General features: G+C 37.0%; 104 protein-coding genes, 8 tRNA genes, 1 rRNA gene and 1 riboswitch (1 of these 114 running past the window's edge). Of the genes, 92 read left to right on the top strand and 21 right to left on the bottom strand.

What is annotated here, in order from left to right; all coding sequences use genetic code 11:
* The 4 genes from ACFVT8_RS17735 to ACFVT8_RS17720 form a co-directional block, all read left to right on the top strand.
* Positions 1-167, top strand: partial view of a C40 family peptidase gene (locus ACFVT8_RS17735; RefSeq protein WP_483869506.1) — the end only. Its footprint begins 1,021 nt before the window's first position; only the last 167 of its 1,188 coding nucleotides appear in the window; its start codon lies off the left edge, out of view; its stop codon occupies positions 165-167.
* 602 nt (positions 168-769) lie between these two features.
* Positions 770-1,318, top strand: a complete 549-nt coding sequence (locus ACFVT8_RS17730) for a hypothetical protein (RefSeq protein WP_387084370.1) — start codon at positions 770-772, stop codon at positions 1,316-1,318.
* A gap of 217 nt (positions 1,319-1,535) precedes the next feature.
* A riboswitch (cobalamin riboswitch) is annotated at positions 1,536-1,736 on the top strand.
* Between the two features lie 260 nt (positions 1,737-1,996).
* A complete protein-coding gene (locus ACFVT8_RS17725; protein WP_387084368.1) occupies positions 1,997-2,539 on the top strand; it encodes a hypothetical protein in 543 nt (180 codons plus the stop codon).
* A gap of 1 nt (position 2,540) precedes the next feature.
* Positions 2,541-3,503 carry an ABC transporter substrate-binding protein gene (locus tag ACFVT8_RS17720; protein ID WP_387084366.1) on the top strand — a complete coding sequence of 321 codons (963 nt, stop codon included), beginning with the start codon at positions 2,541-2,543 and terminating at the stop codon, positions 3,501-3,503.
* On the opposite strand, the gene ACFVT8_RS17715 is transcribed toward ACFVT8_RS17720, so the two are convergent.
* Positions 3,492-4,076, bottom strand: a complete 585-nt coding sequence (locus tag ACFVT8_RS17715) for a hypothetical protein (protein ID WP_387084364.1) — start codon at positions 4,074-4,076, stop codon at positions 3,492-3,494. The genes ACFVT8_RS17720 and ACFVT8_RS17715 overlap by 12 nt on opposite strands.
* 146 nt (positions 4,077-4,222) lie before the next feature.
* Here ACFVT8_RS17715 and ACFVT8_RS17710 point away from each other — a divergent pair, with 146 nt between their 5' ends.
* The 15 genes from ACFVT8_RS17710 to ACFVT8_RS17640 all read left to right on the top strand — a co-directional run bounded on the left by ACFVT8_RS17710 (position 4,223) and on the right by ACFVT8_RS17640 (position 19,744).
* Positions 4,223-4,990 (top strand): tyrosine-protein phosphatase, encoded by a 768-nt coding sequence (locus ACFVT8_RS17710; protein WP_387084362.1) that lies wholly within the window; start codon positions 4,223-4,225, stop codon positions 4,988-4,990.
* A 227-nt stretch (positions 4,991-5,217) separates the two neighbouring features.
* Positions 5,218-6,603 carry an MATE family efflux transporter gene (locus ACFVT8_RS17705; RefSeq protein ID WP_387084360.1) on the top strand — a complete coding sequence of 462 codons (1,386 nt, stop codon included), beginning with the start codon at positions 5,218-5,220 and terminating at the stop codon, positions 6,601-6,603.
* Complete coding sequence (locus ACFVT8_RS17700; protein WP_387084358.1) at positions 6,603-7,439, top strand: putative RNA methyltransferase; 837 nt, start codon at positions 6,603-6,605, stop codon at positions 7,437-7,439. Before ACFVT8_RS17705 ends, ACFVT8_RS17700 begins: the two co-directional genes overlap by 1 nt.
* 82 nt (positions 7,440-7,521) lie before the next feature.
* Positions 7,522-8,130: a lysophospholipid acyltransferase family protein gene (locus tag ACFVT8_RS17695; protein ID WP_387084356.1), complete on the top strand. Its 609-nt coding sequence runs from the start codon at positions 7,522-7,524 to the stop codon at positions 8,128-8,130.
* 156 nt (positions 8,131-8,286) lie between these two features.
* Positions 8,287-8,751: a low molecular weight protein-tyrosine-phosphatase gene (locus tag ACFVT8_RS17690; protein ID WP_387084354.1), complete on the top strand. Its 465-nt coding sequence runs from the start codon at positions 8,287-8,289 to the stop codon at positions 8,749-8,751.
* Positions 8,752-9,122: 371 nt separating this feature from the next.
* Entirely contained in the window at positions 9,123-9,842 is a 720-nt protein-coding gene (locus ACFVT8_RS17685; protein ID WP_132361468.1) for a YebC/PmpR family DNA-binding transcriptional regulator, read from the top strand.
* A gap of 337 nt (positions 9,843-10,179) precedes the next feature.
* Entirely contained in the window at positions 10,180-11,475 is a 1,296-nt protein-coding gene (locus ACFVT8_RS17680; protein ID WP_387084352.1) for an arsenic transporter, read from the top strand.
* A gap of 299 nt (positions 11,476-11,774) precedes the next feature.
* Positions 11,775-13,517, top strand: coding sequence for a methyl-accepting chemotaxis protein (locus ACFVT8_RS17675; protein WP_387084350.1), 1,743 nt, complete (start codon positions 11,775-11,777; stop codon positions 13,515-13,517).
* An 85-nt stretch (positions 13,518-13,602) separates the two neighbouring features.
* Entirely contained in the window at positions 13,603-14,178 is a 576-nt protein-coding gene (locus ACFVT8_RS17670; protein WP_387084348.1) for a YdcF family protein, read from the top strand.
* Positions 14,179-14,252: 74 nt separating this feature from the next.
* Positions 14,253-15,950, top strand: a complete 1,698-nt coding sequence (locus ACFVT8_RS17665; protein ID WP_387084346.1) for a M3 family oligoendopeptidase — start codon at positions 14,253-14,255, stop codon at positions 15,948-15,950.
* Between the two features lie 232 nt (positions 15,951-16,182).
* Entirely contained in the window at positions 16,183-17,262 is a 1,080-nt protein-coding gene (locus ACFVT8_RS17660) for an AI-2E family transporter (RefSeq protein WP_387084344.1), read from the top strand.
* A 12-nt stretch (positions 17,263-17,274) separates the two neighbouring features.
* Positions 17,275-17,898, top strand: a complete 624-nt coding sequence (locus ACFVT8_RS17655; RefSeq protein WP_387084342.1) for an NUDIX hydrolase — start codon at positions 17,275-17,277, stop codon at positions 17,896-17,898.
* Positions 17,899-18,435: 537 nt separating this feature from the next.
* Positions 18,436-18,900: a hypothetical protein gene (locus ACFVT8_RS17650; RefSeq protein WP_387084340.1), complete on the top strand. Its 465-nt coding sequence runs from the start codon at positions 18,436-18,438 to the stop codon at positions 18,898-18,900.
* Between the two features lie 22 nt (positions 18,901-18,922).
* Entirely contained in the window at positions 18,923-19,114 is a 192-nt protein-coding gene (locus ACFVT8_RS17645; RefSeq protein ID WP_387084338.1) for a hypothetical protein, read from the top strand.
* Between the two features lie 18 nt (positions 19,115-19,132).
* A complete protein-coding gene (locus ACFVT8_RS17640) occupies positions 19,133-19,744 on the top strand; it encodes an alpha/beta hydrolase (protein ID WP_387084336.1) in 612 nt (203 codons plus the stop codon).
* Positions 19,745-19,795: 51 nt separating this feature from the next.
* Here ACFVT8_RS17640 and ACFVT8_RS17635 read toward each other — a convergent pair whose 3' ends face one another.
* The 3 genes from ACFVT8_RS17635 to ACFVT8_RS17625 all read right to left on the bottom strand — a co-directional run bounded on the left by ACFVT8_RS17635 (position 19,796) and on the right by ACFVT8_RS17625 (position 23,737).
* Entirely contained in the window at positions 19,796-21,907 is a 2,112-nt protein-coding gene (locus ACFVT8_RS17635; protein ID WP_387084334.1) for an MMPL family transporter, read from the bottom strand.
* 172 nt (positions 21,908-22,079) lie between these two features.
* Complete coding sequence (locus ACFVT8_RS17630; protein WP_387084332.1) at positions 22,080-23,096, bottom strand: inorganic phosphate transporter; 1,017 nt, start codon at positions 23,094-23,096, stop codon at positions 22,080-22,082.
* 20 nt (positions 23,097-23,116) lie between these two features.
* Positions 23,117-23,737 (bottom strand): DUF47 domain-containing protein, encoded by a 621-nt coding sequence (locus tag ACFVT8_RS17625; protein WP_079562474.1) that lies wholly within the window; start codon positions 23,735-23,737, stop codon positions 23,117-23,119.
* Between the two features lie 499 nt (positions 23,738-24,236).
* Between ACFVT8_RS17625 and ACFVT8_RS17620 the strand changes: the two genes are divergently transcribed.
* The gene (locus tag ACFVT8_RS17620; protein ID WP_387084330.1) at positions 24,237-24,923 is read left to right on the top strand and encodes an ABC transporter ATP-binding protein; all 687 of its coding nucleotides are present in this window, start codon (positions 24,237-24,239) and stop codon (positions 24,921-24,923) included.
* A 1-nt stretch (position 24,924) separates the two neighbouring features.
* Positions 24,925-26,244 (top strand): ABC transporter permease, encoded by a 1,320-nt coding sequence (locus ACFVT8_RS17615; RefSeq protein ID WP_387084328.1) that lies wholly within the window; start codon positions 24,925-24,927, stop codon positions 26,242-26,244.
* A gap of 117 nt (positions 26,245-26,361) precedes the next feature.
* On the opposite strand, the gene ACFVT8_RS17610 is transcribed toward ACFVT8_RS17615, so the two are convergent.
* Positions 26,362-27,522 (bottom strand): class I SAM-dependent methyltransferase, encoded by a 1,161-nt coding sequence (locus tag ACFVT8_RS17610; protein WP_387084326.1) that lies wholly within the window; start codon positions 27,520-27,522, stop codon positions 26,362-26,364.
* A gap of 230 nt (positions 27,523-27,752) precedes the next feature.
* On the opposite strand from ACFVT8_RS17610, the gene putP reads away from it, so the two are divergent.
* The 13 genes from putP to ACFVT8_RS17545 all read left to right on the top strand — a co-directional run bounded on the left by putP (position 27,753) and on the right by ACFVT8_RS17545 (position 42,570).
* Entirely contained in the window at positions 27,753-29,240 is a 1,488-nt protein-coding gene (gene putP / locus ACFVT8_RS17605; RefSeq protein ID WP_387084324.1) for a sodium/proline symporter PutP, read from the top strand.
* 164 nt (positions 29,241-29,404) lie between these two features.
* Positions 29,405-30,691 (top strand): GTPase HflX, encoded by a 1,287-nt coding sequence (gene hflX, locus ACFVT8_RS17600; RefSeq protein ID WP_387084322.1) that lies wholly within the window; start codon positions 29,405-29,407, stop codon positions 30,689-30,691.
* A 408-nt stretch (positions 30,692-31,099) separates the two neighbouring features.
* Positions 31,100-32,587, top strand: a complete 1,488-nt coding sequence (locus ACFVT8_RS17595) for a peptide MFS transporter (RefSeq protein ID WP_387084320.1) — start codon at positions 31,100-31,102, stop codon at positions 32,585-32,587.
* Positions 32,588-32,950: 363 nt separating this feature from the next.
* Positions 32,951-33,292 (top strand): hypothetical protein, encoded by a 342-nt coding sequence (locus ACFVT8_RS17590; protein WP_387084318.1) that lies wholly within the window; start codon positions 32,951-32,953, stop codon positions 33,290-33,292.
* Positions 33,293-33,453: 161 nt separating this feature from the next.
* Entirely contained in the window at positions 33,454-34,599 is a 1,146-nt protein-coding gene (locus ACFVT8_RS17585; RefSeq protein WP_387084316.1) for a M20 peptidase aminoacylase family protein, read from the top strand.
* Positions 34,599-35,423: a GNAT family N-acetyltransferase gene (locus tag ACFVT8_RS17580; RefSeq protein WP_387084314.1), complete on the top strand. Its 825-nt coding sequence runs from the start codon at positions 34,599-34,601 to the stop codon at positions 35,421-35,423. The genes ACFVT8_RS17585 and ACFVT8_RS17580 overlap by 1 nt, the downstream gene beginning before the upstream one ends.
* A gap of 22 nt (positions 35,424-35,445) precedes the next feature.
* Complete coding sequence (gene menC, locus ACFVT8_RS17575; protein WP_387084312.1) at positions 35,446-36,552, top strand: o-succinylbenzoate synthase; 1,107 nt, start codon at positions 35,446-35,448, stop codon at positions 36,550-36,552.
* 394 nt (positions 36,553-36,946) lie between these two features.
* A complete protein-coding gene (locus tag ACFVT8_RS17570; protein WP_387084310.1) occupies positions 36,947-37,999 on the top strand; it encodes a YkvI family membrane protein in 1,053 nt (350 codons plus the stop codon).
* Positions 38,000-38,526: 527 nt separating this feature from the next.
* A complete protein-coding gene (locus ACFVT8_RS17565) occupies positions 38,527-39,477 on the top strand; it encodes an ABC transporter permease (RefSeq protein ID WP_387084308.1) in 951 nt (316 codons plus the stop codon).
* Positions 39,470-40,423 carry an iron chelate uptake ABC transporter family permease subunit gene (locus ACFVT8_RS17560; protein ID WP_387084306.1) on the top strand — a complete coding sequence of 318 codons (954 nt, stop codon included), beginning with the start codon at positions 39,470-39,472 and terminating at the stop codon, positions 40,421-40,423. Before ACFVT8_RS17565 ends, ACFVT8_RS17560 begins: the two co-directional genes overlap by 8 nt.
* Entirely contained in the window at positions 40,420-41,181 is a 762-nt protein-coding gene (locus ACFVT8_RS17555; RefSeq protein WP_387084305.1) for an iron ABC transporter ATP-binding protein, read from the top strand. Before ACFVT8_RS17560 ends, ACFVT8_RS17555 begins: the two co-directional genes overlap by 4 nt.
* Positions 41,182-41,243: 62 nt before the next feature.
* Positions 41,244-42,254 (top strand): siderophore ABC transporter substrate-binding protein, encoded by a 1,011-nt coding sequence (locus tag ACFVT8_RS17550; protein ID WP_387084304.1) that lies wholly within the window; start codon positions 41,244-41,246, stop codon positions 42,252-42,254.
* A gap of 1 nt (position 42,255) precedes the next feature.
* On the top strand, positions 42,256-42,570 hold the full coding sequence (locus ACFVT8_RS17545; protein ID WP_387084302.1) for an antibiotic biosynthesis monooxygenase family protein: 315 nt from the start codon (positions 42,256-42,258) through the stop codon (positions 42,568-42,570).
* 267 nt (positions 42,571-42,837) lie between these two features.
* On the opposite strand, the gene ACFVT8_RS17540 is transcribed toward ACFVT8_RS17545, so the two are convergent.
* Positions 42,838-43,494, bottom strand: a complete 657-nt coding sequence (locus ACFVT8_RS17540) for a hypothetical protein (RefSeq protein ID WP_387084300.1) — start codon at positions 43,492-43,494, stop codon at positions 42,838-42,840.
* 495 nt (positions 43,495-43,989) lie between these two features.
* On the opposite strand from ACFVT8_RS17540, the gene ACFVT8_RS17535 reads away from it, so the two are divergent.
* From ACFVT8_RS17535 to ACFVT8_RS17510, 6 genes are all read left to right on the top strand, one after another.
* On the top strand, positions 43,990-44,892 hold the full coding sequence (locus tag ACFVT8_RS17535) for a polyprenyl synthetase family protein (protein ID WP_387084298.1): 903 nt from the start codon (positions 43,990-43,992) through the stop codon (positions 44,890-44,892).
* Positions 44,893-44,904: 12 nt separating this feature from the next.
* A complete protein-coding gene (comX, locus tag ACFVT8_RS17530) occupies positions 44,905-45,063 on the top strand; it encodes a competence pheromone ComX (RefSeq protein WP_387084296.1) in 159 nt (52 codons plus the stop codon).
* A 35-nt stretch (positions 45,064-45,098) separates the two neighbouring features.
* Entirely contained in the window at positions 45,099-47,357 is a 2,259-nt protein-coding gene (locus ACFVT8_RS17525; RefSeq protein WP_387084722.1) for a sensor histidine kinase, read from the top strand.
* Positions 47,341-47,955: a response regulator gene (locus tag ACFVT8_RS17520; RefSeq protein ID WP_232733125.1), complete on the top strand. Its 615-nt coding sequence runs from the start codon at positions 47,341-47,343 to the stop codon at positions 47,953-47,955. The genes ACFVT8_RS17525 and ACFVT8_RS17520 overlap by 17 nt, the downstream gene beginning before the upstream one ends.
* A gap of 433 nt (positions 47,956-48,388) precedes the next feature.
* Positions 48,389-49,288, top strand: a complete 900-nt coding sequence (locus ACFVT8_RS17515) for a hypothetical protein (RefSeq protein ID WP_387084294.1) — start codon at positions 48,389-48,391, stop codon at positions 49,286-49,288.
* A gap of 313 nt (positions 49,289-49,601) precedes the next feature.
* Entirely contained in the window at positions 49,602-50,213 is a 612-nt protein-coding gene (locus tag ACFVT8_RS17510) for a phosphatase PAP2 family protein (protein WP_387084292.1), read from the top strand.
* Between the two features lie 102 nt (positions 50,214-50,315).
* Here ACFVT8_RS17510 and ACFVT8_RS17505 read toward each other — a convergent pair whose 3' ends face one another.
* Genes ACFVT8_RS17505 through thrC form a run of 3 tightly spaced genes read right to left on the bottom strand, consistent with a single transcriptional unit; the run spans position 50,316 to position 52,987 of the window.
* Entirely contained in the window at positions 50,316-50,999 is a 684-nt protein-coding gene (locus tag ACFVT8_RS17505; RefSeq protein ID WP_387084290.1) for an MtnX-like HAD-IB family phosphatase, read from the bottom strand.
* Between the two features lie 27 nt (positions 51,000-51,026).
* On the bottom strand, positions 51,027-51,938 hold the full coding sequence (thrB, locus tag ACFVT8_RS17500; RefSeq protein ID WP_387084288.1) for a homoserine kinase: 912 nt from the start codon (positions 51,936-51,938) through the stop codon (positions 51,027-51,029).
* A complete protein-coding gene (gene thrC / locus ACFVT8_RS17495; RefSeq protein WP_387084286.1) occupies positions 51,935-52,987 on the bottom strand; it encodes a threonine synthase in 1,053 nt (350 codons plus the stop codon). Before thrC ends, thrB begins: the two co-directional genes overlap by 4 nt.
* Positions 52,988-53,193: 206 nt before the next feature.
* Between thrC and ACFVT8_RS17490 the strand changes: the two genes are divergently transcribed.
* Together ACFVT8_RS17490 and ACFVT8_RS17485 are read left to right on the top strand one after the other, a co-directional pair.
* Positions 53,194-54,423, top strand: a complete 1,230-nt coding sequence (locus ACFVT8_RS17490; RefSeq protein ID WP_387084284.1) for an MFS transporter — start codon at positions 53,194-53,196, stop codon at positions 54,421-54,423.
* Between the two features lie 898 nt (positions 54,424-55,321).
* Complete coding sequence (locus ACFVT8_RS17485) at positions 55,322-56,188, top strand: MurR/RpiR family transcriptional regulator (RefSeq protein ID WP_387084282.1); 867 nt, start codon at positions 55,322-55,324, stop codon at positions 56,186-56,188.
* A gap of 66 nt (positions 56,189-56,254) precedes the next feature.
* On the opposite strand, the gene ACFVT8_RS17480 is transcribed toward ACFVT8_RS17485, so the two are convergent.
* Positions 56,255-57,055 (bottom strand): GNAT family N-acetyltransferase, encoded by an 801-nt coding sequence (locus ACFVT8_RS17480; RefSeq protein ID WP_387084280.1) that lies wholly within the window; start codon positions 57,053-57,055, stop codon positions 56,255-56,257.
* An 803-nt stretch (positions 57,056-57,858) separates the two neighbouring features.
* Between ACFVT8_RS17480 and ACFVT8_RS17475 the strand changes: the two genes are divergently transcribed.
* On the top strand, positions 57,859-58,785 hold the full coding sequence (locus ACFVT8_RS17475; protein ID WP_387084278.1) for a manganese-dependent inorganic pyrophosphatase: 927 nt from the start codon (positions 57,859-57,861) through the stop codon (positions 58,783-58,785).
* Positions 58,786-58,824: 39 nt separating this feature from the next.
* On the opposite strand, the gene ACFVT8_RS17470 is transcribed toward ACFVT8_RS17475, so the two are convergent.
* Positions 58,825-60,204 carry an FAD-dependent oxidoreductase gene (locus tag ACFVT8_RS17470; RefSeq protein ID WP_387084276.1) on the bottom strand — a complete coding sequence of 460 codons (1,380 nt, stop codon included), beginning with the start codon at positions 60,202-60,204 and terminating at the stop codon, positions 58,825-58,827.
* 126 nt (positions 60,205-60,330) lie between these two features.
* Between ACFVT8_RS17470 and ACFVT8_RS17465 the strand changes: the two genes are divergently transcribed.
* The 3 genes from ACFVT8_RS17465 (at position 60,331) to ACFVT8_RS17455 (ending at position 64,652) form a co-directional block, all read left to right on the top strand.
* Positions 60,331-61,038: a DsbA family oxidoreductase gene (locus ACFVT8_RS17465; protein ID WP_387084274.1), complete on the top strand. Its 708-nt coding sequence runs from the start codon at positions 60,331-60,333 to the stop codon at positions 61,036-61,038.
* Positions 61,039-61,360: 322 nt separating this feature from the next.
* The gene (locus ACFVT8_RS17460; protein ID WP_387084272.1) at positions 61,361-61,984 is read left to right on the top strand and encodes an FMN-dependent NADH-azoreductase; all 624 of its coding nucleotides are present in this window, start codon (positions 61,361-61,363) and stop codon (positions 61,982-61,984) included.
* A 307-nt stretch (positions 61,985-62,291) separates the two neighbouring features.
* Entirely contained in the window at positions 62,292-64,652 is a 2,361-nt protein-coding gene (locus ACFVT8_RS17455; RefSeq protein WP_387084270.1) for a bifunctional 2',3'-cyclic-nucleotide 2'-phosphodiesterase/3'-nucleotidase, read from the top strand.
* A gap of 29 nt (positions 64,653-64,681) precedes the next feature.
* Here the strand turns inward: ACFVT8_RS17455 and ACFVT8_RS17450 are convergent, their stop codons facing one another.
* Positions 64,682-65,050, bottom strand: a complete 369-nt coding sequence (locus tag ACFVT8_RS17450; protein WP_387084268.1) for a DUF2500 domain-containing protein — start codon at positions 65,048-65,050, stop codon at positions 64,682-64,684.
* A 134-nt stretch (positions 65,051-65,184) separates the two neighbouring features.
* Positions 65,185-65,385, bottom strand: coding sequence for a YceI family protein (locus ACFVT8_RS17445; RefSeq protein WP_387084719.1), 201 nt, complete (start codon positions 65,383-65,385; stop codon positions 65,185-65,187).
* A gap of 737 nt (positions 65,386-66,122) precedes the next feature.
* On the opposite strand from ACFVT8_RS17445, the gene ACFVT8_RS17440 reads away from it, so the two are divergent.
* The 12 genes from ACFVT8_RS17440 (at position 66,123) to ACFVT8_RS17385 (ending at position 79,116) form a co-directional block, all read left to right on the top strand.
* The gene (locus tag ACFVT8_RS17440; protein ID WP_387084266.1) at positions 66,123-66,428 is read left to right on the top strand and encodes a winged helix-turn-helix transcriptional regulator; all 306 of its coding nucleotides are present in this window, start codon (positions 66,123-66,125) and stop codon (positions 66,426-66,428) included.
* A 146-nt stretch (positions 66,429-66,574) separates the two neighbouring features.
* Positions 66,575-67,489 (top strand): UDP-N-acetylmuramate dehydrogenase, encoded by a 915-nt coding sequence (gene murB, locus ACFVT8_RS17435; protein ID WP_387084264.1) that lies wholly within the window; start codon positions 66,575-66,577, stop codon positions 67,487-67,489.
* Between the two features lie 56 nt (positions 67,490-67,545).
* Positions 67,546-68,301: an exodeoxyribonuclease III gene (locus tag ACFVT8_RS17430; protein WP_387084262.1), complete on the top strand. Its 756-nt coding sequence runs from the start codon at positions 67,546-67,548 to the stop codon at positions 68,299-68,301.
* A 215-nt stretch (positions 68,302-68,516) separates the two neighbouring features.
* The gene (locus ACFVT8_RS17425; protein WP_387084260.1) at positions 68,517-70,880 is read left to right on the top strand and encodes a penicillin acylase family protein; all 2,364 of its coding nucleotides are present in this window, start codon (positions 68,517-68,519) and stop codon (positions 70,878-70,880) included.
* 494 nt (positions 70,881-71,374) lie between these two features.
* On the top strand, positions 71,375-71,746 hold the full coding sequence (locus tag ACFVT8_RS17420) for an ArsR/SmtB family transcription factor (protein WP_387084258.1): 372 nt from the start codon (positions 71,375-71,377) through the stop codon (positions 71,744-71,746).
* Positions 71,727-73,850: a heavy metal translocating P-type ATPase gene (locus ACFVT8_RS17415; RefSeq protein WP_387084256.1), complete on the top strand. Its 2,124-nt coding sequence runs from the start codon at positions 71,727-71,729 to the stop codon at positions 73,848-73,850. The genes ACFVT8_RS17420 and ACFVT8_RS17415 overlap by 20 nt, the downstream gene beginning before the upstream one ends.
* A gap of 168 nt (positions 73,851-74,018) precedes the next feature.
* Positions 74,019-74,318 (top strand): late competence development ComFB family protein, encoded by a 300-nt coding sequence (locus ACFVT8_RS17410; RefSeq protein ID WP_387084717.1) that lies wholly within the window; start codon positions 74,019-74,021, stop codon positions 74,316-74,318.
* A gap of 917 nt (positions 74,319-75,235) precedes the next feature.
* A complete protein-coding gene (gene mntR, locus ACFVT8_RS17405) occupies positions 75,236-75,655 on the top strand; it encodes a transcriptional regulator MntR (protein WP_053481939.1) in 420 nt (139 codons plus the stop codon).
* 40 nt (positions 75,656-75,695) lie between these two features.
* A complete protein-coding gene (locus ACFVT8_RS17400; RefSeq protein WP_387084254.1) occupies positions 75,696-76,553 on the top strand; it encodes a CvfB family protein in 858 nt (285 codons plus the stop codon).
* Between the two features lie 146 nt (positions 76,554-76,699).
* Positions 76,700-77,614, top strand: a complete 915-nt coding sequence (locus ACFVT8_RS17395) for a DUF1002 domain-containing protein (RefSeq protein ID WP_387084252.1) — start codon at positions 76,700-76,702, stop codon at positions 77,612-77,614.
* A 138-nt stretch (positions 77,615-77,752) separates the two neighbouring features.
* Complete coding sequence (locus tag ACFVT8_RS17390) at positions 77,753-78,034, top strand: GNAT family N-acetyltransferase (RefSeq protein WP_387084250.1); 282 nt, start codon at positions 77,753-77,755, stop codon at positions 78,032-78,034.
* Positions 78,035-78,807: 773 nt separating this feature from the next.
* A complete protein-coding gene (locus ACFVT8_RS17385; protein ID WP_387084248.1) occupies positions 78,808-79,116 on the top strand; it encodes a hypothetical protein in 309 nt (102 codons plus the stop codon).
* Between the two features lie 13 nt (positions 79,117-79,129).
* Here ACFVT8_RS17385 and ACFVT8_RS17380 read toward each other — a convergent pair whose 3' ends face one another.
* The 3 genes from ACFVT8_RS17380 to ACFVT8_RS17370 all read right to left on the bottom strand — a co-directional run bounded on the left by ACFVT8_RS17380 (position 79,130) and on the right by ACFVT8_RS17370 (position 82,970).
* Positions 79,130-80,275 (bottom strand): MFS transporter, encoded by a 1,146-nt coding sequence (locus tag ACFVT8_RS17380; protein ID WP_387084246.1) that lies wholly within the window; start codon positions 80,273-80,275, stop codon positions 79,130-79,132.
* Between the two features lie 120 nt (positions 80,276-80,395).
* Positions 80,396-81,916 (bottom strand): succinyl-CoA:acetate CoA-transferase ScpC, encoded by a 1,521-nt coding sequence (gene scpC / locus ACFVT8_RS17375; protein WP_387084244.1) that lies wholly within the window; start codon positions 81,914-81,916, stop codon positions 80,396-80,398.
* 403 nt (positions 81,917-82,319) lie between these two features.
* Positions 82,320-82,970, bottom strand: coding sequence for a LytTR family DNA-binding domain-containing protein (locus ACFVT8_RS17370; RefSeq protein WP_370043833.1), 651 nt, complete (start codon positions 82,968-82,970; stop codon positions 82,320-82,322).
* Positions 82,971-83,477: 507 nt separating this feature from the next.
* Here ACFVT8_RS17370 and ACFVT8_RS17365 point away from each other — a divergent pair.
* The 4 genes from ACFVT8_RS17365 (at position 83,478) to ACFVT8_RS17350 (ending at position 86,606) form a co-directional block, all read left to right on the top strand.
* Positions 83,478-84,272: a helix-turn-helix transcriptional regulator gene (locus ACFVT8_RS17365; RefSeq protein ID WP_053481947.1), complete on the top strand. Its 795-nt coding sequence runs from the start codon at positions 83,478-83,480 to the stop codon at positions 84,270-84,272.
* A 269-nt stretch (positions 84,273-84,541) separates the two neighbouring features.
* Positions 84,542-85,303 (top strand): membrane protein insertase YidC, encoded by a 762-nt coding sequence (gene yidC, locus ACFVT8_RS17360; protein WP_387084241.1) that lies wholly within the window; start codon positions 84,542-84,544, stop codon positions 85,301-85,303.
* 55 nt (positions 85,304-85,358) lie between these two features.
* Complete coding sequence (locus tag ACFVT8_RS17355; RefSeq protein WP_387084239.1) at positions 85,359-85,607, top strand: hypothetical protein; 249 nt, start codon at positions 85,359-85,361, stop codon at positions 85,605-85,607.
* A 237-nt stretch (positions 85,608-85,844) separates the two neighbouring features.
* A complete protein-coding gene (locus ACFVT8_RS17350; protein WP_387084237.1) occupies positions 85,845-86,606 on the top strand; it encodes a M15 family metallopeptidase in 762 nt (253 codons plus the stop codon).
* Between the two features lie 58 nt (positions 86,607-86,664).
* Here the strand turns inward: ACFVT8_RS17350 and cls are convergent, their stop codons facing one another.
* The 3 genes from cls to ACFVT8_RS17335 all read right to left on the bottom strand — a co-directional run bounded on the left by cls (position 86,665) and on the right by ACFVT8_RS17335 (position 90,389).
* The gene (cls, locus tag ACFVT8_RS17345) at positions 86,665-88,122 is read right to left on the bottom strand and encodes a cardiolipin synthase (RefSeq protein WP_387084235.1); all 1,458 of its coding nucleotides are present in this window, start codon (positions 88,120-88,122) and stop codon (positions 86,665-86,667) included.
* Between the two features lie 216 nt (positions 88,123-88,338).
* Positions 88,339-89,130, bottom strand: a complete 792-nt coding sequence (locus ACFVT8_RS17340; RefSeq protein ID WP_387084233.1) for a YwqG family protein — start codon at positions 89,128-89,130, stop codon at positions 88,339-88,341.
* Positions 89,131-89,228: 98 nt separating this feature from the next.
* Complete coding sequence (locus ACFVT8_RS17335; RefSeq protein WP_387084231.1) at positions 89,229-90,389, bottom strand: MFS transporter; 1,161 nt, start codon at positions 90,387-90,389, stop codon at positions 89,229-89,231.
* A 753-nt stretch (positions 90,390-91,142) separates the two neighbouring features.
* Between ACFVT8_RS17335 and ACFVT8_RS17330 the strand changes: the two genes are divergently transcribed.
* The gene (locus tag ACFVT8_RS17330; RefSeq protein ID WP_166672133.1) at positions 91,143-91,280 is read left to right on the top strand and encodes an Lmo0850 family protein; all 138 of its coding nucleotides are present in this window, start codon (positions 91,143-91,145) and stop codon (positions 91,278-91,280) included.
* A 63-nt stretch (positions 91,281-91,343) separates the two neighbouring features.
* Here the strand turns inward: ACFVT8_RS17330 and ACFVT8_RS17325 are convergent, their stop codons facing one another.
* Positions 91,344-92,531 carry an FtsW/RodA/SpoVE family cell cycle protein gene (locus ACFVT8_RS17325; RefSeq protein WP_387084229.1) on the bottom strand — a complete coding sequence of 396 codons (1,188 nt, stop codon included), beginning with the start codon at positions 92,529-92,531 and terminating at the stop codon, positions 91,344-91,346.
* Positions 92,532-93,161: 630 nt separating this feature from the next.
* On the opposite strand from ACFVT8_RS17325, the gene ACFVT8_RS17320 reads away from it, so the two are divergent.
* The 8 genes from ACFVT8_RS17320 to ACFVT8_RS17285 all read left to right on the top strand — a co-directional run bounded on the left by ACFVT8_RS17320 (position 93,162) and on the right by ACFVT8_RS17285 (position 102,286).
* Positions 93,162-93,914 (top strand): hypothetical protein, encoded by a 753-nt coding sequence (locus tag ACFVT8_RS17320; RefSeq protein ID WP_387084227.1) that lies wholly within the window; start codon positions 93,162-93,164, stop codon positions 93,912-93,914.
* A 291-nt stretch (positions 93,915-94,205) separates the two neighbouring features.
* Positions 94,206-95,285 (top strand): D-alanine--D-alanine ligase, encoded by a 1,080-nt coding sequence (locus ACFVT8_RS17315; RefSeq protein WP_387084225.1) that lies wholly within the window; start codon positions 94,206-94,208, stop codon positions 95,283-95,285.
* A gap of 11 nt (positions 95,286-95,296) precedes the next feature.
* On the top strand, positions 95,297-96,664 hold the full coding sequence (locus tag ACFVT8_RS17310) for a UDP-N-acetylmuramoyl-tripeptide--D-alanyl-D-alanine ligase (RefSeq protein ID WP_387084223.1): 1,368 nt from the start codon (positions 95,297-95,299) through the stop codon (positions 96,662-96,664).
* 85 nt (positions 96,665-96,749) lie between these two features.
* Positions 96,750-97,442 (top strand): alpha/beta hydrolase, encoded by a 693-nt coding sequence (locus ACFVT8_RS17305; protein WP_387084221.1) that lies wholly within the window; start codon positions 96,750-96,752, stop codon positions 97,440-97,442.
* Positions 97,443-97,793: 351 nt separating this feature from the next.
* Positions 97,794-99,320, top strand: a complete 1,527-nt coding sequence (gene cshA / locus ACFVT8_RS17300) for a degradosome RNA helicase CshA (protein WP_387084219.1) — start codon at positions 97,794-97,796, stop codon at positions 99,318-99,320.
* 339 nt (positions 99,321-99,659) lie between these two features.
* The gene (locus tag ACFVT8_RS17295; RefSeq protein WP_387084217.1) at positions 99,660-100,139 is read left to right on the top strand and encodes a PH domain-containing protein; all 480 of its coding nucleotides are present in this window, start codon (positions 99,660-99,662) and stop codon (positions 100,137-100,139) included.
* Positions 100,132-101,604 carry a PH domain-containing protein gene (locus tag ACFVT8_RS17290; protein WP_387084715.1) on the top strand — a complete coding sequence of 491 codons (1,473 nt, stop codon included), beginning with the start codon at positions 100,132-100,134 and terminating at the stop codon, positions 101,602-101,604. The genes ACFVT8_RS17295 and ACFVT8_RS17290 overlap by 8 nt, the downstream gene beginning before the upstream one ends.
* 106 nt (positions 101,605-101,710) lie before the next feature.
* Positions 101,711-102,286, top strand: coding sequence for a GNAT family N-acetyltransferase (locus ACFVT8_RS17285; RefSeq protein WP_387084215.1), 576 nt, complete (start codon positions 101,711-101,713; stop codon positions 102,284-102,286).
* A gap of 97 nt (positions 102,287-102,383) precedes the next feature.
* On the opposite strand, the gene ACFVT8_RS17280 is transcribed toward ACFVT8_RS17285, so the two are convergent.
* Positions 102,384-103,004: a rhomboid family intramembrane serine protease gene (locus tag ACFVT8_RS17280; RefSeq protein WP_387084213.1), complete on the bottom strand. Its 621-nt coding sequence runs from the start codon at positions 103,002-103,004 to the stop codon at positions 102,384-102,386.
* Positions 103,005-103,068: 64 nt separating this feature from the next.
* Here ACFVT8_RS17280 and acpS point away from each other — a divergent pair, with 64 nt between their 5' ends.
* From acpS to ACFVT8_RS17175, 21 genes are all read left to right on the top strand, one after another.
* Positions 103,069-103,422 (top strand): holo-ACP synthase, encoded by a 354-nt coding sequence (gene acpS, locus ACFVT8_RS17275; protein WP_387084211.1) that lies wholly within the window; start codon positions 103,069-103,071, stop codon positions 103,420-103,422.
* A 568-nt stretch (positions 103,423-103,990) separates the two neighbouring features.
* Complete coding sequence (locus ACFVT8_RS17270; protein ID WP_387084209.1) at positions 103,991-105,091, top strand: LolA family protein; 1,101 nt, start codon at positions 103,991-103,993, stop codon at positions 105,089-105,091.
* Positions 105,092-105,310: 219 nt separating this feature from the next.
* Entirely contained in the window at positions 105,311-106,432 is a 1,122-nt protein-coding gene (gene alr, locus ACFVT8_RS17265) for an alanine racemase (RefSeq protein ID WP_387084207.1), read from the top strand.
* Between the two features lie 344 nt (positions 106,433-106,776).
* Positions 106,777-107,040, top strand: coding sequence for a hypothetical protein (locus ACFVT8_RS17260; RefSeq protein WP_387084205.1), 264 nt, complete (start codon positions 106,777-106,779; stop codon positions 107,038-107,040).
* A gap of 4 nt (positions 107,041-107,044) precedes the next feature.
* Complete coding sequence (locus ACFVT8_RS17255; RefSeq protein WP_049663446.1) at positions 107,045-107,395, top strand: type II toxin-antitoxin system PemK/MazF family toxin; 351 nt, start codon at positions 107,045-107,047, stop codon at positions 107,393-107,395.
* Between the two features lie 513 nt (positions 107,396-107,908).
* Positions 107,909-108,310, top strand: a complete 402-nt coding sequence (locus ACFVT8_RS17250) for an anti-sigma regulatory factor (protein ID WP_387084203.1) — start codon at positions 107,909-107,911, stop codon at positions 108,308-108,310.
* Between the two features lie 11 nt (positions 108,311-108,321).
* Positions 108,322-109,320 carry a PP2C family protein-serine/threonine phosphatase gene (locus ACFVT8_RS17245; RefSeq protein WP_387084201.1) on the top strand — a complete coding sequence of 333 codons (999 nt, stop codon included), beginning with the start codon at positions 108,322-108,324 and terminating at the stop codon, positions 109,318-109,320.
* Between the two features lie 72 nt (positions 109,321-109,392).
* On the top strand, positions 109,393-109,737 hold the full coding sequence (locus ACFVT8_RS17240) for an anti-sigma factor antagonist (protein ID WP_387084198.1): 345 nt from the start codon (positions 109,393-109,395) through the stop codon (positions 109,735-109,737).
* Positions 109,724-110,194 carry an anti-sigma B factor RsbW gene (rsbW, locus tag ACFVT8_RS17235; RefSeq protein WP_387084196.1) on the top strand — a complete coding sequence of 157 codons (471 nt, stop codon included), beginning with the start codon at positions 109,724-109,726 and terminating at the stop codon, positions 110,192-110,194. The genes ACFVT8_RS17240 and rsbW overlap by 14 nt, the downstream gene beginning before the upstream one ends.
* Positions 110,172-110,960: an RNA polymerase sigma factor SigB gene (gene sigB / locus ACFVT8_RS17230; RefSeq protein ID WP_387084194.1), complete on the top strand. Its 789-nt coding sequence runs from the start codon at positions 110,172-110,174 to the stop codon at positions 110,958-110,960. Before rsbW ends, sigB begins: the two co-directional genes overlap by 23 nt.
* Positions 110,961-111,189: 229 nt before the next feature.
* Positions 111,190-113,364 carry a Tex family protein gene (locus tag ACFVT8_RS17225; protein ID WP_387084192.1) on the top strand — a complete coding sequence of 725 codons (2,175 nt, stop codon included), beginning with the start codon at positions 111,190-111,192 and terminating at the stop codon, positions 113,362-113,364.
* 114 nt (positions 113,365-113,478) lie between these two features.
* Positions 113,479-113,940: a SprT family protein gene (locus ACFVT8_RS17220; RefSeq protein ID WP_387084190.1), complete on the top strand. Its 462-nt coding sequence runs from the start codon at positions 113,479-113,481 to the stop codon at positions 113,938-113,940.
* Positions 113,941-114,031: 91 nt separating this feature from the next.
* Positions 114,032-114,108: transfer RNA gene (locus tag ACFVT8_RS17215), tRNA-Asn, on the top strand.
* A gap of 1 nt (position 114,109) precedes the next feature.
* Positions 114,110-114,181 (top strand) — tRNA-Glu (locus ACFVT8_RS17210).
* Between the two features lie 36 nt (positions 114,182-114,217).
* Positions 114,218-114,293 (top strand) — tRNA-Asp (locus tag ACFVT8_RS17205).
* Positions 114,294-114,298: 5 nt separating this feature from the next.
* A tRNA-Gln gene (locus tag ACFVT8_RS17200) sits at positions 114,299-114,373 on the top strand.
* 15 nt (positions 114,374-114,388) lie between these two features.
* A tRNA-Lys gene (locus tag ACFVT8_RS17195) sits at positions 114,389-114,461 on the top strand.
* A 67-nt stretch (positions 114,462-114,528) separates the two neighbouring features.
* Positions 114,529-114,614, top strand: a tRNA-Leu gene (locus tag ACFVT8_RS17190).
* A 26-nt stretch (positions 114,615-114,640) separates the two neighbouring features.
* Positions 114,641-114,717, top strand: a tRNA-Arg gene (locus ACFVT8_RS17185).
* A gap of 23 nt (positions 114,718-114,740) precedes the next feature.
* Positions 114,741-114,814, top strand: a tRNA-Gly gene (locus tag ACFVT8_RS17180).
* Positions 114,815-115,026: 212 nt separating this feature from the next.
* Positions 115,027-115,343 (top strand): 16S ribosomal RNA (locus ACFVT8_RS17175); the annotation flags it as partial.

Genomic DNA, 115,343 nt, shown 5'->3' with positions numbered 1-115,343 from the left:
GTGAAGCTCGTGTAGGTGACCTAGTATTCTTCAGCTATGGTTCAGGCATAGCGCATGTAGGTATTTACTTAGGAAATAACACGATGATCGATGCTCAAAATAAAGGTGTTGTAATTGAATCACTTGATTGGTGGAATCAATATTTAGTAGGCTTCGGTCGTATTTAATAAGCCTTAATATTATATAGACGATTTAAATAGCGAAAAGGTCATCTTTGTAAAAGAAATTACAAAGATGGCCTTTTTTATTATTTGATGAGTATTAGAGTATAGCTTATAACTAACTGATTATTACTTAGTCCAATGCTATATTTAAAATCATGAGAGTAACCCAACACGCAACCGATATGGTAATCCATTAATTTAGGGTCGACTACTCGACGAATAATGAGTAAAATAACATCTAGGATGAATAAATTTACATAAGTAGATATATTTACTACTATAGCCCTAGTTACTAAAATGATAATAGGACCAGGAGAAGGAATATTACTAGTTTATCCATATAATGATTGCCATCAAGTATGACACATCTAATAATAAAGCTAACGTGTAAAATGTATTATTATATAACTGAAAGAAACGTTCCCTTGCATGTTGTGACCCATTTCTGATAATTTTGAAGTATACAATACGAGGGTTTGCTTTAAAATTAAAATCATTTGCGACTTTAATTACGTAGTAGTAAAGTAACGAATAATAGAAATCAAGACAACACTTATAAGTACACCATTATTAACGTTCTGAAACAATAAAGGTAGGGATGAATCATGGAAAAAGAGATTTTGCAACTTTTTAGTAATTTAACAGAGCGTGACCCTGATATACAATACAAATCATACGAAGAATTATTGAAAATCATGCAGGAACCAGTTGATTGGACATATTCAGTTTGGGAACAACTTGTTCAGGCTCTTACATACAAAAACGAACATGTGCGTGCAAGTGCTGCACAATTTTTATGCGCATTGGCAGCGAAAAGTGATCCTGAAGAAAGAGTATTAGAGGACTTCTTAAAGATTTGGGCCGTAACGTATGATGAAAAAACAGTGACTGCGAGGCATACTTTACAAGCAATTTGGAGAATAGGTTTAGCAGGGCAGGTACAAAGAGATTTAGTCGTTTCCTATTTGGCGAAAAGGTTTCAAATATGCTTAGACGAAAAACATCCGACATTAATACGCTATGATATTATTGTATCCTTTAAAAAGCTATTCGATGCAACGAATGACCCAAAATTACTAGAGATTGCACAACGTTTAATCGAGGAAGAGAGGGATGTTAAATACAAAAAGAAATATAAGAATGCCATCCGTTAAAAGTTATGAAATGTCTATTTTTTGCGCAAAACTTTCGTTAAGCTTTATAAAGTATGAAAAAGTAAAGTAAAACGACTCCACTATCAGTACCATGGGGCAGTGAAAATATCCGCGTGCAAAAGTTAATATATGCTTGATTGTTATCCATCGTATCTGTTTATTCAAATTCCACAGCTATTTTTTCCTATCAATCTATGTTAAACTGCTTTACAAGTGAATAATTCTTGCAGAATAAGGGTGCTGAACTATAGCATAATCGGGAATTCGGTGAAAAACCGAAGCTGTTTCCGCAACTGTAAGTACAGGAATCATAAAGATATACCACTGTCGAATTATTTGATGGGAAGGTTTTTATGACTCACAACGTGATTGAATAAACTGTACAAGCCAGGAGACCGACCTTTGTTTGAACGTATAGATAACTCTTCGGAAGCTAGGAGAATATGCGGCAAATACATAGGCTATGTCGTATCTATGCGACAATTTTTATGTTATTTTCGTTGTTTCCTTAGGAGTGGAAACAACGTTTTTTTTATGTGCACTTATATTTCACCTGATGAAATCCAAAAAAGTATGTTTATCTTCATTCAAATGAAGATAAAGTCTCCGGACGGCAATTACATCAAGACGAAATTAATAAAGTAAGAATTTTTCACGAAGGAAAGCGGGGACTTAGATTTGAAAAAAGATGCACGTTATTCTTGTTATCCATTTATGCGTGAAAAGGCATCAACGGTAGATTTTGAAATTCGAACGGATTGCCTTACAACACATATTGGCGTCGCTTTAGCGGCGGTAAAAAAGGAAACGGTAGAGGTAGTAGCAGATGATTTGCTAGCTATTTTACCAATGGCTTACCATGTAAATGGCTCAGTCCGAGGTAAATTGGCGGTAACCGAAGACGATTTAACTTGGCTCAGTGATCGCTATGATTTTTATGTAAGTCATGTAAGGGAGGAAATACAGAACTTTGTATTACCTCAAGGAACAGAGGCTGCTACCGTATTACATTTATGCCGTAGTGAGGCGAAAAAATCATATCGCGTTTTGCACAAAGTATCTGAAGAACGGGAAGTACCTACTATTCTCTTTGATTATTTAGGATTACTAGCCAATGTCTTTTTTGTAATGGCTGTCTTTATAAATCAGCAGGCTGGTATTGCTGAAATACCGTTTATTAGTAAGTCATACCCGATGAAAAAGAAAAAGGAGAATCAATGAAATGAAGAAAATGTTTAAGCTTCAATGGCTTTCTGTGCTAATGTTAGCACTCGTATTAGTTGGCTGTGGCACTAAAGAGGATACTAATAAAGGCACTATTTCTAAGGAAGATCAACAAGTTGAGAAAACTAGCTATAAAGTTAAAGATGACCGTGGTGTAGAAGTAGAGTTTGCTACCGCACCTAAAACTATTGTTTCATTGCAACCAAGTAATACAGAAATTTTATTTGCTCTAGGTGTGGGGGATAAAATCGTTGGTGCAACTGAGTATGATACGTATCCAGAAGAAGCGCAAAAAATTGAGCGCGTCTCTACTTCTACAACATTTAATAGTGAGCGTATTTTAGCCCTAAAGCCAGATGTCGTTATTGCCTATACAACTGGGGGCGATGAAGAAAATTTAAATGCCTTAAAAGGTCTCGAAGATGCAGGTATTAAAGTGTTTGCCATTCAATCGGCTAAAACATTTGATGATGTGTACGGGGATATCCAACAAATCGCAACGGTTATGGGAATCAAAGATAAAGGCGACAAGTTAAATGATGATATTAAAGGTAAAATTGCAGAAGTCCAAGCAAAAGTTAAAGATGTGAAAGAACCAAAAAATATCTATTTAGAAATAAGTCCGAAGCCAGACATATATACACCTGGTTCTGGAACATTCCAACAAGAGATTTTAGATGCTGCAAATGTTAAGAACGTTTTTGGTGACCTCAAAAGTTGGGCAAAGGTATCTGAGGAAGATATTATTGCGAAAAATCCAGATGTCATTTTAACAACAGTAAACTATGTGAAAAACCCAACGGCAGAAATTCTTTCTCGTGATGGATGGAGTTCAATCACTGCCATTCAAAATAAAGCGGTTTATTCTATAGATACTGATATTTCAAACCGTCCGGGTCCGCGTATTGGCGAAGCTGTTGAGTTAATAGCAAAAGCAGTATACCCTGAGTTATTTAAATAGTATTTTGGAGCTGTCCTTTATTAAGGGCAGCTTTTTTGAATGGGTAAAAGTGAATGCTTGGGTAAAAACCGGTTTCTTTTCGGTGAAGAAGTGATCGGGTAAGGTTGAAAACTGATCAGCTTTGATGAAGAAGTGATCGGGTAGAGTAGAAAACTGATCCGCTTTGAAGAGAAAGTGATCGGGTAGGGTTGAAAAGTGATCAGCTTTGATGAAGAAGTGATCGGGTAAGGTTGAAAAGTGATCCGCTTGGATGAAGAAGTGATCGGGTAAGGTTGAAAAGTGATCAGCTTTGATGAAAAAGTGATCGGGTAAGGTTGAAAACTGATCTGCTTTGATGAAAAAGTGATCGGGTAGGGTTGAAAAGTGATCCGCTTTGATGAAGAAGTGAACGGGTAAGGTTGAAAAGTGATCAGCTTGGATGAAGAAGTGATCGGGTATTGTAGAAAACTGATCCGCTTTGAAGAGAAAGTGATCGGGTAGGGTTGAAAAGTGATCCGCTTTGATGAAAAAGTGATCGGGTAAGGTTGAAAACAGATCCGCTTGGATAGAAAAGTGATCAGGTAATACGGCCACCCGCTCCGTTCCGATAAATAAGTGCTCAAAATCCCCTCACCGCTCTAAGTAGTGTATAACATTTCCTAGTGCGAAAATTGGTATTATATCGAATTGTTCTATAAAATAGAGATATGAATGCTTGCTAACAGAGAGAGGTGCAGTGAGTGAAACAGTTTGATATGAGGATTATACCGTTTGAGGCAGTCTATAATTTCCGTGATATGGGTGGTTATAAGTCGAGAGATGGGCGTACTGTTAAGAATGGTTTGATTTACCGTTCAGCAGCACTTGGTAAAATGACGAAAGCGGATAAGGAGCTTTTTGAAACACTAGGTGTGAAAACAATTTTTGATTATCGAGACAACCATGAGGCTCATAATAATCCTAATCCGGTATTCCAGTATGCCAAGAATATTCAAATACCCGCAAAGGGAAATCATGCTTTTGAGATGCCTACAAATACTGGTGGAAAAGATTTTTATAAGGTTGTAAGCCCAGAGATGTTCCGAGAATTTTATGCACAAATGCCTTTTAATAATGCCTCGTTCAAGGAGTTAATAGCAACGATTCAACATCCTGAAAACCTAGGGCTTGTCCATCATTGTGCGGTCGGGAAGGATCGAACAGGTATTGGTAGTGCACTTATTTTACTTGCTTTAGACGTACCTGAGGAAACGATCATGGAGGACTATTTAGATACAAATGTACATTTACGTCCCTTAGTAGAACGAATGGCTCAGACCATTCAGCAAGATTATAGCGATCGAGAAATACAGCAATTTTATGCCTTAATGTCTGCTCGTGAGGACTATTTACAAGCAGCATTTGATGCAATGGATATCCGATACGGCTCTAAGACCGCTTTTTTAGAGCATGAGTTCGGCTTAACAACAAAAAAACGTAAGCAATTGCAGGACCATTGCTTACTATGATAAGAAACCCTTTCACATAAAATTGTGAGAGGGATTTTTTTCGTATTATACTAGGTTTATAATTTAAGGTTTCATTATAAAAACTCTTTACACCCTAAAAATCTATGATAAGATACTATATATTTTTATCCCACGTTAACGGGCAGTAATTTATCTTTATTGAAAGCGAAGTGTTTAGGTACTGCCCGTAAAAATCTTTATAAAGCGTATAGGAGAAGTGAAAAGTATTGGCAGATACATTAAAAGAAAGTGATATACAAGAGGCAGATAAGTTAAGTTTGTTCCATTTAACGTGGCCGATATTCTTAGAAGTATTTTTATTTATGTTAATGGGACTAGCTGATACATTTATGCTCAGTGCTTTATCAGACAATGCTGTATCAGGAGTTGGTGCAGCCAATCAATATATTCATATTGCGATTTTAATACTTGAAGTAGTTGGTAATGGTGCTTCCATTGTTGTATCTCAATATTTAGGTTCAAGGCGCATTTTTGAAGCTGCGAAAATTTCTGCTTTAGCAGTAACGATGAATTTGGTCGTTGGACTAATGATGAGTGTCTTATTTTTCATCTTTTCAAGTCATTTAATGACCATGATGAACTTGCGGGGGGAAGTGCTTAAATACGCTCAAAGCTATTTAGTGATTATAGGAAGTTTTATTTTTTTACAGGCAATTATAAATGCATTAGCAGCGATTATTCGTGTACATGGATGGACAAAGCAAACGATGTATGTATCACTAGGTATGAATGTGCTACACGTTGTATTAAACTACGGTTTAATTTTTGGTAACTTAGGATTACCGGAGTTAGGTGTAAAGGGGGCGGCTATTTCCTCCGTTATAAGTCGTGGAATAGCAATTCTCGTGTTTTTCTGGTTGTTTTATCAAGTTATGGAGGTAAGAGTGAAGCTAGAATATTATTTTGAGTATTCAAAAGAATATATTCGAAAAATATTAAATATAGGCTTACCATCAGCATTTGAGCAGGTACTTTATCAGTTCTGTCAAATTGTCTTCCTTTATTATGCAACATATTTAGGATCGGAGACACTAGCAGCAAGACAATATGCTATGAATATTTCGATGTTTACGTATTTATTTGCAATTGCAATAGGGACGGGCACAGCTATAATTATTGGACGAAATGTAGGTGCTGGTAAAAAAGAACAAGCTTATCATCAGCTTTGGACAAGTGTACGAGCAGCTTTTGCTTTTACGATAACTATGGTTGCTGCTGTGACGATATTCCGTAAGCAACTTATGCATGTTTTTACTGATAATCCAGAGGTCATAGCCATCGGGTCATCAGTCCTAGCATTAAGTATTCTGCTTGAGACAGGGCGTACGATGAATATTGTAGTTATTAATTCATTGCGTGCCTCTGGGGATGCAAGATTCCCGGTGAAAATCGGTTTCTTATCAATGGTATGTATGAGCCTACCGCTCGGCTACTTGTTTGTATTCGTTTTAGATTGGGGTTTAGTAGGTATTTGGCTAGCAATTTCCGCAGATGAATGGATGCGAGCCATTATTGTATACTTTAGATGGAGAAGTCGTAAGTGGGAGCGTTTTGCACTGGTTTCACCTACAGAACAGAAGGAGGCAAATTAATGGGAGCACTATCTAAAAGAGCTGCAGGGGCAGCCTTAATGGATAAAAATATGAAGCTTTTTGCTTGTCCGATTTGTCAGGAGTCAATGGATGTTTTTGAGCAAGGTAGGTTAGTATGTTCCTCAAATCATTCTTTTGATATTGCCAAGCAGGGCTACGTCAATATGCTGACACATGGTGCTGTTTCTAAGTACAGTAAAGATCTCTTTGAATCTAGAAAATCGGTTATTGAAAGTGGTATCTATGATTTAGTAGAAGATAAAATCGGAGAGCTAATTGCAAATGCGGAAACCGTGCTGGATACAGGATGTGGTGAGGGTTCACATTTAGCACGTATTATGGAAGATAAAAAAGGTAACTGTATTGGTATTGGTATTGATATAGCAAAAGAAGGCATACTTGCTGCATCCCGACATTATCCAGAGCAAATTTGGTGTGTTGGTGATTTAGCGAAAAGTCCATTTGCAAAATCAAGCTTCGATGCCATATTAAATATTTTATCACCCGCCAATTACGAAGAATTTAAACGTCTATTAACTCACGATGGTTGTGTTGTAAAGGTTGTCCCTCAAAGCGGGTACCTACAAGAGCTTCGAGCACAATTATATGCGGATTCTACTAAAGAGTCCTATTCGAATGAACAAATCGTTGCTCGCTTTAAAGAAAGCTTTGCCGATGTTAGTGTGGAGCGTATTACTTATACGGTACCGCTAGCTACAGAGCTTGTACCAGCACTGCTTGAAATGACACCGATGGGCTGGCATAAAAAAGAGGAAGCCAATATCAAGTTAAATGAAATTACAATTGATGTTGATATATTAGTGGGAAAGGTGTAACTTCTTTTAGACATGCAATTGCAGTATACGGGTCTTTTCGATTACAATGGGGATAACTATTGAATAAGGTAGGAATGAAACGGTGTATAAATTTATAGCAAATCTTGTCAAAGTGATATTAAAATTAACAGGCTCAAAGGCGCGTGTATATGAGGAGCAAAACTTACCGAAGGAAGGTGGGTTTATTATTGCATGTACACATACGGGTTATGTGGATATTTTAAATCTGGGAGTTGCAATGACTCCTCGAGAAATTCACTTTATGGCTAAAAAGCAATTGTTTGATATAAAAGGCCTTGGTTGGCTTATAGAGCGTTTAAATGCCTTTCCGGTTGACCGTGACAATCCAGGACCGAGTGTTATTAAAATCCCTTCGCAGTTATTGAAAGAGGGTAAAATCGTAGGGATTTTCCCATCTGGAACGCGAAATGCTGAGGGGACGGATTTAAAGCAAGGTGCGATTACAATAGCACAGCTGTCAAAAGCGCAAATTGTACCGGCTGCTTATGTTGGTGCGCGTAATGCTGGTGATGTCTTTAAGCGTGGAAAGGGTTATCTAATTTATGGAGAGCCATTTTATGTAACGGGTAAAGGTAAAGAAGGACGCGAGGAATTTACACATCGCCTTGAGCATGAATTAGTGGCGTTAACGGAAGAATTAGAGAAGCGAGTTGCGGCAGAAAAGAAATAAAATGAAATAAATTCAGATGAGGCATCCCTGTGAAGAAAACAAACCTTCACAACCTTTTGAAGGGGAGTAGCTTCCTGCCAGCAGTTATATGCTGGATAACTTAGAAAGCACTCAGAATCATGGATTTTGAGTGCTTTGTTGTAGGAGGATATAAAAATGATTCGAGTACTTTTTGTATGTTTGGGGAATATATGCCGATCACCAATGGCTGAAGCGGTCATGCGCGATTTAGTAGAAAAAGAGCATTTAAGTAATGAAGTCGAAGTAGATTCGGCGGCAACAAGCTCTTGGCATATTGGTGAACCACCTCACAGAGGAACACAAAATAAGCTAAAAGAATATGGCATCTCAACAAAGGGGATGCAAGGCCGACAATTACAAAAGGCTGACTTTGAAAATTTCGATTACATTATTGGCATGGATGAAAGCAATATACACAATATCCGAACGATGCTTAGCAATCCTGATTCTCCAAAGATTTTCCGCTTTTTAGATTTAACCGACCATCGAAAAGACGTGCCTGATCCGTACTACACTGGAGATTTTCAAGAAACTTATGATCTAGCTTTAGAAGGCTGTCATGCGTTATTAGAAAAAATTAAAAGACAACACAAGCTGTAAGAGTTAACAATTGTAATGGAAATCTAAATAATGCATTACTGTTTTTCATCACCGAAGTTAAAGACATTTTGTTAAAACATATGTCATTGTAGTGAAGTTGATTGGAGTGAAGATAGGACGACCTCGGAAGCCCTTTAGGAAAGAGCTCAGTCGGAACGGAAATCAAACCCTCAGTTATGGTGATAATACTATTTTTTACAATTGATCCTTCAGAAAATGATCTTAAACATTGGGATATCTAGCCTTGAATGCATCATCTGTGTTATTATTTGCAGAGTAAAGATACGATAAGTATTTAATTACCATTTACAGATGTGCAACTGCGCATCTATGATTTTTATAAACTTATTATTTGAAAGAGAGTGGAAACTATGGGTCGTAAGTGGAACAATATTAAAGAAAAGAAAGCGTCTAAAGACCAAAGCACAAGCCGTATCAATGCAAAATTCGGACGTGAAATTTATGTGGCAGCTAAATCAGGCGAACCAGATCCTGAGTCAAACCGTGCCCTTAAAGTTGTTCTTGAACGAGCAAAAACATACAGTGTTCCTAAACATATTATTGAAAAAGCAATTGATAAAGCGAAGGGTGGCGGCGATGAAAACTTCGACGAATTACGTTATGAAGGTTTCGGACCAGCTGGTACTATGTTAATCGTTGATGCTTTAACAAATAATGTTAACCGTACTGCTTCTGATGTACGTGCTGCGTTTGGTAAAAATAATGGAAATATGGGTGTCAGTGGATCTGTTGCCTACATGTTTGATTCAACAGCAGTAGTTGGTTTAGAAGGTAAATCAGCAGATGAAGTTCTTGAAATTTTAATGGAAGCAGATATTGATGCTCGTGATATCCTAGAAGAAGATGAGGCTGTTATTATTTATGCAGAGCCTGACCAATTCTTTGCAACACAAGAAGCTTTAAAAGCAGCTGGCGTTCAAGAATTTACAGTAGCAGAGCTTTCAATGCTTCCTCAAACAGAAGTAGCATTAACTGGTGACGACATTGCGAAATTTGAAAAATTAATTGATGCATTAGAAGATTTAGAGGATGTCCAAAACGTTTATCATAATGCAGATTTAGGCGAATAATATAAACAATAAAACCAGTAGCAATTAAAGCTACTGGTTTTTAACTTCTTTCAGCGGGTGTCCAAATATCTGTACCTGTCGCTACACTTTCGGTACAAAAAACATCAGCTGAAATAGAGGAACTCAGTCTAAGAAGCCCTGTCCTGTGGCAACGATTGAGTGACCAACATCGTGTTGCTGCCGCTGCGTTAACACTACGCTTTCGCACAGAAAACATTTGTTGGCCCAAAGCCTCCGGCGGATGTCACGGAATCGAAAGGAGGTCTTTGTGCTTGCACAAAGCAGATTCCGGACGCAATTATGCCGAGGCATAATTGATTTAATAGGGAGGAAAACGGTGCAAGCTCTTTTAGCGATTGCTATATTTTTAGTAACTTTATTTTTTGTAATAGTGCAGCCACGTAAAATATCGATCGGCTGGTCTGCTTGTATTGGTGCTGCAATTGCGTTGATATTCGGAGTTGTTACTTGGCAAGATGTTGTTGAGGTGACAGGGATCGTTTGGAATGCAACGTTATCGTTTATAGGAATTATTTTCATTTCACTTATTTTAGATGAAATAGGATTCTTTGAATGGTCTGCCCTCCATATGGCACGCGTGGCAAAGGGAAGTGGTATACGCTTATTCATTTATCTTTCTTGTCTAGGTGCGATTGTTTCAGCACTATTTGCAAATGATGGTGCAGCCTTAATATTAACACCAATCGTTCTAGCGATGATTCGTAAGTTAAATTTAAGCGATAAAATGGTCTTTCCTTTTATTATTGCAAGTGGATTTATAGCAGACACAACATCATTACCGTTAGTTATTAGTAATTTAACGAATATTGTGTCGGCAGACTATTTTGGCATTGGATTTATGGAATATTTCTTACATATGTTCATACCGAACTTAATTTCCTTACTGGCAAGTATAACAGTACTTTATATGGTCTTTCGTCGTTCGATTCCAAAAGAATATTCACTTGAGGCAGTAGGTAATCCAAAGCTTGCAATTCGGGATTCGCGATTATTTTTATTATCATGGTATGTTATAGCCATTTTATTAGTTGGTTTCTTTATGAGTGAGTTTTTCAAAATTCCTGTATCATTTATTTTATGTAGTGTAGCAGCTATCTTTTTCCTACTTGCACGACGTAGCCATATTGTAGATACAAAGAGAGTTGTGAAAGGGGCACCATGGAATATTGTGTTCTTTTCTATCGGTATGTATGTAGTTGTATATGGTTTGAAAAATGTAGGGATGACAGGATTGTTAGCAAGTCTATTAGAGCACGCTATACAACAAGGGCTGATGGTAGCGACGATAACGATGGGGTTTGTAGCTGCGATTTTGTCAGCTATTATGAATAACCTACCAACTGTAATGATCGATGCATTAGCTATTGCTGAAACTAGTGCAACTGGCATTATTAAAGAAGGTCTTATTTATGCAAATATCATCGGCACAAATTTAGGTCCTAAAATGACACCGATTGGCTCACTCGCAACGTTGTTATGGCTTCATATATTGAAGCAAAAAGGAATAAAAATTGGTTGGGTTCAGTATTTAAAAATAGGTATTGTTCTAACAATCCCAACTCTGCTCGCTACTTTAATAGCTTTAGTAGCCTGGATTATGATCATATCATAGGTAAATACGATAAAATCAAAAAACTATTTTTCTATAAAGCATCTCGCTGTAGAAAGATAGTTTTTTTATTGAAATGTCAAAATAGCATATTTGAGATTCAACACCAGGAGTTTAAGATAACATTTGTTTTATATAAGAAGAAACGTATATCGTCCCACTTTATGGAGGCGTAGCATTTCCGGATAAAAAGGAAAATAATTCATGCTTAAATTACGTTTTACCCATTGTGGAAAAATTAAAATCATAACATAATATAGATTAATAGTCATGGTGGGCGAAGAGAAAAAGGGGGCTAAAGCATGAAGTTTTTACGTTCAATACAGGGGAAACTAATTATCATTTCATTAGCACTATTAATTATTCCTAGTTTAGTAATAGGTCTGGTTAGTTATAACAAAGCGAATAAAGGTATGGAGAATATTGGCGAACAAGTTATCAAGAATAGTGTTGAATCTACTTTGCAATTAATCGAACTTGCAAATGAGAGTGTTAAAAGAGGCGACGTTCCATTGGAAGTTGCACAAGAACGGGTGCGAGAGGCTCTTCTAGGACCAAAGGATAGTGAAGGAAAGAGACCAATTAATTATCCTGGAGACTTAGGGAAGTATGGTTATATATATGTTTTAGATGAGAAAGGGACATTAACAACCCATCCGACTCGAGAAGGGGATAGCCTGTGGAACGATAAAGATAGTAGTGGGAATTACTTTATTCGAGAAGTAATCGAAAAAGCACTCGCTGGTGGAGGATTTACACAATATGAGTTTGCGTTACCTGGTCAAGATGTATTAGCTCCAAAAATAATTTATTCTGTCAAGGAGCCTAATTGGGGATGGATTATTGCATCGGGTACATATATGCAAGACTTTAATAAAGAAGCTAATTCATTATTACTCGTTATTGGTATTACATTATTAGGTGCTATTATTATAGGAACTGTAGTTGTCATAATGGTTTCAAGACATTTAGCTTTACCGGTGCAAAGAATATCTAAACGCGTACGTGAGGTAGCGAAGGGGAATTTAACTGTAGAAATTGAAAATCTACAACGCTCAGATGAAATTGGTCAGTTAAATGAAGGTTTTAATGAAATGGTTGATCAACTGAAAACATTAATTACAGATGTAGAGGAAGCTATTGTAGAAATTCAATCGACATCGTCAAATCTAACATCTGTAGCAGAGGAAACAAACGCTTATGGAGATGAAATAGTAAAAGCGATAAATGAGGTTTCGGATGGAGCAGTAAAACAAGCTTCAGAAGCTGAGGATACGAATAGAACTGCCATCGATTTTGCACAGCAGATAGAAGGATTGCATGACAAAAATGAAGTAATGCTTGATGCATCTCAACATATGAAACGATCAAATCAAGAGGGGCTTATAAATTTAAACGGCTTAAAAGAGAAATCACACGAGTCTTCAGAATTGATTAATAATGTTTATGCTGTATTTAATAGTTTAATTGTGAAAGTAAGGGAAATTGAAGGCATTGTTGGTACCATTACCGAGATTTCTGATCAGACGAATCTACTTGCATTAAATGCATCCATTGAGGCAGCTAGAGCTGGTGAGCATGGCAAGGGCTTTGCGGTTGTTGCTGAGGAGGTGCGTAAGCTAGCGGATCAAACATCTGTAGCAACTGAACTGGTTCGTACAACTTTAAAGGGGATTGAAAGTGAAACGAATTTAGTGAACGATGAGATGAAGAAAACAAATGTTATTGTTCGTCAACAAAATGATTCGGTTGCCATAACAGAGTCATCCTTCAAGGAAATTGAATTGTCCGTAGAGAAAATTATTTCTGTCATTGGGGAAATGACTGCAGGGGTAGAATATTTGAATAGCTCTAAGGATTACATTATGCAATCTATCGAAAGTATTGCGATGATTAGTGAGAAAAATGCTGCTGCATCAGAGGAAGTAACGGCATCCGTTGATGAACAGCAGCGTGCTATTCAGCTTGTTAGTGAATCTTCCAATGATTTAACAGATGAAATAACTGCGTTACAGGAATCTATTAAGCGCTTTATATTAAGATAATTAATCAGGGATGTTTGTACAGTAATTCTAGTACAAGCATCCTTTTTTTTGTCTAAACGTTAATAAAAGGTAAGGGGGGTCAATTGTGAAAAAATGGGTAATAAGATTAGGGGTTATTCTATTTGGTGTTTGTAGCATTGTTTATATTTGGCTCGGTGAGGAGATGAAACAAGGTGTCCAGCCAGCTGCAAACGGAACAACTACATACATGATTGTCCTAGGAGCGAAGGTAAAACCAGGTGGGATTCCATCGCTTTCTTTGAAAAATAGATTAGAGGAGGCTGTAAAGTATTTAAACAAATATCCTCATGTAAAAGTAATTGTTTCAGGTGGGCAAGGGGCAGATGAAGATCGGTCAGAGGCTTCAGTCATGCTTAAATACTTACAGGACAAGGGTATAGAAACTAACAGAATATTAGTAGAGGACCAATCTACTTCAACTTATGAGAACTTACTATATTCTAAAGAACTTTTGCCTAAAGGAACTAAGAAAATCACGATTCTCTCTAATGATTTCCATTTAAAGCGTGCAAAATATTTAGCTAAGTCTTTAGGTTTTGAAGTAGATGTCGTTGCGGCAAAAACGCCAAAATCAGTTGAAGTAAAGTTAAATCTACGTGAAAGGGCAGCATTATTAAAAACATATATAATTGGCTATTAAATTGTTTCTTAATAAGATAGATTTGGCATATAATAGAAATATCACGGGGTATATGACAGAAAGAGGGGATTTCTATGAAAATGTTTAAAGACTATGAATACAGCCGTCCGAATATTGAGGCAATGAAGGAGCAACAACTATCCTTAATTGACCAATTTAAAAATGCTCAAACGATAGACGGGCAAAGTGACATAATTGAGAAATTAAATGGATTGAGTAATGATTATGCTACGATGGCGAACTTAGTGTACATTCGTGCTTCGATTGATACAAATGATGAATTTTATCATGCAGAGCGCGATTATTTTGACGAGGTTGGACCTGAGTTGGAAGAGGTTACAACAGAATATTATAAAGCGTTAATCGTTTCACCATTCCGTGAGCAGTTAGAAGAAAAATGGGGTCAGCAATTATTTGATTTAGCAACCTATCAAATTAAAGGCTTTTCACCAGCAGTCATTGATCTAATGCAAAAGGAGAACAAGCTTGTTTCAGAATACAATAAACTAGTTGCCTCTGCGCAAATTGACTTTAACGGTGAGACATTAACGCTTGCTCAGCTTGGACCATATGCAGAGTCTACTGATCGTGAAGTGCGTAAGGCGGCAACGAATGCACGCTTTGGCTTTTTTGCCGATCATGAAGATGAATTTGATCGACTATATGATGAGCTTGTCAAGGTGCGCCATGAAATCGCTGTTAAGTTAGGCTATAAAAACTATGTCGAACTAGGCTATATTCGAATGAATCGCATTGATTATAATGCAGATATGGTAAAGAATTTCCGTGACCAAGTTCGTGATTTAATCGTACCAATTGCCACAAAATTATATGAACGTCAGGCAAAACGTATTGGTATTTCTGATTTTAAGTTCTATGATGAAGCATTCAATTTTGTATCAGGAAATGCTACACCAAAAGGTGATCCGGAATGGATTGTGGCAAACGGTAAAAAAATGTATGAAGAGTTATCACCCGAGACTGGTGAATTTTTCAACTTTATGATTGATCATGAATTAATGGACTTAGTGGCGAAGAAAGGTAAAGAGAGTGGAGGTTATTGTACATTTATCGAAAACTATCACTCACCATTTATCTTCTCGAACTTTAATGGTACTTCTGGCGATATCGATGTGTTAACACACGAAGCTGGACATGCTTTCCAAGTCTATTCAAGTCGTAACATTGGAATCCCAGAATACTTATGGCCAACATATGAATCTTGTGAAATTCATTCGATGAGTATGGAATTTTTCACATGGCCATGGATGGAGCTATTCTTTAAGGAAGACACAGAGAAATATAAGTTTACACATTTAAGTAGTGGCTTACTATTCCTTCCTTACGGTGTTGCAGTTGATGAGTTCCAGCACGTGATCTATGAGAATCCGAATATGACACCAGCTGAACGTAAAGCTGCGTGGAAAAAAATTGAGGAGACATATTTACCACATCGTGACTATGATCATAATAGCTATCTAGAAGCAGGTGGTATATGGCAACGTCAAGGACATATTTATTCAAGTCCGTTCTATTACATTGATTACACGTTAGCGCAAATCTGTGCATTCCAATTCTGGAAACGTTCACGTGAAGAATTTGAAGCTGCCTGGAAGGACTATATTCATTTATGTGGTTTAGGCGGCTCTATGTCCTTTACGAAGCTTGTGAAAGAAGCGGGCTTAATTTCACCATTTGAGGATGGCTGTGTTGAATCGGTTATTGGTGATATTAAAGATTACTTAAATTCAGTAGAAGATACAAAATTATAAACTGCTCATTATAGAACATTAGTGAAAATTTGCGACACTCCTGTGGAAGGTAAACCATGTGGCCTCCTCAGATGCTTAAGCATTTGAGGGGCTTGTGGGATTGCCTGTTGGAGGGTTGCAAATTTTTTAGTTTTAAAACTTTGTTATTTGGAAATTAAATAGTAGAATACTTGCGAAATGGTTAATATATAAGTAGTATTTTCAGTAACTGTGATAAAAGGAAGTGAAGAAAGTGACGAGGAAAGTTTGGTTTCAAGTAGGTGTAGGGGTTTTACTTGCTCTACTAGTTATAAAATATTTTATAGAGATTCATTGGATTTTTTCACCGCTTGTCATTATCTTAAAGGCTATTTTTATACCTTTATTACTTGGCGGTGTTTTGTATTATGTTACGGAGCCGATTCAAAGATTTTTAGAGAAGCGTAAATTTCCAAGATGGGCAAGTATACTAACGATAGTCATTGGACTTATAGCGCTTGTTGGTGGCTTTGGTTGGATCGTTGGTAATCCGATTGCAGTGCAGGTAAATAATTTAGTGAAAAATGTACCACAAATTAGTGCTAGCATTCAAGATGCAGCCGATTATGTGTTGCGAAACAAAGATAACTTCCCGCCGCAGTTAAAAGATTTTATCGATAATATGGCGAATTCTGTACAGGATATTGCCGTTGTGGCAAGTAAGGGGCTAGTTTCGTTTTTACAATCAGTTGTATCTGCCTCTTTATTAGCTATTTTAATTCCATTCTTCTTTATTTTTATGTTGAAGGATCATGAAAAATTTGCACCATCGATTTATAAATATTTTAGTGGTGAACGCCGTGAATGGGTGAAGAAAACGTTAAGTGAAATTGATAGTGTTTTACGTAGTTATATTCAAGGACAACTGCAAATTAGTTTTTTACTAGCACTCATTATGTATGTCGGGTATTTAGTTATAGGTTTAGATTATTCGTTACTGCTTGTTATATTTGCCTTCTTCATGAATATGATTCCGTTTATTGGACCATGGATCGCCTTTACACCAGCACTGATTGTGGCTGTTGTTCAGGATCCAGTGTTAGTCATATGGGTGTCTGTTGTCACACTCGTGGCGCAACAAATCGATAGTAACTTTATAACTCCTAATGTAATGGGGAAAACACTCGATATCCATCCGTTAACAGTTATTACAGTTATTTTAGCTGCAGGTAATATTGCAGGCTTCATAGGTATTATCATTGCTGTACCATTTTATGCAGTATTAAAAGTGATCGCATCCAATATTTATGATGAACGTAACGTGATTAAGAAAAAGGCTACGAAGTCAGTATAGGAGTCGGAAAAAATGGAACAAGAAATTGTGAAAGTTTTTAATGAACAGCATGAACAGATTGGGACAGCAACGAGAGCTGAGGTACATGAAAAGGGACTATGGCATGAAACATTCCACTGTTGGCTTGTCAATGAGGACTATATCTATTTCCAAATTCGTAGTTCACAAAAAAAGGACTATCCTGGCTTGCTTGATATTACAGCGGCAGGGCATCTATTAGCCGTAGAGACAGTAGAATCGGGAATTCGTGAAGTGAAGGAAGAGCTAGGGCTCGATGTCGACGTACACGAAGTTGTTAAGATGGGCATGACATCTTGTAGTATCGTTTCAGAAAACATGATTGACAATGAATTTTGTCATGTTTATATATATCCATTTAAACATGATTGGGAAACATTTAAACTGCAGTATGAGGAAGTGTCAGGGGTCGTTCGAGCAAAGCTTGATGAGGCAGAGGCATTCTTTTTAGGAGAAACAGCTACTCTGAATATTGAAGGCTATGAATATTTCCCTGATGGTCAACGAGCGAAAATTGTGCGCCCAGTAGGTGCAGCACAATTCGTCCCTTACCGTGAACTATACGTTGCCCATGTTATTCGGTTTGTAAAAGATAAAATGTTTAATAAAAGATTATAATTTGTGAGGGTTGTCTGAAAAAGCCCATCATAAGAATTTTAGTATAATTGTAAAAGGTAAATCCGCTTCTCTTTCTGTGGATAAAAGTATGAGCCGCATCGGTATGCTCTTACTTTATCCGCAGGGAGTTTTAAGCGGATTTTTTTACCTTTATATTAGATAATTATTAGGCTCTGGCTTTCGTGAATATACTACTTTTTTTGTCTCATCATCAAAAGTTAGGGTTATTATTTTTAAAAGCGTATGCTATGTGAATAAGTTGAGTGGAGACTGGGCGACTCCTTGGGGATTAGCAATAGAGGAACGAAGGCTAAAACCATCACCTCCCGGAAGCGAAGCGACAGCAACAAATGTTTTTATCTGTGCGAAAGCGAAGCGACAGCAACAACAAAGCGCCCAGTCGGAACTGAAATCAACCACACGTTATAGAAGAGGAGACATTACTTTTTACTTTTAGAACTACCTAATTTACTTCGATATAACAGAAAAAATAAGTTATACTGTAAGGTAGATTGAATAGAAAAGGAGCATTTTTATATGCTAACATTTGAACAAAAGCAAGCGATCATCGACTCATTTCCTGAACTCACAAAGAAGGAAATTTCATTGAAACGCTTAAATTATCACTTTATGGAAAGCCTTTATGAAAAAACCATTGTTGTGGAAAAGCTACACCCAAATGGCAACGGCTTTGTCTTTGTTGGTGATTTATTGCGTTATGAGGAAGAAGCAAACGATAAAGGCCTAGTAAATATTCGAGACTACGATGAACAACAGCTTCGTGAAATTATTGAAGATGCCATTCAATATTTATCGGAAGAAGAAGAAGAGCAAGAGCCGATTGAAGAGATTTGGCAAAATCGTGAAGGTGCCCAATTAAAGCTAGCCTTTGAGCAACGTTCTTGGAATGTCTATCATGGTGAAAATTTAGAGGAAGCCTTTGGTACACAAGAAGCTGCGAAAGAATATTTACTAGAAGAAGGTTTTCGTAAAAAGAAATAAGTAATTCGGGGGATAAGAACGAATGAATGGGAAAAAACTAGTGGGAGTAGTTATTGTTGTTGTTTTAGCGGTTTGTTTATTTTCGGTATTTACGATTACAAAATTTTATAAAGATCATGAGGAACAACCAAATCGCGAAAATCGTGAAATTAATAAGTCAAAGAGCTTGAATTTAATTTTACCACAGGCTACAATTATCTCGAATTCAAGATAATTGAGAGGTGGACTGAAAATGCAACACGTTTTTTATAAAGGAACAGATGAAACAAAACCAATTTTTTTACTATTACATGGTACAGGTGGAAATGAACAAAGCTTAATTGGCCTTGCAAAGGAAATCGATGATACAGCAAGCATTTTAAGTGTCCGTGGAAATGTACTTGAAAATGGTATGCCACGCTTTTTCCGTCGTTTAGCGGAAGGTGTTTTTGATATAGAGGATTTAATTTTCCGTACGAAGGAATTAAATGACTTTTTATTAGAAGCAGCACAGCAGTATGGCTTTGACCGTAATCGAGTTGTTGCTATCGGTTATTCTAATGGTGCAAATATTGCTGCTAGCCTATTGTTCCATTATGAGGATGCTCTAGCAGGTGCCATACTGCATCATCCAATGGTACCTAGACGTGATATTGAATTGCCTAGACTTTCTTCGATCCCTGTCTTTATCGGTGCTGGAACGAATGATCCTATGTGTACCGCTCAAGAGTCTGAAGACTTAGAGGCGCTTTTAACGTCAGCAGGGGCAGATGTGACAACTGTATGGTTTAATTATGGTCATCAGCTTACGATGCCTGAAGTAGAGGCAGCAAAAGAATGGTACGACCGTATTTATTCAAAATAAGAAAAAATCCGCAACCTTTGTGAGAGAGTTCACGGAAGGTTGCGGATTCTTTTATTTTTGTTTCTTTGAGAAAGGTAGCCACCAATTCCAATCCCCGAAGAGCTTCATAAGACTTGGAACGAGCATGAGACGAATAATCGTTGCATCGAGAGCGACTGCAATAGCTATACCAACTCCAATTTGCTTCACAGGCATCACATCTGTAAAAGCGAATGCTCCTGTTATAACAATCATAATGAGCGCTGCTGACGTAATGATACGGCTTGTAGAGGTTAGACCATCAATCGTGGCACGTGTATTATCCGCCCCTTTTTGATATTCCTCTTGAATACGTGATATTAAAAAGACTTCATAGTCCATACTTAAGCCGAATACAAGACAAAATACGATTACTGGAATAATTAAGACGATTGAACCAGCTTCAATACCTAAATGTCCATATTGGAAAATGTAGACGAGAATACCGAAGGCCGATGAAAGTCCAATGATATTCATAATAATCGCTTTCAGAGGGATTAAAATAGAGCGGAAAGCGAGCATTAAAATAAAGAATGTTGATACGATAATAATGGCTACAGCCAAGAAGATTTTACTAGAGATTTCATCAAAAATTTCTTGATTGAATTTCGCGTGACCTCCGAGTGCAAAATCGACACCTAAATCTTTATCTTTCCATGTTCGAGCAAATTGTTGAGCAGTAGTCGATGAACCGGCTGCATCCAATGTAATTGGGATAAATAGTTGTTTATCTTTAGAAAACGTATTTAGAATGGGTGTTAATTGTTCTGCCGCTTGAGGAATTTTCAAAGAAGATGTCAGTTCCTCAGGAGACTTAATGTTAGCCGTCGTATAAATGGTCGATACTTGCTTCACTAGAGGGTCATCAAGTAACTTTTCTTGAATATTGTAAATAAGCTCTCTTGCCTCACTATCTTGCCAACCTTCCTTACGTTCTGCTAATAAATATAATGTTGAGGTATCACCAAGTCCAAACGTTTTGTCTAATTGATCATAAGCTGAACGTGCCTCATATTTTGTTGGTAATGAATCCACCTGAGGAATTGTAAGTTTAATATCCTTCAATGGAATCATACCAATACCTAGTAATAATAATGCCACAATAACGATGGTCACTGGATGTTTCATGACAAAGCCAGCAAAGCCACGCCAAAGATTTGCCCCATCAGACTTTACACGTAATAAACGCCATTTATTTAGGCGATCTCCTAATAGCACCATCGTAGCAGGTAACAAGGTTAAGCCAGAAAGTATTGCAAGGAATACAACAATTGCGCCTCCTAAAGCGATATTTTGAAAAATTTCAACGTCGATGACAATCATGGCACCTAAGCCGATCATGACACAAACAGCAGAAAAGATAATAGAACGACCAGCTGTCTCTATTGCTGTTTGAATAGCTTGTACAATGGATGTATGGGCACGTTCTTCGCGATACCGGTTAATAAACAACAAGGCAAAATCAATACTCAATGCAAGACCAAGCATTGGTACTATATTTAACACAAAAATCGATAAATTGACATTACCGCTAAACAAAGTCAAAATTCCAAACGCAGTTACAACAGTAACAACCCCGATAATGATAGGTAAGATTGAAGCAACGACAGTACCGAAAGCTAGTAATAGCACTATGATAGCGATTGGTAATCCGATTGCTTCTGCTGATGCTAAATCCTTTTGACTTGCTGTATTGATATCTGCTGAAATAACAGGACCACCTGTAATGCTCACACCGTCATTCTCTATTAATGAGTGAATGTCTTTCACAACATCAGGTAGGTGATCAACATTATTTTTCATATGAACCATGGCATAAGCTATATCATTCTTTTGTAAAGAGGGATCATTAAGTGGTGATTGGATTGAATGAATCTCCTTCACTTTTTCTAATTTTTTTAATGTATCTCGAATATTCTTATCGTCAGCTGGATTGAAGACGACCAAAATTGTATCGGAAGGCAAATCAAATGTTTCCGCTAGTTCATTTGTTACGTAGGTATGATCTCCTTTAACAAAAAAACCATCTCCATGAAGCTTGCTTGGAAGTTGTATGGCAAACATAGCCATGGTAATAAAAATTACGAACCATAAGGCTACGATAGCTTTAGCATGGGCTGTTATAAAAGCTGAAAAAGTTTTCATTGTAGGTACTGTCCCCCTTTTAAAATAGTGTAAAGGATGTGTCGCTATTTGTCGTGTGACAATGTAAAGACTCCTGTTCAACAAGGAACAGGAGTCTTAGTATGCGATCAAATTCAATTGTGCTTTGGCATAAATCCGCATTCATCTTACCATCTATAGAAGTGGGAAGAAGTTAAAAGAATAACGATAATAAAAAGTAAATAATAGCTGCCATAACTGCTGAAATTGGCATTGTAATAACCCAAGTAGTTACAATTTTACGCGCCATTCCCCAGTTTACACCACGTACACGTTGTGCAGAGCCGACACCCATGATAGAGGAAGAAATAACATGTGTTGTAGATACTGGTAGGTGAATTAATGTAGCACCGAAGATTACTGAAGCAGATGCTAAATCTGCTGCAACTCCGTTTACAGGACGGATTTTCATGATTTTACCGCCGACTGTTTTAATAATTTTATAACCGCCGATAGAGGTACCAAGCCCCATTGCAGTTGCCGCTGCAGCTCGTATCCAGAAAGGAATTTCATCTCCTGAATGCAAACCACCAGCGATTAACGCCATCGTCATAATCCCCATTGCCTTTTGTGCATCGTTAGTACCATGTGTAAAAGATTGAATTGCGGCAGTGAAAATTTGCATCGTACGGAAACCTTTATTCGTACGATATAAATTTAAGTTTTTAAACCATAATTTAAACAGTGTCATCATAATAAAGCCGGCGCAAATCGCAAGAATTGGTGATAGCACTAGGGCCATAATGATTTTAGTAAAACCGCCATAGTTTAAAACTCCGAAGCCAGCAGATGCAACAGCTGCACCAGCAATGGACCCAATCAGAGTATGTGAAGAACTTGATGGAATACCGAAATACCATGTTAGTAAGTTCCAAATAATAGCGGAGATTAATGCTGCTAAAATAACGACTGATCCGGTCGTGTCTCCATCAAAAGCATTTAAAGAGAAAGGATCTACAATGTCTTTTGTTAAAGCCTTTGCAACACCGACAAAAGTAATTGCTCCGATAAAGTTCATCGTCGCAGCCATCATGATAGCTACACGAGGTTTCAATGCTCTAGTGGAAACTGAGGTTGCTATAGCATTTGCTGTATCATGGAAGCCATTGATAAAGTCAAATGTTAGGGCAAAGATAACGACCAGAACAGTTAGTATAATGATTGTGTTCATTGTAAGTGCCCATCTCCTAATTACGCGTTACGCATGATAATTGTTTCCATAGTATTTGCAACGTTTTGGCAATGATCAGCGATATCTTCAAGTTGTTCATATATATCTTTATATTTAATAAGTCGAATTGGATCTTTTTCATTTAAAAATAGTTGTTTAATAGAAGAACGTTGTACTTCATCACATTCACGTTCATAGTCCTTAATAAGAATTGCGTGTGGGCGCATGCCAATAAGATTCTTTTTCTTTAACTCTTCTGTTGCTTTAACAATTTCATCAGCACTTTTTGAAATATAGCCTAAGAAAGTACGCATTGATTCATCAACTTCTGTTAGAGAGAACATTTCAAAATGAGCGATACAATGCTCCGTACCATCTAATACGTCATCCATACGAATGGCAAATTCTAGAATGTCTTCGCGCTCGATAGGTGTCATAAATGATTTGTTTAGCATCACGATTAGTTCATGAATGAGCTTATCACCAGCTGTTTCGTAATTTTTCATAGTAATGCTAATCTCTTTTAGGTCAGCTACACTGTTAATACGAAAATCATTTGCGTAATGTACGGCCTCTCTCATATTCTCAGCAATTTTATGCAAAGCTATAAAGAAAGGGTCTTGTTTTTTTGAGTTAAGCATGTAAATCGAATCCTCCTGGATAAAATAAATTGGCCTCTAAACTTTACTATCATAACAAAATCTTTAAATTATCTACATAAAATTCTTCTAATCTACAAAAAACTTTACAATCCTGTAATATACAATTTGTTCACAAAATAATAAAGGTATCACTGTGTCTGTTTTTACTAATACAGAAAAATGCCTTGAAAATAGGTTTTATAAAGAGATTTGTCTCTGTTTAATACAATAAGATACTATTTGGATATATAACTTCGTAAAATTCTCGGATGAATTGTAAAGAGAATGTAAAGGAATTGTTTTGCTAATAGTTTTCCATTTTCTTAAGAATATCTTCATTTTTATCCTTCAATTTTATTAAGAATTATTTACTACAATGGAGAAGGAAAGGCTCATAACCTAAAATTTAGGATGACTTTTGTAGGGAAGCAACCAGTAGGGACGTAAATCAACCCTACGCTATGAGTCAGAAGAAGGTGAAAGGGGAGTTTATTTGAAAATGATTCAAGTCGAGAACTTACAACATACATTTTTAATTGGAAAGAAAGGTAAGGAAAAACAAGTTCCGGTATTAAAAGGTGTCAATTTTGAGGTGAAAAAAGGAGAGATTGTCGCAATTGTTGGGAAAAGTGGCTCCGGGAAATCAACTTTATTGCAAATATTAGCTGGATTTATGAAATCCGAACAAGGATCTATTGTGGTAAACGGAAAGGAAACAGCTCATCTCACTGAAGCAGAAAGTGCAGCTTTTCGCTTGCAACAGTTCGGATTTATCTTTCAAAACTTCCAACTAATGCCGGGATTAACGGCGTTTGAAAACATTGAACTACCTTTGAAGTTGCAGGGTATTAAGAAAGCTGTGCGTACAGAAAAGGTAAAAAAATTAATGGACAAGGTTGGTTTAACGGAAGTGGCAGACCATTACCCAAATGAATTATCGGGTGGTCAGCAACAGCGTGTTAGTATTGCAAGAGCCTTAATTACAAATCCTCCTATTTTGTTTGCAGACGAGCCGACAGGAAGTCTTGATTCGGAAACAGAGCAAGATATATTGCTGCTCATTCAAAGTCTAAACCGTGAGCTGGGTTTAACATTTGTCATCATTACTCACGACGAGGAAGTAGCAACAATAGCACATCGACGTTTCCGCATGTACGATGGGGAACTTGTAAAGGAGGAAGCATAACATGTTATTTAAAGATCAATTAGATTTTGTTAAACAGCATATAAAGAAAAATAAATTACGCGTGTTTATGACCGTACTAGCTGCAACGATGGGCTGTGCATTTTTGATTGTCCTCGCATCAGTTGGGTTTGGGCTTCAGGATTCCATACGTAATGAAATATTATCAAATGAAAAAGTGACGAAAATTCAGGTGTTTGGTAAGGGTCAATTTACAGAGGACCAAATACATGAAATAAAAGGTATAGAACATGTGGAAACAGTACTCGAAACAATTACTGTCAATGCATCTGCACATTCGTTTTTTGAAGACCGTGATACACAATCTGATTTATATGTTGCTAAGATGCATGATTTTGAGCAAGTGAATGGCAAGCTTGAGGAAGGGAAGTATCCAACAAAGCCAAACGAAATCGTTGTAGGTTATCATTTTGCTCAAACATTAGTCAATGATACTGAGCGCAAAATTATAGAAGAAAAGAGTAAAAAGGCTGAAGCGGAAGACACGTATTATAATGGTAGTGAGGAAGGTTATAAGGACTCATTAATTGGTAAAGAGATCGAATTATCACTAATGCCACATACTGATGGGGCAGAAGAGACAGAGAAAATGAAATATACAATTGTCGGTGTTATGAAGAAGCCTTCTTATGATTGGATGATTAATAACTCTATCTATATGGATACAGAGCAAAAGCCAATGATTGCTACGAATCTAGCTGTACCTGGTAATGTTAAAGAGGATGAAATGTTTTATTCGGAATTTAATATTTTTGCGGATAGCATGGAAAATGTAAAGCCGATATTAGACAAACTAAAAGACAAAGGCTATAGCGTTTATTCAGTTACTGAGCAATTGGATAAAATGAATGTATTTTTCCTAGTTTTAAAAATTGGTTTAATATTTGTAGGAACAATCGCTGTCTTGATCGCCTCGATTGGCATTTTCAATACAATGACAATGGCTGTAACAGAGCGTACTCGTGAAATAGGTGTTTTAAAGGCAATCGGAGCAAGTCCCAAACTTATTCAACGATTGTTTTTAATGGAAAGTACATTTATTGGCATTATTGGTACTTTGATAGCGGTAGCTATTTCATATGTTATTAGCTTTGTAGCAAATGCTGCATTACCTTTAATTCTAAAAGCAGCAACAGGGGAAGATGCTTTTAGTAGAAATGAAATTACATTCTCCCTTATTCCTTGGCAGCTTGTTCTTATCGCATCAGCGATTAGTATTGGGGTAGCGATGATTTCAGGCTATCGTCCAGCACGTAAGGCCACAAAAATTGACGTTATTCAAGCATTACGACAAGAACTATAATAGAAAGGGCGGTCCAGGAGTTATTGGACCGCCCTGTTAATTTGAATTGCGCATCTCCAGGAAATACCCATGAAAGGAAAGCGAATACCTGCGCTACGACCATAAATACAGCGAATTTTATAAGTAAGCTTGTAATTCATTTGCTAAAAAAGGCTTGGCATTTAGCAACTTTAAAAACGCATCATAGTTAGCGCGTTGTTCGGAACTCGGCTTTTTACCTGTATGATAGGCTCGTATTAAAATGTTTTTTGGTGTATTTTCCATATCTATAAACTCTAGCAATTGTGCTTCATAGCCAACAAGTGATAAAATTTCTGCTCGGATTGCATCCGTAGCAAGCGCTGCAAAACGTTCACGAACGAGACCGTGCTGAAGCATAATATCAAGTGCTGGTGTGTTAAGCTGGCGATTTAACTCATGCTGGCAACAAGGGACACTTAAAATAACGCTTGCTCCCCATTTTACAGCGCGAGCTAATGCCATATCAGTGGCAACATCACAAGCATGTAGCGTCACCACCATGTCTACTGCAGACTCCTCATTGTAATCATTAATATCTCCTACTAGAAATTCGAGTTGCTCATAGCCTAAATCCTGTGCAATTCGTGAGCATTCTTCAATGACTTCCTTCTTTAAATCCAAACCAGTGACACGAATGTCTAAGCCTTTTTCGATTTTTAAATAGTGGTATAGCGCAAATGTTAAATATGATTTGCCTGAACCAAAATCTAAAATACGAACCTGTCGATCCTTTGGTAAATAAGTTAGTGCATCATCAATAAATTCGATGAAGCGGTTGATCTGTTTAAATTTATCGTATTTTTGTTTTTTAATTTTTCCTTCTTCTGTTTGTACGCCAAGACGAATTAAAAATGGGTATGGCGTATCCTCTGACAATAAATAGTTTTTCTTGCGATTATGCGCTAAATTGATTTGCTTTGGCGTTGAGGATTTATCAGACTTCCATAGTACTTTGTTCTTTTTCGATAACTGTACTTGTATCTTTTCATCCGTAAAATCAATATGTGCTTGACGGTAATCGTTAAAAAATGCTTCTAGCTTCTCATGAAAATCTTCTAATAAAACATTTTCATGTTTTAAAATACGTTCAAATTGATATTCAACTTGAATATGGTAAGCATCCTTTAGTAATAAAGGTTTTAGCTTTATACGTTTAACGTCGTTTGATTTCATACGTGGTTGACTGATCGTAGCAGTAACGAGTTCCTGTTGTAAAATCCGCTCCATAAGGTGAGATTTCATTTCTTCAAATGTCATATATTTCGCCTACTTTATCGTGTTATAGATGGCACTAGTTTAACACATTTTATGAAATGCGATGCTAGTATAAATTTCAGAATGTACTTTTTGAATATTTATAGGATATTTTGTATATTTGTGGTATTTTAATTATACTGACATTTTAGTTTATTTCAGCGATTGTCTTTTGTAACGAAAGCAAAGAGTCAGCAACAACAACACATCAAAGGGGAAACAGGGGGAAAAATATGTCTGAAAACATGTATCAATTACTTGCGATTATTATTTATATGATCGCCATGCTAGGAATCGGTTGGTATGCATTTAGGAAAACATCAAATTTAACGGATTACATGCTTGGTGGGCGTTCGTTAGGCCCTGCTGTTACAGCGCTGAGCGCAGGTGCAGCAGATATGTCTGGCTGGCTGTTAATGGGTTTGCCGGGTGCAATCTATTTAGCTGGACTTTCCAAAGCTTGGATTGCCATTGGGTTAACAATTGGCGCATATTTGAATTGGCTATTGGTAGCACCGAGGCTGCGTGTATATACACAAGTTGCTAATGACTCAATTACTATTCCGAGTTATTTAGATAATCGTTTACGTGACAATACTAAGCTAATAAGAATTGCGTCAGGTATCATTATTTTAATCTTTTTTACATTTTATGTTTCTTCAGGAATGGTTGCAGGGGGTAAGTTTTTTGATAGCTCATTTGGCTATGACTACCATACTGGCCTATTAATTGTATCTGCAGTAGTTGTAGCATACACATTATTTGGAGGTTTTTTAGCGGTTAGTTATACAGACTTTTTACAGGGACTTATTATGTTTTTAGCACTTATAAGTGTACCGTTATTTGGTTTATTTTTGACAGGCGGAATTGGAGACACAATATCATCCATTAAAGCTGTAAATCCTGAACACCTAAGCTTATTATCTTCAAATGCAACTGCTGCAGTAATTATTTCATCACTTGCATGGGGATTAGGTTATTTTGGACAACCACATATTATCGTACGCTTTATGGCAATAAGCTCAGTAAAAGAAACAACGCAGGCTCGTCGTATCGGTATTGGCTGGATGATGTTAAGTTTACTAGGAGCGATTGCAACAGCTTTAGTAGGTGTGGCTTATTATGAGCAAAATGCAGGTGAATTAAAGGACGCTGAGACAGTATTTATTGTACTTGGCCAAATCTTATTCCATCCATTTATTGCAGGTATAATGCTAGCTGCCATTTTAGCCGCAGTTATGAGTACAATATCATCACAATTAATTGTTACTTCGTCTGCGCTTGTAGAAGACATTTACAAAGCTCTATTTAATAAAACGGCAGATGATAAGCATTATGTCTTTGTTGGCCGTGTGGCTGTTTTAGTTGTAGCTATTGTCGCAGGGATTTTAGCATGGAACCCAGATAGTTCTATTTTAGATTTAGTGGGCTTTGCTTGGGCTGGCTTCGGTGCAGCGTTCGGTCCTGTAATATTGCTGTCATTGTATTGGAGGAAATTAACGAATTACGGAGCGCTCAGTGGGATGGTAGCTGGTGCTGCAACGGCCTTTGTTTGGGGAAAAATAAAATTCTTAGCTGATTCATTATATGAGATTGTTCCAGGCTTCATAGTGTGCTTAATCGTTGCAGTTATTGTTAGTATTTTGACATATAGACCGAATAAAGATATTGAAGACGAATTCAATCGCACTGAAGTATTACTAAAAGAAGAACGTAAGTAAATAAAATGAATGAAGTGCGCCTTTTGCTTAGAAGGCGCATTTTTACAATATATATGTTACTAAAGATGGGAGATAATTTGTAAACGACACGAATTAGGGCATTATATGGTAAGATGAAGAAAATTTGTCGTAGTAGCAACAAGGCATTGGTGGGAGGTTTGTGGATGGATAGAATTAAAGAGGTAGATATATTGTTGGAAAAAGCTATTTTAGTTGGCGTAAATTTACGGAATGATGAGCATTTTAATTATTCAATGGAGGAGCTTAAAAATTTAGCTGAAGCTTTAAATGTTGAAGTTGCTGGCATTGTCACACAAAATTTAGAGCGAGTTACGCCATCTCATTATGTTGGAACAGGGAAAATTGAGGAAATAAAAAACTTTTATGATGAAGCACAAGCAAATTTAGTGATTTTTAATGATGAATTATCACCTTCGCAAATCCGTAATTTAGAACGTGATTTAGAGACGAAGGTTATTGATAGAACGATGTTGATTTTAGATATTTTTGGACGTCGTGCTAAAACAAGTGAAGCACAGATGCAAGTCGAGTTAGCACAATTACAATATATGCTACCACGCTTAGTCGGCTTGCATGCATCTCTCAGCCGTCAAGGTGGTGGCACAGGGGGTGGCTTTAAAAACCGTGGTGCTGGTGAGACAAAGCTTGAGCTAGACCGTCGAAAAATAGAGGATCAGATTTCGAAAATAAAGAAGGAGCTAGAGCATGTAAAGGAGCAACGAGAGACGCAGCGTAAACAACGACGCAAAAATGCTGTTCCTGTCGTTTCTATTGTTGGCTATACGAATGCTGGTAAGTCAACGATTATGAATCAGTTACTTACGAAAATAGGGCAGGAAGATCATAAACAAGTGTTTGAGAAGGATATGCTTTTTGCTACACTTGAAACATCCGTCCGTCAAATAGAATTACCTGATAAAAAGACATTCTTATTAACAGATACAGTTGGTTTCGTTAGCAAATTACCGCATCATTTAGTGAAGGCATTCCGCTCAACATTGGAAGAGGCTCGTGATGCCGACTTATTACTCCATGTTGTAGATGTTTCCAATTTTGAGCACGGCTTTATGATGGAAGTAACAAATGAAACGCTCAAAGCAGTTGGTGTTGAAGGGATTCCGACAATTTATGTATATAATAAAGCGGATATAGCAAACGTTCCTTACCCTGTTATTAGCGGTGATAATATTTGGATTTCAGCGAAGCAAGGGATTGGATTAGAGGAATTATTGCAAATGATACGTCAGCATATTTTCTCTAATTATGTAACATGTAAAATGCTTATTCCGTATGAACAGGGAAATATCGTCTCTTATTTAAATGAATATGCCTCTGTCCATGAAACAGCATACGAAGAAAACGGTACGCTACTAGCAATAGAGATAAAAGAAGCGGATTATGCAAAATTCCAACAATATGTAATTAAATAATCAATCACAGCATTGTTTTAAAAGTAGGCTAGAAGCACTTCGTGTTTCTAGCCTGCTTTTTTGTAATCGGAAAAGCGAATTTATACCGCTGTGAATAAAATTATAGATAATGCTAGCTTTTTTGTTTAAAAAGTAAAAAATCGGATTATTAAATATTTTAGAATAATTTCATAACTTTTTATGATATAGTAGATATTAAAGAATCGGGAAACTTAGGAATATCAATAGGTTTGGTACAATTCTACTAAAATCATTCTGAATTTAAAGAAAAGACGTAAGATTTCAACATTTTTTAAAACTCTTGAAAAAGTTTTGGAAACGCTTTAGTATGATGAAATAAAGTTTTTATCCATTGTAAATGGGGAATAATATTTTTATTGAATAATGAAATTGGGAGAGGATATTTTTATGTCTACTAAAGATGAAATTGTAAAATCCGTCCCTCAAAATGGCTTTGTCGGACACCCTAAAGGGCTCTTTACATTATTTTTCACTGAATTTTGGGAACGATTCTCATATTACGGTATGCGAGCAATTCTGATCTTCTTTATGTATTATGAATTGCATGAAGGCGGTCTAGGTTTAGAAGAAGGAACAGCGCACTCCATTATGGCTATCTACGGATCAATGGTATACATGTCCGGGATACTCGGTGGTTGGGTTGCTGACCGAGTACTAGGTACACGTAGAACCATTTTCTATGGTGGCGTGTTCATTATGTTGGGCCATTTACTGCTAGCGTTACCTGGTGGCGTAAGCATGTTATTTACTTCGATGGCATTTATTGTTATTGGGACAGGCTTATTAAAACCGAACATTTCAAGCATTGTCGGAGATATGTATGCTGAGACAGATAGTCGTCGTGATGCGGGTTTTTCAATTTTCTATATGAGTATTAATATGGGATCATTCCTTGCACCATTAATTGTCGGAACAATTGGACAAAAGTATAATTTCCACCTAGGCTTTGGTCTAGCAGGGATCGGAATGTTAGTTGGTTTAATTATTTATAAATTAACAGAGAAAAAATATTTAGGGATAGCAGGATTACAGGTAAACAACCCGTTACTGCCTGAAGAACGTAAAAAAGTCTTTACACGATTTGGAAGTATAGCTCTACTTATTATTATTGCTGGGACAATTGGTATTAAAACTGGCGTACTAACAATGAATGTTTTTAGTTTAATTATTACAACACTAGGTGTATTAATTCCGACGGTGTTCTTTATTTATATGTATCGCAGTGAGAAAACAACGAAGGACGAGAAGTCTCGAGTGCTTGCTTATATTCCTTTGTTTATATCGGCTGTAATGTTTTGGGCAATCCAAGAACAGGGGGCAACTATTTTAGCAACGTTTGCGGATAGACGTACACAATTGGATATTGGTAGTGTGCATATTCCATCTTCTTGGTTCCAATCGTTAAACCCTTTATTCGTCGTTACAATGGCTCCATTATTTGCTATGTTATGGATGAGGTGGGGAGATAAGCAACCATCTACACCGCGTAAATTCGCTTATGCACTATTCTTTGCAGGATTGTCATTCTTAGTGATGATGCTTCCAGCGTATTTATCTGGTGGTACAGATTTAGTAAGCCCATTATGGTTAGTATTATCATTCTTTTTAGTTGTGGTTGGGGAGTTATTATTATCGCCAGTAGGATTGTCAGTTACTACAAAATTGGCTCCAAAGGCTTTTGCTGCACAAACGATGTCACTTTGGTTTTTAACAAGCGCAGCAGCGCAAGCAATCAACGCACAACTTGTAAAAGTCTATGAAGTGGTAAGTGAATTCACATATTTCGGTTTCTTAGGCTCATTAGCAATTGTTCTCGGGATCATAATATTAGTGCTTTCACCAATTATTTCAAAGGCGATGCGAGGTATTAACTAATCAAAAGATGTAAGTGCAGTTATTCAAATAACTGTACTTGCATCTTTTTGTGTATTAAAGAGCATTTGATATTAGTGTTTGAATTAACAAACCGAGGAGGTGGCAACTATTCGTCAGAAAGTTGAAAGTTGTGCCCGTAGAAACAAAAGTGACGGATAGAACGACATAAAGCATTCAAACATACATAATGAATAACTATTTTTATAATGCTATGACTCAATGTTTCTATTGACTCTAGTATTTTTTTTTGGCTCGTCATCAAAAGTTTGGGATAACATTTTTTTAAAACGTATGCTATGTAAAGAAGCTAATCTACGTTCCCGCTAGGCGACTCCTTGGGGATCAGCAACCCCCCAGGAAGCTTTGTTCTGTGCGAAAGCGAAGCGACAGCAACAAATGTTTTATCTGTGTGAAAGCGAAGCGTCAGCAACAAATGTTTTTATCTGTGCGAAAGCGAAGCGACAGCAACAAATGTTTTATCTGTGCGAAAGCGAAGCGACAGCAACAAATGTTTATCTGTGCGAAAGCGAAGCGACAGCAACAAATGTTTATCTGTGCGAAAGCGAAGCGACAGCAACAAATGTTTTTATCTGTGCGAAAGCGAAGCGACAGCAACAAATGTTTTATCTGTGCGAAAGCGAAGCGACAGCAACAAATGTTTTTATCTGTGCGAAAGCGAAGCGACAGCAACAACAAAGCGCCTAGTCGGAACGGAAATCAACCACACGTTATGCGGTGAGCCATTTATCACCGTAAAATGTAGTTAATTTTCTGAATCTGAATGCGGGAATATGTTTTTTGTGTGAAAAGATCTCATTTTCGTTATAATAATCTTAATAGTATGATAATTTAAGGGGTTGGATGGTATGAAGGAAGCTTTAAGTCATTTGAGGCCAAGATTAATGGAGATTTTCACGTATTTGCACGCGAATCCAGAAATAAGCTGGCAGGAGGTAGAAACAACGAATTATATTGTTGATTTACTAGCACGTGAAGGTTTTTCACCAATACGCTTTAAAAACAGTACAGGACTTTATGTTGATATAGGAAGTGGTAGTCCTAAAGTCGGTTTGCGTACGGACATGGATGCGTTATGGCAGGAAGTAGATGGTGAATTTCGTGCGAATCACTCCTGTGGTCATGACGGACATATGACAATGGCAATCGGTGCTCTATTACTTTTGAAAGAGCTTGCTCCATCATTCAACGGTACAATTCGTGTAATTTTTCAACCAGCTGAAGAAAAAGGAACGGGTGCTTTATCAGTTTTAAAAGAAGGAATCATTGATGATTTAGACTTTTTATTTGGTGTCCATGTAAGACCTGTCCATGAGCTTGAAGACGGTACATATTGTGCCGCGTTGTATCATGGAGCCTCTCGATTACTTGAGGGGGAAATCATTGGAGAAGATGCCCATGCGGCAAGACCGCATCTCGGCGTGAACGCCATTGAAGTAGGAGCAACTATTATCGAAGATTTAAGAACACTTCATACAGACCCAATGGTCCCTGTATCAATTAAGATGACCAAATTCCATGCTGGAGGAGAATCCGGTAATATTATTCCTGGAAGTGCATCGTTCACCATTGATATACGAGCTCAACAAAATAATGTGATGGATTCACTTGCACAGGGAGTAAAAAGGGTGATTGATTCTTCCAAGATCTTGCATAAAGTGCAAATTGAATTACGTACAGTAGCAAATATAGTAGCTGCTGAGGTAGATCCAACTGCTCAAAATATTATGGAGCAGGCGATCGTGCAAGCAACAGGGTTGTCTAATTTAAGAAAGCCAGTTCATACACCTGGAGGCGAAGATTTTCATCACTATGCTGTTCAACGCCCACATTTAAAATCTACGATGTTAGGTTTAGGTTGTGGGGTAACACCGGGGCTACATCATCCAAAGATGAAATTTAAGCAGGCGAGGCTTGTAACGGGGGTTGAAATCCTTACAAGAGCGGTATTGTTAGCATTGGAGTCGGGGAATACAAAGGAGGGTTCAGCATAATGTTAGAAAGAGTGCGTATTCAAAAAATAATTACACCTACAGAGATTGCAGAAGTACAAATTTTGAACGAAAGTATTTGGGGGAGTCAGGCTATTCCCTCGCATCAATTGTTAGCAGTTGTACAAAATGGTGGATTAGTCCTTGGAGCGTATTTAGACGAAAAGCTGATTGGCTTTAACTATTGCTTTGTTGGCTATCGACACGGAAAAATGTATTTACACTCACACATGATTGGTGTTGAGAAAACATATCGTGAACAAGGTGTAGGTGAATTATTAAAGCATGCCCAACAGGAATATGCAAAAGAACATGGGTTCCAGCTTGTAATTTGGCTATTTGATCCGCTAGAAGCATGTATGGCTAATTTATCATTTTTGAAGCTCAATGCCTTTAGTTTTCAGTATGAGAATGATTATTATGGTCCGCTCAAGGATGATTTTAACGATGGGCTACCGTCAGATCGAATTGTTGTAGAATGGTGGATTGAACGCGATCGAGTGGAGGATTCCTTGGATGAACTAGAAGAAGGAGCTGAAGAAGTTGTACCGTGGTCTTTAACGGTAGATGGCTTACCAGTGCTCGATATTGATGGTGAATTTCAGCGCGAGCAATTATATTATAAGGACGCCTATTTATTGCCCATTCCTCAATATTTACAAAAGATGAAAGTAGAGAGTCCTAAACTTGCAGAGGACTGGCGTTTTAAAGTTCGTACTATTTTAACGACATTGTTTGAGCAAAATTATGCGATTGTTCGAATGAAAAAGAATAAGGAATATGTTCATAGCTATCTATTAGTCAGACGCTCCTTATTAGCTTTATAATAAGGATAAGGAGTGAAATCTTGTGAAACTAAACCAGATTATAGTTAGACATATAAAAATGCCTATGAAAGCACCGTTTACAACGAGTTTTGGCACAATAGATGAAAAAGAACTCTTACTTATAGAAGCGATAGATCAGTCAGGAACTGTAGGATGGGGAGAAGCTGTGGCCTTTGTAGCGCCTTGGTATACAGAGGAGACATTAAAAACAACATGGCATATGCTTGAAGACTTCTTAATCCCTATCTTGTTACATAAAGAGATTGGGCATCCAGATGAAGTTAGTGCTTTGTTCTCCTCTATTCGTCGTAATTGCATGGCGAAGTCCTCTATTGAAGGGGCTATATGGGATATTTACGCTCAACAAACGAAACAATCACTTGCTCAAGCGTTAGGCGGAGATAAGGAGCAAATAGAGGTAGGCGTTAGCGTAGGAATTCAATCTTCCACAGAAGCATTAATGGATTTATTAAAAGGACATGTAAATAAAGGCTATAAACGAGTAAAAGTGAAAATAAAACCTGGTCACGATGTAGAAGTTATTCGAGCTATTCGAGCTGAAATGCCTGATCTGCCATTGATGGTAGATGCTAATTCTGCGTATACATTGAACGATATGGCTGTATTGCAGCAACTTGATGCATTTAATTTATTAATGATTGAGCAGCCATTAGCTGTAGATGATATTGTCGATCATGCAAAGCTACAGCGAAAGTTAAAAACGCCTATTTGCTTAGATGAAAGCATCACCTCTTATGAAGATGCGCGAAAAGCGATAGAGCTAGGTAGTTGTGGTGTTATTAATATAAAAATAGGACGTGTAGGCGGGTTAACAGAAGCAAGAAGAATTCATGATTTATGTAAGGAAAATAATATTCCCGTTTGGTGCGGCGGTATGTTAGAGGCAGGAATCGGACGAGCACATAATATTGCATTAACGTCGCTCTCTAATTTTGTGCTGCCTGGGGATACTGCAGGCTCTAGTCATTATTGGTATGAGGATATCATTACACCTGAAGTAGTTGTAGAGGATGGGTATATTCGTGTGCCACAAACGGCCGGAATTGGATATACACTTAATATGAAAGTAATTGATAAGCTAACAATCAGTAAGAAAGTCTATCAATAATAGGCTCATCAGCAAATGTTGTGGATGACTTTTGGGAAAACGTCTACTATGTAAATAAGTTGACTGGAGTGGAGGCAGGGCGACTCCTTAGGGATTAGCGATAGAGGAACGAAGGGTAAAACCATCACGCCCTGTGATAACGCCTTCGTGACCAACATCGTGCTGCTGCCGCTACGTTAGCACTACGCTTTCGCGCAAAAAACATCTGTTGGCCCAAGCGGCTCATCGGACGCCCCCAGGAAGCTCTGCTCTGTGCAAAAGCGTAGCGACAGCAACAACAAATGTTTTCTGCGCGAAAGCGAAGCGGCAGCGATAAAAGCGCCCAGCCGGAACGGAAATCAACCATACGTTTTGGTGATGATCCCAATAATAGGATAAACAGGGAGAGAACTGATTGAAAAAAAGTTTGCAAATCGGTGGTGCCTATGTAGGAATTATCGTCGGTGCGGGATTTGCATCAGGGCAGGAAATCGTACTATATTTTACGAGCTATGGCTTTCAAGGAATTTATGGTGCACTTATTGCTACATTTGGTTTTGCTTTAGTAGGAATGTGCATTGCTCAAATTAGCTCAAGACTACGTACGACATCGCACAAGGATTTAATTTATCAAATTTCAGGTGATGCTGTAGGTTTGGTGATGGATTATTTACTGTCGCTCTTCTTATTCGGCGTAGCAGTAATCATGTTTGCAGGAGCGGGTGCTACGTTACATCAAATGTTTGGACTACCAGTTTGGCTGGGGAGCATTTGTATGATTGTACTTACTATAGCGACAGTTATGATGAATGTGAAGAGCATCATAAACGTTATTGCAATTGCTACACCCTACCTGCTAGCAATTGTCTCGATAATAGCAATCTATTCATTAGCTACGATGGATTTAACCTTTGTCGAACAAGCTGTTATTGCACAACAAGCACAGGTAAGTTCTAACAGCTGGTGGGTTACTGCTTTACTGTATTTGTCTTTTAATATCGGTGTATGTTTTTCGCTTTTAACTGTTATGTGTGGGTCTATTCGCAATGAAAAAGTGGCGGGGCTGGGAGGTATTATTGGTGGAATTTTGCTTGGAGCTTTAATTCTACTTATTAACCTGTCTCTTCTTGCAAAAATGAATGTAATCGTTGGCATTGATATACCAATGCTAGCTTTGGCAAATGAAATTCATCCTCTGATTGGTCTATTGATGTCCTTTTCCTTATTAGGGATGATTTATAATACAGCAGTGGGGATGTTCTATTCATTTATGGTGAGATTTTTAAAACCTAATAAAGCTAGTTTTAAGGTAACTGCCGTTTTTATCGGTGGTTTGGCCTTTTTAGCAAGTCTTGCTGGTTTTACGACACTTGTAGCCAAGCTATATGCTGTGATGGGATATGTCGGTTTGGTGTTAATCGTTTTAATTATTTTTGCGTGGTTAAAAGGCGTTCGACGAATGACTTAACTTCTTTCAGCTGGAGTATCTCACTTCTATAGGTAGTGAGATGAATGTGGTTTTAAGTGACTTTTCCGTGGGTGTCCATACATCCGCTAAAATAGAGGAGCTCAGTCTAAGAACGCCACGTCCTGTGGCAATTTATCTGTAGCGAAAGTAAAGCGTCAGCGGCAAATGTTTTCTGCGCGAAAGCGAAGCGTCAGCGGCAAATGTTTTCTGCGCGAAAGCGAAGCGTCAGCGGCAATTATGCCGAGGCATAATTGATTTGATAAGGTAATTGAGAAGAAATCAGTATTTTATTCTCAATTACTTTTTTATTTATGTGAAAAATGTAGAAATTTTTATCTTCATAAATAACACTAAATGTAAATATTCCGTTGAGAATGCTCATTTTTTAATGATTATCAAATAAAACGAGAATAATTCTCAATTGAAGGTTGACTGAGAATGGAAACACGCTTATAATGAGAATCGTGAGTAATGATAATCATTTTCAATGAGTGTTGCGAGCAAAAATGAATCTACCGGGGATTACAATGAAAAAAAGATATCTTTTAACAGCAACTGTTGTGCTGTCTATAGTTTCACTATTTATCGGAGTCGTTGATATAAAACCGAGTGATCTATTAGACTTCGAATCAGAAGAAACTAGACTATTTTTTATTAGTCGTATACCGAGACTTGTAGCAATTTTGTTAGCAGGTGCAGGTATGAGTATTGCTGGTTTAATTATGCAAAGCTTAAGTAGGAATAAGTTCGTGTCACCAACGACAGCAGGTACGTTAGATGCTACAAAGTTGGGGGTACTAATTTCGATGATGTTTTTCACAAATGTCACGTACTTTCAAAAAATTTCCTTCGCTTTCATATTTGCTTTAGCCGGCACATTATTGTTTATGCAAATATTAAATCGAATAAAGTTTAAAGATGCGATCTTTATACCGCTTATTGGCTTAATGTTTGGGAATATCCTTTCATCAATTACAACGTTCTTTGCGTATAAGGCGGATATTATCCAAAACATTTCTGCATGGTTACAGGGAGATTTCTCATTAATGATGAAAGGTCGTTATGAGCTTTTATACATAAGTGTACCCGTGCTGATTTTAGCTTACATTTATGCGAACCGCTTCACAGTGGCAGGAATGGGTGAGGATTTTGCAAAAAATCTTGGTCTTTCCTATAAATTCGTTGTGAATTTAGGTTTAGTGTTAGTAGCACTTATTTCGACGACGGTGGTGCTAACAGTTGGTGTGATACCGTTCCTTGGTTTAATCATTCCAAATATTATTTCGCTGTTCAAAGGGGATAATCTTGCTAAGACATTGCCACATACAGCATTGCTAGGTATGTCGTTCTTGTTATTCTGCGACATTGTAGGGCGTGTACTGATTTTCCCTTATGAAATTCCGATTAGTATGACTGTAGGTGTCATCGGAAGTGCAATCTTCCTAATTATGTTGTTTAGGGGGAAGGCATATGCGTAACCGTACAAAAATGTTGATTTTACTAGGTTTGGCTATAGCATCTATTTTACTATATGTATTTTATGAACTTAATGGTAACTATCATTATGCGTTCCCTCGTCGCCTTATTAAAGTGGTAGCGATGTCGTTAACAGGGATTGCGATTGCTTATTCAACGGTAGTCTTCCAAACGATTACACATAACCGTATTTTAACGCCGAGTGTAATGGGACTTGATGCATTATATATGATGGTTCAAACGTTCATATATTTCTTCTTTGGCTCTATGTCGATATTCGTTATTAATGCCAAATACAATTTCTTACTAGCTGTTTTAGCTATGGTTGTATTTGCGGTGATTTTTTATCGCGTATTGTTCAAGGAAGGAAAACGTCCGATTTATTTCTTGCTGCTTGTCGGTATGATTGTCGGAACATTTTTAGGAAGCGTAACGACGTTCTTCCAAGTGTTAATAGACCCGAATGAATTTTTAAGCTTACAAAGTAAAATGTTTGCAAGCTTCAACAATGTCAATTCGGATTTAGTCTGGCTGGCAGGTGTTGTCATAATCATTACCTTTATTTACGGCTGGCGTCATATGAACCAATTAGATGTCATGTCTCTTGGTCGTGATACAGCAATTAACCTAGGGGTGCCGTATGACAAGCTTGTACAGCGAATGCTCATATTATCTTCAGTATTAATTGCCGTTTCTACAGCTCTAGTTGGGCCTATTACGTTCTTTGGCTTAATCGTGGCAAATTTATCGTATCAATTTTTCAAGACGTACAAGCACTCTGTGATAATCGCAGGTTCTTGTGTAATGAGTATTGTAGCTCTAGTCGGTGGACAGTGGATGGTCGAACGTATTTTTAATTTCGATACAACACTAAGCGTTATTATAAACTTCGTAGGTGGCGTGTACTTCATCTACTTATTATTGAAGGAAAGTAGGTCAGCAGGATGATCCAAGTAAAAGAACTCTCCAAGTATTTTGGGAAAAAACCGGTCATTCAAGATGTCAGTGTCGACGTTGCTCCAGGGAAAATAACGTCTTTTATTGGACCGAATGGTGCAGGTAAATCAACATTGCTTTCAATGGTAAGCCGTTTACTTAATGCAGACACTGGGGAAGTATTACTCGATAAATCAGATGTACGTCGTTGGAAATCAGACGAATTTGCTAAGCGAGTATCCATTTTAAAACAGTCAAACTATATGAATGTACGCCTAACAATTCGTGAGCTTGTTTCATTTGGGCGTTTCCCTTATTCGAAAGGAAATTTAAAGCCTGAGGATGAGCTAAAAATAGATGAAGCAATTCAATATATGAATTTAGATGATATTCAGCATAATTATTTGGATGAATTATCGGGCGGTCAACGTCAACGTGCATTTATCGCTATGGTTATTGCACAGGACACAGACTATATTTTGCTGGATGAGCCGCTAAACAATTTAGACATGAAGCATTCTGTGCAAATCATGAAAATTTTGCGTAAGCTCGTTGATGAGTTAGGGAAAACAGTTGTCATCGTATTACACGATATTAACTTCGCTTCCGTATACTCGGATCATATTGTTGCATTAAAAAATGGCCGTGTAGTTAAAGATGGTCCAACAAATGACATCATCAACTCTGATGCGCTTAAGGAAATCTATGATATGGATATCCCTGTGCAAGAACAGAATGGCTGTCGCATTTGCGTTTATTTTAACTCTTAGTATAGTAAAGATGGAATCGCCATCTATTAACTATAAAATAAATTTAAAGGAGCAATTTTACAATGAAGAATTGGAAATTACTTACTGTATTAATGGCGATGATGCTATTAGTATTAGCTGCTTGCGGTTCTAAGGAAGAAGCAAAAGAAGAAAATAAAGGATCTTCAACTGACAAAAAGCCTGCTGAAGAGCAAAAGGAAGAAGCAACATCTTACCCACTAACAATCCCAGCTATCAAAGATGGTGAAGAGACTTTTAAAGAAGTAACGCTTGATAAAAAGCCTGAAAATGTTGTTGTATTTGACTATGGTTTCCTTGATACTTTAGATGCTTTAGGTGTTAAAGTTGCAGGTGTTCCACAAAAATCAGTTCCAAAATATTTAAGCAAATATTCTGGTAAAGATTATGTAAATGTTGGTGGTTTAAAAGAGCCTGATTTTGAAGCAATCTCTTCTATGAATCCAGACATTATTTTCATTTCTGGTCGTCAAGCATCTGCTTACGATGAATTATCTAAAATCGCGCCAACTGTATTTGTAGGTGTAGATGATCAAAACTTTATGGAATCATTCAAAGAAAAAACTGAATTAGCTGGTAAGATTTTTGGTAAAGAAAAAGAAGCTGCTGATGCATTTGCTGCATACGAAGCAAAAGTAGAAGAAGTTAAAGCTAAAACAGCTTCAGCTAAAGAAAAAGCTTTAATCGTTCTAGGTTCTGAAGGTTCATTATCTGCTTATGGTCCTGGTTCACGCTTCGGTGTTATCCATGATGTATACGGTGTGAAACCTGCTGATGAAAAAATTGAAGTTTCTACACACGGTGCTAACGCATCATTTGAATATGTACGTGATACAAACCCAGATATTTTATTCGTAGTTGACCGTGATGCTGCTGTAAATCCAGAAGGTGAGTCTGGTACAAAAGCTGCAATTGAAAACGAAATCGTTAGTGCTACTAACGCTGCGAAGAACGGTAAAATCGTTTATTTAGATCCACAAGTTTGGTATTTATCTGGTGGCGGTTTAACTTCTGAAACTCAAAAAGTTGAAGATGTTCTAAAGGTGTTTAAATAATATGTTTGTACAAATTAAACGTATTGTCGTAACGGAAGGGAATTCGGATAAAGTCGTTGAGCGTTTTGGTGCCAAAAAAGATGGTCCATCATTGCTTGAACAACAGCCGGGCTTTGTTGATAAACAAGTACTTGTAAAAAAAGTACGACGTGGTGATGAGGAAGTGTTAATTGTGGTTCGATGGGAATCAGAAGAAGCATGGAAAAATTGGGAGAAGAGTCCTGAACATATTGCTGGTCATAGAGCAAGTGCTGGTAAACCGAAGCCTGATCATATCATCGAAAGCGGCCAAGAAGTTTATTATGTAAAAGGTTAATAATTTAGAGGTGTCTCAAAGTTCATTTGAGGCACCTTTTTTATAAGTAAGACTAGAATCATTGCATTGTCCGATAGAAATGCAATGATAGATCGTCAAAGTGGAGGATAGAGGAGCGAAGGTAGCGGATAGAGAGACGGAAAGAACCGCCAGAGCGACGGAAAAAGCCATCGATGCGACCTAATAGAACTATTAAAATGGCAGAACAATATTAAGGAAGAAGGGCTTGGCACATATTTATACCTGTGCCAAACCCAGTGTCTAGTATTAATGTTTAATGGATGCGCTATTCCTTGCATTAGATGCCGTAGTAATATTAAAGGAAATACCACTTTCACTAATGGAAAGCCCAGTAAAATTGGCAGTCGATTGTTCGGAAACGCAATTTGCTTCCTTTACAGTAGTAAATTTTCCTAAAGAGGACATCTCCATCTCCATCTCCAATTGTGAATTATGGAGATAAACAGGTAAGCCGACTGTTTCTCCGATTTTAACAGCATTTCCAATAGAAGAAGTGCTAGGGCAATTGCCTCTTGCATTTATAATACTAAAGTTTGGTGACGTATAGATTATAGGTGCATGTATGTTTAGTCCAGAGGTGAATGGACTTATTAAAGGCAACATAGGCAGACTTTCTTCAGATACTCTTATAATTCCATATTGTTCAATAAAACTGTCTAGCTTTTGCTGAAAAGTATCCTCAAATCCAGGAATATTGCAAATAAAATCTGAAAATGTAGATTTGCTTTTATACTCTGCTAATGTTTTTTGAAAAGCCTGTTGCTCAGCATCTATAATTATTTGCTCAATATATTGCTGCTCTTTCGAAGGTTTTTTAATGGTGATTTCTTCTTCAGATACAAAAATTACGCAAGAGAAATTAGCTGTAAGTATTAAAACTTTTTCATTTACTTCATTTTTCATTTCAATCACTCCCAGTGTTTCGAGAATTTCCTTGTAAATAGATTTAAATGATTCCTATATGAAATGGCTCATCACGATAACGTAGAAGGATTTTCATTCCGAATGGGTGTTTAGTGTGACTTCAATTCCAAGAAGTCGCACGGCAATCTCTTTTTCTAATTTTCAGCGATGAACCTTGTAACTTTGAATTAATCAAAGATTAGTATATAAACAAAATACAAATTTATCTTAGCCTATTTAAGCGTATCACCAGTGTGGACGCCATTTCAATGGTGAGTTTACGCCAAAAAAATGGCGGTCAATAATATATCACCGCCACTTGTTTTACTACTTCTTAATAAAAAATTGGCGTGCCTACGATAAATACCGCCACTTTTTGGCGGTATTTTCGTTTGAGTTTTATTGTAAAATATTTCCTTATTAATTTGCTGTCTAGTATTATTTCCCATTAATCTGTATACTATTTAATAACATACTTAAGGGAGGAGAGGACTATTGCAGGGGCTTGACGAACAAATTAATAAATCATTGGACAATCTAATTGAGAACGAGGCATTGATAGGTCATGAACTACGATCAATGCTAAAAGTTTTTAAGGAAGAAAAGAAGGCGGTTGGCTATTCCTTTGGTAAGCTATGTTATTGGCATTATAAAGCATTTACAGATTGCTTAAACGAGGACATCTATAAAGTTGCCGCAGCTATCGAACTTTTAATTTTATCTTTTGATATTATCGATGATTTGCAGGACAAGGATTCAGATTACAGTTGGACTAAAACGCCTGAACTATCATTAAATGCTGCTTTAGCTATGCTAGTTATGGCTTCTAGAACTATACGTGAGACTTCCTTTGAACACAAAAATACTGCTATTCAAATATTAGAGGATTATGCATTACGAAGTATAAACGGTCAGCAACTAGACTTACTTAATACTTGTAGGGATGAGCAATCATATTTACAAATGATTGAACAAAAGTCGGGTTCTTTAACAGCAATGGGTTGCTTGATTGGTGAAGTACTTGCAAAAGGAGTGACATCTTCCGAAGTTGAGGAGTATGGGAAATACATAGGTATTATCCAACAAATTAAAAACGATATTCAAAGTTTAAAAACTTGGGGACCTAAAAATGACTTGCTAAATAAAAGATACTCTTTGCCTATTATTTATCTTTTAGCACAGAAAAATGATGTTTCAAAGTCTATTGTAAACTATTATAATGATGATATAGCTACAATTTTGGATAATAATGCTACGGAAAATGAGTTGACAAACGGTGGTGCAATACGTTATGCAATTACTATTAAAAATGTATTCAAGTTTAAAGCATTAAATACTCTTGAAAATGTAGCTATAAATGAAGTAGGTAAAGACTACTTAAAAAAACTAATGAAATAAGGAGAGATATGTATGATGAATGTAATTCAATATCTAGAAAAAAATCCAGATCTAGTTGGGCTATTAATAGCACAAAAAGCTTCATTGATTGGAATTTCGCCTATAGAACAAAAGGCAATTTTAGATGCGTTTAGTAGTGAAGTAGAGTTAAAAAGTGAAGCTTGGGAATAAATTTTTTGAGTAAAAAGTTGTTTTGGCCCACTATAATGCTCTATTTAGTGATTGGTATTTATCTGAATTGTATGAATTATAGTGGGCCGTTATTAGACATTGGGGTAGAAAAAGAGAATGGCAAGTGGGTAGTAACGCAACCTTATTATGAAGACTGGACAGGGTGGAAGAACATTTCTTCATCTGATGTTATTTTAAAAGTAGATGATGTGCCAATGGATCATCTAAATCAGGTGAAATATAAATCTAAAATAGTAGCTGCTAATAAAATAACCATAATGAAGCCTAATGGTGAAACAAAAGACATACATATCAAACTATTGGATGTTCCATCTAAATTTTACAATATATTACTATTTCCGGCTTGTTATTTTTTATTAACTCTATTTATTACTATCTATCTACATTTTAATCAAAAGAACACAAAGCTTACTAACTTACTTATTCTTTTTATGTTAACGGTTTCATTAGCTTATGTAAGTAGTGGAGTAGCTAGTAGATTAAATGGAATTGGGATAATAGTAAATCGTAGTAGTATGGTATTATGTTTGGTCATACTTTTACATTTTTTAAGAGATTATTATTCATTTATAAAAACAAATTGGGTGTTTACAAACAATATCAAATTCTTTTATATATTCCCTGTAATCTCTTTTTTACTGGGCTGTATTAGTATTTTCTATCCTGCTTCGTATTATTTTTTTGCTAATGTAGTATTAGTCCTTTTCTTCATTCTCCTTATTACTATACTTGGTATATTATTGCTAAGCTATTTCAAATATAAATCACCTCAGTTGAAAATATTGTTAATCAGTATATTAATACCGTTTCTGCCATTTCTTTTTTTATATTCACTCCCTAAAATCTTTTTTGGTAAGTATATTCTTTCAGGTGAAGTCAGCTCTTTATTTTTATTGCTTATTCCTTTTAGCTTTATCTTTACGCAGTTAGCAGATCGGCTATTTGATATCGAATATCATATTACTAGGTTACGTTATTATGTAATTTTTTCATTGCTATTTACTTTGTGGTTTATGATTGGGCTGTATTGGATTGCAGGAAAATATTTAACGACGACTGTAATATCAGGTGTTTCATTTTTTACCTTTACATCGTTAGTTATTCTTTTTTACATAAAAGAGAAGGTCGATTACCGAAAACGAAAAATCTTATTTTCTACAAAAGGGGACTATATACATCAGTTATATACAGCTGTAGATAAGATTGGTAAAACAATAAGAATAGATAATCTACTAGAGAAATTTGTTCAAGAAGTTTCTTTACATCTTGAGCTCGAACATGTATTTGTCTTAACTTATGACTATGACAAAAAGCAATTTATATCAAAAGTTGAGGGCAGTCTTCCGATTAATCCGATGTTAATGGAAGATTTAAAATTAGGGGAAATTAAAAAATTCGACCAAGTCTATCTAGCATTCCTCCATCAAGATGCTCATTATAAAAGAGCCTTAGTATTGCGACATAATAATTCGATTCATTTAAAAGATGAAGAGCTTCTATGGCTTGAATTGCTCTTATTATATGTAAACAATTTTATTGAAAATACAAAGATGGTAGAAGAACTGTTAGAGGAATTAAAGCATATGAGGCAAGCAGATGATAGTCAAGTGCCTTGGCTAAACAAGTTATTATGGTTAAGGTTTGAAGAGGAAAAATATCAATTAGCTCAAGAATTACATGATACAAATTTGCAAGAGCAACTTCATATTGCCAGGGAGGTTGATGCCCTAGTCAATGCGAAGGATACAGCAGATACTCAGCGAAAACTTGCAAAAATTCATAGACAGATGGTTACATCTTTACATGATTTAAGAGCTTATTGTGAAAACTTGAAGCCCCCATTATTAGATACACTAGGGTTAAATGCTGCATTAGAAAAGCTAATTCGCAAAGTAATAGAAAGATCTAGTTTTGTGTTAATTTATACGATCGATCGTCTTTATTTAGAGGATGAGCGTATGAATTTAATGATTTATCGATTGTTTCAAGAATTACTCAACAATGCTTTAAAACATTCCTATGCAACAACAGTTGAAATTCATTTGAAGGAAATGGACAATGGTTTTGAAATCATCTATAAGGATGATGGTGTAGGTTGTAATATTGAAGATATTATTATCGCAGATTCGATGGGAATTCAAGGTATGCAAGAGCGTGTAAAGGCCTTTAACGGGCAGTTTTACATCGATACGCAGGCTAATGAAGGAATGTCTATTAGAATTACAGTAAAAGAAGGGAGTGATACACTTGATTACGATGCTCATAGTGGATGATCACCCTATTGTATTAGAGGGAACAAAAAATTTATTTCAAGAAAATGAAGATATTATAGTTGATACAGAGAGTGATGCAACTCATGTCATTCAGAGAATTAAAAACAAACCATATGATATCTACTTAATTGATATAAATATGCCGTTAGAAAATGGTATTAATTTAGGACGGAACATTAAAGCTATCCAGTCAAATGCTTCAATTATCCTTTATACTGGTGATGATATTACTGATTATTATCCACTTATTTTAGAACGGAAAATAGAAGGTATTTTAGCTAAAACAGCATCTAAGGAACAAATTTTGCGAACTGTTCGGGCCATTGCAAATGGAGAAATTGTTTTACCTCAAAATTTCTTGGATTTTCTCGATAATAAGTTTAAATTGCAAGATGCAAAACTCGATATTCATTTAAATGAAAAAGAGAAGAAAATTTTAAGACTAATTGCAGAAGGACATACGAATAAAGCGATTGCTATAGAGTTAAATATACCTCAGCGAACAACTGAAAGATATTTAACTCAGCTGTTTTCTTTATTGAATGTAGATTCTCGGACAGAGGCAGTAAATCTTGCAGAAAGAATGAATTTACTATAAATTGTCTGTATGCTATACTTATTTTCATTGGTATATTTTTCTATAAAAAGGGAGAGTTTAGGTTGTTTGTAATACCATATTTTTACTTAGTTAATTATACCTAAATTCCGATTCTAAATACCTATAATTTTCGTGTAGCACCGCCAAAATTTGGCGGTGTTTTTTGTATGTCCGCCAAATCACGCCAAAAATCGGGGCAAAGACCGCCAAAAAATTGGCGTAAACCCAACATTGAAATGTCGGTGTAAGTACTGGTACGCTTAAGTTAATCGTGGTTAAGTAGATTTGCTATAGTAAGTATTACTATATAAGATTTCGATTAAAATAAGAGCCTGACTATCTATGAATAAAGTAGAGATTGTAGATTTTTTTAAAGTTACTAGCTAGTCAACATACTTCACCATAAAACTTTATATAAAGGTAGGCGTGTATTTTGAAAGTAGAACTTGAAAATTTATTTTCTATAGATGAATCTAGTCAAGATCAAGTCATTAAAGTTTATAATCGTTATGGTATTTTTATCGGTGCACCTGAAATAAGAAAAAGAAAATTAAAGGCATCATTCAATCCTATTTTTACATTAAATGAAGATGTCACATATGAACATGTAGCAGCATTATATAAATCATTGGAACACGAATTAGGGATTGTTTCAATCGGAGAACGTTTTTACTTTGACTTTTCAGATTACGAATATGAGCAAGCACCATTGTTCACATTAAACTCAACAGGTAACTCACCTGATATGTTTATAGATGATAAAGGGACTTTATTTTCTATAAGCACCCATTGCCAGCATTGCGGACTAATGGAAAAAGAGCAGCTTTCTCCATTAGTGATAGATACAACAGAAATGAAAGACCGCCATCTAGTTCATGTAAGCGGATATTGGGTTGCTTCACAGGAATTAGTGAATTTAATGAAGCAAGAGGATATTAAAGGCTATGAACTTTTAGAGGTTATTCATCAGGGACCGGAAGAAGGGAAGCAAAAAGCTTTTCAAATTTTTCCGACACAAGTATTACCAGAATGCAGCACTGAAAGAGTTAAATTGTATTTTGCGACAGAACAACCGCCATGTCGTTGCGGATTAAGTGGAGTAATCAATGGTCCGGATATTTATAAGCGTAAAGATTTAACTAATATAAAAAATGATGTATTCTTCTCGGCAGAATGGAGCCATGACGGAAGATATTTATATCGAAAAACTTTGTTCAGTAGAAAGTTTAGAGAATTAATTATTAAAAACAATATATCTCGTGAGGTAAGAGGAGAGAAGGATGAAAACTTCGGGCCAAAGGATTGGTTATTCGATCCAGTACTATTAAAATAATTCAGACTGAAGATGAGGAAGTGTATATTTTGTTTAGAAAAATAGTACCTATCGTCGCAATTTTATTTATCGTTGCATTAGCTTTTTCAAATTATTTTAATAAAGCAGAAGTAAAAACATTTGTCATTCCCCAGGAAAGAGGGGGCACATTGGGTTAGTCTCCACCAATCCAGCATTTACGGGGAAATAACCTTGTGCTTAACTTTACGTTGGGAGTTTTACACGGGATAAAAAGCAAATTCACCTCTAACTGATTTAAATATGATATGATGTGAAAAATATAGCAGCATATAGTTTTGAGGTGGAGTATTATATGAAAAAATGGGCTTATCCTTTAGCGATATTAACGCTCATTATCTTTTTTGTGCTACGAGTTACTTTTCAAAGTAAATTAATCAATACTTTTGATACAAAAATGGCTGATTTATTTTTCGGTAATCGTTTTATAGAATTTTTTCACTATATAGGTGAGCCAGCATTTGTGGTAACTGTAGCTATAGTATTAATAGTGTATTTAGCATGGAAGGTAAAAAATAATCGAGGTATATTATTTGTTTTGTTAACAATTGCAGGTGGGAATGTACTTAATCAATTATTGAAAAAATGGGTGCAACGGCCAAGACCTGAGATTGAGGAACAATTAACATCTTATAGCTTTCCTTCTGGACATGCTATGACCGGTATCTTGTATTTATTTACAGTAGCCTATATTTTTTCGGAGAACAATAGCAAGGGACGTAAGACATTGCTTTGGTTTGGAGCAATTGTTCTAACTGTACTTATTGGTTTGTCTCGAATTGCTGGAGCCCGTCATTTTGCTTCAGATGTATTGGCCGGATGGAGTATGGGTTATACGTGGTTTATCATTTGTGTAATTTGGTATGAACGTCGAAAGAGATTTTTTAAGGCGAAAAATAAACGATGAATTTAGAAAGGGAGCCATCTAATTGAAGATGGCTCCCTTTGTTATGTAGAAATAAGGGCGGCACTTCTAAACATACCGCCATCATTTCACTAAGAGTTGCAATTACATTGAAACAGCCGTTTCTGCATCCATAAGCTTTTTTACGACTTCTAAGCAATCATAGAAAGTTTCAAAGGACTCATAAGGAAGATGGAGGTCTTTACAGCGTTTAATAAGATGATCCCTAGCAAGTACTAAATCTGCCTGTTTTGCTGCCTCAAAATCAGAAAGTGAATCGCCAATCACGATTTTAAAATGATTACTCTCTGTAACTTTTCGCATAACGCTTGGCTTGCAGCAACCACAACCCTGTGTCTCAAATTTCGCACATTCTTCATCACAGCTATTTGGAAAGATGAGCTTAATGTGTTGTCCGGAAAAATCAGCGCTGTTACAATATATACCAGAAAATGGACCGTATTTTTTTAATAGTGGCTCAATGAAAAAATCGACACCCCCACTAACAATATAAAACGGAATATGTTTCTCTTGTGCAAAACGAACGAAATCGCCGAAGCCCTCACGTACAATAGCCGTATCCAATAAATATTGGATCACAGCATCCTTTTGTTTAGTTGATAATAGTTCGAACATTGCTGAAACGCCATCTTTAAAAGTTATAGTTTGTTCCATCATTGCTTTAGCAATTTTCTCAGATTCCTCTGGAACGAATTGAGTCATTAGTGAGACGATATTATCTGTTTCTGTTATAGTGCCATCGAAATCACAGAAAATAATTGGTTTCAAGCTACTTCCCCCTTCAAAAAAAAACGTCTACTTTTGCAGTAGACGTCTTTTTACCTTTACACCATTTTCATCGGCTTTTGTTAAGATAATTTGATGCTCTGAAAATTGATTTTTCATGGCATTTACGAAATCTTGCGCAATAGCAGTAGGAATGATGGAAATCAGCGTTGGTCCCGCACCGCTTAAAGCCGTTCCAAATGCTCCATTAGCCTTTGCGGCCGCATGAATTTCTTTATATTGTGGAATTAGATTGGCACGGAAGGGTTCATGGAATAAATCAACTTCCATATAACGACCTGCGCGTTTAAAATCACGGATCATTAATGATGCTGCTAGCATATTAGCATTTGCAGAGGCACGCACTGCATATGCACGGTCAAATTGTTCTGGTAAAACAGACCGAGATTCGCTTGTTTTTAGTTCGACATCGGGCACGTACACAACAAAGGAAGCATCGATATCATTGACATGAAATGTATCAACAATGCCATTTTCATCCATTGAGGAAATTGTTAATCCTCCTAATACTGAGGCCGTTGCATTGTCTGGATGTCCTTCGATTTGTGAGGATAAATTGAGTTTATCCTGTACAGTTAAGCCTAGGTCACAGACTTGGTTAGCTAGTTCAATTCCTGCAACGATGACTGCTGCACTACTCCCTAAACCACGAGCTAAAGGAAGCTCACTTGCCATTTCAACACGGCAAGCAGGTAGCTGCTTACTGTATTGATCCGCAATTTTTTTTGCAATCACGTATAGTAAGTGCTCTTCCAGCTCAAACTCTTTAGGACCATTATCATCGAGGTGGATAATTTCCCAACTGTCCTGTAAAGACACGGTTAACTTTAAGTAAAGAGACAAACCAAGTCCTATTGAATCAAAGCCTGGCCCTAGATTGGCTGTGCTCCCAGGAACTGAGATTTCCCACATGTTACTCATAGTACGCCCTCGATGTATTTTCGAATTTCTTCCTCATCGTTTTTAAGTGAGACAACATCTACAGTTGAGACATTCATGGCAGTATCAGGATCTTTCAATCCGTTACCCGTGAAAATCGTCACAACTTTAGAGCCCTTCAGAATCTTGCCATTTTCAACTGATTTAATAACGCCTGCTAACGATGCAGCTGAACCTGGTTCAACGAAAATTCCTTCAGTGCCAGCAATTAATTTGTAAGCAGCTAAAATTTCTTCGTCTGTAACCGAATCAATAATTCCACCGGACTCGTCACGGGCTGCTTCTGCGAATTTCCAGCTTGCAGGATTACCAATACGAATAGCCGTTGCCACTGTCTCAGGATTAGCAATAGGTTCACCGTTTACAATTGCTGCTGCGCCTTCAGCTTCAAAGCCGAACATCTTTGGTAAACCAGAGCCTTTTGCAGCATCGTATTCTTTAAAGCCTTTCCAGTACGCAGTAATGTTACCTGCGTTACCAACAGGGATACAAAGATAATCTGGGGCTGTTCCTAAAGCATCTACAATTTCAAATGATGCCGTTTTTTGCCCCTCAATGCGGTATGGATTCACAGAGTTTACAAGTGCGACTGGAGTTGTTTCACTTACTTGACGAACAATATTTAACGCATCATCAAAATTGCCGTCGATTTCGATAATCTTCGCGCCATACATTGTCGCTTGGGCTAGCTTACCTAGAGCCACTTTCCCTTTAGGGATAACGACTATGGACTGGATTCCAGCACGTGTTGCATAAGCTGCTGCGGCTGCTGATGTGTTACCAGTTGAAGCGCAAATAACACATTTGCTACCATCTTCAATCGCTTTTGCAACGGCAAACACCATACCACGGTCTTTAAAAGAACCGGTTGGATTTGCACCTTCGATTTTTCCATAAAGCTCAATGCCAAGTTTTTTCGATAAATTTACTAAATGTATAAGAGGCGTATTGCCTTCGTTTAAAGTTAGAGCAGGTGTATTTTCTGTTACGGGTAAAAATTGTTTATATTCTTCAATAAGGCCTTTCCACATAACGTTTACGATCTCCTTTTGTTCTTATAGGAAGAACAGTTGTTTTTGTATAAAAGACATTTTAACGCAAATTGCCCCATGTTTTCAATAGCAATTCGGAAATTGTCGAAACAATTCGGTAATTTGAATTTTGCTTGTCACTTTCTTGAAACAACTGTATAGTAAACTTACGATTGTATAGTCAAGTGTAAAGACAGGTGGTTAAAATGACGACAAATACAGTAACAAAGAATAAGTCTCAACAATCTATTTCTCGCAATAAGCTTTTAGGGGTAGCAGGCGTTGGATGGCTTTTCGATGCAATGGATGTAGGAATATTATCATTCGTTATTGCCGCATTAGCAGTTGAGTGGGGATTAACGCCGAGTCAATCGGGCTGGATAGGTAGCATAAACTCAATTGGTATGGCTGTAGGAGCTCTTATTTTCGGAGCGCTTGCCGATAAAGTGGGTCGTAAGCAAATTTTTATGTGGACGCTTGTATTATTTTCGATTGCAAGTGGCCTGTCCGCATTAACAACTACATTAGCTGCTTTTATGGCACTACGCTTTTTAGTAGGTATGGGACTAGGGGGAGAATTGCCAGTCGCATCGACGTTAGTTTCCGAGAGCGTAGAAGCCAAAGAGCGTGGGCGAGTGGTTGTTTTACTGGAAAGTTTCTGGGCGGTGGGCTGGTTAATCGCAGCATTGATTTCGTATTTTGTTATTCCATCATGGGGATGGCGTATAGCTTTATTGTTAACGGCAATTCCAGCAATATATGCAATTTATCTTCGCTGGCACTTACCAGATTCACCACAATTTTCTGTAAAGGCTGAGTCTAAGAAACGTAGTGTTGTGCAAAATATTCGAGAAGTATGGTCAAAAAAATATGTACGTTCGACACTTATGTTATGGGTGCTATGGTTTACGGTTGTTTTCTCGTATTATGGTATGTTTTTATGGCTACCTAGTGTCATGGTTGGTAAAGGCTTTGATATGATTACGAGCTTTAAATATGTTCTCATTATGACGCTTGCACAGCTACCAGGTTATTTTACAGCTGCATGGTTTATAGAAAAATTTGGACGAAAATTTGTACTTGTTTCTTATTTAATTGGTACAGCTGTAAGTGCTTTCATTTTTGGTAATGCCGAAACAATAGTAGTGCTATTAATTTCGGGTATGTTTTTATCATTCTTTAACCTAGGAGCTTGGGGTGCACTTTATGCTTATACACCAGAGCAGTATCCAGCTATTATTCGTGGAACGGGTGTAGGAATGGCGGCGGCTGTTGGGCGCATCGGTGGTATTTTTGGACCTCTGTTAGTAGGCTTTTTGTTAACAGCAGGTTATGATATCGGCTTCATCTTTGCTATTTTTTGCGGAGCGATTATTATCGGTGTTGTCGGGGTAATATTTTTAGGTCAAGAAACGAAACAAATTGAATTAGAATAACAAAAAGAATCATGTCTTGGATGAACCATAGTCCAAGACATTTTTTATAATTTATTACATAAAAATTATGAAATATTAATTTTTATTCAAATATTTTTAAAAATCTGTTAAAATCACAATCAATAAGGTACATCGCTAAAAATGGGATGCATTTTGTTAAAATTTATAGCATGTGGACAAGTTGTCTGAAGTGTATGGTAGGGACTTGGGATTACAATGCTACAAGTGGAAACTCTAAGCGAGCTTCGTTAGGTAAGCGACCAGTCAGGACGAAAATCAACTCTCTAGTTATAGTGATAATTCATCATTAAACTTTGTTAATGAAAATAGAACGATTTTATGTCTTTTTTTTGAACTATCATATTAGCAAGTTGAAGCGTTGAAGATTTTTCGGAAAAGTCATTGTATTCAGAATCTAATCGTGATACTGTATTTTTAACTTATTTCAGCGGGTGTACAAACATCCACTGAAATATAGGAACTAAGTCTAAGAATGCCACGTCCTGTGGCAACGACTGAGTGACCAACTTCATGTTGCTGCCGCTGCGTTAACACTACGCTTTCGCACAGAAAACATTTGTTGGCCTAAAGCCTCCGGCGAATGTCACGGAAACTGGAAAGGAGTTCACAGAGGATGTTAGCCTAAATCATCGCATCCATGCGATAACGGCTAACTGACTTGCGTCATGTTGTGTTGCTGTCGCTTCGCTTTCGCACAGACAAAGACACGTTGCTGTCGCTGCGTTAGCACTACGCTTTCGCACAAAAAACATTTGCAGGCCTAAGTACAAAGCCGTTTCCGGACGCAATTATGCCGAGGCATAATTGATTCAGATTTAGAGTCAGCAGGAAACAATCTCCATTCGTGATAATTTCATTGAAAGAAAGGTTGTTAGAAATGAGTATTAAAGAAGCTATAGAAAGAAAATTTGTTAGGCTGTCGAAGGGACAGCGTAAAGTTGCACAATTTGTTATGAATAACCCAACAGTTATAATTGGTAACGGAGCAGCAGAAGTTGGTAGACAGGCGAATGTTAGTGAATCGACAGTTATTCGTTTTTGTTATGCGATGGATTTATCGGGCTATGTAGAGCTTCAAGACAAGGTTAGAAGCCATTTAATGAATCAAAATGATGGGGCGAGCCTACAATCTACTTATTCTTCAAGTAAGAAGAATATTCCGAGTTTTGGTAAGGTGATGCAACGTGATATTCAAAATATTCAAGATACGATTCATTTGATTAACGATAATATGCTTCAAAAAAGCTCAAAATGGATGCATGAAGCAGAGAACGTTTATATTTTAGGTACTCGTCAAGCTGCATCCATTGCAAATTGGCTATCGTCTACAATGAAAACATTACGCCCAAATGTGAAACAGCTTCGCTCAGAATCCGATGATATTGTACAGCAAATTAACAGTATGAGTGAGCACACGACATTAATAGTTCTTTCGTGGGAAAAGCATTCTAACGACATCCAAACGATTGTAGAAATAGCCAAGAAGAAAAAAGCTAAAATTATCGCCATTACTGGTTCGGCGTTGTCTTCTATTCGAGAATATGCAAGTGCGTTATTTACACTTGGTCTGAAAAAGCAATCTTCATTGGACGTTATTCCAGTTTTGTTTTCGTTTTTACATGCGCTAATTGAGGAAATGGTCAGTCAAGATAAGGCACAATATGAGAAATATCAGCAATCATATGAACAAGTAGAAAATAATTTGCTATTTTTAGATGCTGTAAGAGAAAAGCAGGTTTTCTAAAAGCTATACAATGTTACACATAAAAAAGATGTCCAAATAAGTTTTAGACATCCTTGAAAAAGAAACTTATAAAATTTTACTTAAGCTATATTCGTTAATAAAGGTATCATTTAATTTAATGGCATTATGTCGGATACCTTCTTGCTGAAAACCTAATTTATTAAACAAACTTAAAGCACCATCGTTATGCTCCATAACAGATGCTTCTAAGCGTGAAATATCGCGCTGTAGAGACCAGTGTTCAACTGCCTTCATTAGTTCTGAACCGATACCTTGTCGTTGATACTCTTCCTTAACAGCTAGGCGAACTGATGCAACATGCTTAGCTTTAGAATGTTTATATCCATGGACAACGGCATAGCCAGCAAAAATGCCGTTTAATATACAAAGTAAAATCGTGCGGTTTTTCAATTGTTTCCAATAGACTAAATCTTTACGAAGCTGTTGAACTGTGAGGTCTAATTCGTTTTCCATATTATACATGAAGTCGGTTTTTTGGAAAATTTCTTCTTGCAAATGAATAAATGATCTAGCATCAGATGCTTCAATTGCTCGAATTATGTATGCAGGTGGGTTATCGTCATTATTAGAAATATTGCTCGTAGTCTTCATTTGTGTACGCCCGAAAGTTACACTGGTACCGAGTTTTACATCAATGACATAGTAGCCTGCATTTGTCCATGACAAATAGTGAGAGAGTGGGGGCTTTGTTTTCTTCCACCAGCTCCTATTCAAGTAAGCTGCATTTGGTAAGGCTTGTCCCATAATATTTTCGAGTTCGCTAAATGATAAAGTAATTTCTTGTTGTAAAGCTACTTCAAAATAATTTGCTAAAGGAATATACTTTTTTTCCATCTTCTTTGTCATCGTGATCCCCATTTCCTGTATATCCTAATAAATATAGACTATCTGATAATAGCATAAAATTATGTTTTCTTAAATACGGAAACACAACTATATATCTATTAATAGTAAATATTTTTTATAAACTATGTATTATTACTATTAAATATTATAAATAGGATGTTGTTAACGGATAAATATATTAAAATTAGTAATAACCTAAAAATGATATAAATAGGTAATCTACTGATGGTTGCCATAAAGTAGTTTGATTTCCGTTTCGACTGTGCTTTTTGTTGTTGCTGACGCTTCGCTTTCGCACAGATAAAACCTTTTGCTGCTGACGCTTCGCTTTCGCGCTGGGTAGAGCTTCCTGGAGTCGTTGGATGAGTCGCTTGGTCCACTAGATGTGTTTTGTGCGAAAGCGAAGCAGATAGTACGATGTTGATCAGAACCGTCATCACAAGGCGTGGTGCCTTTAGCCTTCGCGTTTCTCTACTTCTCGCTCCAGGATTTCATCTGTGATAGTATGATCTCCAAGGAGTTCACGAGTTTTTACTCCGATCAACTTATATTTATGGCACACGTTTTAACAAATATTCCCCTCCATTTTGAGAGTGACTAACAAGCCCTTTAATTAGCTTCTTTAATGAATAGAAAATATAAATATTACATGAAGACGCAGTTATCCTAAAATAAGTGGTTTTAGATCTGTATTGGCAGTAGATCCTATATAGATAAACTTTCACTTTATAACATGTTTGTTCATAAGGTATGATAAAATAAAAAATTATAAATGTTATTGCCATTTAGGAGGAATAAATTCAATGAGTAAAGTTTTAGTTTTTGGTCATAAAAATCCCGATACAGACACAATTACATCTGCAATCGTATATGCATATTTAAAACAGCAAATTGGCGTTGATGCTGAAGCAGTACGTCTTGGTGAAGTAAATAACGAAACACAATTTGCTTTAGATAAATTTGGCTTTGAGGCACCTCGATTAATTTCATCAGTGGTAGGAGAAGCTGAAAAAGTAATCCTTGTAGACCACAATGAATTCCAGCAATCTGCTGATGGAATTGAAGAAGTACAAATTACAGAAGTGATTGATCATCACCGTATTGCAAACTTCCAAACGGCTGATCCACTATACTACCGTGCAGAACCTGTAGGCTGTACAGCAACAATTTTAAATAAAATCTTCAAAGAGCACGGCGTAGCAATTCCTGCAAACATTGCTGGATTAATGCTTTCTGCTATTGTTTCTGATACATTATTATTCAAATCTCCAACTTGCACTGAGCAAGATGTAAAAGCTGGTGAGGAGCTAGCGAAAATTGCAGGTGTTGATGCTGCTGAATACGGTTTAGCAATGCTTAAAGCGGGTGCTGACCTTTCAGATAAATCATTAGAGGATCTTTTATCATTAGATGCAAAAGAATTCCAATTCGGTGAATATAAATCTGTAGTAGCTCAAGTAAACGCTGTTGATATCAACGATGTACTTGGTCGCCAAGAGGAATTAGAAATTTTATTAAATAAAAATGTAGCGGAAAATGGTTTAGATTTATTCTTCTTTGTTGTAACAGATATTTTAAACAATGATTCAACTGCCGTTGCAATTGGACAAGTAGCGGAAGCTGCAGCAAAAGGATTTGGCGCTGAGCTTGTGAATAATCGAATTCTTTTACCAGGTGTTGTATCGCGTAAAAAACAAATCGTTCCAGTTTTAACTGATGCATTGAAATAATGAAAAAAGAGGTTGTCCTAAAAAAGGCAACCTCTTTTCTTATTCTAGCTTTAATGGGTGTACAGCAGGACCTTCAAGAACTTCTCCTTTGGCATTAAAGCGAGAGCCGTGACAAGGGCAATCCCAAGTTTCGTCGGCTTCATTCCATTTTGTTTTACAGCCTAAATGCGTGCAAGTTGGTGTATTGGCATGTTTAACATAACCTGTCACGAACTCCTTGGCTACGAAGCCTCCAACTTTTAGCATTTGCATAAACTGAGCCCCAAATTTCGTTCGTGCTGGCGAATAAAGAGGGATTGCACCATCTTCATTCCCTGCTCCTGTTATTAGGGAGGATAGTAAATCTCCAGCTACAAAAGAATTAGAAATTCCCCACTTTCGATAGCCAGTTGCAATGAAAACATTAGGTAAGGACTGTGTAATCCTGCCAACATACGGGACCATATCAGGTGTTTCAATATCCTGCGCTGACCAGCGATAGATTGGATTCTGATCGAAATGTGCCCTCATTTCATTTTGAATAGCCTCATAATAGGGTTTCGTATTGGCTGTTTCACCTGCAATATGATTAGCTCCGCCTAATACTAAATAATGCTCACCATTAATGGTAGCCGTCCGAATAGAGCGAGTAGGATTATCTACGCATAAATATTGACCTTGCAGTGTATCAGTAATTTTTCCAGCAACCATATAGGAGCGACTGTTAGAAAGTTTAAAAAGCTGAAGCCCCCTAAAGGCTTCGATTGGATAATGTGTGCACAAAATAAGTTTCTTATATTGAACCGTCAAATGATTTGCGGTATGTAAGTTATTTTGTGGTATGTTTAATTGCTGAACACGGGTATTTGTATAGATTTTTGCACCCATTGATAATGCTTCTTTTACAAGGAAATTACAAACTTCTACAGGATGTATTTGTGCCTGCTGGGACATGCTAAGTGCTTTTTTAATTGGGAAAGGAAGCTCTGTATCTGAAGTGATCTTCGCCTTAATATTTAATACTTTATAGGCATTCCATTCTTTTAATAATTGGGCATAGCCTTCTTTTGTTTGGCAATAAAGCAATGAATCTACTTGTTGAATACTTTCTTTAGGGAGTAATTGTAATGCTTTTTCTACGGCTATTTGGTTTAGTTGATAATAAAGTCGTGCCTCATCTACAGAAAGTTTTTCAATAAGGTTGGCATAAACTAAGCTATGCTGTGCAGTTAACTTTCCTGTTGAATTCCCAGTCGTACCATGACCGATATGGGAATTTGCTTCAAGCAAGACTACATCTACACCTGATTTTGCTAAGACATAGGCTGTATATAGTCCCGTCAAGCCTCCACCGATTATACATACATCACAAGTTGTTGATGCGGGAAGAGATGGTAGCGAGACGGGATCAATTGTTCCGAGCCAAAGAGATTGTGTCATATATAACCCTCACATTGTTTTTACGTTCAGTATGTAGATTGATTTGAAGATTTATGCAATGAGGCATAAAAATTGCCTTATTGTAATTACTATCGCTACAATGTTGCAAAAGGAGCGTGACTACCTATGAAAATTGAAATCTGGTCAGATTATGTATGTCCATTTTGTTATATTGGTAAAAAGCAGTTAGAGCAGGCGATTCAGGATACTGGTTATTCAGGGCATGTAGAGCTCGTTTATAAAAGCTATCAACTTGATCCAACAACACCTGTGGATACAAATGTGTCTACGTATGAAGCATTGGCGAAAAAGTATGGAATGTCGCTAGAAAAAGCGAAGGAAATGACGCAAGGTGTTGCTGCTCGTGCAAAAGAAGTTGGTCTAGATTATAACTTTGATGATTCAATGGAGGAAAATACATTAAAAGCGCATCGTCTAGTAAAATGGGCGGAACAACAAGGGGATGTTACAGCACTTGTCGAAGCACTATTATACAGTTATTTTATTGAAGCAAAGCGTATTGGTCAGGACGATGTATTAATGGATATTGCTGAGCAAGTAGGTCTGAACCGTCAAGAAGTTGCAAAGGTTCTTTCGAACGATGATTTTAAAACAGAAGTAGAGACAGATATACAAGAAGGGCTACAGCTTGGTGTACGAGGGGTACCATTCTTTGTGTTAAATCGTAAGTACGGTATTTCTGGGGCACAGCCTCAAGAAGTATTTGAAGAAACTTTACGTAAAGTAGCAGAGGAAGAAGGCTTACAACCTGGATTAAAGATGGCAGGTTCTGAAGACGGTGGAGTTTGTACGGACGATAGTTGTAAATTTTAAGTTTGTTGGAATAGATCAAGAACGGATCAGATTAGTAAGGGAATAATAAAAAAAGATGGTCTATGTAAAAATGCATATCATGTGGAAAAGTTGATTGGGGTGGAGATTGGGTGACTCCTTCGTGGCCAACATCGATGCTAGGAAAGCACCCAGTCGGAACGAAAATCAACCTTAAGTTATGATGTGAGTATTTCCAAACATCCGCATTTCGGTCAAAAGTCTTAGTATACTAACGTTGACTTTTTACACAAAGTTTTTTAATATATTCATATATCTTGAATTCGAGATATTAAATTTTGAAATTTAAGGGAGAATTTATATAATGAATGTATTAGTAGTAAAAGCTAACAACCGACCAGATGGTATTTCAACAAAAATGTATGACACATTTATGGAAAATGTACAAGGTGTAGATGTAACGACTTTTGACGTATTCGCAGAAGACATGCCTTATTTCGGACAAGATCTTTTCAATGCTTTTGGTAAAGTTCAAAATGGTGAAGCGTTAACAGACGTTGAATCACGTCTTTTAGCAGCAAAACAAAAAGCTATGGATGCTTTAACTGCAGCTAATGTTGTTGTATTTGCTTTCCCACTTTGGAACTTAACAATCCCAGCGAAATTACAAACTTTCATTGATTATGTATTCCAAGCTGGTTATACATTTAAATATAATGAAAATGGTCAATTAGAAGGCTTAATGGGTGACAAAAAAGTAGTTATTCTAAATGCACGTGGTGGTTTCTACTCTACACCTGAAGCACAACCAATGGAAATGTCAGTTAACTACATCAAAAATGTTGTTGGCATGTTCGGTATGGAAATTATGGAAGAGGTTATCATTGAAGGTCATAACGCTTCACAAGATAAAGCTCAAGAAATTATTGCAAATGGCCTAGAAGCAGTTAAAAAAGTAGCTCAATCTTTACAAACTGTAAACGCGTAATAAATTATTTTTTAATAAAAGTTCTCTCTAATTTGAGAGAACTTTTTTTTATTTCCTTTAAAGAGGTATGGTGATGGTAAGGAGGTCTGAAATATTGATATTATGCGCTTATTCTCGATTTACATTTAATAACATCATATTATGCGAAATAAATATGAAATGATATTAATCTATCATTTTCTAGTAAAGTGTTTTGCTATTAGTTTAAAAATACATACAATTAGGACTATTTGTTCAGTTAATAAAGCAATTAGTATAATATAATAGAATTTGTAGGAAAATATTAGATTTATAAGGAGGTTGTTGCATGAATAAGAAATTAATAACTAAGTTCTTGGCAATGTTACTTGTTCTATTCACGGTGTTACCATTTGGACTATCAGCAAATGCTGCATCAGGCGATGTGACACGTGGGGATTACGTTAAAGAATTAGTAGAAAGCTTAAATGTGGAGCTAGGTGATGGTTCGAAAATTGCCTTCACTGACGTCTCTAAAGATTTAGCCCCTTATGTAGAAAAAGCAGTAGAGTTGAAGCTTATTAAAGGTAAAACTGCGACACTGTTTGGTCCAAATGATAAATTGACACGTCAACAAGCATTTGTTATTTCTGCCCGTGGATTAGTCAATGAAAACGCTCCGCTTTCGGTATTAAATAAGTTTAAAGATGCAGATCAAATTGCTACAACACATAAGCAAGATTTAGCAAATGCCGTAGCAGCAAACATATTACAAGGTTTTGAGGATAATACAATTCGTCCTCGTGACTATGTAACAATTGATCAAATGCAAAGTATTATTGAACGTTTTGTTGCTGAATACAAGTTACCTACATCTACAACTAAAGTAGACCTTCAAATATTAGGAACAACAGATATTCATACAAACCTTGCAAATTATAATTATTTCTTAGATGCGGAATCGTCTGATATAGGTTTAGCGAATACAGCAACATTAATTGAACAAGCTCGTGCTCAAAATCCGAATACATTATTATTTGATAATGGCGACCTAATTCAAGGAACGCCACTAGGATCATATAAAGCGTTAGAAAATGTTTTAAAACCAGGTGAAGTTCATCCAGCTATTGCAGCTCTAAATGCACTGAAATATGACGGTGGAACTTTAGGAAACCATGAATTCAACTATGGTTTAGAGTTTTTAGATGAAGTATTAAATGATGCAAAATATCCAGTCGTAAATGCAAACACATACGACGCTAAAACAAAAGAGCATATGTATACACCTTATGTAATTCTTGATAAAGAGGTTGTAGACAATAAAGGTAAAAAGCACACAATTAAAGTTGGTGTTACAGGTATCGTACCTACGAAAATTGTTGAATGGGACGCTATTCATTTAGCAGGCAAAGTAGAAATGCAAGAACCAGTTGAAGCGGTGAAAAAGGTTGTACCTGAAATGCAAAAAGCAGGTGCAGACGTAATTGTAGTACTTTCACACTCAGGTATTGGTGAGGATACTTACGTAAAAGGTAACGAGAACGTAGGATACCAAATCTCTGAAATTAAAGGGGTCGACGCTTTAATTACTGGTCACTCTCATTTAACATTCCCAGGTGACTATAAAAATCTTAAAAATGTTGATCAAGAAAAAGGGACAATTAACGGTGTACCTACTGTAATGGCAGGAAGCTATGGTAGCTATCTTGGAGTCATTGATTTAAAACTAGAGCAACACGGCTCTAAATGGGTTGTGGCAGAAGGACAAGGATCTATCCGTTCTATTAAGCAGGAAGGCTTACAACCATCTAATACAGTTTTAAATGCCATTAAAGAAGCACATGAAGGTACGTTGAAGTATATTCGTCAGCCTGTTGGTGAGACAACTGCACCGATCCATAGCTACTTCTCGATGGTTCAAGATGATCCTTCTATTCAGATTGTGACACAAGCTCAAAAATGGTTTATTGAAAAAGAATTAAAAGGTACTGCTGATGAAAAAACACCACTTCTTTCTGCTGGTGCACCTTTCAAGGCAGGCTCTCGTAATAACCCTGCAGATTACACAAATATTCCTGTAGGCCCACTTGCAATTAAAAATATGGCAGACATCTATTATTATGACAATACTGTTGCAACGATTAAAGTAACAGGTGCACAAGCAATTGAATGGTTAGAAATGGCTGCTGGTATTTTTGCAACAATTGATCCAAATAAAACTGAAGAACAAAATATTATTGACCCAGAGGCACGTTCTTACAATTTTGACGTATTAGATGGCTTAACATATCAAATCGATGTAACATCTCCAGCGAAATATAATAGTCGAGGTATTCTGGTAGATGAAAAAGCGAATCGTATTAAAAATGTACAATACAATGGTAAACCAATCGATTTAAATCAAGAATTTATCATTATCACGAACAATTACCGCGTAGGTGGTTCTTATGGTGCCACATTTAAAAATACAGCTGGCTCTAACGTAACAAACTATGCTTATGAAAATCGCCAAGCTGTTATTGATTACGTTATGGAAAATAAAACAATTAATCCTGCTGCGGATAACAACTGGTCATTTGTACCGTTCCCAGCGAATACAAAAATTATTTACCAATCTGCTAAGGATGCACAAAAAGTCATTCCTGCAGGTAGCAATATCGAATATTTAGGCGATACAGAAGGTGGCTTTGGTAAATATTTAATTAAGTAATAATGAAATGTTAAAAGGAGAGCGCGTTGTTAAATGCTGCTCTCCTTTTTGTGTCGCTCAAATGCATGATAACGTGTTCCTTGAAATGTTAATAAGCCAAAGTCACCATCTGCAAGCTGTCCATAATCATGACCATTCATTTTTAATTCTAGACGATCGCCACTTTGTACTTCGAATGTTACATAGTACGATGTATGGGCACTAGAGTTACCAGAACCTCCACTAGTATTCGAACGTTTTGTTACGACTTTAGAGGGTACTGTTAATACTGGTTCATTATTGTTTTTCGACCATTGTAAGATACCTTTAATAATTGTAAATGCTATAATACCGAACACGATAAAAAACATTATTGGAATAATACTGGGTATAAAAGAGAATTCATCAACCCCAACCATAAAAGACCTCCAATCTATGAAATATTGTACTTGAAGTCGTTAAAAAGGCGGATGTCACAGAATCGGAAATGAGTTCACATAGGATGTTAGCCTAAAATCATCGCATCCATGCGATAACGGCTAACTGACCTGCATCACGCAGGCCTAAGCGCAAAGCCGATTCCGGATGCATTGTTTATCTGTAGTGACAGACCAAATTTTGCCGAGGAATATTGATTAGTTAAATCTCCATGTATAGCAAACTTCTTGTCGTCTAGTTTTTCAATATATGTGGATGTAAATGAAATTTTTGGATAAATGTCAGCGTCAAAAAAATCAGGGAGATACCAGCACATAACGACCAAAGTTTTTCGTAGAGACACTATAAAATGTTTGCACCCGCCATTTGTTCAATGTCTGAAAAAGCTTTTTTGCATCATACAATTCATTACACTATATATTTTTGAAATCATCATATGTCGTACAGAAAAGCCAATAGTTGAATGACTAAAATCAATCGCATATTTTTTAGTTGGAAAGGGCTACCAAACTGATATCTTACATGAATAATAAAATAAACAATTCGGTTATTCAATGATTTTTTAAAAAAATGAAAGAATATTACATTGATAAAAGTTCATTTTGTGAATGTCTATCATGATATAAAAACCTAATCCGTAAGACAGTTTTACCAACGTAACGTCATAACCGTACGCTATCTTTTCTTTTACAAAGGGATACAACAATGGAAGGAGTCATAATAATAAAATCATGCGCATCTATATAGAAGTAAGTTGCCATTTTTAATGCAGATATTAAACAACCATTACTCATCTCTAATTGAACGGTCAAGGGTAATTTCTATGGCATCGTTAGTTTTTATATAAATACTATAAGGACAGAGTTAGATAAGGTAGTAGTTACCTACTTTAAAGTTGAATCTAATTCAAATCCCAAAACGATAAAACATCCATAAGTTACATTTAGTAATCAAATGAAAAATAGTAAACAGATTATTGTTAGTAAATAAGTTACTTAAAATTTACTTTTTTAAAAATAATCGTTACAATAGAGTACATAAGAGGTGAAAAAAATGAGTGAGACAAATTTATGTCCTCGTTTAGCTAAAGCAATGGATTTAATCGGAAAACGCTGGACAGGGTTAATTTTATATCAATTATTAGATGGACCACAGCGCTTTAATGAGATTGAATCTGCATTACCTGTAAGTGGACGTTTATTATCCGAACGTTTAAAAGAGCTAGAAAAAGAAGGGCTTGTTGAACGAAAAGTATATTCAGAAGTACCGGTGCGTGTTGAGTATTCTTTGACGGATAAAGGTTGGGCATTAGAAGGAGCAATCCGCAATATCGAAACATGGGCATCGAGCTGGCTTTAAAAGTGTGAAGTCGACCTTGAAAATTATTGATGGAATGGACATATGTAATACGAGATAAAAAATAACCTTCATTTTACTTGTCAAATTAGGGTTCTAAATCCATACTAGTGTAGAGTAAGAAGGACGTTAGAAAGGAATTAGCTCTCATGACAAAAGAACAATGGGTGGCGGATTTAGCACAGAGCATTAATCCAGCCAATATTAAGTTAGATGAATCATTACAGCAATATACTATGACAAAATTAGGTGGTAAAGCGGATGTTTTCGTTCTCGTTGAAACAGAGGAAGAGGCAGCAACGGTTATTCGCTATGCCCATAAGAATAATATACCTTTATTAATGTTAGGTAATGGATCTAATATGGTAGTTCGCGATGGCGGTCATCGAGGAATCGTTGTTACATTTTCATTTTTAGATGAGATTCGCATTAATGGTGACCATGTTTACGTGCAAAGCGGTGCACTTATTAAGGATGTATCGAAACTGGCCGCGGCAGCATCTTTAACAGGTTTTGAATTTGCATGTGGTATCCCAGGCTCAGTTGGTGGAGCTATGGCAATGAATGCAGGTGCATATGGCGGTGAAATTAAGGATATTATTATTTCTTCGAAAGTGTTAACGAAGGAAGGAGAAATTTTAATATTATCGAAAGATGAGCTTGAACTTAGTTATCGTCAAAGTATCATTGCCAAGAAGGGCTATTATGTATTATCATCCGAATTTCAATTAGCAAAAGGTGTACAGGAAGAAATTGATGCAAAAATTGCTGATTTAACGTTTCAGCGAGAATCTAAGCAGCCGTTAGAATACCCTTCAGCAGGAAGTGTTTTTAAGCGCCCACCAGGTCATTTCGCTGGCAAGCTTATTCAAGATAGTGGCTTACAAGGAAAAGGCGTAGGTGATGCAGAAGTATCAACGAAGCATGCAGGCTTTATTGTTAATAAAGGTAATGCAACGGCTACTGACTATATTGCAACAATCCAAATGGTACAACGAGTAGTTAAAGAAAAGTTTGGAGTCGACTTAGAAACTGAAGTAAAAATCGTTGGTGACGACTTATAGGATACTATGCCCTTCACTAATGGTGGAGGGTGTTTTTTTGAGGAGTGAAACAGAAAATGAAGTTTATATCATGGAATGTTAATGGAATCCGAGCCTGCTTAGGTAAAGGGTTTTTAGATTTCTTCAATCATGTAGATGCAGATTTTTTCTGTATTCAAGAAACAAAGTGTCAGGCTAAACAAGTGGAGATTTCGCTTGAGGGATATGAGCAATATTGGAATTATGCACAGAAGAAAGGTTATTCAGGTACAGCCATTTTTACAAAACATACCCCGCTTGCTGTACGTTATGGCGTTGGTGAGGATGAATCGCAGGAAGAGGGAAGAATTATTACACTAGAGTATGAAGATTTTTACTTAGTGAATGTTTATACCCCAAATTCACAGCGTGATTTAGCGAGATTACCTCTTCGTTTAAAATGGGAGGATCGATTAGCGCTTTATTTAAAAGAGCTAGATTCCAAGAAACCTATAGTTTACTGTGGTGATTTAAATGTTGCACATAAGGAAATTGATTTGAAAAATGCGAAGTCTAATGTCGGTAATTCGGGTTTTACATATGAAGAGCGTGAAAAAATGACGGAGCTATTGGCAAGTGGTTTTGTGGATTCATTCCGCCACATGTATCCAGATGCGACAGACCACTATACATGGTGGTCCTATATGAATAAAGTACGCGAGCGTAATATCGGATGGCGTATTGACTACTTTATTGTTTCTGAGAGACTAAAGAACAACATAAATGTGGCAAGTATTCATTCACATATTATGGGCAGTGATCATTGCCCAATTGAATTACAGCTAAATAACTAGTTTCTAAAAATCGTATTTCTAAAAAGAAATACGATTTTTTTATACTGCAACGCCTCGGCATAATTGTGTCTGGAATTGGCTTTGTGCTTAGGCTAGCATCCTTTATTGAACTCCTTTCCGATTCCGTGACATCCCTGAAAGAAGTTTAATTTCAAACCTTTTAAAAGGGTTTGACAAGCAAGTAAAAGAATATATTGCAAAAAGGGGGTTGAGATGTGAGAAAGTTTACATGGAAAAAGTGGCTACTGACCATAGTGGGATTTTTAGCTGTAGTAGCAATTGTCGCATTTATCGGATTTACATGGTTTATGAATAAATCAAAACCAGTAATTGATGGAGAGCTTTCGCTGAGCGTGCTAGATGAAGATGTAACCGTCTCAAGGGATGACAAGGGGATCCCTCATATTTTTGCAAAGACAGATGCAGATTTGTATCGGGCACAAGGCTATGTTCAAGCACAAGACAGACTGTTTCAAATGGATTTAGCGCGAAGACAAGCTAGTGGTCGTTTGTCGGAAATAATCGGTGAGGCAACTATTGATACTGACAAACATTTCCGAACGTTTAGCTTGCGTGATGCAGCTGAAAAATCATTATCTACCTATGATGCAGAAAGTAGACAGGTACTTGAGTGGTTTGCAGATGGCGTTAATGCTTTTATTGCACAAGCTAAGAAAAATAATACATTAAGCTATGAATTTGCATTACTAGGCTACGAACCGGAGGAATGGTCCGTAGTAGACTCTCTTACTATTGGAAAATATATGGCCTATGACTTAGGGGGGAATTGGAATACACTGGCGTTCCGTCATTGGGCTTTACAAAACTTTGGTGAAGAAAAAGCTAAAGAATTATTTATTAAGTATCCTGAAAATGCTTCATCCATTATCGAGGCAAATAAAGAAAATCCAGTAGCCGTGGCAGGGCATTTTAAGACAGAACTGTTACCAAATGAATTTAACGGCAGTAATAACTGGGTTGTATCAGGGAAGAAAACAAAAAACGGTACGCCGATTTTAGCAGATGATCCACATTTAGGATTGAGTACACCATCTATTTGGTATCAAATGCATCTACAAACTCCTGAGCAAAATGTGAGTGGCGTAATCTTTGCGGGTGTTCCGGGCATTATTTTAGGCCACAATGATAACATTGCATGGGGTGTAACGAATGTTGGACCTGATGTACAAGATCTATATATTGAAATACCAAATCCGAATAATCCAACACAGTTCCGCTATGATGGCAAGTGGGAGCAAGCGGAGGTGCGTAATGAACCTATTAAGGTAAAAGACGGAGAAACGGTAGATTTTAAAGTCGTTGTCACACGTCATGGCCCAATCATGACAGATTTAGCTTTTAAAGATACTGAGCCTACAGCACAATTTTCGATGCAATGGACGGCACTGCAACCAACGACAGAACTACGTGCAGTGCTAGGCTTTAATAAGTCAAAATCCTGGAGTGAATTTGAAAAAGCATTAGAGGATTTTAAGGCACCAGCTCAAAATTTTGTTTTTGCATCAAAGGATGGCACAATTGCTTATAAAGCGAATGGTCAAATTCCGATTCGAAAACAAGGGGACGGGCAATTACCGGTACCGGGTGATTCTAGTGAATATGGATGGGAGGGCTATATCCCGTGGGATAAGCTACCGACTGTAGTAAACCCAGATGAAGGCTTTATTGCAACAGCGAATAATGAAGTAATTGGGGAAGAATATCCTTATCATATAACAGATTTATGGGCACAGCCTTATCGTTTTGAACGGATTAAGGAAGCTTTAGAGGCTAACGATTCTTTAACAGTGGAAGATATGATGAATTTACAAATGGATCAGCATAACTTATATGCTCGTGAGTTTTTACCATATTTATTAACGTCGATAAAAGCACAAGATCAGGATGGAAAATATAAAGATGTTATGAAATTATTAGAGAATTGGGATATGGTAGATGCCAAGGATTCAGGGGCTCCATTAGTGTTCCATACATTAATGGAAAAGTTACAGGAAGTGTTATTTAAGGATCAGATGCCGGAAGATATGTATGAATTAATGTATGGGAAATTTAATATTACAGATCAGCTTTTACGTACAGCTTATGCCGGTAAGAAGAGCATATGGATTGATGAACAGGGTGGAGTAGATGCAACAGTTTTCAAGGCTTTAAAGCTCACTGTCGCACAAATTGAAGATCAATTCGGAAAAAACGTATCGAAATGGAAATGGGGTAACTTCCATCAACTTACCTTCGATCATTCATTAGGTAAAGCTTCGCCAATTCTTGCGGCATACTTTAATGCTAAAAAGGTTCCTATTGGTGGGTCAAAGGTTACTGTTCAGGCTGCTGACAATGATTTAGCTGGAAATGTTAATCACGGAGCATCATGGCGCTTTGTTGTTGATGTTGGTGATTTAAGCTCAGCCTATCATATCGTTGGTCCTGGACAGAGTGGGCATGTAAAATCTGCATGGTATCAAGATCAAGTAATGGATTGGGCTAATGGAGATTATCATCAAACGTTTGTGAGAAAAGAAGATATTAAAGGCAAAACGTTGCTATTAAAAGCACAGTAGGAAGAGAAGTATAAGAATCTATACGTTTTTATATTAAGACAACAAAAATTCCTTTCTATTTTCGAGTAGAAAGGAGTTTTTGTGCAAGCACAAAGCAGATTCTGGACGCAATTATGCTAAGTGAAGTGGTTGATCTTCGTTCCGGCGGGGTGACTCCTGGGGATTAGCGATAGAGGAACAAAGGTAACCATCACGTCCTGTAATAACGCCTTCGTGACTAACAACGCGTTAGTCCGATGCCCCAGGAAAGTGTCAACCGGAACGGAGATCAACCCCTTGCTTTGCCAAAGAACCATACTATAACACAACAACATTCCAAAGTTATCACATTAAAGTGATAGCTTTTTTGTTTTTATATGCATGAGTAGCAATTTAAATAAAAATATTTTTATATTTGTGATATAAATCATTTACATTCAAATATTCGTTTGAATATGATGGAATATTATGTTATATTGAAAACAATCAAACAAATATTTGAATGAGGTGAGAAAATGCCAAAAGAAGTATGTGACATAACACATGTCCATGAAGAATCAGTCATTAAGGTACAACAGCAGATGCCAGACTTATCGGGAGTAGCAAAATTTTTAAAGGCATTATCTGATGAAACAAGACTTAAAATTGCGTATGCCTTAACGGTTGAAGATGAATTATGTGTTTGTGATGTTGCCTCTATTATCGGATCGTCAGTAGCAACAGCATCGCATCATTTACGTTATTTGAAAGATAATAATTTAGCGAAATCATATCGTAAAGGAAAGCAAATGTACTACTCTTTAGCTGATGAGCATGTGTATCAAATTGTAACGATTGCCTACGAACATGTGAAAGAGGGGATTGCAAATGGCAGCGACACCAACTAAACAAGAATATAGGCTACAAAATTTATCCTGTGCCAGCTGTGCAGCAAAGTTCGAAAAAAATGTTAAGGCTATTCCAGAGGTCCAGGATGCACAAGTGAATTTTGGTGCTTCTAAAATAACGGTTATTGGTCATATTGAGGTCGATCAACTTGAGGAAGCAGGTGCCTTCGACGGCATAAAAGTATCCCAATCAACAGCAAGAACAATTGAAAAATCAACACCTTTTTATCGAAAAACAGAAAATATATTAGCCGGAATCTCTTTGTTATTCGTAGTGCTTGGATATGTGTTTGGAGCAATGCGTAGTGAAACTGATCCGTTAACAATTGGGATGTTTATTATCGCGATTCTAGTTGGGGGAATTGGAATTTTTAAAACAGGTTTCCGCAATCTGGCACGCTTTGAATTTGATATGAAGACGCTGATGACCATTGCAGTAATAGGTGCAGCCATTATAGGTGAATGGGAAGAAGCGGCAGTTGTTGTCTTTTTATTCGCGGTAAGTGAAGCACTTGAAGCGTATTCGATGGATAAGGCGCGTCAATCGATTCGTCAGCTAATGGATATAGCCCCACCAACAGCAACGATAAAGCGGGCGCATGGTGAACATTTCCATGAGATGGAGCTGCCGACGGAAGAAATTGAAATTGGCGACATTTTAATCGTTAAACCTGGTCAAAAGATTGCTATGGACGGAATTGTAGTTAGTGGTTTGTCAGCAGTGAATCAGGCAGCAATTACAGGTGAATCTATTCCGGTCAGTAAAACAGTCGATGACGAAGTATTTGCAGGAACTCTAAATGAAGAGGGCGCCCTAGAGGTTCGGGTGACAAAGCGAGTAGAGGACACAACAATTGCAAAAATTATTCACCTTGTTGAAGAAGCACAGGCAGAAAAAGCACCTTCACAGCAGTTCGTTGATCGCTTTGCGAAATACTACACACCTGCAATTATGATTGTCGCTTTACTCGTAGCGGTTATACCACCATTATTTATAGGTGATTGGCAACATTGGATTTACCAAGGATTAGCAGTACTTGTTGTAGGTTGTCCATGTGCTTTGGTTGTTTCTACACCGGTTGCTATAGTTACGGCAATCGGGAATGCTGCTAGACAAGGGGTTCTGATTAAAGGTGGTATCCATTTAGAACAACTTGGTCATATTGAAGCAATAGCATTTGATAAGACAGGTACACTTACAAAAGGTCAACCTGCTGTAACAGATATTTTTACGCAGGAAATGTCTGATGATTATGTTTTACAGCTAGTAGCAGCAGTTGAAAAGCAATCACAGCATCCATTAGCTAAAGCTATTTTACAGGCACTTCATGAGAAAAATTTAACAGAGCTTATACCAACAGATTTTCAATCCGTAACAGGCAAGGGTGCCTATGCAACGGTAGATGGTCAAACAATTTATGTAGGAAGCTTAAAATGGATTGCTACATTAACGACTGTTGATGAAAAGATAAAAGAACAGGTTAAAAAACTTCAACAACAAGGTAAAACAGTTGTAGCAGCTGTTAGTAATGATCAGTTTATTGGAATGATAGGTATTGCTGATCAATTACGTCAAGAAAGTAAAGATGTCTTAAATAAATTAAGTGCTTTAAAAGTGAAGCATAAAGTTATGCTTACAGGTGATGCAGAACCAACAGCACAGGCAATTGCAGCTTCTTTAAATATGACTGATGTGAGAGCGAGTTTACTACCAGAAGAAAAATTAATGGCCATTAAAGATTTACGTGCACAATTTGGTGCAGTGGCGATGGTAGGAGATGGTGTCAATGATGCTCCTGCACTTGCCTCAGCCAATGTTGGTATTGCAATGGGTGGTGCTGGTACTGATGCAGCACTAGAAACCGCGGATATCGCATTAATGGGTGATGATTTAACGAAGCTTCCATATACAATTGGCTTAAGTAGAAAAACATTACGCATCATAAAAGAGAACATTATATTTGCCCTAGCCCTAAAATTGGTTGCGCTGTTACTCGTTATTCCAGGATGGCTAACATTATGGATTGCAATCTTTGCAGATATGGGTGCTACATTAATAGTTGTTCTTAACTCATTACGATTAATCAAATCTAAGAAATGGTGAATAAGATATAATCCGGTGGAAATGTGTAGGAAATTAGTCATTCTGAGGGGCTAGTAATACTTGTTGATATAGATGCTACTAGCGATTCTTGAAAAAAAGCTTTGTTAACGCTATTATGGTTTCAGGAATAATGTAACAATTAAATATAAATGAGGCGAAGGTTTGAATATGTCAGATCCTATTTTAGTAAATGTTACAGAGGAAATTGTGCGTGGTTTAGTAAGTTTTCTACTACGAGGACCGGAATATCAAACATTTTGTAAATGTGAAATCTGTGAACTTGACGCAGTGGCACTTACACTGAATGCATTGCCTAGTAAATATGTTACATCTATGGAATCTCGAGATGAAGCATTTAAAATGATGAATACTCCTGAAAATATCGAACGCATCAATAAAGAGATTATTCATGCATTACATGTGGTAAATAAGTATCCTCGACATAAGGCGGAGCCAACTTCTATATGAAGTTGGCTTTTCATGTTTTTGAAAAACAAAATGGTTAAGGAAATCTTAGTGAATGATGTGATGCATTATATGAGAGTGATTTCCGTTCCAGGCTATTCGCTTTGTCGTTGACGCTTCGCTTTCGCGCAGAGCAGGGCTTCCTGTGGGCGAGCGTCGAGCCGCTTCCTCCGCTGCACTCCGTGTAGGATCTCGCTTTCCCACGGGAGTCGAGCCTCCCTCCACTCCAATCCAATCAACAATAGTGTGGAGCTATTATAAATTTTATGCATTTAAAAAATGAACGCTTTGGCTACTCATTATAATTGAACTGAATAGACTTATAACATTGATGAGTTTGTACATCTGATGTTGCCGCTGCCGCTTCGCTTTCGCACTTTAAACATTTGTTGCTGAAGTTTCGTTTTATCGTTATAAGAATGTCATACTAGAAGATACACTCTAAGTGAAGTGGTTGATTGTAGTGGAGACTGGGTGACTCCTTGGGGACTAGTGATAGAGGAACGAATGCTAAAACCATCACATCCTGTGATAACGCCTTCGTGACCAACATCCTGCTGTTGCTGTCGCTACGTTGCACTACGCTTTCGCACAGACAAAAACACTTTGCTGCCGCTACGTTAGCACTACGCTTTCGCGCAAAAAACACCTGTTGCCCCAAGCGGCTCATCGGACGCCCCCAGGAAAGCGCCCAGACGGAACGGAAATCACCCCCTCGCTTTGCCGAAGACAATACTTTATTTAAAGATACCTTAATTACATTGACACAAATTTTTCAACTACAAGGGAGCCAACATATGAAGTTGGTTCTTTTTAGGATGCGCATGTATTGTTTTTCTGGCATATGTATTTTCAGTTAACTTTTAAGGCAAGCTTGTAGTAAACTAGAGAGTAAGAAAAGGAAAGAGAGGGAATAAGATATGCCAACACCAAGTATGGAAGACCATATCGAACAAATATACTTATTAATTACTAATAAAGGGTATGCTCGTGTGTCTGACATTGCTGAAGCATTATCTGTTCTTCCTTCTTCTGTTACAAAAATGGTTCAAAAATTAGATAAAGATGGTTATTTAGTTTATGAAAAATACCGTGGTCTTACATTGACGCCTAGAGGAGAAAAGCTAGGAAAACGTCTTGTACAGCGTCATGAGCTTCTAGAGCAATTTTTGCGAATCATTGGTGTAGATGAAGAGCGAATTTACGATGATGTAGAAGGAATTGAACATCATTTAAGTTGGAACTCAATCGATCGAATTGCGGATCTTGTGCAGGTAATGGAAGAAAATCCGGACATCGTTAAAAAACTAGAGGCATCTAGAACACATCATAATTTCTAAAGTTTTGTGAAAATGATGGTAAGAAGGAAAGGAAGACAATATGAACGAATTAAAATCAGGTGAAGTTGTTACGTTAACTGTATTAGAGCAACAAGCATCGAAATGGATCTTAACAAATGGAGTTGACGAACTGCCCTTAAATGCTTCAGAGGTAACAGAGCCACTTGCAATAGGTGACCGCCTTGAAGTATTTTTATTTGCGGATCGTCGTGGCGATTTAGCGGCTACAACAGCTATTCCAGCTTTCGTACAAGGGGAATATGGCTGGGCTCGTGTTCTAAAAGTAGTCGAGCGCGAAGGTGCATTTGTAGATATTGGAACGTCACGCGAGGTACTAGTAAAAGCTGAAGATTTACCTGCAATAAAAGAACTTTGGCCAGCACCAGGCGACCATTTATTTATGACATTACGCACAGATCGCAATGGTGATTTGTTTGGGCGTTTAGCAACTGAAGAAAAAATTTCGGAATTGTATGAAGGTGCATTTGAAGAAATGCATAATAAAAACATTAAGGCACGTCCATATCGTCTATTACCAGTTGGCTCATTTTTATTAGGTGTGGAGATTCCGTACCGTATTTTTGTTCATGAATCAGAGCGTAATGCAGAACCTCGTCTTGGACAAGACGTAGATGTTCGTATTATTGATGTAAAAGATGATGGTTCAATGAATGCTTCACTTTTACCACGTAAACATGAGCGTCTTTCGGATGATGCACAAAGAATTTTAAATTATCTACAAGAGGTAGGGGGCAAAATGCCATTTGGCGATAAATCCTCACCTGATGAAGTTCAAGAAATGTTTAAAATGAGTAAAGGTGCATTTAAACGAGCGTTAGGTACACTTATGAAAGCCGGTAAGGTGAAACAGCAGGACGGTTGGACAGAGGAAATTTAGTGTAGGAGAATTCATACTTCTAAATAAATTAAAGAAAATGACGAGAGCCACTTTGAAACCTTCTCGTCTTTTTTTCGTACTAATTATTGTCGGTTGGCAAACATGATACGGGCCAAATGAGTTTTCTACGAAAGGGGTCACACAATTTGAAAAAAACGTGGATGAAAATACTAACAGCTACTATGTTAGTATTTGGCGTGATGTCACCAGCAACAGGTTTTGCAGCAGATAATACGCCACCTAAAGCAATTGATGAAAAACTAGGAGTACCGATTGTCGTATACGGTGCAAACTTATCTGAGGCTGAAAAAGAGTCCGTTAAAGAGTCATTAAAAGTTAAAGAAGAGCCCGAAGTTGAAGAAATAACGGTCTCAGGTCAAGACTTAGCTAAATATATTAAAGATAGTAATTCAAGCTCTCGTATGTATTCTTCTGCCAAAATTACGCGCAAGAATGCAGGAGAAGGCTTAGTTATTGAAATTGTTACACCATCAAATATTACACAAGTTACGTCTGAAATGTATGCAAATGCCATGCTAACTGCAGGTATTGAAGACGCAACAGTACAGGTGGCTGCGCCTAAAGCAGTAACAGGTCATTCGGCGCTTGTGGGAATATACAAAGCTTACGAAGTAACAACGGGTGAAAAGCTTGATACAGATCGTACAGATGTTGCAAATGACGAACTATCAGTAGCAACTACTCTAACGCAATCAGCAGGTGTAGATGATGCCAAGGTTGCAGAATTGCTAACAGGAATCAAAAAACAAATTGCAGAATCAAAACCAGCCACTAAAGAAGAAGTTGAAAAGATTGTGCAAGAGCAATTAAACAAGCTTGAAATTAAATTAAGTGATAAGGACCGTCAATTGCTAGTTGATTTGATGAACAAAATTAGTAAACTAGACATTGATTTTAGTAAATGGTCTAAACAATTAGACGATATTAGCAATACAATTAAAGATAAATTTGGATCACTGATGGAAGATACAGGATTCTGGGAAAGTGTGAAAAATTTCTTTGCTAATTTAAAGGATACAATTGCATCATGGTTTAATTAATTCATAGAAAAGAATCTGCAACACTTTCTCCTGATTCCTAGGGGAAAGTAAGCAGATTCTTTTATTTTTCAAGTGTGGACTTTTTTAAGTGCTACATGAAAAAGGCTATGTTACTATGATAAAAAGGAGTGGTGAGAAATGGAATTTCAATTACAGCAGCTAGCGGAAAATAAACTTGCATTTGTCTATGAGCAAGAAGGGGAAAGATTAGCGGAAATTACATGGCAGCAAAAGGGTCAAGTAATGGTAATGGATCACACATATGTATCAGATAAGCTCCGTGGTCAAGGTGTGGCCAAAAAATTGTTAGATCGTGCCGCAACGTATGCACGTGAGCAAGGTTATAAAATCGAAGCTGTTTGCTCATATGTAGTTGCAGCATTTGAAAAATCTGATGATTATAATGATGTAAAACAATAAAGTGAAACTTTCATCAGTGGGGGTTTTTTTCATCCCCACTGATTATTAATCTTCTAATGCGGAATAGTAAATAAGGCAATCTGCTTGCTTGATAGCGGATTGCCTTTTAACTTTTTTCAGTAAATGTTTTGATAAAAACATTCGCTGAAAGAAGTTAAAGCTTCCAGCGGATGTCAAGGACTCTTTTCCGATACCGGCTGCATTGTTTCGCTGTGGTGAAAGCGAAGCTACATCAAAACCAATTAATGCCGAGTCATAATTGGTTTTTTCAAATCATCCTTGCTATTACTTACAGTAAAATACTATAAATTAGTAATGTTAAAAAGCCTGCTCCACCTATTAATGAAGCCATGTCTACCCAATCATATACTGAGTCCAAATCTTTCATGATAATCACTCTCCAATTATTAGTATTAATACATTAATTCCCTTTAATTGTCCTTTGTAATCATAAATATTTACGGAAAAATAGCTCATTACCATAACGTGGGATTGATTTCCGTGTCGATTGGGCACTTTAAATGTCATTCCTAGTTTTTGGTGATAAGTAAGAATAGATATCTGCAATAAAATTTAGTAGGAGGATGATTACTATGTCTGGGAACATACAGACTTACTATGAACTTTGTTTATATGGTGAGATGAAGGATTATAGATGATCTCTCTTCTTTTTATATATGCAGAAGCGTATATAAAAATTATGTTTAGTCCTCAAATAATAAGGAAAAGATATATTATAGAGCCAGTTTCTATATTTTCGGGAGGGATTTATTATGGCAAAAGGAAAAAGAACAGGTGTTGTGATTGCAGGGTTAGCTTTAGCGGCATCGTATTTAAGTAAAAAAGAAAACCGTGATAAAGCATTAAGTATGTTCAATGGTGCAAAGTCTAAATTAACATCTTATTTGAATACAACGAATATGGAGATGCACAAAGACATATCAAAACGTATATCGACTGAAGTAGCGACAGAAGCTGGAACGTCTCCAACAAAAATAGCTTCAAACGAAATGGTTGCTGAAGGTGGAGGACATACAGGTATCCATTACTACAATGGAGAAATTCAGGAACAAGATAAATAATAACAAAACCTTCTCATTCAACATGAGAAGGTCTTTTTTGTGTACATATAATGATCGCTGCAAATACTAATAATACAATTCCAGTAAATATAAAGCCGTCGACAATGCCTAGTGAGAGCCATCCGAGTAATGAGGAACCTAGGACGACTCCTAGTGAGAAGAAGGCATAAAAGTAACCGTAGGCTTTTCCACGGATATCAGCTGTTGTAGAGTCGATTAAAAGTGAATTGACTGATGGGAACAAGAAGCCAAATCCGATACCATAGCAGGCCATTGCAATATAAAGTAACGTACTTGAATCCGCCTGACTAATTAATAATTGACTTACCCCCATTAAACCAATACCAAGTGATAATGTTTTAATTGGTGCCACCCTATCGAAAATACGGTTAGTCGGCAAAATAAATATGAGTACAGCAATTATTCCGAATGTACTCATCAAAGTTCCGCTTAAGCGTGAATCAAAGCCTAAAGATTGTACTTTTAGAGGGAGGAGATAGGCAATAACCCCTTGAGAAAACATTAAAAAGAATGCACTAGAGAAGGCTTTTAATGTTCCTGTATTAGTAAAAAGTACATGAATAGGGATGTTTGTAATTTGTGCAGATTTTTCTTTTTTTACTTGATTTGATTTTAGTAAAAAGAAGGCAAATATACTCAACAAGAGCATAAAGCTTGCTGTTATATTAAAAACGAATGGTGCGCTAGTACGGCTCGCTAAAATGCCACTAAAGGCAGGGCCGATTATTGCGGCGATACCAACGAATGCTCCAGAGATAGCACTGCCCTTACCTCTTTTTTCTTGCTCAGTTACATTTGCTAAAAATGTGAAGGCAGCAGGAACGATAAAGCCCGCAACTAATCCATGTACAAAGCGGACTACTAATAAAACAATAGGATCTTCTACTAAATTATAAAGTGATAGTGAAAGACCTGTTGTTAAAAGACCTAGGATTAAAATAGCGAATGGCCCCTTACGATCCGTTAAAAAACCAGAGATAATATTACCAAATGTATTGGATAGAGAATACATACCTACAGCCAGGCCAGTAAAGAAGGCTGATGCCCCTAAGGATTCAGCATATGTACTCATGATAGGAAGCTGGGTAAATAGGTCGAAAAATGAAAAGAATATAATTAAATAGATAAGTTTCTTCATTACTCCTCCGATGAAAAATTATGTATTTAGTAAGATAATCCAACACTGATTATACCATTCCCGATAAAAAAGAACGCCTCATAAGTTTTTTAACTTATGAGGCGTTCCTGAAATTTGAAATTAAGCTTTAGCAATTTCTTTTTTCATTGTTTTGTTTTTAGCAAGGTTTACGTGCCAAGAAAGTGCTTCCTCTAAAATATGAGGTGTTTGATGGCCGCCAGTTGCTTCTAGAGCACGGTTATAGTAATCCCAAAGTTGTTCTTTGTAATCTGGGTGTGCACAGTTTTCGATAATTAAAGGTACACGCTCTTGTGGTGCAAGACCACGTAAGTCAGCAATACCTTGCTCAGTTACGATTACATCAACATCATGTTCAGTGTGGTCTACGTGAGAAACCATTGGCACGATTGAAGAGATAGCGCCACCTTTTGCGTATGATTTAGTAACGAAAATACCTAGACGTGCGTTACGTGCAAAGTCACCTGAACCACCGATACCGTTCATCATACGAGTACCTGATACGTGTGTTGAGTTTACGTTGCCATAGATATCTAATTCAAGAGCAGTGTTGATTGAGATTAGACCCAAACGACGGATAAGCTCTGGGTGGTTAGAAATTTCTTGTGGACGTAGGCAAATTTTGTCAGCGTATTTCTCTAGATTGCCATATACTTTTTTCTGTAATTCTTCAGTCAGTGTAATTGAAGTAGCTGCTGCAAATTTAACTTTACCAGCATCAATTAAGTTGAATACAGCATCTTGAAGTACTTCAGAAGCAACAACTAAATCTTCAAATTCTGAATTTGCGAAGCCGTCAAGTACAGCGTTTGCAACAGAACCTACACCAGATTGTAATGGCATTAATTGTTTTGTTAAGCGACCAGCTTTAATTTCATCGCGGAAGAAGTCTAATAAAATGTTCGCCATTGTTTGCGTTTCTTCATCTGGCGGAACGATTAATGAAGGAGCATCTGGCTCTTCAGAAATAACAATCGCTTTAATTTTAGCTGGATCAACTTTAATACCGATCTCACCAATGCGTTGCATAGCATCAGTCATTGGGATTGCTTCACGTTGACCTTGCTCACCTGGTACATAGATATCGTGGATACCTATTAAAGCTTCTGGATGAGAGATATTTAATTCGACAATAATATTTTCAGCGTAATCAGCGAAGATTGGTGAGTTACCTACAGAGTTTGTTGGGATAATAAGTCCATCTTCTGTAATAGCAACAGCTTCAAGAATTAAATATTTAATTGGTCCAATAATTCCTTGACGAACTAATTCAGCGTTATGTGAAAGATGAGCGTCTACATATAGGACATCACCAGAGTTAATTAAATTACGGATCGTTGCATCGCCTTGGAATGGTCCACGTTTGCGGATAACACCAGCATCAGCTAAGTATTTATCAACTTCAGGTCCTAAAGAAGCCCCTGTATATACATCAATTTTGAATTTTTCGTTTTTAGCTCGCTCTACTAAAGCCATAGGAACAACTTTCGCATCCCCCGCACGAGTGAATCCACTCATACCAACTACATCACCATCAGAGATCAGTGCTGCAGCTTCATCAGCAGTAACAATTTTACTTTCAAGTTCTTTTAAGCCTAGGCGTTTTTGAACATTTGCATCCATTAAAAAATCCTCCCCTAAAAAGTTTGATGGAAACCGATTACAAAACTAGAAAAAACGTGTAAGAATTTTCTGTTTATTTAGTTGTAGTATGACTCCAACCATTTGAATAATACTATCACCAAATTGTCACAAAAACTTTAGAAATAGCATTAAATTGAGTAAAAACAGGAAAAATGAGCATAAAAACGAATTTTCGACAGAGAAAACGTTTTAATGTAGAGCTACAAAGTAAATTCTCTAAAAATAAAAGATGAAACACCATAATGATGGATAATTTCCGTTCCGACTGTGCGCTTTCCTGGGGTCCATGAGCTTAAACCAATGGCATCCCAAACTATCAGTGATATACATTTAACAGCAATGTAAAAAAGTACAGCGAATGTTCGCTGTACTTTTTAGAAAATTAGAAACCTAAAGAACGACGGAAGTAACTTGCGTAGCGTTGGCTAACTGGAATACGAGTGCCGTCTTTCATGATTAATAAAAACGTTGAATGTGAATCTGGTTGAATTTCATCAATGTAGTCAATGTTAACGATATAAGAGCGGTGACAACGTATAAATGAGTCAGGCGCTAAAAACAGTTCAAGGTCGCTCAGGTTTAAGCGGTGATATCCTTCACGACTCATTGTTTTAACAAATGTTTTTCGAAGCTGTGTTTCAAGGTAAATGACCTGATCATGCTTGATTGGGTACCAGCAATCATCAATTTTGATTGTAATGTAGTTCGTTAAAAATGCTGATGGCTTTTGTGGGAAGATCGCAGTGATAGCACCCTTAGTTTCACCTTCCTCCATTAAAGGAATACTCATGCCGTAGTATGCTACTCCAAATACATCGGGCTCAATGTATGAGCTAATCTTTTGTCCGTAGTTTAACGCTTTATGAGCGGCAGAACCTTCTTTAATAGGGTCGCCAGGTTTGATTTTTAAATCAACTTTTTTGCTCGGTTGGTAGTACAAGTATTCGTTTGTATCGGAAATTGCAATGGAAGTATTCTCGGGGAAGAACTCCTTAATAATCTCCATAATTTCTTCTATTTGTCTTGGTTCCACTATTAACACCTCGTCTAAACTTTTAAAAATAGTATTATCATCTATTTTACTACATATTCGTATAAATTATATAGAGAAGATTTCGGAATAAAAAAGAGAAATGTCGATTGATGAAATATAAATGTGCAAAATGCATTACATAATTTGTAACAAATTTTAAATAATTACTAATTGATTTTAGTATGTATATGGTAAAATCTAATTGTAAGTATATATGTTTACGAGGTTTCTACTATGTGTATATGATAAATTGGAACTAGTATGGAAGACAAAATGTGGTTGAAAGGAAATCGCAGAATATGGTAAAATTCACTGTATAGTCTATTTTTTTTTGTAACTGGTGGTTTAGTTGGGTTATTTTTAAGTTATATTCATTATATAATTATGAAATATGACTCAATTCATACAATTAATAAGGGAATACTATTTTCTTATTTTGAAATAAGTAGATTGGTGTCAAAAATTGTGAAAGCAATTTGTGCAATCTGAGGAAAGATGGGGAAGATTATGCAACTACATCAACATTCTATGTCAGAAACGATATCCAAAAGATACTTTCAGGAAATCGATAGTATTAACCAATACATCGGTGTAGAGGAATTTTTTAATATTGAGTCGAAATTAATATTTGAAATTTACCATTTAGAATCGGCAAAGGCTAAGAAATCTTTGCACGAATTAATTGATATTCTTTCAATACGTTTTGGCAAACAAGTCATTAAAATTGTTCGAAGTTATTTTTCTGTTTTGTCGTCAATTGTTGCTCGTAAATTGCTGGACAATCAAGTTCCTTCGAAGAAAGCATTTGCTTTTAACATTGCGTGTAACGATATGATTGAAAATCAAATGAAAGACGCAGAATTTTTACAATTCGCTGACGATTTAATTGATTTCTTTGTCTATTTTATCGCAGATCGCAAGCAACCGACTTTCCGTCACCAGACCGTTAATAAAGTAATTATGTATATAAATGATGAATTGGAAAATGACTTAACAGTAGAAAGCATCGCAAATAACTTTCATATAAGTACAAGTCACTTATCACGTATTTTTAGAGAACATGTGGGTATTACACTAGTTGAATATCTAAATGTACGTCGAGTAGAAGAGTCACAGTACTATCTTAGACACACTAATAAAAGTATTACTTCTATTTCAGATCAATTCCATTTCTGTAACCAAAGCTATTTTACTCGCATCTTCAAAAAATATACAGGGGTAACGCCAAAACATTTCCGAGACGAGCTACATCATGAATTTTATCGTTTTGAAATGGCGGAATCAGAGCTTCAAAACGTTTAACCTATATCAGCGGGTGTCCAAACATCCGCTGGCCCACAAAGCTGATTCTGGCCCAATTATGCCTAGGCATAGTTGATTGCCAGAAGTATACTTTAGTAGTAATTCACAATATGATTAATAAATAGATGCGGACGTATTAGCGATGCTAAAGCTCGTATCTTTTTTTTATGATATCCATAACAGTGGAATTTTAGCACTTGCTATTTGATAAAAATAGACCCTTTAATGTATACTTCATTTTAGTTGATAAATATATAGTAGGTGGAAAAATGAAAAATTTGAAGCTATTTTCAATGCTTGGACTCGCCGTTTTTGTTCTTAGTGGTTGTCAAGCTGTGCAAAACAAAGAAGGTTTTTTCTATAGTATCTTTGTAAAACCAATGGAATTTTTATTAGAATTTTTCGGTAACACTATGTTTTCAGGTAGCTATGGTTTAGCAATCATTGCTATTACGGTTCTTATTCGTTTAATCTTAATGCCGATTATGTTAAAAAATTATCGTTCGCAGCAAAAGATGAAAATGAAAATGGATGCGTTTAAGCCTGAAATGGAAGCTGTTCAGAAAAAGATGAAGGAAGCAAAGACAAAAGAAGAGCAAACGCAGTATCAACAAGAAATGATGGCATTATATCAAAAACATGGTATCAATCCACTCAACATGGGATGTCTACCAATGTTAATTCAAATGCCGATTATCATGGGTCTTTATTTCTCTATTTTATATTCTACAGATGTGAAAGCGCATGATTTTTTATGGTTTAAATTAGGTTCACCTGATATCGCTATGACGATTGTCGCGGGTCTTGTATATTTAGTTCAAGCACGTGTATCATTATGGACAGTACCAGAGCAACAAAAAGCACAAATGAAAATGTTTATTTATATTTCACCAATTATGATTGTCTTTATCTCGATGTCTTCTATGGCAGCCCTACCACTTTACTGGTCAGTCAGCGGTGCTTTGTTGATTATTCAAACATATATCGGCCGAAAATTTTATTCGGAGCATCCGGAAAAAGTAAATTCATAAAATAATTTATGTCGAGGCGCCTATGTAGCCTCGATTTTTTTAGGAGGACAGCAAGATGAACATAAAATGGCTATCATCTATTTTAGTCGCAATTTTTAGTATAGCTGCGATCGTATTTATTATCATGGGTAAGTTTAATTTTGCGGTCTTCGCAATGACAATTATGTTTGCCGTATCGAATGGTTTTAGAGCAAAGAGTTTTAAAGAGCAAGGTTATATAAAAGAGGCAAAATGGATGAAGTACATGGCAATCTTTTTCGCAATTGCTTCTATAGCAGTGTTTATTATTATTCTCACAGACTAATTATCAATTATGCCGAGGCTTAAACTTCGTTCAGCGGGTGTTTGGACATCCACTGAGTGAAAAATAATTGGTGAAAACCTACACCCTGAATTGTGAACAGTGCTAAAATGAGACTATACCAATATAGTAAAAACTAGTGTCGGTACTTGAAGGACTACTCTTTCTACAATAGATTTAATTTTTGGTAGAGGATACTGGCCATGAAGTGCTGGATAATTTTAAAAGGGGTAAAAAATAGTGAAAAAGAAACGTTTACCACTCATCCTAGGTGCTGTAATTTCAGTGGCGCTTATTGTCTCTATTTTCGTAGTTTATAACTATAAAAATAAACAGGTAAGTAATGCATCAGATGAAGAAGAGCAACAAACAGCAGAAACAACTAAAAAAGATTCACCTGCAAAAGAAGAGCCAAAAAAGGTGAAGCCAGAGCAGAAGACAGATGAAAATGGGTATGTACCAAATCAAACATTACCAACTGAGCCGACATATATTAAGGGTATTTTATTAGCGAATAAAATATATCCGCTACCATCTACCTTTGCGCCTGAAGAAAATCCTGAGGCACGTCAAGCTCTAAACAAAATGTTTGCCGCAGCGAAACAACAAGGTTTTGATTTAGTTGCTTTTAGCGGCTATCGATCTTTTGAATATCAAACAACATTATATAATAACTATGCTAAACGTGATGGGCAGGCTGCAGCTGATCGCTATAGTGCTCGACCTGGTTATTCAGAGCATCAAACAGGTTTAGCCTTTGATATAGGGGAGCGCGACAAAAATAATTTATGGCTAACTGAAGAATTCGGTGAAACACCAGCTGGACAATGGTTATTTACGCATGCACAAGACTACGGCTTTATTTTACGATTCCCACAAAATAAAGAAGACATCACGGGTTATATGTATGAGTCATGGCATTACCGTTATGTTGGTGTAGACATAGCAAAAGACATTAAAAAACAAAATAGTACGCTAGAAGAATATTTAGGTGTGAAATAAAAAAAGGGAAGAGAGCTAGTTCATAATTAATGAACTAGTTCTCTTCCTTTTCTACATTCTACAAGATAGGTGTTAATAAACGTGAAACTGATTCTTTAAACTTAATCAGTGTAGAACGATTTTTGTACATTTCCCAAGTCAATTCAGTACAATCAAAAATATCCTTTTCAAACAGCTCAGCAAGCTGATGTGATATCGTTGAGTCATAAATAAATGCATTGACTTCAAAATTCAAACTGAAACTTCGTACGTCTAGGTTTGCAGTGCCTACTGTAGATGCTTCATCGTCAATAATAATTGCTTTAGCGTGAATAAAGCCCTTTTCATAAATATAAACTTTTGCTCCTGCACGCAATAATTGTCCTACGTATGAGTATGTAGCCCAATAAACAAACATATGATCAGGCTTATTTGGAATCATGATCCTTACATCAATGCCTGAAAGCGTTGCAATTTTAATAGCTTCTAAAAAACTAGCATCAGGTATGAAATATGGCGTTTGGATATATATATATTTTTTTGCCATATTGATAAGCTTTAAATAACCAATTTTAATTTGTTCCCATTCAGAGTCGGGGCCGCTAGAAACGATTTGTAGGCCTACATCGCCTTTTTTCGGAATAGCAGGGAAGTAACGATCCGAATAACCCATTTTCTGTTGTGCGCAAGCTTGATTCCAATCAAGTAAAAAGCGTGTTTGTAATGGATGTACGGCACTACCTTCAATGCGTAAATGAGTATCTCGCCAATAGCCGAACTTCTTTTTTAGACCAAGATACTCATCCCCGACATTAAACCCACCGATGTAACCAATACGGCCATCAATCACAACGATTTTTCGGTGATTTCTAAAATTTAAACGAGGGTTTATAAGTGGAAAAATTGATGGGAAAAATACTTCAATTTCACCGCCCGCATTAAGCAATTCCTTGAAATGACGTTTTTTAACGTTGCGTGAGCCCATTTCATCATATAAGATTCTTACCTTAACCCCCTGCTTTGCTTTTTTAATAAGTTTAGTAATAATGCGTGTACCTAAGTCATCTAGTCGGAAAATATAATATTGAATGTGAATATGATCTTTTGCTGCCTCAATATCTTTTAAAAGCTGCTCAAATTTATTTGCACCATCATCAAAAATATCAATGTGGTTGTCCTGCGTTAATACAGCATTATTTGTTTTAAGATGCATATAAATCATTTCTTTATATTGTTCCGCATTTTCTATACGAAACTCGAACGTATCATCTCGGATCGCTTCTGTCTGATAACTAATGAGATTATCGATACCAATATCCTTGCGTCCTTCCCAACGGAATAAATGCTTTCGCCGTAATTGTCGTCCGAATAGCAAGTATAAAATAAAACCACCTAATGGAATGAAAAATAGTACGAGAATCCATGCCCATGTAGAAGTGGCATCTTTACGCTCTAAAAAAATTATGACCATTGCTGCTAAAATATTAACAAACATAATTAAAGATACTAGATATCCAAAGTCTGTAAAAATACTCATTCCTACACCTGCCTTTACTATATTTTCGCAATATGTCTAGTATAACTTACTTTATATGTGGAAAGAAGATACGAAATTTGTTAGTAAGCATGGAAAAGGATTACCTCCGAAACTAGAACGAGGTAATCCAAAAAATAATTTCGCCGTGTCGTAATGGTTGTAAGCTACCGCTTCGCTTTTCGCTACAGCATACATTTGCCTGAGTAAAGATAAATATTAGTAATGCTCCCATTGAAATAGAATATCAGAAAAATCCTTTTGAAGAAGCTTTTCTCGGTTAATAAAAAATTTCCCAACGCCACTATCGGCCCACATAATACCGATTTCATCATTAGAGTCGATTTGGAGTAACAATACATCATAGCGTTTAAGGAGCTGCGATTCGTGACGGATATCCTCCTCTAAAAAATAGGCATAGCCGCCAATTTTAGCTCCAGCCCCTAAGAAGTGTTGTAGATAAATCTCCCGTAAATCAACATCTTCTGATGATGGAATTAATGTTGGTAAATAGTGTACCGCACGATAATCTAAAGCAGAAACAGGTTCTTGGACCAGTTGGAATTGTAATGCTAACTCCTGATCAATAGGGAACAGATCATCTGCTTTTTGTGCTGAAAACTCCTGTTTAGGGACAGTCGCTTCAAAATCTAAGGTAGGATAAAAACGTATTTTATAGAATTGCTGGAAAATATCCTCGTGATAATGATCAGCATTCACGAAAATATTCGATGAAATAAAAAATTGTAAAATACCCTGAGATGGGAAATCCTTTAGTGGTGGCATTTCTGCAAAGTTAATTTGGGCTAAAAGTCGCATAGGCTCACCTGTAATATCTCTCGGATACGGTTGGTAATAAGGTAAATAAGGTTCCCCAGCAAATTTACTTTCCGTTAACATAGTTGAACGTTTATATGGTGTGATAATCATTGCTGAAAGTAGTGTATCTTCAATTTCAAAACGAAAAGATTCTAGCTCCTTTGGAAGTAAAAGATTTGTTGTTTTGTTCATGTAGAGCCCTCCGATATTCCGCTTTAAGGAGTCCAATATTCCTTGATGTGTTCGGTATACTTCGAATTACTACTAAGTTATGGCTTTTTACCAACAAATTATTCAAAGCGTAGAGATTTATTTGATGCTTTAAAAATAAATATTAAACTTATTGAAACGACGGCTATTGCTGCTGAAGTATAATAGCCTAAACTAGATTGTAAAGTAAATAACCAAGTGAAGAATAGTGGACCTAGAATGCGCCCTAGGTTATCCATTGAATAGGAAAGACCCGCTGCAGTCCCATATTGACCACCAGATTCTTTAGTTGAAAGAGATACGACGCATGTTCTTGCTAGTGCATTTCCTGCTGTAAAAACGCAAAGGGCAAAACCTGCCATAAATAGGTTGGCTGTTAAAGTGAATAAAAGCATACCCATAGCAGTGACAATTTGTGCACTTATTAACCAAGTTGTCTCGCTTCCATTTTTAATACGTCTAACAACACCGCCTTGAATAGCTGCATCTACAAAGCCGCTAAACATAAACAAATATCCAATTTGTAATGGTGTAATTTGAATTCGATCAATTTGGAACAGCTGGAACGTAGCTTCTACTCCTGCCAGCATAAAAGTAACTAAAAATGAAAACATAAATAAATAACGCACACGGTACTGCAACATTTTAGTAGCACCCTTTGGCACAATTGCACGTTTATTTGTATCTTTTCGTTTTGTAGGTTCTTTTAAAACGAAACTTGCATAAATAAATAATAGTGCAATTAGTGTTGCTGAAGCGACAAATGGCATTTGCAAACTATAATGCCCGAGCATACCACCAATTGCTGGACCGAAAATAAAACCGAGCCCAATGGACATGCCCATGAGACCCATATATTTATTGCGATCCTCCTCACTCGACATATCTCCTACAAAGCCTGTTACAGCTGTATATAGTGCGCCCGAGAATAAACCGCCCACAACACGCGAGATGTACAACATTGCTAAATTATCAATAAATAATGAGAAAATAACAAAGCTTAAGCTAAAACCAACTAGGCCCATTAATATAAGTTGCTTACGTCCCACCTTATCGGATAGCATACCCCAAAGTGGTGCAGTGAAAAAACTTGCAAGCGAGTACACTGTAAGCAAGCCACCTACGTGTATATCATCCCAATTTTGCTGAACTACAACCTCGGGTAAGACAGGTATAATAATTCCAAATCCAAGGTAGACGAGGAATTGAACAGACATTAATAACAAAATTGCCTTTTTCATAAAGTACCCTGCTTTCTTACAGTATTTTAGTATGTATATTCTACCTCTCTTGTTATTGTTATTACAAGATAACGGAAGACAAAACAATTTAAGTGCTTAATGGTTCATTACTAAAAGTAGGGGATGACGTTTGTTAAAACGCATGACATGTATACAAGTGATTAGAGTTAATGCGATGTAGTAGGGAAAGAGGTTAAAACAATGTATAAAAAACTGCAGACTGTTAACAATGAAATTATATTGATACTAAAAATTAATAATGAGCTTTAAAGTAACTAAAAGGACTCATTCCATTTTTAATTTTTTGTATCGATTGTCGCATAGTGTATTAATTTATCTCTGGGGTATACTACTAGAGGGTATATCGGCATTTTAATTTTTTATGTTTAATTTTTGTTATTTAGTGGTAAATAAGTTTATTAACACTTTATAGTTGATTGGAGTGGAGCCAGGGCGACAGCTTAGGGATCAGCGGTTCATCGGACGCCCCCAGGAAGCTTTGCTCTGTGCGAAAGCGAAGTGTCAGCCTAAGTGCTCAGTTGGAACGGAAATCAACCCTACGCTTTGATGATGAGATGGTAAATAGTATGTGAAGGAAAAATTTACATTGTAACAGAAATGAAAAATTTTAAAGCAGAGTTAAATGGTATGATAGAAAGAGATTAACTCGTCAGACATCATACACTTGCAAAAATGAAACTTTTTTGGAAATAAAACGTTATATAAATTCGAGGAAAGATTGAGGTGGAATGTATGAAAAAAGAAGTAGATTTGAAAAAAATCGTTTCGAATTTATCTAAGTTGGGTGTAACAGCCACTGTAACAAAGTCTCGACTTGAACTTTTAAAAGTGCTCACACCACCAACGCAAACTCCGCAAGTTCAAGCTTAACTCGTTTTACAAATGAAAATGGGTAGTCTCGTAATTGAGACTACCCATTTTTTATATCCATCATTAATCATCATCATCGTGAGTAGTAAACATGTAAGTACGATAATGGAAACGCATACTGAAAACAAGGCCGATGGCTAGCGAGTTCCCCATCAATGAACTTCCCCCGTAACTGATAAACGGTAGAGGAATGCCGGTAATAGGTAAAAGCTGAATAGTCATACCGATATTTTCAAGTACGTGGAATGTAATCATTGCAATAATACCAGCGCATACATATGTTGAGAATGGATCTTTCAATAATAGTGTAGTTTTTGTTAAATGATAGATTAATAAAAAGAAAATACAAATAACGATACTTGCACCAATAAAACCCCATTCTTCTCCGATAACCGTAAAAATGAAATCGGTATGATTTTCGGCAACGTAAACTTCACGACCGCGGAAACCTTTACCGAAAATTTCACCAGAACCAATGGCATTTAAAGAAGTTATTAAATGGTATCCTTCACTAGAAGAATATGAATATGGATCTAACCAAGAATAGATTCGAGCAAACTGATATGGTTTTAAGCCGAACGTTTTCTCTAAAAAACTCTGCATATAGAGTGCCATCCATAAAAGAGTACCACCTACTAAAGCGCCACCTATTAAAGTTGGTAAAATTATTTTCCATGTTATACCTGCTACGATGACAACAGCAGCTGTAATGGCGAAAAATACTAATGCCGAACCGAGGTCAGGCTGTTTCATAATAAGAGCTAGAGGTAGTAATAGTGTAGCAGCGATTTTACCTAGCAATATGAAGTCCGTTTTTATGGATCTAAAAGAATAAACTTCGTTGTGCTTACTAATAAGTCGAGCAAGTGCTAGAATGTAAAAGGTTTTCATAAACTCAGAGGGTTGAATATTCCCTAGAGGTGTCTTATACCAGCTTTTTGCACTATTAATACGTTCACCGATTTGTCCTGGTCCTTCTGGCATGAAGATAAGCAGTACTAATAAGAAAATGCCTGCACCGTACATATACCAAGACATTTTTTTATATTGGTCAGGTTCAAAAAACATAACTATTCCAATAATTACTGAGCAAATGACGTACCATTGCAATTGTTTAGGAACATAGTTAGTGCCATACTGACCTGATGTTTGCGCCGACGCAATGGCTAACAAACTTATGACTAGGAAGGTTAAAAGTATAAAAGCGAGCGTCCAGTCAAAACGATTCGCGAAATTTCGTTTATTTTCCATACAAGCCACCTAAATTAATATAGTATCTCTTCATGAGTAAATTTGATTCAAGTTAATTCCAATTCAATATGCTACCAAATATATTTAACTTCTTTCAACAAAAGTCTCCCACTTTTTTCGCTGGTGAGGTGAATGTTGATTTAAGCTACTTTTCAAACACCCTCGAAAGAAGTTAAGGCCTCCGGCGAATGTCGCGGAATCGGAAAGGAGATTGATAAAGGATGTTACCTAAAATCATCGCATCCATACGATAACGGCTAACAGACCAGCCGTGCAGTCCAGAGCACAAAGCCAATTCCGAACACAATTATGCCAAGGCATAATTGAAGGAGTATTCACCTTAGGTCAAGAGGTAAAAATTGATGCCGAAATAAGTATATTAACGATGAGGTTCGACACTTGCTTTTGGCTTAGAATCCTCGTAGATATTTGTAAAAAATGAATAGAATTATATTTTTTAAAATTTGTTCATTCAGAGTGGTTAAAAACAGATATACAATAGCATTTTTAACATTCATATTATACCGTAAAAAACACTTTTACGCCTGTGAATATTGTTATGACGATTATTAGCATAAAATGTTTCAAAAAATGCATGTTTAGTTTTATAATGTAGTGAAGAATGGGGTGATGGTTGTGGCTAAAAAATTGAAGTCAGCAGAAGATTTTATGTATCATATTTATGTTCATATGAATGATGTCGATAAATTTGTTATTTTTAGCGGGCTTAAATTCTCGCAATTTGTGGCTGCACTTGAACCACTGCATCACTTACTGTTATTGAAACATTCCTATGAAGATGGTTCCTTTAATATGCATACACAGTTTGATTATATACCAGAAGAGGAAGTACCTAAGTTTGTAAAGAAAGCTACTGATTCCAAAGAATTGTGTTGGATAGACTTTATGGATGAGAAGAGGCTAGACCAACTAACACCGATGGAACAAGGAGAATTGCTTTACATAAGTCATAAAAAGGAACCGATTACTTCACCATTTTTTAATAAATTGCAAAATCGATTTGTCTACTATTCTTCAGACTTAGAGAAAATGACTAAAATTTATTTTCGCCATTTAAGTGATTTTGATTTACTCATTGCGAATGTTTTGAACAGTTTGATCCGTGAAAAGGAACGTAGTAATGGTTTTTGGAGGCGGAAAGTGAAATCGAGTATTCCTTCTATTTCACCGGAATTTTTACGTGCCTATCGTTCTTTTACTAAAGACGGAGCACTATTATCATTGTATCGAATTGAAAAACCTAAAGTAGCATACGGTATCGAAATTCGCAATCTGTCAGAATATTCCTTCCCTGATGAGGTATGGGATGATTTAAATACAATATTGAAAAATGAGCACGATGAATTGATTTATATTATTTAACTTATTTCAGCAGGTATCCAAACACCCGCTGAAATAGAGGAACTTAGTCTAAGAACGCTATCCTGTGGCATTACCGAAATGACCGACATCGTGTCGGCCTTCGTGCAGACCTAACCACAAAGCTGATTCCTTACGCAATTATGCCTAGGCATAATTGATCTATTCATTTGTACGTAGAATGAATATACACTCAAATCTCACCGTCAAAATAACGGTGAGATTTTTATGTCATTTGTCAAGACGTTTCATGATAAACTAATAGTACTCAAGAAGTATGTGGAGGGCACAAAAATGAAAAAAAGAATCGGTTTATTATACGGTGGAAAGTCAGCAGAGCATGAGGTGTCATTGTCGACAGCACGTGCAGTCACTGGAGCTTTGAATTTCGAGGAGTATGAAGTATATCCGATTTTCATCACGCTTGAAGGGGAATGGCGCCGTGGTGATCGTCTAATAAAACCTGCAAGCACAATTGAAGAATTACAATTTGGTGATGATGCCACAATTTTAGAAAATAATATTACAGATTTTTTAATTGATAAAGATGGTAAATCTGTACAATTCGATGTAATTTTCCCATTACTTCATGGTACTAATGGTGAGGATGGAACTGTTCAAGGCTTACTTGAGGTTCTAAATTTGCCGTATGTAGGAAATGGTGTGTTAGCATCAGCAACTGGCATGGATAAAGTAATCATGAAGCAATTATTTGAAATTGCAGGCTTACCACAAGTGCCGTATACGTACTTCATTCGTGGTGAGTGGGCTAGTGAACAGGAGGCAATCCTTGCTCGTTGTGAAGATAAGTTGGATTGGCCGATGTTTGTGAAACCTGCAAACTTAGGATCAAGTGTCGGAATTAGCAAGGCAACAAATCGTGATGAATTAGTGAAGGCTATCGAAATAGCCTTACAGTATGATCGTAAAATTGTAATTGAGCAAGGTATTGTCGCTCGTGAGATCGAACTAGCTGTGCTAGGAAATGACTTCCCGGAAGTGTCTGTACCTGGTGAAATTAAACCTGTAACAGAATTTTATGATTATGACTCTAAATATAAAGATGGCTCAACAGCGCTTATTATTCCAGCGGAGCTTTCTAAAGATACAGTATCAAGCTTACAGGAGCTAGCAAAGCGTGCGTTCAAAGCTATTGATGGAAGCGGTTTAGTTCGTGCGGACTTTTTTGTGACGGCCGATAACAGCATTTATATAAACGAAGTGAATACAATGCCAGGTTTTACACCTGTTAGCATGTATCCTCTGCTTTGGCAGCATACAAATGTAAGCTACCCTGAGCTTATAAATCGTCTGATTACCCTAGCAATTGAACGTTTTGAAGAAAAACAACAGCTTCACTATAAAAAAGACTGAGTGGGATTATTGTGAAAAAAACATTAAAGCAGTTAGCTACATGGTTAAATGATGAAGTGTCAGCTTTTGGTGACACGGTCGTATCAGGTATTTCCATTGATACACGTACAATTCAACAAGGGGACCTGTTTGTACCATTTCGTGGTGAGACAGCCAATGGACATAAATTTGTTCTGCAGGCCTTTGAAAAAGGCGCAGGTGCTTCTCTTTGGCAGAAAGATGAACCAAATCCACCACAAGGTGTGCCGTTACTCTTTGTTGATGATCCAGAATTAGCGCTTCAGCAAATGGCTCGTGCCTATCGTAGTGAGCATAAAGCGAAATTTATAGGCATTACTGGTTCTAACGGTAAAACATCGACGAAAGATATTTTAGCAGGAACGCTAACACCGTTTTTTAAAGTACAAAAGACCATAGGGAATTTTAATAATGAACTAGGTTTACCTATTACGGTTTTACAGCTAGATGAAGATACTGATGTCGCTGTACTTGAAATGGGAATGAGTGGTTTTGGTGAAATAGAATTTTTAACGAAGCTTGCTCGTCCGCATATGACAGTGATTACAAACATTGGTGAGGCTCATATGCAAGATTTAGGCTCACGTGCCGGAATTGCTAAAGCTAAGTTTGAAATAATTCAAGGAATGCAACCGGATGGAGTGCTATTTTATGATGGGGATGAACCGCTGCTTCAAGAACTAGTTGCGAAAGAGCAGCAGTTAAATGCAGTGGCATTTGGCTTAGAGCATGGCAATCTATTGTATGCAGAAAATATTGAAGCAACAGCTAATGGTAGTAGCTTCTCTACACATGGTGTGATTGAAGGTGACTTCTTTATCTCAGTTCTCGGGAAGCATCAGGTAAAAAATACATTAGTCGCCATGTTAATTTCTCAAAAGCTAGGTTTAAATGATGACCAAATTCGTGCATCTTTAAAACAAGTGGCTCTAACGGATATGCGTATGCAACAAGTGAATGGATCAAATGGTGCTTTGTTTATTAATGATGCATACAATGCTGCACCGACCTCTATGAAGGCGGCTATTCAATTTATAGCATCGACAACGATTCGTCCAGAAAAATGGCTTGTGTTAGGTGATATGCTTGAACTTGGCCCAAATGAAAAGCATTTCCATGAAGATTTATCGAAGGATATTCATGCAGAAGAAATCGCTTATGTATGTTTATTTGGCCCACGAATGGCTTATTTAAATGAAGTATTAAAAGATCGTTTTGATGGGGAACATTTGCTATATGTAGAGGATGATTACACGCCAATTATCCAAAAACTACAGCAAGCTAATGAGGAGTCTATCGTTTTACTAAAAGGCTCTCGGGGTATGAAATTAGAAACAATCTTACGTGCATTTACGTCATAAAATGAAACAAGGAATCGGTGGGACATTCTCTCACCGATTCTTTAAATTCTTGATTTAAATGAGTTACATATATAGAGGTGAAAAAATGTCAGTAGGTGTGTTATGTATACATGGATTTTCAGGCGGACCTTATGAAGTAGAACCTTTTACTACCTATTTACGTACGCATACAAATTGGCTAATTGAAGAACCTACTTTGTCAGGGCATGGGGATGAATTACAAATGCGAGGTTTCACCGCTAAGCATTGGTTAATGGATGCCGAACTCGCTTTTCGCGCGCTTGCTAAAAAAGTAGATGAAGTAATAGTAGTTGGGTTTTCAATGGGTGGCATTATAGCGCTCTATTTAGCTAAGCGTTATAAAGTGAAAAAGCTAGTATTACTAAGCGCAGCTGCCAAGTATGTGAGTCCAAAGCAACTGGTCAAAGATTTTAAAATGCTTGCCACTGAGGCATATCACCGTAATCTGTCTAATAATGAGCTGTATTTACGATACCGGCATAAGTTTAATCATGTGCCACTATCGTCAACGATAGAATTCATGAAGCTTGTTCGAATGGTGGAGCCGTATTATAAAGATATTAAAATTCCGGTGTATATTGTACAAGGAAAATTAGACGGAATAGTACCATATCATACTGCTCAATTTTTATATGATCAATTAAACTCAAACGATAAAACTTTGTATATTTCTGATAATGGGAAGCATCATATATGTTATGATGAAGATTGCTCTGAGTGGTTTTCTTACGTTTTGTCGTTTTTAAAGAGTTCATAAAGTAGTCAGATTATTACGACTCATGCGTTATCGTTGCATACGTTTTAATCCCATGTTAGACTAGTGTAAGCAATGGATACATTTTGTGCGAAGACTCTTCATATTTGATTGAAGAGTACTTTTTTTTGAACACAACGGTTTTATTCTAAAGTGAATAATTACGACAGAATCAAACCGCTCGGTAAAGACCGGGCTTTCCTTTTCATATAAGAGAGCTCTATATGACCATCATATAGAGAAAAATTTTAAGTAACGGAAACGTTCCAAAACACAGGCTCGAATTTGCCGACAACTTCATCTGAAAATGTAACCATTTGTCAACTTAAAAGGAAAAAAAGGAGATTGAGAAGTTTGACAAATTTTTCAGAATTAAATATTAGCGAATCTACATTACGCTCTGTAAAGCGTATGGGATTTGAAGAAGCAACACCAATCCAAGAAGGTACTATTCGTTTTGCGATTGAAGGCCGTGATGTATTAGGTCAAGCGCAAACAGGTACAGGTAAAACTGCCGCTTTCGGGATTCCACTTATCGAAAAAATCGACCCAAAAAACCCTAATATCCAAGCATTAGTAATTGCACCGACTCGTGAATTAGCGATTCAAGTTTCAGAAGAGCTATATAAAATTGGTTATGATAAACGTGTAAAATTGTTATCAGTTTACGGTGGTCAAGAAATCGGCCGTCAAATCCGTGCACTGAAAAATAAACCTCAAATTATCGTAGGTACACCTGGTCGTATAATTGACCACATTAATCGTCGTACTTTAAAATTAGAAGATGTTCAAACATTGGTACTTGATGAAGCTGATGAAATGTTAAACATGGGCTTTATTGATGATATTAATTCAATCTTAGAAAACGTCCCAACTGAACGTCAAACATTACTGTTCTCAGCAACAATGCCACCAGCAATTCGTAAAATTGCTGAAACATTTATGCGTGATCCAGAAATCGTAAAAATTAAAGCAAAAGAATTAACAGTTGATAACATCGATCAATACTTTGTGAAGTCTGCTGAGCGTGAAAAATTCGACATTTTATCTCGTTTATTAAACGTTCACCAACCAGAACTTGCTATCATCTTTGGACGTACAAAACGCCGCGTAGATGAGCTTGCACAAGCGTTATCAATTCGTGGTTACCTTGCTGAAGGTATTCATGGTGATTTAAGCCAAGCGAAACGTATTTCCGTGTTACGTCAATTTAAAGAAAATAAAATTGATATTCTTGTGGCAACAGATGTAGCTGCTCGTGGACTTGATATTTCTGGTGTAACACATGTTTATAACTTCGATATTCCTCAAGATCCTGAGTCTTATGTTCACCGTATTGGTCGTACAGGCCGTGCAGGTAAATCAGGTCTTGCAGTAACATTTGTAACACCACGCGAAATGGGTTACCTACGTATTGTAGAAGAAACAACGAAAAAACGTATGACACCACTTCGTCCACCAACATCAGACGAAGCTCTAGTGGGTCAACAACGTCTAGCTTTGGAAACACTAGAAGGTCTTATTGCGAACAACGATTTAGGTGATTATCGTACACTTGCGACAGAATTACTTGAAAATCATGATGCAATCGATGTTGTAGCTGCTGCACTTCGTTCATTAACAAAAGAGCCAGATGACTCGCCAGTAACAATTACTGAAGAACGACCATTACCAATGCGTCGTGAGCGTTCTAGCAATCGTGGCGGAGGAGATCGTGGACGTGGCGGTAACCGTAGCTTTAACGGACGTCGAGAAGGCGGACGTGGCGGAGATCGTCGTGGAGGAAGCGGTGGAAATCGTCGAGAAGGCGGACGCCGTGACGGAGGTCGCCGTGAAGGTGGACAAGGTCGTTCACGCGCACCACGTCGTCACGAAGACTAATTTTATCTTCAAGGAAATGATATTAAACCTTACAGCCAAAAGTGCTGTAAGGTTTTTTTACTTTTTTCAGTGGGTGTCCAAGCACACGTTGAAATAGAGGAACCCAGTCTAAGAACGCCACGTCCTGTGGCAATTTATCCGTGCGACAGCAACAACAACACACGACTGAGTGACCAACATTATCGCTGCGTTCCCCCTACGCTTTCGTACAAAAAACATTTGTAGGCCTAAGCACAAAGCCAATTCCATACGCAATTACGCAAAGGCGAAATTGATATAAAATGAAACAAAAAGATAATTGGTTACGTATATTTAGATAATGAAAGAGAGGGATCAATTTTGAGAACAGAACCAATGCATATGATTTCTAAGAAAGGGTTAACAGTATGGCGTTTATATGGTGTATTGCAAACGATATTACTTTTGATTGTAGCGGCGTTTGCATGCTACGGTACTTATTATTTTGAATGGCCATCATTTATTTATTTCATCGCAGTTGCTGTAGTCTTACTTAGTGCTGTCCTATCCACTTATTTATTTCCAAAGATAAGATGGGAACGCTGGCGCTATGAGGTACGTGATAATGAGATTGAGGTGCAACATGGTTTATTCGTTGTTAAACGTACACTTATTCCAATGGTGCGCGTGCAGCATGTTGATACGACGCAAGGACCGATATTAAAAAAATATGGTTTAGGTAATATTTCAATATCTACGGCGGCAACTGTACATACAATTCCTGCACTTGTAATGGACGAGGCTGATGGACTTCGTGCACGTATCTCAGAATTAGCAAGGGTGGCGGAAGATGATGTCTAAGGGAATTAATCGTTTACACCCGATATCGGCTATTATTACAAGTGCAAAAGCATTAAAGAGTATGATATTCCCGTTAATTATTATTATTGTAACTAATGGATTTCACTTTTCTTTTAATTTCCATAGTGATAATTTTTGGCGAACGATTTTCTTATTCGGTATATGGGGAGTGGGGGCTTTACTTGCGCTTGTTAGTGGAATTGTTAAATGGCGTACCTTTGTATATTGGTTTGAAGATGGGGAATTGCGTGTAAAGTACGGCTTGTTCGTTAAAAAGAAACGTTATATCCCATTTGAACGTATTCAAAGCTTAAATTACAATGAGGGGATTTTCCATCGACTATTTGGCTTAGTAAAAGTTCAGGTTGAAACTGCAGGAAGTAAGGATAGAAAGCCTGAGGTAGAGTTAACGGCTATACGTAAGGCAGCGGCAGATGTCATAGAGCTGGAAATGCGTCGTGCAAAGAACCAAGTAAATGAACCGATGAATGATGAACAGTCGCTAATAGAGGAAGTATCAGTTCCAACTATTTATCATATGTCGATACGTGATTTGCTTATATTGGCCATAACTTCAGGTGGGATTGGGGTCGTTCTATCCGGGCTAGCGGCAATCATCTCTCAGCTTTCAGATATAATCCCGTATGAGGAAATTTTTAACGAGCTAGCCGACTTTGCGAAAATTGGTGCATTTTTAGTTGCACTAACAGTGATATTCAGTCTAATCGTGGCATGGTTTGTGTCATTTGTTATTACACTGATCAATTATTACGAATATACAGTCCGAGTTGAAGATGAAAAGCTTATTATTACAAAAGGGCTAATTGAGAAAAAACGAATTACTTTACCCTTAAATAGAATTCAGGCGATTCGTATTGTAGAGAATCCAGTGCGTCAATTATTTGGCTTTGCCACAGTTGTTGTTGAGAGTGCTGGAGGGAATGGTGGAGAGGGGAATGATAAAAAAATTACTCTGTTCCCTCTTATTCAGAGGCATGATTGTTTAGAAACGTTAGAGCAGCTTTTTCCAGATATAAATTGGCGACCAGAATTTATCAATCCGCCAAAACGAGCTCGTCAATCTTTTTACAGAATTGATTATGTTTGGCTCATACCTATAATTGGTGCATGTAGTTATTTCTTATATCCATATGGGTTGCTTTCGTTATTATTAATTCCATTAGCAATATCAATTGGTATTTGGCAACATAAAACAGCTGGTTATATGATAGATGGAAAGCAACTAACTATGCGATATCGTGTGTTCAGTCGTGTTACATTTTTTATGGAGAAAAAACGCATACAATCTATTACGACTACTCAAACATATTTTCAAAAAAGAAAGAATATTATGTCTGTAAAAGCAACAGTAATGTCAGGCATGACTGGTATGACAGGGAATGTAAGAAGCTTAGAGCAGCAAGATGCTGAAACAATATTATCTTGGTATGAACATAGAATATAGATATCTGGATATTATTTTCAATTAATAGTAGAATTATCCTTTTTTATCTATAAATACGCATATATACTGTTTATAATAGAATTATCAAACAAAAGGGGTGGTAATTTTGTTTAAGTATGATATTAATAAGAACACGTATTTAAAATTGTTGGATTTAAGTGACGTAGATGAACTATTCGCGTTGACAGATCGTTCAAGAGATACGTTGCGAGAGTGGTTACCTTTTGTGGATGATGTGAAAACAGTAGAGGATACAGAGCGATTTGTAAGAGATGCGATGCAACAATATGCAGATAATAATGGTTTACAAGCGGGGATATATTATGAGGGGAAGCTTGCGGGAGTGATTGGCTACCACCAAGTGAATTGGCAGCATAAATGGACAAGTATCGGATATTGGTTAGGGAACGAATTTGTTGGTAAGGGATTAGTCACAAATTCTATGAAAGCTTTTATTGACTATGCCTTTAGCTATCTAAAGCTAAATCGCATTGAAGTGCGAGTAGCGGTAGGAAATATTAGAAGCCGCACAATCCCAAAAGTGTTAGGTTTTAATGAAGAAGGACGTTTAAGAGATGCGGAGTGGCTTTATGATCACCATGTAGACCAAGTTGTCTATGGCTTAACGGCAGTCGAATGGAAAAAAATAAAGGTAGCGAAAGAGGATGCAGTCGCACTTTGAAATAAAATTGACGAAATACCTATCACTCTAGTATAAAAAAAGGAGGAGCAATCCGCGATGATAACTTATCACGGATGATTGCTCCTCTTTGTACCTATTACTTACCCGCCATCTTTTGTTTACGCCAGCTTAAAATTCTTTTTGGATGTAAGTAGATGAGTCCAAGAATGAATCCAACTACTAAACCGCCTAAGTGAGCATAGACATTCACATTCGGCTGTAGGAAGGTCATAATAACACTGATAACAATAATTGGCAAAATAAGTTTGCGAAGCATTGGCATTGTGCGACGTGTATAGTAGACAAGCGCTCCGAAAGCTCCGAATATTCCGAAAATGGCGCCACTTGCACCAAGGCTTGTATAGCTACTATCATAAAATAGATAGGTTGCCATATTACCTGCGATTCCAGACACTAAATAAATTGTAATAAAACGTGCCTTGCCGGCAATTTTTTCAAGCTCTGGACCGAATAAATACAGTGAAAACATATTGAAGAAAACGTGCAAAAAGTTAGCGTGTAAAAACATGGCGGAAAAAACACGCCACCATTCACCAGATTGTATAAGGAAGTTCGCTTGAACTCCGTAATTCAATACGTTTTCTCCGACTCCAGGTAAAATAGTTAGTACATAAACAAATAAATTAACCGCTATTAATGTTGAAACAATCGGATAATACTTTGTATATTGCTTAAAATTTTCTGTTCTACTAAACATAACTCCACCTCAATTTACAATCATTATACATGGCTTTTTAGAAATAGGAAAAGGAGAAGTTCAAATGATTAAAGGAATTGGTCTCGACATTGTAGAAATTGACCGTATTACTAAAGCAATGAGGAGAACGAATAAATTTAAAGACCGCATTTTATCTGAAAGGGAATTAGTTTTGTTTGATGCACATTCAGAAACTCGTAGAATAGAATTTTTGGCCGGACGATTTGCTGCAAAAGAAGCATTTTCAAAGGCATTAGGGACTGGTATTGGTGAAGAATGTAAGCTTCATGATGTTGAAATTTTAAGAGGTGAAGCTGGTAATCCTGTTTTATATTTCAAAGGGGAACTTGTAAATGGATTTGTAAGTATAACACATTCTAAGCAATACGCAGCTGCACAAATAATATTATTACAATAATTTTGCTATATAAAATATTAAAAGGCTCGTCACCAAAAGTTGTGGATGACATTAGTCAAAACGGAAGCCATATAGATGGCTTTCCGTTCCGACTAGACGCCCCCAGTCGGAGCGGAAATTAACCCTACGTTATGGTGATAAGCTAATCAATTATGCCTTGGCATAATTGGGTCTGGAATCGGCCTTGTGCTTAGTCCTGCAAATGTTTTTGTGCGAAAGCGAAGCGACAGCAACAGCAACACAGCACGATGCAGGTCAGTTAGCCGTTTCGCATGGATGCGATGATTTTAGGCTAACATCCTATATTGAACTCCTTACCGATTCCGAGACATCCGCCGGAGGCTTTAGGCCAACACGAAGTTGGTCACTCAGTCGTTGCCACAGGACGTGGCGTTCTTAGACTGAGTTCCTCTATTTCAGCGGTTGTCCAAATATCCGCTGAAAGAAGTTAAAAGTAAAATAAATTTCTGAGTGAAGATAAATATATTGCCCTTGTTCAAATGACATAACTGACAAATACGGTTCATATATTGTCGTAGTGGATTTGAAAGAAGGAAAGGGTGAAAGCGTGGGCAACCGAATAGTTAAATGGCTCGTCTTACTTTGTACGATATTACTTCTATCGGCATGTGGTACAGACTCACAGGAAAAAGTGTTGAAGAAAGTTAATGGGAAATGGGCAGAAGCAAATGGTTATGAGTTGAATGCTACGATGGAGATTAAATCTGGTGGAGATCCGAAAAAATATGATGTAACAGTTTGGCATACGAAACCTGATTTCTATCGAGTAGAAGTAGTAGAAAGTGGGAAAGATGTTTCACAAATGATAGTGCGAAATGCAGATGGAGTTTTTGTTGTTACACCTACATTAAACAAAATGTATAAATTCCAAAGTGATTGGCCAAAGAAAAATAGTCAAGCTTATTTAATAGGGGCACTAGCAGAAGATTTAGCTCAAGATAAAAATTTAGTCATGAAAGAAGAGGACAAAGCATATATATTTGAAGCGGCTACTAGAAATAGCTATAAAAATAGTATGCCTCATCAAGTTATAACAGTTGATAAGAAAACAATGCTTCCAACTTCCGTAGTAATTATGAATGATGTAAAAGAAGAACAAATTCGTATCACATTTAAAAATATAAAATTAGGTGTTCAACACGCGGCTAAAGAGTATGCGGTTGAGCAATTTACAGAATCAGATGAAACAAAAGGTAACCAAGCTGCACCACCAGAAAAAGATAACAAAGATAACAAAGACGGTAAGGAGAGCAACAATAACCCGAGTGGAAATGATGGGGAAAAAGCAGTAAGTGCAGAAGCTGAAAATAAAGAGTTCCAAACACACTACCCTGTTGTAAAATTGGAAAATACGAAGATGGTAGGTGAGAAAGTTATACGTGAGGGTGGAATGGATCGTGTCGTCTTAACATTCGACGGTGATAAACCATTTACAGTTATGCAACAACCAGTCTCGAAGGAGGCTGCAATGTTGCCAGTATCGTCACCTGGTGATCCGGTAGATTTAGGCTTTACAATTGGTGCTATTACCGATACATCTATTAGCTGGGAAAAGGATGGCGTCGAATTCTTTGTAGCTTCTAGTAAATTGACTCGTGAAGAAATGGTGGAGGTTGCCACTTCTATGACGATAGGTAGTATGAAATAATTTTTTTAGCTACAGCTTTCTACATGGAAAGCTGTAGCTAGTTAAGTAAAATAGTGCAGTTTTGATGAAAATTAACACTGTTTAGAAAGTGTTAAGTCATATATGATAAAGGTTATGTATAAAATCAGTCTGAAATAGAACAACTTATGTAAAAACAGTAAAGAAAAAGTAATTTAATCGATACATAATGTTTTAATAAAAAATAAAGAGGGTATTCTAATGAAGACACAGCAATATTTTAGACCAACCAAAGCAATTGTAGACTTACAAGCAATTCAACGAAATGTAAATAATTTAAAAAAGCTACTTCGACCTAATGTTCAAATTATTGCTGTTGTAAAGGCAAATGCATACGGTCATGGAGATGTAGCCGTTGCAAAAGCAGCACTTGAGGCAGGGGCAACAATGCTTGCCGTGGCAACGCCAGATGAAGCATTACATATTCGAGCACATTTTGAGGAGCCAGACATACTAATATTAGGTGCCTCTCCAGTTTCGTTTGTACCATATGCTGCACAACAGCGTATAATCCTTACAGCATTTGCAAGTGAATGGGTACAGCAAGTGGCTCCATTGATAGCGAATGAAACAAATCCTTTACGACTACATATAAAAGTAGATAGCGGAATGGGTAGAATAGGTGTTCGCTCAGAACGAGAGTTATTGGATCTATATCAAACTATACAGAATACAGTGAATGTGGAGATTGATGGGATATTTACACATTTTGCGACTGCGGATGAAGAGGATACATCATACTTCGATAGACAGGTACAACTTTTTGAGAGATGTGTAACTGCATTGCCTGAAAAACCTAGACTTGTTCATGCATCAAACACGGCTACATCTTTAGTAAAAGATGCGCATTTACAATTTGATGCCGTTAGATATGGAATTTCGATGTATGGATTATCTCCATCTTCTTATGTAGAAGGTATTTTACCATTTCCGTTGCAACCAGCATTTTCGCTTGAGAGTGAGCTTGTTCATGTTAAACAGTTACAAGCAGGTGATTCAGTAGGCTATGGAGCTACTTTCGAGGCCACTTCGGATATGTGGATAGGAACGGTACCAATAGGTTATGCTGATGGAGTAATTCGCAAATTAGGTGGACAAGAAGTACTTATTGATGGTCAAAGAATGCCGATTGTTGGACGAATTTGTATGGACCAATGTATGGTTGCCTTGCCAAAAGCATATGCTATAGGTGAGAAAGTAACCCTCATTGGTCGTCAAGGACAGAATATTATTTCAATGGACGAATGGGCAACAAAGCTTGAAACCATTAATTATGAAGTACCATGCATTATTACAGCAAGAGTTCCTAGATTATACATTTGACTTTAGATTCAACCTAAAAGATGTTACTTCAAGAATTTTGTATTGGCAATCTTAAATAGCTGCAACATTTTTGGACAAAATGAATACTATACTAAAGCACTTAGTAACTTGGTGAATAACAACTACTGAAAACCATGTTAGATTACCGAGAAGCTGAGTCATTCATAATTTGTGACATATTACAAGGTGAATGAATCGGCATATACCTTCGACAACCTACATATTTTTACAACTTGGACTTTAAATTGTCAGATATTTTGTCATTTCGTGTCTTTTCAACAATATCTTTCAATGGTAGAATGGGTAGTAATGAAAAGTGGATGGTTCCGTTGGAGGTGCTTGCTGTGTACGAGAAAAAGTTAAGAGAAGCTACAATTGCTGTTCAGGATAGACTATTTCTACAAACAAAGGAAGTAATTGAGAGTGAATCTTTTGCGCGTGTTTTGTCGCGCAAAGTTTTAATGCAGGAGCAACCAAATCAAATACGGGAAGCTATGATGAAAGGATATGTTGAAATGTCTCATATAAATCTGAGTATTGCAAGTGAATGCTTGCATGCAGAATATGAAGCACAACATACGGTGGAGCGTCTCGTTAGCGGGGGATGACACTTTGAATGTAAAACGTGGTGACGTTTTTTTTGCAGATTTATCGCCGGTAGTTGGGTCCGAGCAAGGGGGCACTAGGCCGGTGCTGATTATTCAAAATGATATTGGCAATCGATTTAGTCCGACTGTCATCATCGCAGCTATTACCGCACAGATTCAAAAAGCAAAATTACCGACGCACGTTGAAATCAATGCTGAAAAGTATGGTTTTGAACGTGATTCGGTTATTCTGCTCGAGCAGGTGCGGACGATTGATAAGTCAAGATTGACAGATCGTATTACACAACTTGACCATGCGTTGATGGAGAAAGTTGATGGTGCATTGATGATTAGCTTAGGGCTTGTTAAATTTTAATATACATATGTGTATAGAGGCATCGAGATGAAAATTCATCTCGATGCTTTTTTTTCTTCATTCAATAGGTGTCAAAGACCTACTGAATTAGAGGACCTCATTCTAAGAACGCCACGTCCTGTGACAACGACTAGGTGACCAACATCATGCTGTGTTGCTGACGCTTCGCTTTCGCACAAAAAACATCAGTTGGCCCAAAGTCTCCGGCGGATGTCACGAATTTTCAAAAGAATGAATTGCGTGGATACAATTCAAAATCCAGACGCAATTATACCAAGGTGAAATTGATAATGTGCTCAAATACCTCATTACCATAAATTGAAATCACTATTCAAAAATGGTATTAATAGATTTAGAACAGATTTTTGAAAAATATCGAGAGGTTGTGCGAAAGCAAAGCTTCAGCGAAAAAAATACGCGGTAAAAAGATTATTAAATTATTTAAAGTATTTAGGTAAGCAGGTCGAAAAAAAGTGTAAGAGTATAACTCCGAAAGGAATTGGGGGGACAGCAGTGACAATAAAGTCTTCGGTTGAAATTATTACTGAGTGGGATATAGTAGCAGCAAGACAACTGGGGCGTAACGAAGCAAAGGAACTTGGATTTGACACTGTTGATCAGGCTCGAATCACCACTGCTATAAGTGAACTAGCTCGAAATATATATTTATATGCAAGTTTAGGTGTCATTGAAATTGAAAAAGTTGAGACAGACACTGAAAAGAAAATAATTGTTATTGCAACTGATCAGGGTCCAGGAATAGAAGATGTCCGGAAAGTGATGGAGGATGGCTACTCCACTTCAGGGGGGCTTGGTGCAGGTTTACCAGGGGTTAATCGACTGATGGACAGTATGGTTATTCACTCGGTTATTGGAGAAGGAACAACGATAAGGGCTGAAAAGCGGCTGCGTTAGGATGTGGAAGTTTGTTTGAACGATTAGAATCTCAATATAAAAAGATTTTGTCAGATTATATGGCGGATCAAACTGAAAAGAATTTGTATATTGCTCAAAATTTCACTCGCCAGTTAATCCAAAAGAATATATCTCCAGAGGATGTTGTAAGTATTCATAAAAACGCAGTTGAGAAACTATTTCCACGTAGAATGAGTGAAGAACAACTTGCATATGATTTTCTTATCGAAGTTATGGTGCATTATGGAATGGCTCATAGGGAACACCAAAGTTTATTACAAAAACAAGCAGAGTATGAAATGGAAATGAAAATCGCTACAAACATTCAGGAAACATTACTTAAAACAGACGTACCACAACTTTCAAGTATTGATATTGGAATGATATCAATCCCAATCCGGAAGATGAATGGAGATTATGTACATTTTTTATATAATCGAGAGGATTATTTGAGTGTAGCTGTGACAGATGTGGTAGGTAAAGGTGTGCCAGCTGCATTATGTATGTCTATGGTGAAATATGGCCTTGAAACGTTAGAATATGCATATAAAGATCCTTCATATGTATTAGAGGTCATCAATCGAGTAATTGAAAAGAGTGTAGATGACAGTATGTTTGTTTCTATGTTTTACGGTTGCTTGGATACGCGAAAAAGTATTTTTTCTTATGCTTCTGCAGGGCACGAGCCAGCTCTCCATTACAGTGCTAAACAGGATAAATTTTTCCCTTTGGCATCTACAGGGTTATTGCTAGGGGTATTACCAGAAACGAAATATTCGTTTAATGAAATTGCTTTGGAAGAAAACGATATCGTCATAATGATGACGGATGGTGTCACTGAATTCAGATTGCATGATGAATTGAATTCACGAGAGGTCATTACATCATTAATATTGGAAAATAAAAATTTATCCGCTCAACAATTATGCAATCTTCTTTATAAGCAAATTGAAAAAATACAGGATTATAAACTATCAGATGATTTTACAGTTGCAATTATTAAAAAATAGTTATTTAGGTTTAGATTTTTTTAATTACGGGAAAAGAAAAACAGTCTAACAAATATGGTGGAGGTGTGCTGTATGGACATGGCGATACACTTTAAAGAACTTGATGATAAACTATATGGATTTATTGAGGGTGAAATAGATACTTTTACTGCTTCAGGTCTTAGGGAAGAATTAGAGGCAGTAAAAATTACTGAAGGATTAGAAGTAGTACTTAATTTATCAAAAGTTAATTATATGGATAGTACAGGGTTAGGTGTTTTTGTAGCATTTTATAAAAGAACGTTACGTGAAAATGGTAAAGTTAAACTTGTTGCTTTGTCGAACAGATTACAAAGGTTGTTTGAAATTACTGGTTTAAGCGATTTAATGGATATTGAAACTGATAAAAAGGTGGATTATGAAAATGAAGGAATTTGATTATATTGAGATAAGGGTTCCTGCAAAACCGCAATTTGTCAGTGTGATTCGATTGACGGTTTCTGGCTTAGCTAGTCGGGTAGGGTTTAATTATGATGATATTGAAGATATAAAAATTGCAGCAAGTGAAGCGGTAACGAATGTTGTACATCATGCATATAAGGACGAAGAAGAAGGAGAAATCGTCATTGGTTGCGCTTTGTATGAAAATAAAATAGAAATGATGATTGCAGATTACGGCAATAGTTTTAATTTTGAGGAAATAAAGTCGAAAATTGGTCCATATCATCCTGAAGAGGGTATAGCGGGTCTACGTGAAGGTGGTTTAGGGCTTTATTTAATGGAAACTTTGATGGATGAGGTGATGATAAATAACGATGGTGGCGTAACTGTTTTTATGACAAAGTATGTCGCTAGAGAGCGGGTGGAAAAAAATGCCGAAAGAATCACCACATAAAACTACTTCGTCCAAGGAAGATATACTAAGGTGGATTGCGTTATATCAATCAACAGAGGATGATGAAGCACAAACAAATTTAGTGATGCATTATCGATACCTAGTTGAGTCCATCGCACGCAAATATTCGAATGGTAAATCTCATTATGATGATATTACTCAAGTAGGTATGCTTGGGTTGCTAGGTGCAATAAGACGTTTTAATCCTGATGTTGGTCGTAGCTTTGAAGCATTTGCTGTACCAACGATTGTTGGAGAAATAAAACGCTTTTTACGTGATAAAACGTGGGATGTTCATGTGCCAAGACGGATAAAAGAATTAGGGCCGCGCATTAAAGCGACAGTAGAAGCTTTGACAATTGAGTTGCAACGTTCTCCATCTATTATGGAAATCGCGGATCAATTAGAAGTTGAAGAAGAAGAAGTTTTAGAGGCTATGGAGATGAGCCGTAGTTACCATGCTCTTTCTATGGATCATTCAATAGAGTCAGATTCTGACGGTAGTACAGTAACGTTATTTGATATTATGGGTAAAGAAGATGACGGCTTTGAAATAACCAATAAAAGAATGATTGTTTCTGACGCTATGAGTATCTTAGGTGAGAGAGAAAGACAAATAATTCAGCTTACATATTTAGAGCAACTCACCCAAAAAGAAGTTGGGGAACGATTAGGCATTTCACAAATGCATGTATCGAGAATACAGAGGAAGGCAATAAAAAAATTACAGGAATCTATCTTAGTAAGTGAAGGTGTTTCACACTAAATTTATTGGGGCCTATCCTTAAAAATAAATACAGTATGCTTAAATTTTTGCGCGGACTCCTATTGCTATTTCAGGTATACGCAAGAGCATGAACTCTAGTAAGAGTGTTAGCGAAAACAGACTTCTCATAATTAAATGAAATAGTTTACTCTTCTTTCAGAGTAGACTATTTTTTTGCATTTTTAGTAAAGTGTAATGGTAAAATGAAAAGAAAAAAGGTAGTGATGATGTGGAACAAAAGCAAATGTTACAGCTCATTGCAAAGGATGTAGCTATTAAGCCAGGTCAAGCAGAGGCTGTTATAAAATTATTAGAAGAAGGAAACACCGTGCCATTCATTGCACGTTATCGTAAAGAAGCTACTGGATCCCTTGATGAGGTACAGATTAAAGCTGTAGAGGATCGTTATCACTACATACAGCAGCTTGAACAACGTAAAGAAGAGGTTATTCGATTAATTCAGGAACAAGATAAACTAACACCTGAATTGGAACAAGCTATTCAAGCAGCAACTGTGTTACAGCGTGTAGAGGATTTATATCGACCTTATAAACAAAAACGCCGAACAAAGGCAACTATAGCGAAAGAAAAAGGGTTAGAACCTCTTGCGGATCTTCTATTAGAGTATCGTAATGATGCTTTAGAACAATTAGCAATGGCTTTCGTAGATGAGGAGAAAGTTGGTAATGTAGAGGATGCGTTAGCTGGGGCTCGAGATATTTTAGCAGAGCGCTTTGCTGATGAAGCGGCAATCCGTGAAAAAATTCGAACATATTCCTGGAAAGATGGAGTACTCGTAACAAGTGTCAAGAATGCAGAGGCAGACGACAAAAACGTTTTCGAAATGTATTACGAGTATGAAGAGCCCGTAAACCGTATTGTTCCACACCGTATTTTAGCTGTAAATCGTGGTGAGAAAGAAGAAATCTTAAAAGTGGCAATTCATGTACCAATAGATCGAGTATTGATGATTATGTGGAAGGAATGGATTCCTGCTACAGGTTCTTCACCAGCAATTGCCGAAGTCAAGCTAGCGATAGAGGATTCGTACAAGCGTTTAATTCAGCCTTCTATAGAACGAGAGTTACGAAATGAACTTACAGAAAAGGCAGAGACGCAAGCTATCCACATTTTCTCTGAGAATTTACGTAATCTTTTATTACAGCCTCCAATGAAAGGAAAGTATGTATTGGGTGTTGACCCGGCGTACCGTACAGGTTGTAAGTTAGCTGTAGTAGACGAAACCGGGAAAATGTTAGAGGTTACGGCCATTTATCCACATCCGCCAAAGCCGGATGTAGCAAAATCAAAAGCGGTTGTGAAAGAGATTTTAGCAAAATACCCAATAACTATCATTGCTATTGGTAATGGTACTGCCTCACGCGAAACGGAACAATTTATAGCAGATATATTGAATGAGCTTGAAACTGATACAGCCTATGTTATTGTCAATGAAGCAGGGGCATCTGTTTATTCAGCGTCTGAAATTGCCCGTGCAGAGTTTCCTGATTTACAGGTAGAACAGCGTAGTGCGGTTTCTATTGCGCGTCGTTTGCAAGATCCGTTGTCGGAGTTAGTAAAAATTGAGCCGAAAGCAGTTGGAGTAGGTCAGTATCAGCACGACGTCTCTCAAAAGAAATTGACTGAGTCTTTGACATTTATAGTAGAGACAGCTGTAAACCAAGTTGGTGTAGATGTTAATACAGCCTCATCTTCGCTACTGCAATACGTTTCTGGATTATCTAAAACGGTTGCAGAAAATATTGTCAAAGTGCGTGAGGAAAGTGGGCAATTTACTACACGTGCTCAACTAAAGAAAATCCCACGACTTGGTGCTAAAACGTATGAACAAGCAATTGGTTTCTTACGTGTTCCAGGAGCAAAAAATGCATTTGACGCTACAGGCATTCACCCTGAAAGCTATAGTGTAGCAGAGCAGATTTTAGAGGTAGCACAAATTGATAAAAAAGAGCTGGGGACGCAGAAGGCAGAGGAAGCCATTGCAAAACTAGATGTGGAAAAATTAAGTGGAGTTTTAGATATTGGAGTTGTCACAATACATGATATTGTGGATACATTAATGAAACCAAGTCGCGATCCGCGTGATGCATTCCCTCAGCCTCTGCTGAAAACAGACGTTTTAAAAATGGAAGACTTACAAGTTGGGATGGAATTGCAAGGTACAGTGAGAAACGTAGTTGATTTCGGAGCATTTGTAGATATTGGAGTGAAGCAAGATGGGCTTGTGCATATTTCTAAATTACAAAAAAGACGTATTAAACATCCATTAGAGGTTGTTGCTCTAGGTGACATTGTGACGGTTTGGGTAGAACAAATAGATGTCAATAAAGGGCGCATCTCATTAACAATGCTACCTCCCAAAGATCAAACTATCGAAGCGTAAGTGAAACTTTAATCAATGAGAGCTTTCTTCATCTCCACTGATTTATGGGATAAATTTATACCACACTGTCTATACTACGCAGTGTGGTATTCTTGTTGTTGAGGTGATATAGCTATGAACAATGAGGAACTACAAAATCTTGTTAGTCGAATATCATTAGAAAGTTTCCAGAAGCCATTTATTCATCAAGCATATTTTAATTCAAGGCTACGTTCGACAGGTGGGCGTTATCTTTTACAATCACACAATATTGAAGTTAATCCAAAAGCTTATGAATTGTATGGTATTAGGGAAGTTGAAGGGATCGTTCGACACGAATTATGTCATTATCATTTACATTTGGAAGGCAAGGGGTATCAGCATCGAGACAAGGATTTTCGAGAACTACTAGTAAAAGTGAATGCTCCTCGTTTTTGCTCATTATTACAAACCCCTAGGACATCCCCAAAAAAGCGACGTCGACTGTATACATATACATGTGTAAAATGCCAACAATTATATGTAAGGAAAATTAGAATGAATGTTGAGAAATACTGTTGTAGCAAGTGTTTAGGACGGTTGAAACTAATAGAATAAAAAAACTTAATAAAAAAGGTTGACGTTTACTGAAGATGTCCCTATAATAGTAAAAGTCGACAAGATAACGACGACAAAACATATGAATTATTCCGAAGTAGCTCAGTTGGTAGTAGCACCTGACTGTTAATCAGGTTGTCGCAGGTTCGAGTCCTGCCTTCGGAGCCATGGCCCCTTGGTCAAGTGGTTAAGACACCGCCCTTTCACGGCGGTAACACGGGTTCGAATCCCGTAGGGGTCATTTCATTAGTTTAATTCATAAAAATATAATAACATTGGTCCCGTGGTGTAGCGGTTAACATGCCTGCCTGTCACGCAGGAGATCGCCGGTTCGATCCCGGTCGGGACCGCCACTTATTGGGGTATAGCCAAGCGGTAAGGCAACGGATTTTGATTCCGTCATGCCTAGGTTCGAATCCTAGTACCCCAGCCATTCATTTCTTAATATGAGCCATTAGCTCAGTTGGTAGAGCATCTGACTTTTAATCAGAGGGTCGAAGGTTCGAGTCCTTCATGGCTCATCTTTTTTAAGAAAAAAGGTTGACTTCCTAGATTATCGTAGTATAATAAGAAAGTTCCTAATTGAATGCGGTCGTGGCGGAATGGCAGACGCGCTAGGTTGAGGGCCTAGTGGGGGCAACCCCGTGGAGGTTCAAGTCCTCTCGGCCGCACCAAGTCAATTTATGAATATATACAATATGCGCCCGTAGCTCAATTGGATAGAGCGTCTGACTACGGATCAGAAGGTTATGGGTTCGACTCCTGTCGGGCGCGCCATTTTAAATAAATATTTTTGTTTCGCGGGTGTAGTTTAATGGTAAAACCTCAGCCTTCCAAGCTGATGTCGTGAGTTCGATTCTCATCACCCGCTCCAAAAAACTTTTAAAAAACTTGTTGACATCCAACTTTTTATGCCGTATGATATAAAAAGTTGTCACTACAAGATAACAACATGAACCTTGAAAACTGAACAAGCAAAACGTAATCAATAAAGTTTTTAGTAGCTAACCTTGAGTTGGTGAACGAAACAAAATTTTGGACATCAAACATGATGCCAGCAAAACAATTTGAGCTAATCAAATTTCTTTTATGGAGAGTTTGATCCTGGCTCAGGACGAACGCTGGCGGCGTGCCTAATACATGCAAGTCGAGCGAACAGAGAAGGAGCTTGCTCCTTTGACGTTAGCGGCGGACGGGTGAGTAACACGTGGGCAACCTACCTTATAGTTTGGGATAACTCCGGGAAACCGGGGCTAATACCGAATAATCTATTTCACTTCATGGTGAAATACTGAAAGACGGCATCTCGCTGTCGCTATAAGATGGGCCCGCGGCGCATTAGCTAGTTGGTGAGGTAACGGCTCACCAAGGCGACGATGCGTAGCCGACCTGAGAGGGTGATC

This window comes from Lysinibacillus sp. NPDC058147 (assembly GCF_042884205.1).
Taxonomy (GTDB): Bacteria; Bacillota; Bacilli; order Bacillales_A; family Planococcaceae; genus Lysinibacillus.
Note: the sequence above shows the minus strand (reverse complement) of the source record. Positions and strands in the feature narration are given on the sequence as shown.

What these genes read in the sequence shown, in the direction of transcription:
- ACFVT8_RS17730 (WP_387084370.1), top strand. Translation starts at nt 770, where the DNA reads ATGGAAAAAGAGATTTTGCAACTTTTTAGTAATTTAACAGAGCGTGAC.
- ACFVT8_RS17720 (WP_387084366.1), top strand. Translation starts at nt 2,541, where the DNA reads ATGAAGAAAATGTTTAAGCTTCAATGGCTTTCTGTGCTAATGTTAGCA.
- ACFVT8_RS17700 (WP_387084358.1), top strand. Translation starts at nt 6,603, where the DNA reads ATGGGAGCACTATCTAAAAGAGCTGCAGGGGCAGCCTTAATGGATAAA.
- ACFVT8_RS17690 (WP_387084354.1), top strand. Translation starts at nt 8,287, where the DNA reads ATGATTCGAGTACTTTTTGTATGTTTGGGGAATATATGCCGATCACCA.
- ACFVT8_RS17685 (WP_132361468.1), top strand. Translation starts at nt 9,123, where the DNA reads ATGGGTCGTAAGTGGAACAATATTAAAGAAAAGAAAGCGTCTAAAGAC.
- ACFVT8_RS17675 (WP_387084350.1), top strand. Translation starts at nt 11,775, where the DNA reads ATGAAGTTTTTACGTTCAATACAGGGGAAACTAATTATCATTTCATTA.
- ACFVT8_RS17665 (WP_387084346.1), top strand. Translation starts at nt 14,253, where the DNA reads ATGAAAATGTTTAAAGACTATGAATACAGCCGTCCGAATATTGAGGCA.
- ACFVT8_RS17655 (WP_387084342.1), top strand. Translation starts at nt 17,275, where the DNA reads ATGGAACAAGAAATTGTGAAAGTTTTTAATGAACAGCATGAACAGATT.
- ACFVT8_RS17650 (WP_387084340.1), top strand. Translation starts at nt 18,436, where the DNA reads ATGCTAACATTTGAACAAAAGCAAGCGATCATCGACTCATTTCCTGAA.
- ACFVT8_RS17645 (WP_387084338.1), top strand. Translation starts at nt 18,923, where the DNA reads ATGAATGGGAAAAAACTAGTGGGAGTAGTTATTGTTGTTGTTTTAGCG.
- ACFVT8_RS17640 (WP_387084336.1), top strand. Translation starts at nt 19,133, where the DNA reads ATGCAACACGTTTTTTATAAAGGAACAGATGAAACAAAACCAATTTTT.
- ACFVT8_RS17635 (WP_387084334.1), bottom strand. Translation starts at nt 21,907, where the DNA reads ATGAAAACTTTTTCAGCTTTTATAACAGCCCATGCTAAAGCTATCGTA.
- ACFVT8_RS17630 (WP_387084332.1), bottom strand. Translation starts at nt 23,096, where the DNA reads ATGAACACAATCATTATACTAACTGTTCTGGTCGTTATCTTTGCCCTA.
- ACFVT8_RS17625 (WP_079562474.1), bottom strand. Translation starts at nt 23,737, where the DNA reads ATGCTTAACTCAAAAAAACAAGACCCTTTCTTTATAGCTTTGCATAAA.
- ACFVT8_RS17620 (WP_387084330.1), top strand. Translation starts at nt 24,237, where the DNA reads ATGATTCAAGTCGAGAACTTACAACATACATTTTTAATTGGAAAGAAA.
- ACFVT8_RS17615 (WP_387084328.1), top strand. Translation starts at nt 24,925, where the DNA reads ATGTTATTTAAAGATCAATTAGATTTTGTTAAACAGCATATAAAGAAA.
- ACFVT8_RS17610 (WP_387084326.1), bottom strand. Translation starts at nt 27,522, where the DNA reads ATGACATTTGAAGAAATGAAATCTCACCTTATGGAGCGGATTTTACAA.
- putP (WP_387084324.1), top strand. Translation starts at nt 27,753, where the DNA reads ATGTCTGAAAACATGTATCAATTACTTGCGATTATTATTTATATGATC.
- hflX (WP_387084322.1), top strand. Translation starts at nt 29,405, where the DNA reads ATGGATAGAATTAAAGAGGTAGATATATTGTTGGAAAAAGCTATTTTA.
- ACFVT8_RS17595 (WP_387084320.1), top strand. Translation starts at nt 31,100, where the DNA reads ATGTCTACTAAAGATGAAATTGTAAAATCCGTCCCTCAAAATGGCTTT.
- ACFVT8_RS17585 (WP_387084316.1), top strand. Translation starts at nt 33,454, where the DNA reads ATGAAGGAAGCTTTAAGTCATTTGAGGCCAAGATTAATGGAGATTTTC.
- ACFVT8_RS17580 (WP_387084314.1), top strand. Translation starts at nt 34,599, where the DNA reads ATGTTAGAAAGAGTGCGTATTCAAAAAATAATTACACCTACAGAGATT.
- ACFVT8_RS17565 (WP_387084308.1), top strand. Translation starts at nt 38,527, where the DNA reads ATGAAAAAAAGATATCTTTTAACAGCAACTGTTGTGCTGTCTATAGTT.
- ACFVT8_RS17560 (WP_387084306.1), top strand. Translation starts at nt 39,470, where the DNA reads ATGCGTAACCGTACAAAAATGTTGATTTTACTAGGTTTGGCTATAGCA.
- ACFVT8_RS17555 (WP_387084305.1), top strand. Translation starts at nt 40,420, where the DNA reads ATGATCCAAGTAAAAGAACTCTCCAAGTATTTTGGGAAAAAACCGGTC.
- ACFVT8_RS17550 (WP_387084304.1), top strand. Translation starts at nt 41,244, where the DNA reads ATGAAGAATTGGAAATTACTTACTGTATTAATGGCGATGATGCTATTA.
- ACFVT8_RS17545 (WP_387084302.1), top strand. Translation starts at nt 42,256, where the DNA reads ATGTTTGTACAAATTAAACGTATTGTCGTAACGGAAGGGAATTCGGAT.
- ACFVT8_RS17540 (WP_387084300.1), bottom strand. Translation starts at nt 43,494, where the DNA reads ATGAAAAATGAAGTAAATGAAAAAGTTTTAATACTTACAGCTAATTTC.
- comX (WP_387084296.1), top strand. Translation starts at nt 44,905, where the DNA reads ATGATGAATGTAATTCAATATCTAGAAAAAAATCCAGATCTAGTTGGG.
- ACFVT8_RS17525 (WP_387084722.1), top strand. Translation starts at nt 45,099, where the DNA reads ATGCTCTATTTAGTGATTGGTATTTATCTGAATTGTATGAATTATAGT.
- ACFVT8_RS17520 (WP_232733125.1), top strand. Translation starts at nt 47,341, where the DNA reads ATGCTCATAGTGGATGATCACCCTATTGTATTAGAGGGAACAAAAAAT.
- ACFVT8_RS17510 (WP_387084292.1), top strand. Translation starts at nt 49,602, where the DNA reads ATGAAAAAATGGGCTTATCCTTTAGCGATATTAACGCTCATTATCTTT.
- thrB (WP_387084288.1), bottom strand. Translation starts at nt 51,938, where the DNA reads ATGAGTAACATGTGGGAAATCTCAGTTCCTGGGAGCACAGCCAATCTA.
- thrC (WP_387084286.1), bottom strand. Translation starts at nt 52,987, where the DNA reads ATGTGGAAAGGCCTTATTGAAGAATATAAACAATTTTTACCCGTAACA.
- ACFVT8_RS17490 (WP_387084284.1), top strand. Translation starts at nt 53,194, where the DNA reads ATGACGACAAATACAGTAACAAAGAATAAGTCTCAACAATCTATTTCT.
- ACFVT8_RS17485 (WP_387084282.1), top strand. Translation starts at nt 55,322, where the DNA reads ATGAGTATTAAAGAAGCTATAGAAAGAAAATTTGTTAGGCTGTCGAAG.
- ACFVT8_RS17480 (WP_387084280.1), bottom strand. Translation starts at nt 57,055, where the DNA reads ATGACAAAGAAGATGGAAAAAAAGTATATTCCTTTAGCAAATTATTTT.
- ACFVT8_RS17475 (WP_387084278.1), top strand. Translation starts at nt 57,859, where the DNA reads ATGAGTAAAGTTTTAGTTTTTGGTCATAAAAATCCCGATACAGACACA.
- ACFVT8_RS17470 (WP_387084276.1), bottom strand. Translation starts at nt 60,204, where the DNA reads ATGACACAATCTCTTTGGCTCGGAACAATTGATCCCGTCTCGCTACCA.
- ACFVT8_RS17465 (WP_387084274.1), top strand. Translation starts at nt 60,331, where the DNA reads ATGAAAATTGAAATCTGGTCAGATTATGTATGTCCATTTTGTTATATT.
- ACFVT8_RS17460 (WP_387084272.1), top strand. Translation starts at nt 61,361, where the DNA reads ATGAATGTATTAGTAGTAAAAGCTAACAACCGACCAGATGGTATTTCA.
- ACFVT8_RS17455 (WP_387084270.1), top strand. Translation starts at nt 62,292, where the DNA reads ATGAATAAGAAATTAATAACTAAGTTCTTGGCAATGTTACTTGTTCTA.
- ACFVT8_RS17450 (WP_387084268.1), bottom strand. Translation starts at nt 65,050, where the DNA reads ATGGTTGGGGTTGATGAATTCTCTTTTATACCCAGTATTATTCCAATA.
- ACFVT8_RS17445 (WP_387084719.1), bottom strand. Translation starts at nt 65,385, where the DNA reads ATGTGCTGGTATCTCCCTGATTTTTTTGACGCTGACATTTATCCAAAA.
- ACFVT8_RS17440 (WP_387084266.1), top strand. Translation starts at nt 66,123, where the DNA reads ATGAGTGAGACAAATTTATGTCCTCGTTTAGCTAAAGCAATGGATTTA.
- murB (WP_387084264.1), top strand. Translation starts at nt 66,575, where the DNA reads ATGACAAAAGAACAATGGGTGGCGGATTTAGCACAGAGCATTAATCCA.
- ACFVT8_RS17430 (WP_387084262.1), top strand. Translation starts at nt 67,546, where the DNA reads ATGAAGTTTATATCATGGAATGTTAATGGAATCCGAGCCTGCTTAGGT.
- ACFVT8_RS17420 (WP_387084258.1), top strand. Translation starts at nt 71,375, where the DNA reads ATGCCAAAAGAAGTATGTGACATAACACATGTCCATGAAGAATCAGTC.
- ACFVT8_RS17415 (WP_387084256.1), top strand. Translation starts at nt 71,727, where the DNA reads ATGGCAGCGACACCAACTAAACAAGAATATAGGCTACAAAATTTATCC.
- ACFVT8_RS17410 (WP_387084717.1), top strand. Translation starts at nt 74,019, where the DNA reads ATGTCAGATCCTATTTTAGTAAATGTTACAGAGGAAATTGTGCGTGGT.
- mntR (WP_053481939.1), top strand. Translation starts at nt 75,236, where the DNA reads ATGCCAACACCAAGTATGGAAGACCATATCGAACAAATATACTTATTA.
- ACFVT8_RS17400 (WP_387084254.1), top strand. Translation starts at nt 75,696, where the DNA reads ATGAACGAATTAAAATCAGGTGAAGTTGTTACGTTAACTGTATTAGAG.
- ACFVT8_RS17390 (WP_387084250.1), top strand. Translation starts at nt 77,753, where the DNA reads ATGGAATTTCAATTACAGCAGCTAGCGGAAAATAAACTTGCATTTGTC.
- ACFVT8_RS17385 (WP_387084248.1), top strand. Translation starts at nt 78,808, where the DNA reads ATGGCAAAAGGAAAAAGAACAGGTGTTGTGATTGCAGGGTTAGCTTTA.
- ACFVT8_RS17380 (WP_387084246.1), bottom strand. Translation starts at nt 80,275, where the DNA reads ATGAAGAAACTTATCTATTTAATTATATTCTTTTCATTTTTCGACCTA.
- scpC (WP_387084244.1), bottom strand. Translation starts at nt 81,916, where the DNA reads ATGGATGCAAATGTTCAAAAACGCCTAGGCTTAAAAGAACTTGAAAGT.
- ACFVT8_RS17365 (WP_053481947.1), top strand. Translation starts at nt 83,478, where the DNA reads ATGCAACTACATCAACATTCTATGTCAGAAACGATATCCAAAAGATAC.
- yidC (WP_387084241.1), top strand. Translation starts at nt 84,542, where the DNA reads ATGAAAAATTTGAAGCTATTTTCAATGCTTGGACTCGCCGTTTTTGTT.
- ACFVT8_RS17355 (WP_387084239.1), top strand. Translation starts at nt 85,359, where the DNA reads ATGAACATAAAATGGCTATCATCTATTTTAGTCGCAATTTTTAGTATA.
- cls (WP_387084235.1), bottom strand. Translation starts at nt 88,122, where the DNA reads ATGAGTATTTTTACAGACTTTGGATATCTAGTATCTTTAATTATGTTT.
- ACFVT8_RS17340 (WP_387084233.1), bottom strand. Translation starts at nt 89,130, where the DNA reads ATGAACAAAACAACAAATCTTTTACTTCCAAAGGAGCTAGAATCTTTT.
- ACFVT8_RS17335 (WP_387084231.1), bottom strand. Translation starts at nt 90,389, where the DNA reads ATGAAAAAGGCAATTTTGTTATTAATGTCTGTTCAATTCCTCGTCTAC.
- ACFVT8_RS17330 (WP_166672133.1), top strand. Translation starts at nt 91,143, where the DNA reads ATGAAAAAAGAAGTAGATTTGAAAAAAATCGTTTCGAATTTATCTAAG.
- ACFVT8_RS17325 (WP_387084229.1), bottom strand. Translation starts at nt 92,531, where the DNA reads ATGGAAAATAAACGAAATTTCGCGAATCGTTTTGACTGGACGCTCGCT.
- ACFVT8_RS17320 (WP_387084227.1), top strand. Translation starts at nt 93,162, where the DNA reads ATGGTTGTGGCTAAAAAATTGAAGTCAGCAGAAGATTTTATGTATCAT.
- ACFVT8_RS17315 (WP_387084225.1), top strand. Translation starts at nt 94,206, where the DNA reads ATGAAAAAAAGAATCGGTTTATTATACGGTGGAAAGTCAGCAGAGCAT.
- ACFVT8_RS17305 (WP_387084221.1), top strand. Translation starts at nt 96,750, where the DNA reads ATGTCAGTAGGTGTGTTATGTATACATGGATTTTCAGGCGGACCTTAT.
- ACFVT8_RS17290 (WP_387084715.1), top strand. Translation starts at nt 100,132, where the DNA reads ATGTCTAAGGGAATTAATCGTTTACACCCGATATCGGCTATTATTACA.
- ACFVT8_RS17280 (WP_387084213.1), bottom strand. Translation starts at nt 103,004, where the DNA reads ATGTTTAGTAGAACAGAAAATTTTAAGCAATATACAAAGTATTATCCG.
- acpS (WP_387084211.1), top strand. Translation starts at nt 103,069, where the DNA reads ATGATTAAAGGAATTGGTCTCGACATTGTAGAAATTGACCGTATTACT.
- alr (WP_387084207.1), top strand. Translation starts at nt 105,311, where the DNA reads ATGAAGACACAGCAATATTTTAGACCAACCAAAGCAATTGTAGACTTA.
- ACFVT8_RS17240 (WP_387084198.1), top strand. Translation starts at nt 109,393, where the DNA reads ATGGACATGGCGATACACTTTAAAGAACTTGATGATAAACTATATGGA.
- rsbW (WP_387084196.1), top strand. Translation starts at nt 109,724, where the DNA reads ATGAAGGAATTTGATTATATTGAGATAAGGGTTCCTGCAAAACCGCAA.
- sigB (WP_387084194.1), top strand. Translation starts at nt 110,172, where the DNA reads ATGCCGAAAGAATCACCACATAAAACTACTTCGTCCAAGGAAGATATA.
- ACFVT8_RS17220 (WP_387084190.1), top strand. Translation starts at nt 113,479, where the DNA reads ATGAACAATGAGGAACTACAAAATCTTGTTAGTCGAATATCATTAGAA.